This window comes from Brevundimonas sp. (genome assembly GCF_013912005.1).
Classification (GTDB): domain Bacteria; phylum Pseudomonadota; class Alphaproteobacteria; order Caulobacterales; family Caulobacteraceae; genus Brevundimonas.
Genome location: NZ_JACESB010000001.1, coordinates 54275 through 165057 on the forward strand (window position 1 = coordinate 54275; position 110783 = coordinate 165057).

General features: G+C 72.4%; 106 protein-coding genes and 4 tRNA genes (2 of these 110 running past the window's edge). 64 read left to right on the forward strand and 46 right to left on the reverse strand.

The genetic code is table 11. The annotated features are described in order from the left end of the window. Positions 1-89 carry the beginning of a universal stress protein gene (locus tag H2038_RS00310; protein WP_292108458.1) on the reverse strand. It extends 775 nt beyond the left edge of the window, so only the first 89 of its 864 coding nucleotides appear in the window; the start codon lies at positions 87-89; the stop codon falls past the left edge of the window. Between the two features lie 160 nt (positions 90-249). On the opposite strand from H2038_RS00310, the gene H2038_RS00315 reads away from it, so the two are divergent. Then, on the forward strand, positions 250-1395 hold the full coding sequence (locus H2038_RS00315) for a patatin-like phospholipase family protein (RefSeq protein WP_292108459.1): 1146 nt from the start codon (positions 250-252) through the stop codon (positions 1393-1395). A 539-nt stretch (positions 1396-1934) separates the two neighbouring features. After that, on the forward strand, positions 1935-2282 hold the full coding sequence (locus H2038_RS00320; protein ID WP_292108460.1) for an arsenate reductase: 348 nt from the start codon (positions 1935-1937) through the stop codon (positions 2280-2282). On the opposite strand, the gene bglX is transcribed toward H2038_RS00320, so the two are convergent. From bglX to H2038_RS00345, 5 genes are all read right to left on the reverse strand, one after another. Beyond that, entirely contained in the window at positions 2283-4562 is a 2280-nt protein-coding gene (bglX, locus tag H2038_RS00325) for a beta-glucosidase BglX (RefSeq protein WP_292108461.1), read from the reverse strand. Positions 4563-4650: 88 nt separating this feature from the next. Further along, entirely contained in the window at positions 4651-5007 is a 357-nt protein-coding gene (locus tag H2038_RS00330; RefSeq protein WP_292108462.1) for a c-type cytochrome, read from the reverse strand. Positions 5008-5011: 4 nt separating this feature from the next. Continuing rightward, positions 5012-5986, reverse strand: a complete 975-nt coding sequence (locus H2038_RS00335) for a lyase (protein WP_292108463.1) — start codon at positions 5984-5986, stop codon at positions 5012-5014. 66 nt (positions 5987-6052) lie between these two features. Beyond that, entirely contained in the window at positions 6053-6292 is a 240-nt protein-coding gene (locus H2038_RS00340; protein WP_292108464.1) for a hypothetical protein, read from the reverse strand. A 68-nt stretch (positions 6293-6360) separates the two neighbouring features. Continuing rightward, positions 6361-7170, reverse strand: a complete 810-nt coding sequence (locus H2038_RS00345) for an endonuclease/exonuclease/phosphatase family protein (protein WP_292108465.1) — start codon at positions 7168-7170, stop codon at positions 6361-6363. A 155-nt stretch (positions 7171-7325) separates the two neighbouring features. Here H2038_RS00345 and H2038_RS00350 point away from each other — a divergent pair, with 155 nt between their 5' ends. The 8 genes from H2038_RS00350 (at position 7326) to H2038_RS00385 (ending at position 14204) form a co-directional block, all read left to right on the forward strand. Next, complete coding sequence (locus H2038_RS00350) at positions 7326-7730, forward strand: DUF6249 domain-containing protein (protein ID WP_292108466.1); 405 nt, start codon at positions 7326-7328, stop codon at positions 7728-7730. A 25-nt stretch (positions 7731-7755) separates the two neighbouring features. Next, a complete protein-coding gene (locus H2038_RS00355) occupies positions 7756-8316 on the forward strand; it encodes a sigma-70 family RNA polymerase sigma factor (protein WP_292108467.1) in 561 nt (186 codons plus the stop codon). Then, positions 8306-8719 carry a hypothetical protein gene (locus H2038_RS00360; protein ID WP_292108468.1) on the forward strand — a complete coding sequence of 138 codons (414 nt, stop codon included), beginning with the start codon at positions 8306-8308 and terminating at the stop codon, positions 8717-8719. Before H2038_RS00355 ends, H2038_RS00360 begins: the two co-directional genes overlap by 11 nt. 56 nt (positions 8720-8775) lie before the next feature. Beyond that, positions 8776-9612, forward strand: a complete 837-nt coding sequence (panB, locus tag H2038_RS00365) for a 3-methyl-2-oxobutanoate hydroxymethyltransferase (protein ID WP_292108469.1) — start codon at positions 8776-8778, stop codon at positions 9610-9612. Positions 9613-9704: 92 nt separating this feature from the next. Continuing rightward, positions 9705-10478, forward strand: a complete 774-nt coding sequence (locus tag H2038_RS00370; RefSeq protein ID WP_292108470.1) for a tetratricopeptide repeat protein — start codon at positions 9705-9707, stop codon at positions 10476-10478. A 23-nt stretch (positions 10479-10501) separates the two neighbouring features. After that, complete coding sequence (locus H2038_RS00375) at positions 10502-11917, forward strand: PQQ-binding-like beta-propeller repeat protein (RefSeq protein WP_292108471.1); 1416 nt, start codon at positions 10502-10504, stop codon at positions 11915-11917. A 32-nt stretch (positions 11918-11949) separates the two neighbouring features. Beyond that, positions 11950-13581 (forward strand): ribosome biogenesis GTPase Der, encoded by a 1632-nt coding sequence (gene der, locus H2038_RS00380; RefSeq protein ID WP_292108472.1) that lies wholly within the window; start codon positions 11950-11952, stop codon positions 13579-13581. A 53-nt stretch (positions 13582-13634) separates the two neighbouring features. Then, entirely contained in the window at positions 13635-14204 is a 570-nt protein-coding gene (locus tag H2038_RS00385) for a lysozyme inhibitor LprI family protein (protein ID WP_292108473.1), read from the forward strand. On the opposite strand, the gene H2038_RS00390 is transcribed toward H2038_RS00385, so the two are convergent. The 7 genes from H2038_RS00390 to ugpC form a co-directional block, all read right to left on the reverse strand. Beyond that, positions 14155-14907 carry an SDR family NAD(P)-dependent oxidoreductase gene (locus tag H2038_RS00390; protein ID WP_292108474.1) on the reverse strand — a complete coding sequence of 251 codons (753 nt, stop codon included), beginning with the start codon at positions 14905-14907 and terminating at the stop codon, positions 14155-14157. The genes H2038_RS00385 and H2038_RS00390 overlap by 50 nt on opposite strands. Before the next feature lie 46 nt (positions 14908-14953). Next, positions 14954-15298, reverse strand: coding sequence for a VOC family protein (locus tag H2038_RS00395; RefSeq protein WP_292108475.1), 345 nt, complete (start codon positions 15296-15298; stop codon positions 14954-14956). A gap of 6 nt (positions 15299-15304) precedes the next feature. After that, positions 15305-16819 carry an amidophosphoribosyltransferase gene (purF, locus tag H2038_RS00400; RefSeq protein WP_292108476.1) on the reverse strand — a complete coding sequence of 505 codons (1515 nt, stop codon included), beginning with the start codon at positions 16817-16819 and terminating at the stop codon, positions 15305-15307. Between the two features lie 26 nt (positions 16820-16845). Next, the gene (locus H2038_RS00405) at positions 16846-17442 is read right to left on the reverse strand and encodes a CvpA family protein (protein WP_292108477.1); all 597 of its coding nucleotides are present in this window, start codon (positions 17440-17442) and stop codon (positions 16846-16848) included. Between the two features lie 27 nt (positions 17443-17469). Further along, on the reverse strand, positions 17470-18834 hold the full coding sequence (gene radA, locus H2038_RS00410) for a DNA repair protein RadA (protein ID WP_292108478.1): 1365 nt from the start codon (positions 18832-18834) through the stop codon (positions 17470-17472). A gap of 82 nt (positions 18835-18916) precedes the next feature. Continuing rightward, positions 18917-19954, reverse strand: coding sequence for an alanine racemase (gene alr / locus H2038_RS00415; protein WP_292108479.1), 1038 nt, complete (start codon positions 19952-19954; stop codon positions 18917-18919). A gap of 44 nt (positions 19955-19998) precedes the next feature. Further along, positions 19999-21081 (reverse strand): sn-glycerol-3-phosphate ABC transporter ATP-binding protein UgpC, encoded by a 1083-nt coding sequence (gene ugpC, locus H2038_RS00420; protein WP_292108480.1) that lies wholly within the window; start codon positions 21079-21081, stop codon positions 19999-20001. A 109-nt stretch (positions 21082-21190) separates the two neighbouring features. Between ugpC and H2038_RS00425 the strand changes: the two genes are divergently transcribed. Both H2038_RS00425 and H2038_RS00430 read left to right on the forward strand, forming a co-directional pair. Next, the gene (locus H2038_RS00425; protein ID WP_292108481.1) at positions 21191-21772 is read left to right on the forward strand and encodes a biliverdin-producing heme oxygenase; all 582 of its coding nucleotides are present in this window, start codon (positions 21191-21193) and stop codon (positions 21770-21772) included. Beyond that, positions 21769-23910 (forward strand): histidine kinase dimerization/phosphoacceptor domain -containing protein, encoded by a 2142-nt coding sequence (locus H2038_RS00430; protein ID WP_292108482.1) that lies wholly within the window; start codon positions 21769-21771, stop codon positions 23908-23910. The genes H2038_RS00425 and H2038_RS00430 overlap by 4 nt, the downstream gene beginning before the upstream one ends. Here the strand turns inward: H2038_RS00430 and H2038_RS00435 are convergent, their stop codons facing one another. Beyond that, a complete protein-coding gene (locus H2038_RS00435; protein WP_292108483.1) occupies positions 23911-25932 on the reverse strand; it encodes a DEAD/DEAH box helicase in 2022 nt (673 codons plus the stop codon). It lies immediately after the preceding gene. A gap of 176 nt (positions 25933-26108) precedes the next feature. On the opposite strand from H2038_RS00435, the gene H2038_RS00440 reads away from it, so the two are divergent. Next, positions 26109-28091 carry a pre-peptidase C-terminal domain-containing protein gene (locus H2038_RS00440; protein WP_292108484.1) on the forward strand — a complete coding sequence of 661 codons (1983 nt, stop codon included), beginning with the start codon at positions 26109-26111 and terminating at the stop codon, positions 28089-28091. Between the two features lie 19 nt (positions 28092-28110). Here the strand turns inward: H2038_RS00440 and H2038_RS00445 are convergent. The 3 genes from H2038_RS00445 to H2038_RS00455 all read right to left on the reverse strand — a co-directional run bounded on the left by H2038_RS00445 (position 28111) and on the right by H2038_RS00455 (position 30303). Further along, positions 28111-28185: transfer RNA gene (locus H2038_RS00445), tRNA-Val, on the reverse strand. A 64-nt stretch (positions 28186-28249) separates the two neighbouring features. After that, complete coding sequence (locus H2038_RS00450) at positions 28250-29539, reverse strand: dicarboxylate/amino acid:cation symporter (protein WP_292108485.1); 1290 nt, start codon at positions 29537-29539, stop codon at positions 28250-28252. Between the two features lie 74 nt (positions 29540-29613). Then, complete coding sequence (locus tag H2038_RS00455; RefSeq protein ID WP_292108486.1) at positions 29614-30303, reverse strand: HAD hydrolase-like protein; 690 nt, start codon at positions 30301-30303, stop codon at positions 29614-29616. A 59-nt stretch (positions 30304-30362) separates the two neighbouring features. Here H2038_RS00455 and glmU point away from each other — a divergent pair, with 59 nt between their 5' ends. The 6 genes from glmU (at position 30363) to H2038_RS00485 (ending at position 36832) form a co-directional block, all read left to right on the forward strand. Further along, positions 30363-31727: a bifunctional UDP-N-acetylglucosamine diphosphorylase/glucosamine-1-phosphate N-acetyltransferase GlmU gene (glmU, locus tag H2038_RS00460; RefSeq protein WP_292108487.1), complete on the forward strand. Its 1365-nt coding sequence runs from the start codon at positions 30363-30365 to the stop codon at positions 31725-31727. After that, positions 31724-32410, forward strand: a complete 687-nt coding sequence (rpiA, locus tag H2038_RS00465) for a ribose-5-phosphate isomerase RpiA (RefSeq protein ID WP_292108488.1) — start codon at positions 31724-31726, stop codon at positions 32408-32410. The genes glmU and rpiA overlap by 4 nt, the downstream gene beginning before the upstream one ends. Before the next feature lie 21 nt (positions 32411-32431). Continuing rightward, positions 32432-33817 carry a glutathione-disulfide reductase gene (gene gor / locus H2038_RS00470; protein ID WP_292108489.1) on the forward strand — a complete coding sequence of 462 codons (1386 nt, stop codon included), beginning with the start codon at positions 32432-32434 and terminating at the stop codon, positions 33815-33817. A gap of 55 nt (positions 33818-33872) precedes the next feature. After that, positions 33873-35246 carry a class II 3-deoxy-7-phosphoheptulonate synthase gene (locus tag H2038_RS00475; RefSeq protein WP_292108490.1) on the forward strand — a complete coding sequence of 458 codons (1374 nt, stop codon included), beginning with the start codon at positions 33873-33875 and terminating at the stop codon, positions 35244-35246. 2 nt (positions 35247-35248) lie between these two features. Further along, positions 35249-35830, forward strand: a complete 582-nt coding sequence (locus H2038_RS00480) for a prephenate dehydratase domain-containing protein (RefSeq protein WP_292108491.1) — start codon at positions 35249-35251, stop codon at positions 35828-35830. Between the two features lie 222 nt (positions 35831-36052). Next, the gene (locus tag H2038_RS00485; protein WP_292108492.1) at positions 36053-36832 is read left to right on the forward strand and encodes a chorismate mutase; all 780 of its coding nucleotides are present in this window, start codon (positions 36053-36055) and stop codon (positions 36830-36832) included. Here H2038_RS00485 and panC read toward each other — a convergent pair. Then, entirely contained in the window at positions 36829-37692 is an 864-nt protein-coding gene (panC, locus tag H2038_RS00490; RefSeq protein WP_292108493.1) for a pantoate--beta-alanine ligase, read from the reverse strand. The genes H2038_RS00485 and panC overlap by 4 nt on opposite strands. A 103-nt stretch (positions 37693-37795) precedes the next feature. On the opposite strand from panC, the gene H2038_RS00495 reads away from it, so the two are divergent. The 3 genes from H2038_RS00495 to H2038_RS00505 all read left to right on the forward strand — a co-directional run bounded on the left by H2038_RS00495 (position 37796) and on the right by H2038_RS00505 (position 39793). Next, on the forward strand, positions 37796-38410 hold the full coding sequence (locus tag H2038_RS00495; RefSeq protein WP_292108494.1) for an SPOR domain-containing protein: 615 nt from the start codon (positions 37796-37798) through the stop codon (positions 38408-38410). A gap of 113 nt (positions 38411-38523) precedes the next feature. Continuing rightward, on the forward strand, positions 38524-39363 hold the full coding sequence (locus H2038_RS00500; RefSeq protein WP_292108495.1) for a division plane positioning ATPase MipZ: 840 nt from the start codon (positions 38524-38526) through the stop codon (positions 39361-39363). A 4-nt stretch (positions 39364-39367) separates the two neighbouring features. Beyond that, positions 39368-39793, forward strand: a complete 426-nt coding sequence (locus tag H2038_RS00505) for a molecular chaperone DnaJ (RefSeq protein ID WP_292108496.1) — start codon at positions 39368-39370, stop codon at positions 39791-39793. On the opposite strand, the gene topA is transcribed toward H2038_RS00505, so the two are convergent. The 7 genes from topA to ruvX form a co-directional block, all read right to left on the reverse strand. After that, on the reverse strand, positions 39790-42369 hold the full coding sequence (gene topA, locus H2038_RS00510) for a type I DNA topoisomerase (RefSeq protein WP_292108497.1): 2580 nt from the start codon (positions 42367-42369) through the stop codon (positions 39790-39792). The two genes, H2038_RS00505 and topA, sit on opposite strands and share 4 nt — an antisense overlap. 79 nt (positions 42370-42448) lie before the next feature. Next, complete coding sequence (gene dprA / locus H2038_RS00515; RefSeq protein WP_292108498.1) at positions 42449-43531, reverse strand: DNA-processing protein DprA; 1083 nt, start codon at positions 43529-43531, stop codon at positions 42449-42451. Then, positions 43528-44178, reverse strand: a complete 651-nt coding sequence (plsY, locus tag H2038_RS00520; RefSeq protein WP_292108499.1) for a glycerol-3-phosphate 1-O-acyltransferase PlsY — start codon at positions 44176-44178, stop codon at positions 43528-43530. The genes dprA and plsY overlap by 4 nt, the downstream gene beginning before the upstream one ends. Before the next feature lie 87 nt (positions 44179-44265). Next, entirely contained in the window at positions 44266-45567 is a 1302-nt protein-coding gene (gene pyrC / locus H2038_RS00525) for a dihydroorotase (RefSeq protein WP_292108500.1), read from the reverse strand. After that, on the reverse strand, positions 45564-46544 hold the full coding sequence (locus tag H2038_RS00530) for an aspartate carbamoyltransferase catalytic subunit (protein WP_292108501.1): 981 nt from the start codon (positions 46542-46544) through the stop codon (positions 45564-45566). Before H2038_RS00530 ends, pyrC begins: the two co-directional genes overlap by 4 nt. A gap of 48 nt (positions 46545-46592) precedes the next feature. After that, positions 46593-47513 (reverse strand): AEC family transporter, encoded by a 921-nt coding sequence (locus tag H2038_RS00535; protein WP_292108502.1) that lies wholly within the window; start codon positions 47511-47513, stop codon positions 46593-46595. After that, the gene (gene ruvX, locus H2038_RS00540) at positions 47510-47986 is read right to left on the reverse strand and encodes a Holliday junction resolvase RuvX (protein ID WP_292108503.1); all 477 of its coding nucleotides are present in this window, start codon (positions 47984-47986) and stop codon (positions 47510-47512) included. The genes H2038_RS00535 and ruvX overlap by 4 nt, the downstream gene beginning before the upstream one ends. 77 nt (positions 47987-48063) lie before the next feature. On the opposite strand from ruvX, the gene H2038_RS00545 reads away from it, so the two are divergent. The 7 genes from H2038_RS00545 to H2038_RS00575 all read left to right on the forward strand — a co-directional run bounded on the left by H2038_RS00545 (position 48064) and on the right by H2038_RS00575 (position 54553). Next, entirely contained in the window at positions 48064-48591 is a 528-nt protein-coding gene (locus H2038_RS00545) for a hypothetical protein (RefSeq protein WP_292108504.1), read from the forward strand. An 81-nt stretch (positions 48592-48672) separates the two neighbouring features. After that, complete coding sequence (gatC, locus tag H2038_RS00550; protein WP_092308075.1) at positions 48673-48960, forward strand: Asp-tRNA(Asn)/Glu-tRNA(Gln) amidotransferase subunit GatC; 288 nt, start codon at positions 48673-48675, stop codon at positions 48958-48960. A 3-nt stretch (positions 48961-48963) separates the two neighbouring features. Further along, complete coding sequence (gene gatA, locus H2038_RS00555) at positions 48964-50442, forward strand: Asp-tRNA(Asn)/Glu-tRNA(Gln) amidotransferase subunit GatA (protein ID WP_292108505.1); 1479 nt, start codon at positions 48964-48966, stop codon at positions 50440-50442. Between the two features lie 234 nt (positions 50443-50676). Beyond that, positions 50677-51105, forward strand: a complete 429-nt coding sequence (locus H2038_RS00560) for a DUF559 domain-containing protein (RefSeq protein WP_292108506.1) — start codon at positions 50677-50679, stop codon at positions 51103-51105. Positions 51106-51319: 214 nt separating this feature from the next. Then, a complete protein-coding gene (gene gatB, locus H2038_RS00565; RefSeq protein ID WP_292108507.1) occupies positions 51320-52792 on the forward strand; it encodes an Asp-tRNA(Asn)/Glu-tRNA(Gln) amidotransferase subunit GatB in 1473 nt (490 codons plus the stop codon). A 128-nt stretch (positions 52793-52920) separates the two neighbouring features. Next, entirely contained in the window at positions 52921-54012 is a 1092-nt protein-coding gene (locus H2038_RS00570; RefSeq protein ID WP_292108508.1) for a zinc-dependent alcohol dehydrogenase, read from the forward strand. A 10-nt stretch (positions 54013-54022) separates the two neighbouring features. Next, positions 54023-54553, forward strand: a complete 531-nt coding sequence (locus H2038_RS00575; protein ID WP_292108509.1) for a hypothetical protein — start codon at positions 54023-54025, stop codon at positions 54551-54553. 11 nt (positions 54554-54564) lie between these two features. Here the strand turns inward: H2038_RS00575 and H2038_RS00580 are convergent, their stop codons facing one another. Further along, positions 54565-55254 (reverse strand): chromosomal replication initiator DnaA, encoded by a 690-nt coding sequence (locus H2038_RS00580; protein WP_292108510.1) that lies wholly within the window; start codon positions 55252-55254, stop codon positions 54565-54567. Positions 55255-55498: 244 nt separating this feature from the next. On the opposite strand from H2038_RS00580, the gene aspS reads away from it, so the two are divergent. Further along, positions 55499-57280, forward strand: coding sequence for an aspartate--tRNA ligase (gene aspS, locus H2038_RS00585; RefSeq protein WP_292108511.1), 1782 nt, complete (start codon positions 55499-55501; stop codon positions 57278-57280). 60 nt (positions 57281-57340) lie between these two features. On the opposite strand, the gene H2038_RS00590 is transcribed toward aspS, so the two are convergent. The 3 genes from H2038_RS00590 to H2038_RS00600 form a co-directional block, all read right to left on the reverse strand. Beyond that, positions 57341-58234: a pentapeptide repeat-containing protein gene (locus H2038_RS00590; RefSeq protein ID WP_292108512.1), complete on the reverse strand. Its 894-nt coding sequence runs from the start codon at positions 58232-58234 to the stop codon at positions 57341-57343. Positions 58235-58297: 63 nt separating this feature from the next. After that, on the reverse strand, positions 58298-58783 hold the full coding sequence (locus H2038_RS00595) for a pentapeptide repeat-containing protein (RefSeq protein ID WP_292108513.1): 486 nt from the start codon (positions 58781-58783) through the stop codon (positions 58298-58300). A 56-nt stretch (positions 58784-58839) separates the two neighbouring features. Further along, positions 58840-61263 (reverse strand): TSCPD domain-containing protein, encoded by a 2424-nt coding sequence (locus H2038_RS00600; protein ID WP_292108514.1) that lies wholly within the window; start codon positions 61261-61263, stop codon positions 58840-58842. A 206-nt stretch (positions 61264-61469) separates the two neighbouring features. On the opposite strand from H2038_RS00600, the gene H2038_RS00605 reads away from it, so the two are divergent. Both H2038_RS00605 and H2038_RS00610 read left to right on the forward strand, forming a co-directional pair. Beyond that, a complete protein-coding gene (locus tag H2038_RS00605) occupies positions 61470-61862 on the forward strand; it encodes an NADH:ubiquinone oxidoreductase subunit NDUFA12 (protein ID WP_292108515.1) in 393 nt (130 codons plus the stop codon). Further along, positions 61859-62539 (forward strand): DUF2155 domain-containing protein, encoded by a 681-nt coding sequence (locus H2038_RS00610; protein ID WP_292108516.1) that lies wholly within the window; start codon positions 61859-61861, stop codon positions 62537-62539. Before H2038_RS00605 ends, H2038_RS00610 begins: the two co-directional genes overlap by 4 nt. Here the strand turns inward: H2038_RS00610 and aat are convergent. The 4 genes from aat to aroQ are packed head-to-tail and all read right to left on the reverse strand — an operon-like array spanning position 62506 to position 65557. Then, complete coding sequence (gene aat / locus H2038_RS00615; RefSeq protein ID WP_292108517.1) at positions 62506-63201, reverse strand: leucyl/phenylalanyl-tRNA--protein transferase; 696 nt, start codon at positions 63199-63201, stop codon at positions 62506-62508. The genes H2038_RS00610 and aat overlap by 34 nt on opposite strands. Positions 63202-63206: 5 nt before the next feature. Continuing rightward, positions 63207-64559, reverse strand: coding sequence for an acetyl-CoA carboxylase biotin carboxylase subunit (gene accC / locus H2038_RS00620; protein ID WP_292108518.1), 1353 nt, complete (start codon positions 64557-64559; stop codon positions 63207-63209). A gap of 4 nt (positions 64560-64563) precedes the next feature. Next, a complete protein-coding gene (gene accB, locus H2038_RS00625) occupies positions 64564-65070 on the reverse strand; it encodes an acetyl-CoA carboxylase biotin carboxyl carrier protein (RefSeq protein ID WP_292108519.1) in 507 nt (168 codons plus the stop codon). A 19-nt stretch (positions 65071-65089) separates the two neighbouring features. Beyond that, positions 65090-65557: a type II 3-dehydroquinate dehydratase gene (aroQ, locus tag H2038_RS00630; RefSeq protein WP_292108520.1), complete on the reverse strand. Its 468-nt coding sequence runs from the start codon at positions 65555-65557 to the stop codon at positions 65090-65092. Between the two features lie 97 nt (positions 65558-65654). Between aroQ and thiS the strand changes: the two genes are divergently transcribed. Next, positions 65655-65852 carry a sulfur carrier protein ThiS gene (thiS, locus tag H2038_RS00635; protein WP_292108521.1) on the forward strand — a complete coding sequence of 66 codons (198 nt, stop codon included), beginning with the start codon at positions 65655-65657 and terminating at the stop codon, positions 65850-65852. Positions 65853-65856: 4 nt separating this feature from the next. On the opposite strand, the gene H2038_RS00640 is transcribed toward thiS, so the two are convergent. Further along, the gene (locus tag H2038_RS00640) at positions 65857-67410 is read right to left on the reverse strand and encodes a sulfatase (RefSeq protein ID WP_292108522.1); all 1554 of its coding nucleotides are present in this window, start codon (positions 67408-67410) and stop codon (positions 65857-65859) included. Between the two features lie 141 nt (positions 67411-67551). Between H2038_RS00640 and H2038_RS00645 the strand changes: the two genes are divergently transcribed. The 6 genes from H2038_RS00645 to msrB all read left to right on the forward strand — a co-directional run bounded on the left by H2038_RS00645 (position 67552) and on the right by msrB (position 71455). Continuing rightward, entirely contained in the window at positions 67552-68343 is a 792-nt protein-coding gene (locus H2038_RS00645; RefSeq protein WP_292108523.1) for a thiazole synthase, read from the forward strand. A 326-nt stretch (positions 68344-68669) separates the two neighbouring features. Next, positions 68670-69146: a 50S ribosomal protein L13 gene (gene rplM, locus H2038_RS00650; RefSeq protein WP_292108524.1), complete on the forward strand. Its 477-nt coding sequence runs from the start codon at positions 68670-68672 to the stop codon at positions 69144-69146. Positions 69147-69148: 2 nt separating this feature from the next. Then, entirely contained in the window at positions 69149-69640 is a 492-nt protein-coding gene (gene rpsI, locus H2038_RS00655; RefSeq protein WP_292108525.1) for a 30S ribosomal protein S9, read from the forward strand. A 79-nt stretch (positions 69641-69719) separates the two neighbouring features. Next, positions 69720-69968 carry a hypothetical protein gene (locus tag H2038_RS00660; RefSeq protein WP_292108526.1) on the forward strand — a complete coding sequence of 83 codons (249 nt, stop codon included), beginning with the start codon at positions 69720-69722 and terminating at the stop codon, positions 69966-69968. 6 nt (positions 69969-69974) lie between these two features. Continuing rightward, complete coding sequence (gene argC / locus H2038_RS00665; protein ID WP_292108527.1) at positions 69975-70910, forward strand: N-acetyl-gamma-glutamyl-phosphate reductase; 936 nt, start codon at positions 69975-69977, stop codon at positions 70908-70910. A gap of 50 nt (positions 70911-70960) precedes the next feature. Beyond that, complete coding sequence (gene msrB, locus H2038_RS00670; RefSeq protein ID WP_292108528.1) at positions 70961-71455, forward strand: peptide-methionine (R)-S-oxide reductase MsrB; 495 nt, start codon at positions 70961-70963, stop codon at positions 71453-71455. Here msrB and H2038_RS00675 read toward each other — a convergent pair. Further along, positions 71439-71816: a hypothetical protein gene (locus H2038_RS00675; protein ID WP_292108529.1), complete on the reverse strand. Its 378-nt coding sequence runs from the start codon at positions 71814-71816 to the stop codon at positions 71439-71441. The two genes, msrB and H2038_RS00675, sit on opposite strands and share 17 nt — an antisense overlap. Continuing rightward, entirely contained in the window at positions 71813-73804 is a 1992-nt protein-coding gene (phaC, locus tag H2038_RS00680; RefSeq protein ID WP_292108530.1) for a class I poly(R)-hydroxyalkanoic acid synthase, read from the reverse strand. Before phaC ends, H2038_RS00675 begins: the two co-directional genes overlap by 4 nt. Before the next feature lie 74 nt (positions 73805-73878). On the opposite strand from phaC, the gene H2038_RS00685 reads away from it, so the two are divergent. The 7 genes from H2038_RS00685 (at position 73879) to H2038_RS00715 (ending at position 78822) form a co-directional block, all read left to right on the forward strand. Further along, a complete protein-coding gene (locus H2038_RS00685) occupies positions 73879-74337 on the forward strand; it encodes a hypothetical protein (protein WP_292108531.1) in 459 nt (152 codons plus the stop codon). A gap of 60 nt (positions 74338-74397) precedes the next feature. Then, positions 74398-75354, forward strand: a complete 957-nt coding sequence (glpX, locus tag H2038_RS00690; RefSeq protein WP_292108532.1) for a class II fructose-bisphosphatase — start codon at positions 74398-74400, stop codon at positions 75352-75354. Next, the gene (recJ, locus tag H2038_RS00695) at positions 75354-77159 is read left to right on the forward strand and encodes a single-stranded-DNA-specific exonuclease RecJ (protein ID WP_292108533.1); all 1806 of its coding nucleotides are present in this window, start codon (positions 75354-75356) and stop codon (positions 77157-77159) included. Before glpX ends, recJ begins: the two co-directional genes overlap by 1 nt. Before the next feature lie 110 nt (positions 77160-77269). Further along, positions 77270-77344 (forward strand) — tRNA-Glu (locus H2038_RS00700). Positions 77345-77573: 229 nt separating this feature from the next. After that, the gene (locus H2038_RS00705; RefSeq protein WP_292108745.1) at positions 77574-78110 is read left to right on the forward strand and encodes a cold-shock protein; all 537 of its coding nucleotides are present in this window, start codon (positions 77574-77576) and stop codon (positions 78108-78110) included. A 29-nt stretch (positions 78111-78139) separates the two neighbouring features. Next, positions 78140-78610, forward strand: coding sequence for a DUF192 domain-containing protein (locus tag H2038_RS00710; protein WP_292108534.1), 471 nt, complete (start codon positions 78140-78142; stop codon positions 78608-78610). 135 nt (positions 78611-78745) lie between these two features. Continuing rightward, positions 78746-78822 (forward strand) — tRNA-Pro (locus H2038_RS00715). Between the two features lie 268 nt (positions 78823-79090). Here H2038_RS00715 and H2038_RS00720 read toward each other — a convergent pair. Then, positions 79091-81001: an acyltransferase family protein gene (locus H2038_RS00720; RefSeq protein ID WP_292108535.1), complete on the reverse strand. Its 1911-nt coding sequence runs from the start codon at positions 80999-81001 to the stop codon at positions 79091-79093. A 463-nt stretch (positions 81002-81464) separates the two neighbouring features. Beyond that, a complete protein-coding gene (locus tag H2038_RS00725; RefSeq protein WP_292108536.1) occupies positions 81465-81773 on the reverse strand; it encodes a hypothetical protein in 309 nt (102 codons plus the stop codon). Between the two features lie 148 nt (positions 81774-81921). On the opposite strand from H2038_RS00725, the gene H2038_RS00730 reads away from it, so the two are divergent. From H2038_RS00730 to H2038_RS00750, 5 genes are all read left to right on the forward strand, one after another. Further along, entirely contained in the window at positions 81922-82113 is a 192-nt protein-coding gene (locus H2038_RS00730) for a hypothetical protein (RefSeq protein ID WP_292108537.1), read from the forward strand. Positions 82114-82154: 41 nt separating this feature from the next. Continuing rightward, positions 82155-82460 (forward strand): ETC complex I subunit, encoded by a 306-nt coding sequence (locus H2038_RS00735; protein WP_292108538.1) that lies wholly within the window; start codon positions 82155-82157, stop codon positions 82458-82460. A 95-nt stretch (positions 82461-82555) separates the two neighbouring features. Further along, positions 82556-82632, forward strand: a tRNA-Arg gene (locus tag H2038_RS00740). Between the two features lie 95 nt (positions 82633-82727). Then, positions 82728-82955 carry a hypothetical protein gene (locus H2038_RS00745; RefSeq protein ID WP_292108539.1) on the forward strand — a complete coding sequence of 76 codons (228 nt, stop codon included), beginning with the start codon at positions 82728-82730 and terminating at the stop codon, positions 82953-82955. A gap of 67 nt (positions 82956-83022) precedes the next feature. Next, complete coding sequence (locus tag H2038_RS00750) at positions 83023-83796, forward strand: exodeoxyribonuclease III (protein WP_292108540.1); 774 nt, start codon at positions 83023-83025, stop codon at positions 83794-83796. Here the strand turns inward: H2038_RS00750 and metC are convergent. Then, the gene (gene metC / locus H2038_RS00755) at positions 83783-84961 is read right to left on the reverse strand and encodes a cystathionine beta-lyase (RefSeq protein WP_292108541.1); all 1179 of its coding nucleotides are present in this window, start codon (positions 84959-84961) and stop codon (positions 83783-83785) included. The genes H2038_RS00750 and metC overlap by 14 nt on opposite strands. 108 nt (positions 84962-85069) lie before the next feature. Between metC and H2038_RS00760 the strand changes: the two genes are divergently transcribed. Then, positions 85070-86155, forward strand: coding sequence for an amino acid ABC transporter substrate-binding protein (locus H2038_RS00760; RefSeq protein ID WP_292108542.1), 1086 nt, complete (start codon positions 85070-85072; stop codon positions 86153-86155). A gap of 30 nt (positions 86156-86185) precedes the next feature. Next, the gene (locus H2038_RS00765) at positions 86186-87499 is read left to right on the forward strand and encodes a dicarboxylate/amino acid:cation symporter (RefSeq protein WP_292108543.1); all 1314 of its coding nucleotides are present in this window, start codon (positions 86186-86188) and stop codon (positions 87497-87499) included. Here H2038_RS00765 and sseA read toward each other — a convergent pair. Then, entirely contained in the window at positions 87496-88332 is an 837-nt protein-coding gene (gene sseA / locus H2038_RS00770) for a 3-mercaptopyruvate sulfurtransferase (protein WP_292108544.1), read from the reverse strand. The two genes, H2038_RS00765 and sseA, sit on opposite strands and share 4 nt — an antisense overlap. A gap of 21 nt (positions 88333-88353) precedes the next feature. Continuing rightward, complete coding sequence (locus tag H2038_RS00775; RefSeq protein ID WP_292108545.1) at positions 88354-89574, reverse strand: cyclopropane-fatty-acyl-phospholipid synthase family protein; 1221 nt, start codon at positions 89572-89574, stop codon at positions 88354-88356. 244 nt (positions 89575-89818) lie between these two features. Here H2038_RS00775 and kdsA point away from each other — a divergent pair, with 244 nt between their 5' ends. From kdsA to H2038_RS00795, 4 genes are read left to right on the forward strand one after another with little or no spacing between them, the layout of a single operon-like run. Beyond that, positions 89819-90727: a 3-deoxy-8-phosphooctulonate synthase gene (kdsA, locus tag H2038_RS00780; protein WP_292108746.1), complete on the forward strand. Its 909-nt coding sequence runs from the start codon at positions 89819-89821 to the stop codon at positions 90725-90727. A 19-nt stretch (positions 90728-90746) separates the two neighbouring features. Further along, positions 90747-92198 carry a D-glycero-beta-D-manno-heptose 1-phosphate adenylyltransferase gene (gene rfaE2 / locus H2038_RS00785; protein ID WP_292108546.1) on the forward strand — a complete coding sequence of 484 codons (1452 nt, stop codon included), beginning with the start codon at positions 90747-90749 and terminating at the stop codon, positions 92196-92198. Then, entirely contained in the window at positions 92198-93199 is a 1002-nt protein-coding gene (gene rfaD / locus H2038_RS00790; protein WP_292108547.1) for an ADP-glyceromanno-heptose 6-epimerase, read from the forward strand. Before rfaE2 ends, rfaD begins: the two co-directional genes overlap by 1 nt. Then, entirely contained in the window at positions 93196-94302 is a 1107-nt protein-coding gene (locus H2038_RS00795) for a DUF3089 domain-containing protein (protein ID WP_292108548.1), read from the forward strand. Before rfaD ends, H2038_RS00795 begins: the two co-directional genes overlap by 4 nt. Here H2038_RS00795 and recG read toward each other — a convergent pair. Further along, positions 94299-96386 carry an ATP-dependent DNA helicase RecG gene (recG, locus tag H2038_RS00800; protein WP_292108549.1) on the reverse strand — a complete coding sequence of 696 codons (2088 nt, stop codon included), beginning with the start codon at positions 96384-96386 and terminating at the stop codon, positions 94299-94301. The genes H2038_RS00795 and recG overlap by 4 nt on opposite strands. Positions 96387-96499: 113 nt before the next feature. Between recG and H2038_RS00805 the strand changes: the two genes are divergently transcribed. Both H2038_RS00805 and mfd read left to right on the forward strand, forming a co-directional pair. Beyond that, positions 96500-96817 (forward strand): succinate dehydrogenase assembly factor 2, encoded by a 318-nt coding sequence (locus H2038_RS00805; RefSeq protein ID WP_292108550.1) that lies wholly within the window; start codon positions 96500-96502, stop codon positions 96815-96817. Further along, positions 96817-100269, forward strand: coding sequence for a transcription-repair coupling factor (gene mfd / locus H2038_RS00810; protein ID WP_292108551.1), 3453 nt, complete (start codon positions 96817-96819; stop codon positions 100267-100269). The genes H2038_RS00805 and mfd overlap by 1 nt, the downstream gene beginning before the upstream one ends. On the opposite strand, the gene H2038_RS00815 is transcribed toward mfd, so the two are convergent. After that, complete coding sequence (locus H2038_RS00815; RefSeq protein ID WP_292108552.1) at positions 100266-101573, reverse strand: diguanylate cyclase; 1308 nt, start codon at positions 101571-101573, stop codon at positions 100266-100268. The two genes, mfd and H2038_RS00815, sit on opposite strands and share 4 nt — an antisense overlap. Positions 101574-101752: 179 nt before the next feature. Between H2038_RS00815 and H2038_RS00820 the strand changes: the two genes are divergently transcribed. Beyond that, positions 101753-102703, forward strand: coding sequence for a YihY/virulence factor BrkB family protein (locus H2038_RS00820; RefSeq protein ID WP_292108553.1), 951 nt, complete (start codon positions 101753-101755; stop codon positions 102701-102703). Here the strand turns inward: H2038_RS00820 and H2038_RS00825 are convergent. Together H2038_RS00825 and H2038_RS00830 are read right to left on the reverse strand one after the other, a co-directional pair. Then, positions 102666-102896 (reverse strand): sulfurtransferase TusA family protein, encoded by a 231-nt coding sequence (locus H2038_RS00825; protein ID WP_292108554.1) that lies wholly within the window; start codon positions 102894-102896, stop codon positions 102666-102668. The genes H2038_RS00820 and H2038_RS00825 overlap by 38 nt on opposite strands. Next, entirely contained in the window at positions 102893-103384 is a 492-nt protein-coding gene (locus H2038_RS00830; protein ID WP_292108555.1) for a CinA family protein, read from the reverse strand. The genes H2038_RS00825 and H2038_RS00830 overlap by 4 nt, the downstream gene beginning before the upstream one ends. A gap of 77 nt (positions 103385-103461) precedes the next feature. Here H2038_RS00830 and H2038_RS00835 point away from each other — a divergent pair, with 77 nt between their 5' ends. Next, on the forward strand, positions 103462-105759 hold the full coding sequence (locus H2038_RS00835; RefSeq protein ID WP_292108556.1) for a spermidine synthase: 2298 nt from the start codon (positions 103462-103464) through the stop codon (positions 105757-105759). On the opposite strand, the gene H2038_RS00840 is transcribed toward H2038_RS00835, so the two are convergent. Further along, the gene (locus tag H2038_RS00840) at positions 105756-106913 is read right to left on the reverse strand and encodes a bifunctional 2-C-methyl-D-erythritol 4-phosphate cytidylyltransferase/2-C-methyl-D-erythritol 2,4-cyclodiphosphate synthase (RefSeq protein ID WP_292108557.1); all 1158 of its coding nucleotides are present in this window, start codon (positions 106911-106913) and stop codon (positions 105756-105758) included. The genes H2038_RS00835 and H2038_RS00840 overlap by 4 nt on opposite strands. Positions 106914-106977: 64 nt before the next feature. Here H2038_RS00840 and dusB point away from each other — a divergent pair, with 64 nt between their 5' ends. The 3 genes in view from dusB to H2038_RS00855 are tightly spaced (at most 9 nt apart) and all read left to right on the forward strand, a layout consistent with a single transcriptional unit that may run on beyond the window. Beyond that, entirely contained in the window at positions 106978-108030 is a 1053-nt protein-coding gene (dusB, locus tag H2038_RS00845) for a tRNA dihydrouridine synthase DusB (RefSeq protein WP_292108558.1), read from the forward strand. Continuing rightward, the gene (locus H2038_RS00850) at positions 108027-110306 is read left to right on the forward strand and encodes a PAS domain-containing sensor histidine kinase (RefSeq protein ID WP_292108559.1); all 2280 of its coding nucleotides are present in this window, start codon (positions 108027-108029) and stop codon (positions 110304-110306) included. The genes dusB and H2038_RS00850 overlap by 4 nt, the downstream gene beginning before the upstream one ends. 9 nt (positions 110307-110315) lie before the next feature. After that, positions 110316-110783, forward strand: the start of a protein-coding gene (locus H2038_RS00855) for a sigma-54 dependent transcriptional regulator (RefSeq protein WP_292108560.1). 948 nt of this gene lie beyond the right edge of the window; the window shows 468 of its 1416 coding nt (coding positions 1-468); it begins with the start codon at positions 110316-110318; the stop codon falls past the right edge of the window.

The following is a 110783-nucleotide window of genomic DNA, read 5'->3' on the forward strand; positions in this document are numbered from 1 at the left end:
CGGGCGAGGGCGGCGGCGCGGCGGACAAGGTCTCCGGCGCGGGGGGAGCCGTCGAGGCAGACGAGGAGGCGGCGGGCCGGGGCGCTCATGGGGATCTCCGCGAGGGTTCCGGCAGCGTGCGCCCTCGGGCGCCCCGCCGCCTTGATCGAGCGCAAGCGGCGGCGATCCCGGAGAAGCGTCTTGACGGGACGGCGCAAGCAGGCGCCCATCCCCTCCGGCGGCCGCGGCCGCCGGAGGAAAGGAGGCGGCGTGCCGACGAAACGTGAGACGGGACGCCGGCGCGCGCTGCCGGACCGGCCGGGCGAGCCCCGCGGCTTCGCCGGCGTCCGGCTCGACGCCGGGCCGGGGGCCTCGCCGCTGGAGGCCCTGGCCGACGCCGTGTGTCCCCCGCGCGTGCGGGGCCGGCCGCTGAACATCCTCGCCGTGTCCGGCGGCGCGGCGGGCGGCGCCTTCGGAGCCGGGCTGCTGGTCGGGCTGGAGGCGGGCGGCCGCCGCCCGACGTTCGACCTTGTCACGGGGGTCAGCACCGGCGCCCTGATCGCCCCCTTCGCCTTCCTCGGACCCGCCTGGGACGAGCGGCTGGCGGACGCCTACACCGGCGGCCACGCCGGGGCGCTTTTTGATCTGCGGCGGATGCTGCCAGGCATCGAGGCCGGGCTGTTCCGGGCCCAGGCGCTGGACGCGCTGATCGCCCCCTTCGTCGACCCGGACCTGCTCGACGCCGTCGCCGCCGCCCACCTCGAGGGGCGGCGGCTGTTCGTCGCCACCACTGATCTGGACCGGCAGCGGGGCTGCATCTGGGACATGGGGCGGATCGCCCTGGGCGCGCGCGGCGGCGATCCCGAGGGAGCGCTGGCCCTGTTCCGCAGCGTCCTCGCCGCCTCGGCTAGCCTGCCGGGCATGTTCCCGCCGCGGCTGATCGACTGCGAGGCGGACGGCGCGGCCTATGTGGAGATGCACGCCGACGGCGGCATGGCGGCGCCTCTGTTCGTCCTGCCGGAGGACCTGCTGCGCTGGCCGCGCATCCGCGAGCGGCTGCGCGGCGGCCGGGTGCACCTGATCGTCAACACGCCGCTGCACGCCGAGGCGAAGGCCACGCCCGCCAACCTGCCGGCGGTGCTGATGCGCAGCTTCGAGACCATGCTGCGCTTCTCCTACCGGCAGGCGATCAGCACCACCGCCGCCTTCTGCGCCGGGGCCGCCCTGCCGCTCGGCGTCGCCTCCATCCCCGAAGGGGGCAACCCGCGCGATCTGGTCAGCTTCGACACCGCCAACATGCGCCGCATGTTCGAGGCCGGCATCGCCCGCGCCGCCGAGCCGGACCCGTGGTCCTTCGACCGGCCGGAGCCCGGACCGCTGGCGAGCCTGCTGCCGGGGTGGCTGAGGGCGGGGTGATCGGGCTCCGGGGCGATGAGCGGATTTCGCGGAGTTCCGCGGAGGGTGGGGAGCGGTCGCCAGCGGCGGAAGCTTGCCTCAGAAGAGCGTCTAGCGCCCGTTCCAGAATCGGAGGACTCCCCGGACGCGCTCGCCTTCCGCAGGCCCGTCGGGCTTCATCTCGATCCGCGCGCCCCGCTGCATGGCGACGATGGCAGCGCGCCCAAAGCCATCGCCCGAAGGCGTTTCCGTCTCGATCTGGCAGCTTCGGAACGTTCCGTTTGCCCTGACGACGCAAATCACTGACGCCTCGCCCCGGCTGGAGGTGGCCTGTGTCGGGAACTCAGGCTGTGGGCGACGGAGGAAGGTGACCTCATCGCCATTCCAGAGACGTGGCGAGGGCGCATCCTGGCTCGCACCTGTGGCAAGCACGGCCATCATCATAAGAGCCAAAGTCATAGAAGCCTCCCTTGGCCCGAGTTGTCGCGGAGAACCTGTGCGTCCGCAACGGGTCGAAAGCCGCTACTCAGTCCCCGATGCAAAACGGACGTTCGATTCCCATGCCCTGCACCCTCTACGGCATTCCCAACTGCGACACGGTGAAGAAGGCGCGCGTCTGGCTGGAGCAGCGCGGCGTCGCCTGCGCCTTCCATGACTACAAGAAGCAGGGGATCGACCGGGCGCGGCTGGAGGGCTGGGTGGCGACGCACGGCTGGGAGACGGTGCTGAACCGGGCCGGGACGACCTTCCGGGCGCTGCCGCCGGAGGCGAAGGCGGACCTCGACGCCGGCAAGGCCGTGGCGCTGATGCTGGCCCAGCCGTCGATGATCAAGCGGCCGATCCTCGACCTCGACGGGCGGAGCGTGGTCGGCTTCCGCCCGGAGGTCTACGAGGGCCTGTTCGGCTGATCAGCGGGTCAGGGTGAAGCGCGCCGGCTCGCCGGCCTGGGCGTTCGGGGCCAGCCAGACGTCGAACTCGCCCGGCTCCACCGTCGGCTGCAGGTCCGGGCCGAGGAACAGCAGGTCGTCGAACCGCAGCGGCAGGGCGACTTCCACCGAGCCGCCGGCCGGGACCGTCACGCGGCGGAAGGCCCTGAGCAGGCGCACCGGCTGGGTGATCGAGGCGGTCCGGTCGCGGATGTAGAGCTGGACCAGCTCCTCCGCCGGCCGGTCCCCGGCGTTGGTCAGGGTGACGCTGGCGGTCAGTTCCCCGTTCCAGGCCATGGTCGGCGTCGAGAGCCGCACCGGCGAGTAGGCGACCGGCGCATAGGTCAGGCCGTGGCCGAACGGATAGAGGGCGGTGTTTCCGGTCTCGCGGAACTGGGCCTTGAAGCCCTCGTCGCGCGAGCTGGCCGGGCGGCCGGTGGTCTTGTGGGCGTAGTAGAACGGCGACTGGCCCGAGAAATGGGGGAAGCTGACCGGCAGGCGGCCGGTCGGCGCGTGGTCGCCGAACAGCACGTCCGCGACCGAGTGGCCGGTCTCCGAGCCGAGGAACCAGGTGACGAGGATGGCGGGGGCGTCCTTCACCGCGCCCGACAGCTCCATGGCCCGGCCGTTGCGGAGCAGGACCACGACCGGCTTGCCGGTGGCGGCCACGGCCTCGGCGAGGTCCAGCTGCGGCCGGGGGATGCCGATGTCGACGCGCGACTGGGCCTCGGCGGACATGTTCTGGCTTTCGCCGACCGCCAGCAGCACCACGTCGGCCTGGGACGCTGCGATGACCGCCGCCTCGATCCCGCCCTCAAGCGGCGCCTCCACGTTGGAGCCCTTGACCACGGTCAGGCCGGAGCCCTCGCCGAGGGCGGCGCGGAGGCCCTGTTCCAGCGACACCGCCAGCTCGGGATCCTTGAAGATCGACCACGGACCGAACAGGTCGACGCGGTCGTCGCCGAACGGGCCGATCAGGGCATAGCGCTTGCCGGTCTTCGGCAGCGGCAGCAGACCGCCGTCGTTCTTGACCATGACGATCGACTTGCGCCCCGCCTCGCGGGCGAGGGCGAGGTGTTCGCGGCTGCCGGTGACCCGCGCCTCGAGGCGGACGTCGGAGCCGCGGTAGGGGTTCTCGAACAGCCCCAGCGCCGCCTTTGTCATCAGCACCCGGCGCACGGCCTCGTCGACCCGCGCCATCGGCACCTCGCCGGACTGCACCAGCCCCGGAATGTGCTCCATGTAGAGGCCGCTCTTCATCGACATGTCGACGCCGGCCATCAGGGCGATGCGGGCGGCGTCGCGGCCGTCGGCGGCGTAGCCGTGGGCGATCAGCTCCTGTTCCGAGGTGTAGTCGGAGACCACGAAGCCGGCGAAGCCCCACTCGTCGCGCAGGATGTCGGTCAGCAGCCAGCGGTTGCCGCTGGTCGGGACGCCGTTGAGGTCGTTGAAGGCGCTCATGATCGAAAGGGCGCCGGCGTCGATCGCCGCCTTGAACGGCGGCAGGTAGACCGAGCGCAGCTCGCGCTCGCTCATGTCGGTGGTGTTGTAGTCGAGGCCCGCCTCGGCGGCGCCGTAGGCGGCGAAATGCTTGGCCGTGGCGACGAGGCAGGACCAGTGCTTCAGGTCGTCGCCCTGGAAGCCCTTCGTCCGGGCGGCGGCGAACAGGTTGTTCAGCAGCACGTCCTCGCCGGCGCCCTCGACCACGCGGCCCCAGCGCTGGTCGCGGCCGACGTCGACCATCGGGGCGTAGGTCTGGTGCACGCCCGCCGCGCCGGCCTCGACCGCGGCCGCCCGCGCCGTGCGCTCGGCGAGGTCGAGGTCCCAGCTCGCCGCCTCGCCCAGCGGCACCGGGAAGGTGGTCCGCAGGCCGTGGACCACGTCCGAGGCGAACAGCAGCGGAATGCCCAGCCGGCTCTCGCGCACGGCGAGGTCCTGGACGAAGCGGGTGGACTTCGCGCCCACGCCGTTGAACAGGGCCCCGATGCGCCCGGCGCGGATGTCGGCGGCGGCCTGTTCCTGGTTGGTGTCGAGGGCGTCGCCGGGGTTCACGCCTTCCGGCCGCCAGCGGAACGGGTCGTTCTGCAGGTTCAGCTGCCCGGCCTTCTCCTCGATCGTCATGCGGGCGATCAGGTCGTTGACCCGGGCGAGGTTCGCCTGCGCCTGCGCCGCCGCGATGCGGGGGGCCATCATCAGCCCGGCCGTCAACGCGCCTCCGGCCAGCAGCAGGCGACGGGTCGGGGCGAAGGGCGTATGGCGCATTGTAACCGGTTCCATGACGAGGTCGGCCAGCACTAGCCGCCGCGACCGGCCAAGCCTACCCCCGGCCGTTCACAAGGCGTTGCTCGGCTCAGCGGCCGCGCCGCCGCAGGTAGTCGATCACCGCCGCCCGCTCGGCCGCCGGGCCGCCCTGGAAGGGCATGGCCGTGCCGGGCACGACGGCCTCCGGATCGGCGAGGAAACGCTCGAGGGTGTCGGCGTCCCAGGTCAGTCCGCGCCGCCCCGCCTCGCGCATGGCCGGAGAATAGGCGAAGTCCTCCGCCGACGCGGCCCGCCGACCGAAGACGCCGTGCAGGCCGGGAGCCGTGGAGGACGAATCATCCGGGCGCAGCGAATGGCAGCCGCCGCAGCGCTGGAAGGCGCGCTCGCCGGGATCGCGCGTCTGCGGCGGCGCGGCCAGGGCGGCCAGCATCATCAGCAGGATCATCGCCTCACCCGCCGTAGCGGATCACCACCAGCCGGTCGGTCCCTGACTCGGCCCCCCAGACCTCGCCCGGCCGCCCCAGCATCTGGCGCACGTTCGCGCCCTCGCGGTCGCTCGGGAAGCTGCGGAAGGTCTCCGTCACCGGGTCGAACAGGACGATGGCGTTGGCGGCGAAGTCGGTCAGCCAGACCTTGTCGCGCTCGTCGACATAGACCGAGTAGGTCTTCGGCGCCTCGCCGGGCAGCTTCCAGGTGCGCCAGCTGCCGTCTCGGGGATCGTGGACGCTGACGTTCCCGCTGTTCCACTCGCTCACCCACAGCCGGCCGTGGCTGTCCGACCAGATGCGCCGCGCCCCCTGGTCCGGCGTCGGCGGCTCGACGATGGTCGCCTCGCCTGTGTCGAGGTCGATCCTGGCGATGTGGCTGCCCGCCAGCGAGGCGTACCAGACCTCGCCGGACGGGGTGGTGGTGATGCCGTAGGGGCCGCGGCCGCGCGGGGCGGACCAGACCTGCATGTCGTCCGCCGCCGGGTCCAGCCGGCCGTAGAAGCCCGTCTGGCCCGTGAACCAGATGCGGCCGCGCCGGTCGAAGGTCGCGGTGTTCAGATTGATCGGCCCGATGTCTTCCGGCAGCGGCCAGACCTTCACCTCGCGGGTCGCGCGATCCACGCGGACGATGGCGTTCTGGCCGCCGTCGGTGATCCAGGCGGCGCCGTCCGGCCCGACGATCACGCCGTGCGGCGCGGAACCCTCGCCGAGCGGGACGAGGGTGGTCTCGCCCGTGTCGGGGTCGAGGACGCCGTGGGCGCCGCCGCGCTGGACCGTCCACCACACCTCCTCGCCGTCGGCGGTGACGGCCACGTCGTGGGCCCGGCCGCCGGGCGGCAGGTCGTAGTAGCGGACCTCCTGCGCCAGGGCGGCGGCGGGCAGGGCCAGCGCGAGGCCGAGAAGAGAGGCGGCGAGGGGACTCCGGAACGGGCGCATCGGGACCTCCTGATCGGATATCCGGCCATACGGCCGACTTCCGCCGCCGGATGCAACCTTCGCCGTTCAGCCCTCGACGGCGGGCTCCGGCCGGTCGTGCCCGTCGGCGCGCTCGGTCACCCATTCGCCGGAGGCGTCGGCGTATTCGATGTAGGCGTCCTCGTCCGGCACCCGCTGCTCGCGCGCCGCCGCCACCGCCGCCGCGCGGGCGGAGTCGTGGTCGGGGTAGGTCTCGGACCAGGTGTCTCCAAGGCGGTAGGCCCAGCCGCCGTCGTGCTCGGCGATGCGGTAGGTGATCTGCGCCATGAGGAACTCCGGTTCTGCGGTCTGGCTATGGTCGGCGAACGTCCCGGGGCCGCCCCGGTTGCTCCGCTTCAGACGAGCTTGAGGGTGGCGGCGACGCCGAAATGGTCGGACGCATCCTCTCCGTCGCCCGGCGTGTCGCCGATGATCGCGGCCGAGACCGGCGTGAAGCGGCCGGACTCGGCGAAGATGTGGTCGATCACCCGCGGGGCGTGGCCTTTCGCCGGGTTGAGCGTGGTCGCGGCGGCGCCCGGCGGCACGGCGCTGAAGAAGCGGTCGCCGGTCAGGGCGGCGAGTCCGGGGTCCGACTGTTCGGCGTTGAAGTCGCCGAGGATGACGAGGGCGGCGGCGTCGTCCGGCAGCCAGGCCATCAGGTCGGCGACCTGCCGCGCCCGGGTGGCCGCCTGGTCCGGCTGCCAGGCGAGGTGGGTGTTGACCACATCCACCGCGCGACCGTGGAGATCCACCCGCGCCCGGATCGCCGTCCGGTAGTCGTCGAGAGGCTCGAGCCGCTTCGACTCATGCGCCAGCACCGGCAGCCGGCTGAGAATGGCGTTGCCGTAGCGGCGCGGGGCGCCCTCCGGGTCGGTGGAGACGAAATACACCTGGTAGCCGCCCAGGGCGGCCGCGAGCGTGTCGGCCTGGTTGGGCAGGCCGACGGCGGCGTCTTCCAGCACCTCCTGCAGGCCGATGACGTCCGCGTCCGCCGCCCGCAGCGCCTCGACCAGTCGCGGCAGGCGGGCGGTCCAGTCGCCCTGATTGTGCCAGATGTTGAAGGTGACGAGGCTCAGCTCGCGCGCGCCGACCGCCGTCGGGATGGCGGCGCAGGCGGCGAGGGGGGCGGCGGCCAGTCCGGCGAGCACGGCGCGACGGTGGGGCATCGAAGGTCTCCGGTTCGGGCGCTTGTAGCCGGGTTCGCCCGCCTTACGAAAGTTTCACTCCGGCCCGCGCATCCGCCGGGCCGCTCCGCCGCCTCTTGTCGTCAGAAGGCCGGGGCGTCACGCTCCTGCCGAATGAGGAAGAGGGGATAAACCCAATGGAAGATTTCATTCCGATCTTCGGGATCTTCGCGGTCTTCGGAAGCATCACCGCCATCATCGTCGGACCGACCTGGCTGAAGAGCCGCGAGAAGCGCGAGATGCAGGCCACCCTGCGCTACGCGATGGACAAGGGTCAGTCGCTGCCGCCCGAGGTCATCGACGCCCTGACCCAGGACGTCTCGCGCAACCTGCCGTCGCGCAGCCGCGACCTGCGCCGCGGGATCATCTGGCTGGCGGTGGGCATCGGCATCGCCGCCTTCGGTCTGATCAACGACCTGAGCGCCGGCGGCAACGACTGGGGCGACAACTTCGGCGACGGGCTGCTGGGCGTCGCCGCAATCCCGGTCACCATCGGCCTGGCCTTCATCGTTCTGAGCTTCTTCAACAAGAACAAGGACTGAGGCCGGACGGGACAGGGGGAACGTCATGACCCAGCCTCTGGTCGACCGGCACGACGTCGAGCTCGCCGCCCTCGCGGCGGCGGGCGGGCGGCGGGAGTTCGGCGAACTGGTCCGCCGCCATGGCTCGGCGGTGCGGGGCCTGCTGCGCCGGATGGGCGCCCAGCCCGCGCTCGCCGACGACATCGCCCAGGACGCCTTCATCCAGGCGTTCGAGCGGTGCGGCGAGTTCCGCGGCGAGGGCACCTTCGCCGCCTGGGTGAAGCGCATCGCGGCCCGGCTCTACATCAAGCGGGTGGCGAAGGAGGCGCGCTATGTGGCGGAGGTGGACAGCGAGGAGATCGCGCCCGTCCCCGACCCCGGCGGGCGCGTCGATCTCGACGAGGCGCTGAAAAGCCTCAGCGAGGCGGAACGGCTGTGCGTTTCCCTGTGCCACGGCGCCGGCATGGCCCATCCGGAGATCGCCACGGCCCTCAATTTGCCACTCGGCACGGTGAAATCTCATGTCAAACGTGGTCTGGATAAACTCCGCGCGCGGCTCCAGCCGGAGCCGGCCCGGCCCCTGGGGAGGACGCAGCATGTCGGCTGACGACTTCGACCCCGAGATCGAACGCCTGTTCGGCCGGGCCCCCGTCCTGCCCGACGCCGCCCTGTTCACCGCCCAGGTGGAGCGGCGGCTGCAGAAGGGATCGGCCGTGCGCGGCCTCGCCCTCACGGCGGCCGGGGTCATCGGCGGCGTGGTGGCGGTGCGCGAGACCCTGACGGTCAACCTCCGGTCCAATGACGGGGTGGTGGCCGGCGAAGCGCTGGGGCGGGGGGTCCGCTCCGTGTCCTTCACCGCCCAGGACGCGATCCAGTCCGGCCTCGACCAGTTCGGCCTCGGCGGTCTGGAGCTGGGCTCCATGAACGGCATGCAGCTGTTCTGGATCGTTGCGGGCGCGCTGATCGCCGTGGCGGCCGCCGGCGTGGTGCGGCTGTCCCAGGAGGTCTGAGGTGACGGCCGCCGGCCGACGACCTATCTAGGGAGTTCCGCAGAAGGAGCTCCGGGATGTCCAGCCAGAAGCAGGAGACGGTGCGCCGTCTCGCCGCGCCCGATATCCGGGCCCGCAAGGGCGGCCAGCCGCTGGTCTGCCTCACGGCCTATGACGCGCCGACGGCGGAGATCCTCGACCCGCATTGCGACGTGCTGCTGGTCGGCGACAGCGTCGGCATGGTGGTGCATGGCCTGCCCAACACCGTGGGGGTCACCCTGGAGATGATGATTCTCCACGGCCAGGCGGTGATGCGCGGCTCCCGCCGCGCGATGGTCGTCATCGACATGCCGTTCGGCTCCTACGAGGGCGGCAAGGAGCAGGCCTACGAGAACTGCGCCCGGGTGATGAAGGAGACGGGGGCGCAGGGGGTGAAGCTGGAGAGCGGGCCCACTGTGGCCGAGACCATCGCCTACCTGGTCCAGCGGGGCATTCCGGTCATGGGGCACGTGGGCCTGCGGCCGCAGGCCGTGCTGACCGACGGCGCCTTCAAGGCCAAGGGGCGGACCGAGGACGAGCGGCTGCGGGTCATGGCCGAGGCCGAGGCGACCGCCGACGCCGGGGCCTTCGCGGTGGTCATCGAGGGCGTCGCCGAATCGCTCGCCGCCGAGATCACAGCCGCGATCGACAAGCCGACCATCGGCATCGGGGCCTCGGCCGCCTGCGACGGCCAGATCCTGGTCGTTTCCGACATGCTTGGCCTGTTCGACTGGACCCCGAAGTTCGTCCGCCGCTACGCCGACCTGAGGACGGAGATCGACCGCGCCGTCGCCGCCTATGCGACGGACGTCCGCGAGCGCCGTTTTCCTGCCGAAGTCGAGACCTACTTCTCGAAAAAGCCGGCCACGCCCTAAGCGGCGCGTTGCGGCGCGCAAGCCGACCCTCTAGGGTCCGGCCCGATTGAATTTCAGCGGGCTGAGGTCCGTTTTCCGGGGGTGACCTTTCCGTGGTTGATGTCTTCGAGCAGGTCGAGGAGGAGCTCCGCTCCGACCGCTACAAGCGGCTGGCCCGCACCTGGCTGCCGGTCGTCGGCGGCGTGCTTCTGGTCGCCCTCGTCGCCGCCCTCGCCTGGTGGGGCTGGCAGAGCTGGCAGACCTCGAAGGCCGACAAGGCGTCGATCGCCTATGAGCGCGGGCTCGAGTCGCTGGAGGCGAACAACCCGACCGGGGCCGACGCCGCGTTCCGGCAGGCGGCCGACGAGGGCAACGGCGCCTACCAGGCCATGGCCCTGATGCAGCGGGCCGGAATTGCGCTGGACGCCAACCGGACCGACGACGCCATCGCCCACCTCGACGCCGCCGCCAAGGCCGTCCGCGATCCGCTGATCGCCGATGCGGCCGCCCTGAAGGCCGCCTGGATCGCGATGGATACGGCCCCGCTCCCGGACATCGAGGCCCGCCTCGCCCCGCTGACCGACAGCGATCGCCCCTACAGCGCCTTCGCCGCCGAGGCGCTGGCCATGGCCCGGCTGCAGCACGGGCAGACGGCCCAGGCGCGCGAGGCCCTGGTGGTCCTGAAGAACGGCCTGGACACGCCCCAGGTGGTCAGCCAGCGCGCCGACCTCGCCATCTCGGCCATCGACGCCGGCGGGGCGGCCAATCTCGCCGCCATCGTCCGCGCCCAGGCCGCCGCGCCGGCGGCCCCGTCTCCGGCGGCCTCGACCCCGCCCGGCGCGGCCCCGCAGGCGGCGACGCCTTCGCCCGCTCCGGCCCGCCCGTGATCTCCTCCTCCAGGACGCCCGCCATGAACCGTGTGCTCAAAGTCGCCCTGCTGTGCGGCCTCGCCGTCACCGTCGCCTCGTGCGGCACGGTGCGACGGGCCCTGCCGTTCGGCCTCGGCGGCGCGGACCAGCCGCAGGCCACCGCCACCGAAGGGCAGCGCATCTCGGTGCTGGAATTCGAGCAGCAGCTGGCGCCCTCCGCGGCCCTGGCGGGGCGCGACTTCTTCCTGCCGGGACCGCAGGCCGCGACGGCCTGGACCCAGCCTGGCGGGGCGGCGGACAACGCCGTGGAGCACGTGATCGCCGGCGGCGACCTCTCGGTCGCCTGGCGCAGGGACATCGGCAAGGGCTCGTCCCGGACCCAGCAGGTCATGGCGCCGATCGTCGCCGACAACGGCCGGGTCTTCGTGCTTGACGGGGAGTCGACCGTGTCGGCCGTCGACGCCGCCAGCGGCGCGGTGGCCTGGCGCACCGACATCAAGCCCGACGAGCCCGAGGCGCGCAGCGGCCTGTTCAGCTTCGGCGGCGGCTCCGGCGGGGGCGGCTTCGGCGGCGGCGTCGCCGTGGCCGGCGGCAAGGTCTTCGTGTCGTCGGGCTATCGCGTCGTGACCGCCCTGGACCAGGCCACCGGCGCGGTGCTCTGGACCACCCCGGTCGACGTGCCGATCCATGGCGCCCCGACGGTGTCGGGATCGCGCGTCTTCGTGGTCGACGTCGAGAACCAGATCGTCGCCTTCGACGTGAACACCGGTCAGCAGGACTGGTCGTACCGCGGCATTCCCGAGCCGGCCCGGATCATGCGGGCGTCGAGCCCGGCGGTGACCGGCGACACGGTGATCGCGCCCTTCTCCTCGGGCGAGCTGATCGCGCTGCGCGCCTCCACCGGCCAGTCGCTGTGGAACCAGGTGCTGTCACGCACCAGCCGGACCAGCGCCCTGTCCGAGATCCGCGACATCGCCGGCCGTCCGGTGGTCAGCCGCGGCGTCGTCTACGCCGTCAGCCACTCCGGCCAGATGGCGGCGATCGACGTGCGGACCGGCCAGCCGAAGTGGCAGCTTCCCGTCGCCGGCGTCAACGCGCCGCTGCCGGTCGGGGATGTGGTCTACGTCGTCTCCAAGAGCGGCGAGCTGACCGTGGTCAACCGCGAGACCGGCCAGGTCTACTGGACCCGCGACCTCAACGAGGGCCGCGTCCGGCAGGAGGGCGGCTTCCTCGGCTTCTTCGACCGCACCGTGCGGCCGGAATGGTCGGGTCCGCTGCTCGCGTCCAACCGCCTGCTGCTGGTCAACTCGGAAGGCGAGCTGGTCGCCTTCGATCCGAAGACCGGCGCCCAGACCGCCTCGGTGTCTCTGGGCGGCCCCGCCTTCATCGCCCCGGCCGCCTACAATGGTGCGCTGTACGTGCTCACCGATCGCGGGACCCTGGTCAGCATTCGCTGACGGAATCCCGCCAAACGCGTTAGAAGGCCGACATGGCTCTGAAGGTCGCCATCGTCGGCCGCCCCAATGTGGGCAAGTCGACCCTGTTCAACCGCCTCGTCGGCAAGCGCCTGGCGCTCGTCGACGATCGCCCGGGCGTGACCCGCGACCGTCGCTATGCCGACGGCAATATCGGCGACATGGACCTGACGCTGATCGACACGGCCGGCTACGAGGACGTCACCGACGAGAGCCTCGAGGCCCGGATGCGCGAGCAGACCGAGGCGGCCATCGACGACGCGGAGCTGATCCTGTTCATGATGGACGCCCGTGAGGGCGTCACCTCGCTGGACCGCATCTTCGCCGACCGCCTGCGCAAGGTCGACAAGCCGGTCATCCTGCTGGCCAACAAGTCCGAGAGCCGCGAGAGCGGCGGCGGCGTGGGCGAGGCGCACGGCCTCGGCTTCGGCGAGCCGGTCGCCCTGTCCGCCGAGCACGGCGAGGGCATGGCCGACCTGTACGCGGCCATCGTGCAGGCCAGCGCCGACATCGAGCTGGCGGAGAGCGACGAGGAAGAGGCCGACAAGCCGATCCGCATCGCCGTCATCGGCCGCCCCAACGCCGGCAAGTCCACCCTGATCAACCGGCTGCTGGGCGAGGACCGCCTGCTGACCGGGCCCGAGGCGGGCATCACGCGCGACTCCATCTCGGTCGACTGGGCGTACGAGGGCCGCGCCGTGCGCTTCGTCGACACCGCCGGCATGCGCCGCAAGGCGCGGGTGCAGGAGAAGCTGGAGAAGCTGTCGGTCGCCGACACCATCCGCGCCATCACCTTCGCCGAGGTGGTGGTGCTGGTCATGGACAAGGACAACGCCTTCGACATCCAGGACCTGCAGCTCGCCGACCTGGTCGAGCGCGAGGGCCGGGCGCTGGTCTATGTCGCCTCCAAGTGGGACCTCGAGGAGGAGCCGCAGGCCCGCCTGGCCGAGCTCAAGCGCCTCGCCGACGACAAGCTGCCCCAGCTGAAGGGCTCGCCCTTCGTGGCCCTGTCGGCCCATTCCGGCCGCGGCGTCGAGCGGCTGATGCCGGCCGTGCTGCAGGCGTACGACACCTGGTCGGTGAAGGTGAAGACGCGCGACCTCAACGACTGGCTGGCCCTGGCGACCCAGCGACACCCGCCGCCCGCCGTCGACGGCAAGCGCATCAAGCCGAAGTACATCGCCCAGACCAAGGCCCGGCCGCCGACGTTCGTGCTGTTCTCCAGCCGCGCCTCGGCCATGCCCGACCACTACAAGCGCTACCTGGTCAACTCGATCCGCGAGAGCTTCGACCTGCCGGGCACGCCGATCCGCCTGACGGTCAAGTCCGGCTCGGCCAATCCCTACGCAGAGGGCGGCGCCAAGTCGGGCCCGGAGCGCTTCAAGGGGGCGGCGAAGACGGCGCCGAGGCGGGTGCAGAAGGCCGAGAAGGCCGAGGCGGTCTCAAAGCTGCCGGGCAAGGCGCTGGAGCAGAAGACCCGCGCCGGCTTCAAGCCCAAGGTGAAGCCGCTCGGCGGCCTCAAGGCCTCGGCCTCGAAAAAGGCCGGCAGCAGCGTCGCGGTCCAGAAGGGCGCCCGCGGCGGGGCCCGTCAGGTGTCGCGGTCGGGCCGCGTCCGGACGGGGCAGAAGGGCGGCTCGCGGCGATAGTCTATGGACGGGGCCGTAGGGCAGCGTAGGCTCCTCGCGTTCGGAGTCTCGCCATGATCCTTCACCTTCTACTCGCCGCCCTGATGCAGGAGGGACCGTCCGACCCCGCGGCGGAGGCGGCCCGCCGGGCCGCGGAAGATGCCGCCCGCGCCGCCGCGACTACGCCCGCTGCAGATCGCGAGCCCGCCTGTCGCCGGGACGGGAACACGCCTGAGATCAACGCCTGCTTCGCTGAGGACCTCCGCCGCGAGGAGGCGCGCATGGAAATCTACCTTCGGCGGGCCGAGGAGCGGGCGCGGGAGGCGGACGAGCTTACCCGCGCCTACGGCGGACCCAGCGCCCAAAGGGGATACCTCGCCTCATCCCAGGCGGTGTGGCGGGCCTATGCCGAAATCGTCTGCGATGGCGTCCACGATGCGTGGAAGGACGGCACGATACGGACGGTCATGCATCTGGACTGCATGACCGAAATGACCCGGGAACGCACCCACGTCATCTGGCGCCATCACCTGACCCATGCCGACGGCTCGCTGCCGGTCCTGCCCGAGCCGGTCGAGACCGTGGCGGACGAACTCAGACGAGAGCCGCCGCCCCCGGCCCGTCCTTCCACTCGCGGAAGCTGACCTTCAGCGGCGGCTCGCGGTCCGGCCGGGCCAGGTCGACGATCAGCGGACCGATCTCCGACGGATGCGGGTTCTGCTCCGGGTCTTCGCCCGGGAAGGCCTGGGCGCGCATCTGGGTGCGCATCCGGCCGGGATCCAGCACGGCGACGCGGATCTTCAGGCTCTCCAGCTCGTCGGCCCAGCAGCGCATCAGGGTCTCGGCCCCGGCCTTGGTGGCGGCGTAGGCGCCCCAGAAGGCCCGCGGCGTCGTCGCCACGCTGGTGGTCAGGTGGATCACCCGACCGGCGTCCGAGGCGCGCAGCAGCGGCTCCAGCGAGCGGATCAGGCGGTAGACGGCGGTGAAGTTGGTGCGCTCGACCTTGGCGAACTGGCGCGGGTCGGCGTGGGCGACGGGCGACAGGCCCTCGGCGCCCAGCGTCGCCGCCGCCTGGACCCAGATGTCGAGGCGGCCGAAGCGCTCGTAGATGGCGCCGCCCAGCCGGTCTATGGCCCCGCCGTCCACCAGGTCGAAGGGGATGAGGGTGGCGTGCTTGCCGGTGGCCGCGAAGACGGCGTCGTCGAGCTCCTCCAGGGCCCCCTCGGTGCGGCCGGTGGCGATCACGTGCGCGCCGGCCTTCGCCAGCGCCAGCGCGCTTTCGTAGCCGATGCCGCGGGTGGCCCCGACGACGAGGGCGATGCGGTCCTTGAGGGGGAGGTCGGTCATGGCGCGCTGATAGCGCGACCCGGGACGGGCCGGAAGGCGAGGCGGCTCAGAATCCCGCGGCGGGCTGCCACAGGCTGAAGCTGACGCCCTGGTCGTCGGAGACGACGGCGGTCAGGCCCGACTGGCTCTCCGAGGGGACCGCGGCCTTGCCCCCCAGCTCCTTGACCCGCTCGCACAGGGCCTCGACGTCGTCGACGCGGAAGTACAGGTGCCGGAACTCGCGGGCGCGCTCGACCTTGGTGAAGCCGAACGGCGGCTGGCTGTCCGCCACGTGCAGGTAGGCGGGACCCGACTGGGCCTCGTCGAAGCGCCATCCGAACAGGCCGCCGTAGAAGGCGCGCGCCTTGTCGATGTCAGGGGTGTCGATGGTGAAGTAGCCGAGCTGGACCATGAGCGCTTAAGCGCTCACCAGCAGCGAAAGTTGCCGGTTCGCCTCCTGCCGCCCGCCTTCCTCGATCTCCCGGTCCAGCAGACGGGTCGGGTATTCGCCGGTGAAGTAGTGGTCGGTGAACTGCGGGTTCACCGGATCGCGGGGGCCGGCCTCCAGCGCCTGGTACAGGCCGTCGACCGACAGGAAGCCGAGCGAATCGACCTCGAGGTATTCGCGCATCTCCTCCAGAGACTTGTTGGCGGCGATCAGCTGGTCCCGCTCCGGCATGTCGATGCCGTAGAAGTCGGGCCACAGGATCGGCGGCGATGCCGAGCGCAGATGCACCTCGGCCGCGCCCGCCGCGCGCACCGCCCGCACCAGCTTCACCGAGGTGGTGCCGCGCACGATCGAGTCGTCGATCAGCACCACCCGCTTGCCGGCGAGCACCGCCCGGTTGGGGCTGTGCTTCATGCGCACGCCCTTCTGACGCGCGCCCTGGCTGGGCTGGATGAAGGTGCGGCCCAGATAGTGACTGCGGATGATGCCCATCTCGTAGGGAATGCCGCTCTCGTGGGCGTAGCCGAGCGCCGCCGGCACGCCGGAGTCGGGCACCGGCACCACCACATCGGCCTCGACGGCGTGTTCGCGCGCCAGCGCCCGGCCCATCCGCTTGCGGACCTCATAGACCGAGCGGCCGTCGAGGATGCTGTCGGGGCGGGAGAAGTAGACGTACTCGAACAGGCAGGGTCGGGCGGCCTTCTGCGGAAAGGGCTTCTCCGAGCGCAGGCCTTCGTGGTCGATGACGATGACCTCGCCGTTCTCCACGTCGCGCACGAACTCCGCGCCGATGGTGTCCAGCGCGCAGGTCTCCGAGGCCAGCACCCAGGCGTCGCCCAGCCGGCCCAGCACGAGGGGGCGGATGCCGAGGGGATCGCGGGCCCCGATCATCTTGGAGCGGGTCTGGCAGACCAGGGCGTAGCCGCCCTCGATGCGGCCGATGGCGTCGATGAAGCGGTCGACGATCTTCGCCTTCCGGCTGCGGGCGATCAGGTGGAGGATGACCTCCGAGTCAGACGTCGACTGGAAGATCGCCCCTTCCGAGACCAGCTGGCTGTGCAGGTACTTGAAGTTCGTCAGGTTGCCGTTGTGGGCGATGGCGATGCCGCCCTGGTCGAGGTCGGCGAACATCGGCTGGATGTTGCGCAGGAAGCTGCCGCCGGCGGTGGAGTAGCGGGTGTGGCCGACGGCGGCCGATCCGGGCATCCGGGCCGGCAGGTCGGCGCCGCCGAAGGCCTCGCCGACCAGGCCCATGTGCCGCTCGGTGTAGAAGCGCGCCTCGTGCACGCTGGCGATGCCGCACGCCTCCTGGCCGCGGTGCTGCAGGGCGTGCAGGCCGAGGGCCACGATGGCGGAGCCGGCGTCGGGCTCGGCGCCCCAGACGCCGCAGACGCCGCACTCAAGGCGTGGACGATCGTCGTCGACGTCCCGGAAATGCTCCCGGTGGACGACCGGTTCGGCGATGTGGTGCTCGGGGCGGCTCATCGAAGACTCCGATGACGCAGGGAAAATCAGCGGGCGGCGGGCGCCCGCGAAGTATTGCCAGTTTGCGGCGGGGGCAAGGCTTCGTCGCCCGAAAACCCTTCGCTCACGGATGAAGCGACCAGCGGGGTCAGGGCGTCGGCCCCGCGGCCGATGCCCGGCAGCACGATCTGGATCAGTCGCGCCGCCCCCGCGCTCAGCGGCCGCACGGCCGCCTCGGTGAGCCAGCGCGGGGTCCGCTCGCCGGGCATGGCCGCCACCACCACCAGGTGAATCGCCCCGAGCAGCACCAGCGCCCGGGCGGCGCCCACGAAGAGGCCGAAGAAGCGGTCCACGCCGCCGAGCTGCGGGTGCGCCTGCGCCCGCTTCGACAGCGTCGACCCCAGGATGCGGATGCCGAAGTAGATCAGCAGGAAGGAGACGACCGCCGCGAGGATGGTCCCGCCCCAGTCCGGATCGACCAGGCCGCGGCCGATCGGCGCCGTCGCCGGCAGGGCGACGAGGGCCACGAAGGCCGCCAGCACGAAGCTGAGCAGGGTGATGACCTCGCGCGTGGCGCCGCGCACCCAGCCGGCGCCGGCCGAGGCGAGGATGACCAGGATGGCGATGACGTCGAAACCGGTCATGCGGGCTCGGCTGCGGTTGCGGCCTTCCTAGTAGCGGCTTTGCGAGATTCGTTCGACCGCCTCGCCGAGGCGCGAGACGCCGGTGTGGCGCACGCCCTTGTCCTTGACCGTCAGCGGCGGCGACAGGGCTTGGTCGAAGCCCAGCTTGGCCGCCTCGCGCAGCCGGGCCTCGGCCCGGCCCACGGCGCGCACCTCGCCCGACAGGCTGATCTCGCCGAACACCACGCAGCCCTGCGGCAGCGGCATGTCGGTGGCCGAGCTGACCAGGGCCGCCGCCGCCGCCAGGTCGGCCGCGGGCTCGTTGATGCGCAGGCCGCCGGCCACGTTCAGATAGACGTCCTGGTCCCCGAAGCCGAAGCCGCAGCGCGCCTCCAGCACGGCCAGGACCATAGCCAGCCGGCCCGTGTCCCAACCGACGACCGCCCGGCGCGGCGTGCCATAGGCCGATTTCGACACCAGCGCCTGCACCTCGACCAGCACCGGCCGCGACCCCTCGATGCCGGCGAACACGGCGGAGCCCGGCGCCCGCTCCTTGCTGTCGCCGAGGAACAGGGCGGACGGGTTGGCCACCTCGCGCAGGCCGGCGTCGCCCATCTCGAATACGCCGATCTCGTCGGTCGCCCCGAAGCGGTTCTTGCCGGCGCGCAGGATGCGGAACGGATAGCCGCGCTCGCCCTCGAAGCTCAGCACCGCGTCGACCATGTGCTCGACCACGCGCGGGCCGGCGATCTGGCCGTCCTTGGTCACGTGTCCGACCAGCACCACGGCGACGCCCTGGGCCTTGGCCAGCCGCACCAGCTCGCCGGCGCAGGCCCGCACCTGGGTGACCGAGCCCGGCCCCGCCTCGTGGGCGTCGCTCCACAGGGTCTGGATCGAGTCGATGATGACGATGTCGAACTTCTCGCGCTTCAGCGTGCCGACGATGTCACGCAGGGCCGTGGCCGACGCCAGGCTGACGGGCGCCGACGCCAGACCCATGCGCTTCGCCCGCGCGCGGATCTGCTCGACCGCCTCCTCCCCGGAGATGTAGGCCACGGAGGCGCCCCGCATCGCCGCCTTCGCCGTCACCTCCAGCAGGAGGGTGGACTTGCCGACGCCGGGGTCGCCGCCCAGCAGGATCGCCGAGCCGGGCACCACCCCGCCGCCGCACACGCGGTCGAACTCCCCGACGCCGGTGATGATCCGCGGCGGCTCCGGCGTGTCCGACTGCAGGGTCTCGAACTGCACGCCGCGCGCGCGGCTGGTCGCCGCCGGCTTCAGCGCCCCCGGCGGGGCCGAGCGGCTTTCCTCGACGATGCAGTTCCACTGCCCGCAGGCGCCGCACTGGCCGGACCACTTGCCGTGGACCGCGCCGCAAGACTGACAGACATAGATCGCGCCATCCCGAGCCATGGCGACGGCTTACAGCAGTTGGCGGGGCCGGGGCAGGGGGGCAGGCGGGGCGTACGACCGGAACTGACGTAGCCCGTGACCGTCAGTCCTGGTAGCGCCGCGGAACCCGGGCGCCGACGGCGGTCAGCAGTTCGTAGGCGATGGTCCCCGCCGCCGCCGCGGCGTCGTCGATCAGCCGCCGGGGGCCGAACAGCTCGACCCGGTCGCCGACGGCGACCTCCAGCCCGCTGACGTCGACCGCACAGACGTCCATCGAGACCCGCCCGACGATCGGCCGCAGTTCGCCGGCCACGGCGACCCGCCCGTCCGGACTGGAGCTGCGCAGCACCCCGTCCGCGTAGCCGGCGGCGCAGGTGGCGATCCGGGTCGGCCCTGCGGCGGTGAACTTGCGGGAATAGCCGACGGTCTCTCCCGCCGGCACGTCGCTGACCTGCAGCACCTCGGCGGCGAACGTCGCCACCGCCCGGATGCGCGGGTCCGGCCGTCCTTCCGGGCCGCCGCCGTAGAGGCAGATCCCGGGGCGCAGGGCGTCGAAGGCGTAATCCGGCCCGAGGAAGACGCCGCCGGAGTTGGCGAAGGAGCGGGTCGCCCCGGGGTAACGGGCCGCGGCCGCGGCGAAGGCGTCCCTCTGGCGACGGTTCATCGGTTCGGCCGGGTCGTCGGCGCAGGCGAGGTGGCTGAGCACCAGCTCCAGCCCGTCGAAGGGCTCGGGCGCCGCCTCCGGACGGAAGCCCAGCCGGTTCATGCCGGTGTCGATCTGCAGACCGCAGGGGCCGCCCCCCGCCGCCCGCCACTCGGCCAGCTGGGCCGGGGTATTGAGCACGGGGCGGAGCGCGGCGGCCCGCAGCCGGCCGGCGCGTCCGGCGACGCATCCGTCGAGGACATGGATGACCGGCTCCGGCCCGAGCGCCGCGCGCAGGGCCTCGCCTTCGCGCGTGCGGGCGACGAAGAAGGCGCGGGCCCCCTCCGCCAGCAGCCGGCGGGCGCAGGCCACGGCGCCGAGGCCGTAGCTGTCGGCCTTGACCACCGGATGGACCGGCGCGCCGCCGATCCGCCCGAGCGTGCGGAAGTTCGCCGCGAGGGCGGAGAGGTCGACGATCAGTTCGGCCGGGGAGGGCATCCGGACATCTACGACCGCCGCCTTGTGCGATGCAACAACGCGGTTCAGCGGCGGGGGCAGGCCTGCCCGGCCTCGTCGAACAGATGCGCCTCGCGGGCCGGAAGCGAGAGCCGCAGCGTGTCGCCGGCGCGGGGCCGCAGGTCGCCCGGCAGCTGCACCGTCAGCGAGGCGCCGGCATAGTCGACCCAGGCCCAGGTGGCGTGGCCGAGGGTCTCGGCGAAGGTGACCCGGGCCTCGAGGCCGTCGTCTCCCGCGGCGAGGGCGATGTGCTCGGGGCGGACGCCGAGGGTCACGGCCTCGCCCGAAGCGATTCCCGAGGCGTCGACCGCGGCGGCGATCTCGTCGCCCCCCGCCGTACGCACGATCGCCTGGCCGGCGCCGGCCTCGACCAGCACAGCCGGGACGAGGTTCATCTTCGGGCTGCCGATGAAGCCGGCGACGAACAGGTTGCGCGGCCGCTCGTAGAGATCCATCGGGCGGCCGACCTGCTCGATCCGTCCGTCGTTCAGGACCACGATCCGGTCGGCGAGGGTCATGGCCTCGACCTGGTCGTGGGTGACGTAGATCATGGTGGCGCCGAGGCGCTCGTGCAGGGCCGCGAACTCGTAGCGCATGCGGACCCGCAGGGCGGCGTCCAGGTTCGACAGGGGCTCGTCGAACAGGAAGACCTCGGGCTCGCGCACGATCGCCCGGCCGATCGCCACCCGCTGACGCTGGCCGCCGGACAGGGCCTTCGGCTTCCGGTCGAGGTAGTCGGAGATGTTCAGCGTCGCCGCCGCGCCGCGCACCCGGCGATCGATCTCGTCCCGGTCCGCTTTCGCGAGCTTCAGGCCGAAAGCCATGTTCTCGTAGACCGTCATGTGCGGGTAGAGGGCGTAGGACTGGAACACCATGGCCACGCCGCGCTGCGAGGGCGAGAGATCGTCGACCTCGCGTCCGCCGATGGCGATCCGGCCGCCCGACGCCTCCTCCAGGCCGGCGATGGTGCGCAGCAGGGTGGATTTGCCGCAGCCGGACGGTCCGACGAAGACGACGAACTCGCCGTCCGGAATCTCGAGATCGATGCCCTTCAGCACCTCGGTCGAACCGAAGCGCTTGGTCACGCCGGTCAACCGGACGTTCGCCATGTTTCCTGCCCGTCGTTCTTCTGTTGCGGTCAGCGTAAACGGTTACACCTGCAGATCAATGGGCCGCTCCGGAGGTGACATCGCCGACCCGGCTGCCTAGGTTCGGGCAGTGTCCTCGTCCCCCGTCCTCGAAGCCCTGCGGCAGTCCACCGCCGCCCGCCACCACCGGATCGAGGCCGCATCCCGTGTCGAGGAACGCCTTCGGGACCCGGCTGCGCGAGCGGCCGTGATGCGCCGCTTCCTCGACCTTCACCGGAGCGCCGAGGCGCGGACCGCCCCGTGGGACGGCGCCCTGCGGACCCTCGGCTACCGCCCCGAACCGCGCTCGCCGCTCATCGTCGCCGGGCTGGCGGAACTCGACGAGACGGCGCGGCCCGAAGCGCCGGCCGTCAGGGGCGGCCCGTTCGGCGAGGCGATCGGCTGGGTCTATGTGACCGAGGGCTCGATGCTCGGCGGCCGCATCATGCGGCGATCGATGATCGCGGACGGGATCGGGCTCCAGGGGCTCGGCTTCCTCGATCCCTGGGGCGATGCAACCGGAATACGCTGGCGCGCGTTCCTGCGCGCAATGGAGGACGCCTGCGCTTCGGGGCAAGCAGCGCAGGATGACGTCCTCAAGGGCGGGTGCGACGCGTTCGATCTGGCCTGTGCGTTGCTGGTTCCCACCCGCCCGACCGAGTGCGTTGCATGATTCCTTCCGTCGGCGCGGATCCGCGCCTCGATCTCAGCGACTGCGCGCGCGAGCCGATCCACATCCCTGAGGCCATCCAGCCGCACGGGCTGCTGCTGCTGATCGATCCGCGCGACCGGGTGATCGAGCGGCAGGCGGGCCGGTTCGGCGCCGTCACCGGCCGCGACAGCTGGCTCGGGCAGACGGCGGACGCCCTGCTCGGCGACCGTATCGGCGACCGCCTGACGGAGGTCGCGCAGCCGGGCGAGGAGGGCTTCGCCGGCCGCTGGCGCGGCGCCAACGGGCTGGACTACGACGTGGTGGTCCGGGTCGCGGATGCGGGGCTGATCGTCGAGATCGAGCAGAGCTCGCAGGCGGCGCAGCTGGGGGTCGAGCTGATCAGCCGCCTCGACGCGGCGAGCGCGGCGCTCGAGCGGGCGCCGACGCCGCGGGCGGTGCTGGAGCGCGCCGCGGACGCCTTCCGCGAACTGACCGGCTTCGACCGGATCATGATCTACCGCTTCCTCGACGACGACGCGGGGCAGGTCGTGGCCGAGTCCCGCTCCTTCGAGGTGGAGTCCTTCCAGAACCACCACTTCCCCGCCTCGGACATCCCGCGCCAGGCGCGCGCCCTGTACCTGCGCAATCCGGTGCGGGTGATTCCCGACAGCCGCTACGAGCCGCAGCCGCTGCGGCCGGCGGCGACGACCCCGCTCGACATGAGCGACTGCGCGCTGCGCAGCGTCTCTCCGGCCCACCTGCAGTACCTCCGCAACATGGACGTGCGGGCCTCGGCGTCCGTCTCGATCATCGTCGACGACGAGCTCTGGGGCCTGGTCGCCTGTCACAGCCCCCGCCCGCAGCTCCTGCCGTTCGAGCTGCGGATGGCGGCCGTGAACCTCGCCCGGGTGCTGGCGCGGCAACTGAAGGCCAAGGGCGACGCCGAGCTCTATCGCGATCGCATCCGCCTTCGCCAGCTGGAGGACGAGCTGGTCGGCCGGCTGTCCGCGGACCGGCCGCTCAACGAGGCGCTGGCGGAGCGCAGCCGCGACCTGGTCGAGCTGGTCGACGCCGACGGGCTGGCGATCGTCGGGCGGGAGGGGATGTACCGCTTCGGGGTGACGCCGCCGGAGGCGGGGGTTCGCCGGCTCGCGGAGTGGGTGGCGGGACAGCCGGGCCTCCGCCCGGTGGCGACGCACGCCCTCTCGGCGGCGGTCGCCGAAGCCGCAGCGTGGCGCACCGAGGCCAGCGGGCTGCTGGGCGTTCACCTGCAGGGCGAGCGCCCCCTCAGCCTCCTGTGGTTCCGGGCGGAAATCGTCGAGACCGTCCGCTGGGCCGGCAATCCCGCCACCGCGGTGAAGAGCGGCCCGTCCGGCCAGCTGACGCCGCGCGCCTCGTTCGAGGCCTGGTCGGAGACCGTCCGCGGGCGCTCCCGACGCTGGGCTCCGTCGCAGACCGAGTCGGCGGCCCGGCTGCGCGACGCCCTGATGGACTTCGTCGCCGTCAGCCAGCTGCGCGACCTGAACCGCTCGCTGCAGGCCTCCCTCAGCGAGCGCGACCTCAGGCTGGAGCAGCAGGAATTCCTGATCCGGGAGGTGAACCACCGGGTCCAGAACAGCCTGACGCTGGTGTCCTCCTTCCTCGGCCTCCAGGCGCGGCGGGCCGGGGCCGAGGCGCAGGCGCAGCTGCTCGAGGCCCGGCGCCGCGTGCGCGCGGTGTCGATGGTGCACAGCCGCCTGTACCGGGCGGAGAACGGGTCGTCGGTCGACCTGGCCCGCTATGCGGCCGAGCTGATCGCGGACCTCGGCTCTTCCATGGGGACCGACTGGAGCGCCGAGCTGGAGGCGGACCTGAGCCCGGTGTCAGTCGAGGCGGGGCGGGCCGTCACCATCGGGCTGGTGCTCACCGAACTGATCATCAACGCCCAGAAATACGCCTACGACGGCGCCCCGGGCCCGATCCGCGTCGGCCTGGCCGAGGACGGCGCCGGCTTCCGGTTGAGCGTCGAGGACGCCGGCAAGGGCGGCCACAAGGTCGGCGAGGGCTTCGGCTCGATGATGATCGGCAGCCTGGTCGGGCAGCTGGGCGGCAAGCTCGACTATCGCGACGCCCGGCCCGGGCTCCGGGCCGTGCTCAGGGCGCCGATCGCCGCCGCCTGATCAGCTGCGCGGGCCGCGGCCCTTCGGCGCCTTAGCGCCCGGCTTCGCCCGGGGCTTGCCCGCCCACGGCCGGTCGCCGGCCTCGGCGCCGCCGCCGGCGCGCGGCGCCCACGGCTTCCGCGGACCCTTGGGCTTTTCGACCCAGGGCTTCTTGCCGGGAGGGGTGGGGCCTTCCCGGGTGCGTTTGACCCATTTGCCGCCGTCGGGGGCCGCCCCCTCGCCGGCGCGTCCCGGGGCCGCCGGCGCGTCGGCTCGCGGCCCGGCGGCGCGGTGTTCCGGCGCCTTGCGCGGCCGGGCCGGGCTCTCGTCCGCGGGGCGCGATTTCCGGAACGGACGTTCGGGCCGCGCCTCGCCGTCCGCCGCGGGCTTGTCCCACTTGCGCAGGCTCCTCTCGCCGGGCGCGGGGGCGACGGCCTCCTGGATGGCGACGCCCTCGTCGTTCGCCTGGGCCATGGCGGCCCGGAAGCGGGGCTCCGCCTCGCGGGTGATCTCGAACTTGGTCTCGCGGTCGAAGATCTTGATCGAGCCGACGTCGCGCTTGGTCACATTGCCGAGGCGGCAGATCAGCGGCAGAAGCCACTTCGGGTCGGCGTTCTTCTCGCGCCCGATGTTGACCCGGAACCAGCTCATCTCGCCGCCGCGCGCGAAGTCGGTCAGCGGGCCGTCCTTCTGCCCGCGCTCGTTCCGGCCGGTGGCCTGGGCGCGCGCCATGCGCTCGTCGTCGTAGACGTCCTCCGGCGGCGGCAGCTTCTCCCGGTACAGGCGGATCAGGGCGGCCGCCACGTGCTCGGGCGAGGTCCGCTCCAGCAGCTGGCGGCCGAGTTCGCGCGCCTCGTCGTCCGCCGGAGCCATCAGCACCGGGTCGGTGAGCATCCGCTCCTGGTCCTTCGCCCGAATCTCGTCCGCGCTGGGCGGGCCCGACCATTCCGCCTTGATCGAGGCGGACTGCAGCATCAGCTCCACCTTGCGGCGGCGGGTGTAGCTGACCATCAGGACGGAGACGCCCTTGCGGCCGGCGCGGCCGGTGCGGCCGGAGCGGTGCAGAAGGGTCGCCTTGTTGACCGGGATCTCGGCGTGAATGACCAGGCCGAGATCGGGCAGGTCGAGGCCGCGCGCCGCCACGTCGGTGGCCACGCAGACGCGCGCATGCCCGTCGCGCAGCGCCTGCAGGGCTTCGGACCGCAGCGACTGGGTCAGTTCGCCGGAAAGGCCCACCACGGCGAAGCCGCGCTCGCGCAGGGAGGCGGTGAGGTGCTTCACCCGCTCGCGCGTGTTGGCGAACACCAGGGCGCCGGGGCTCTCGAAATAGCGCAGCACGTTGACCACGCCGTGCTCGATCTCGTTCGGCGCGATGCGGATGGCGCGGTATTCGATGTCGCCGTGGGCGGCGTTCCGGTCGGTGGTGTCGATGCGCAGGGCGTCGCGCTGGTAGGTGCGGGCGAGCTGGGCGATCTCCCGCGCGATGGTGGCGGAGAACAGCAGGGTCCGCCGTTCGGCCGGCGCCTGGTCGAGAATGAAGGTCAGGTCTTCGGAGAAGCCCATGTCCAGCATCTCGTCGGCCTCATCGAGGACGACGGCCTTCAGTTGCGACAGGTCGAGACCCGAGCGCTCGAGATGGTCGCGCAGACGGCCGGGGGTGCCGACCACGATGGCGGCCCCGCGCTCGAGGACGCGGCGTTCGGCTCGCGGGTCCATGCCGCCGACGCAGGTGGCGATGCGGGCCCCGGTGCGGGCGTAGAGCCATTCCAGCTCCTTCGACACCTGCAGCGCCAGTTCGCGGGTCGGGGCGATCACCAGGGCCAGGGGGCTGGCGTTGTCCTCGAAGCGCTCGGCGTCGCCCAGCAGGGTCGGGGCCAGGGCCAGGCCGAAGGCGACGGTCTTGCCGGATCCGGTCTGGGCGCTGACCAGCAGGTCGCGGCCCGGCTCCGCCTCCAGAACCGCCGCCTGGACGGGGGTGGGCTCGGCGTAGCCGCGTTCGGAAAGGGCGCGCTCGAGCGCGGGATGGCTGGCGGGGAAGGGCATGGAGAGGTCCGTAGGGCGCCAACGCGGCGCGCGCCAGCCGGTCGCGGCGGGCGAAGGGCGGGGCATGTGCGCCCGGAACAAGGCGGAAGCGCGGCCTTCCCGTTCCTGACGTGCGTCGCCGGGTCGGTGACAGGGGAGGGGACTCGGCTAAGCTGCGCCGCAAACACGGGGGTCGCATGTCCAGATCGTTTCTCGTCGCCACCACAGCCCTGGGGCTGCTCGCCGGGCCGGCGTTCGGCCAGGCGGCGCGCACGGCGTCCGACACGCCGGTCGCCGGGAGTCGGGCCGCGCCGGCGGACGGCGCACGCCAGCTCCGGCCCGGCGTGACTGTCTCCGGCCAGCTGCGCCGCGGGGACGAGACGCTGAGCTCGGGCGAGTACAACGACCGCTGGACCTTCCCGGTCCGCCGCGGCCAGACTTGGGAGGTGACGCTGGGCTCGTCGGATTTCGACGCCTATCTCCTCGTCCGCGGGCCTGGCGGCCTTGAGGAAGACAACGACGACGACCCGGCGGCGCGGGGCTCGCGCGACAGCCGCATCCGCTTCACCGCGCCGGCGGACGGGGAGGTCGAGGTCGGGGCGACCAGCTACCAGCCCGGCGAGACGGGGTCGTACCGGCTCACCCTGGCGGCGGCCGGCGGCGCGACGCGGGCCCCGGAGCGCGCCTCGGGCGCCGTCTCCCCCGGCCAGACCCGCGCGGGCGAGCTGGCCGGCGGCGACGCGCAGCTGGACAGCGGCGAGTACGTCGACAGCTGGACGCTGGCGGGGCGGCGCGGCGACCAGCTCGACATCCGCCTGACCTCGACCGCCTTCGACCCCTATGTCGCCATCACCGGGCCGGACGGGTTTTCGGAATTCAACGACGACGACCCGGAGGCGGGCGGCTCGCGCGACAGCCGCCTGCGGGTGACCCTGCCCGCCGACGGGGACTACACCATCGCCGCCACCAGCTACGAGCCGGGCGAGAGCGGCGCCTACCGGCTGGCGGTCCTCGAGGACCGTCGCGGGTCGCAGCCCCTGCCCGGCCCGGCGGACGAGCGCTCCGGCGGGCGCCTGATGACGGTCGGGGAGCGGGTGGAGGGCGTGCTGGCGGCCGGCGACGAGACGCTGGACAGCGGCGAATATGTCGACACCTACCGTTTCGCCGGTCGGCGCGGCGAGCGGGTGGCGGTCGAACTGACCTCCTCGGCCTTCGACGCCTATACGATCCTGCGCACGCCTTCCGGGGAGCAGTTCGACAACGACGACGGCGAGGACGGCACCGACAGCCGCCAGCAGATGGTGCTGCCGGAGGACGGCGAATACGAGGTGCGGGTCACCTCCTTCCGGCCGGGCGAGACCGGCTCGTACCGCTTCAGCGTCGAGAGCGGGCGCGAGCCGCCGCGCCAGGCGGCGGTTCCCGGCGGGGCGCGGGTGTTCGCCGTCATGGTCGGCGTCTCCGACTATGAGGGCGAGGTCAACGACCTGCCGTTCACCGACGAGGACGCGCGCAAGCTGGCCGAAGACCTGCGGCGGGGCGGCGCGCTCAACGACGCCAGTCTGGTGTTGACCAACGCCGAGGCCACCGTGGCCGGGGTGCGCGCCGCGTTCCGGCGGGTGGCCGCCGAGGCCGGGCCGGACGACATGTTCCTGTTCTTCTTCTCGGGACACGGGGACCAGCAGCCGGCGGAGGTCAGCGGTCTCGAACCGGACGGCAAGAGCGAGACCCTGTCGCTGGTCGACGGCGAGCTGACCGACGTCGAGCTGGCGGAGCTGTTCGACGGGGTGGGGACGCGACTCAGCCTCCTCGTCGTCGACGCCTGCTTCTCGGGCGGCTTCGCCCGCAATGTCGTGGACCGTCCCGGCGTGATGGGGGTGTTCAGCTCCGAGGAGGACCTGACCAGCGCTGTGGCCGACAAGTTCCAGGCGGGCGGCTACCTCTCGCACTTCGTCCGCGCGGGGATGACGGGCGAGGCGGACGGCGACGGCGACCGGCTGGTCACGGCCGGCGAGCTCGCGACCTACCTGCGCCGGCAGTTCCGGGTGGAGGTGGAGGACGTCCAGGCCGAGACCGGCGACGGCCAGCGCAACTACCAGAACCTGGTGATCGATCGCGGCGGAGTGCAGGTGGACGACGTCATCGTGCGGCTGCCGGCGACCGGGTCGGCGGCGGGGCTGTGACGGCGGGAGGAAAGGCGAATGGTGGATGCGACAGGGATTGAACCTGTGACCCCCTCGGTGTGAACGAGGTGCTCTCCCGCTGAGCTACGCATCCATCCTGACGGGCCCCGCTGGCGGGGAGGCGCGGACATAGCCCGACCTCCGCGGGCGCGCAAGCCTCAGATGCCGGAGGCCCGCACGGCCTCGGGCGTCTCGACGTCGGGATCGCCGGGAAGCCAGGCGACGCGGCCGTCGTAGATATCCTCGTCCAGGATCCTCTCTTCCCGGGCGACGAGCACCGGGACGAGCATCTGCCCGGTGACGTTGGTCGCGGTTCGCATCATGTCGATGATCCGGTCGATGGCGATGATGTAGCCCACGCCCTCGAGCGGCAGCCCGGCCGTCGACAGCGTGAGCGTCAGCATGACGATCGACGTGCCGGGCACGCCGGCCGTGCCGAGCGAGCCCAGCACCGCCGTCAGGCCGATGAGCACATACTGGGTGAAGGTGAGGTCGATGCCGAAATACTGGGCGATGAAGATCGAGGCGATGGACGGGTAGATGGCCCCGCAGCCGTCCATCTTCACATTGGCGCCCAGCGGCACGGCGAAGGCGGCGTAGGCCTGGGGCACGCCCAGCCGCTCGACCGTCTGGCGCAGGGTGACGGGCAGGGTCCCCAAGGAGGACGAGGTGGCGAAGGCCGTCTGCTGGGCCGCGAAGGCCCCCCGGAAGAAGGACCGGACCTTCAGTCCGTGCAGCTTCAGCAGGCCCGAGTAGACCACGAGGATGTGGAACAGGCAGGCGGCGTAGATGGCGAGAATGAACTTGCCGAGCGGAAGCAGCGCCTCCCAGCCATAGCCGCCGACCACCGAGCCGATCAGGCCGAAGACCCCGATCGGCGTCAGCTGGATCACCCACCGCGTGATCCGGAAGACGACGGACGCCCCCTCGTCGACGAATCGCCGCGCCGTCTGGGCCCGGTCGCCGAGCGCCGCCAAGGCGGCGCCGACCAGGGCCGAGAAGAACAGGATCTGCAGCACCTTGCCCTCGGCCAGCGCCGCGAACGGGTTGGTCGGCACGATCCCGATGAGCACCTCGAGCGGCGTCGGAATCTCGCGCGCGCGGACCTCGCCGAGCGGCAGGTTCTGCAGTCCGGCTCCGGGGTCGATCAACTGGCCGAAGGCGAACCCGACCAGCACCGCCAGCAGCGAGGTGACGGCGAACCAGACCAGGGTGCGGACCCCCAGCCGGACCGCTCCGACGCCTTCGCCGAGGCGGGCGATCGAGCTGGCGATGGTGAACAGCACCAGCGGCGGCACCACCATGCGGATGAGGTTCAGATAGACGTCGCCGATCGGCTGGAGCCACACGGTCGCCTGCTCCCGCAGGATCAGTCCGGCGACGACGCCCAGCGCGAAGCCGGCGAAGGTGCGTTGCCACAGGGGCACGGCGAAGAAGCGGTGCAGCATGCAGGGCGCCTTGCAGGAAGGGAGCGCGCCAGATGTGGTGCGGTCGCCGCATCCGCAACCGCGCCGGTGCTATTTTACCGGCAGAGCGCGGTCGACGCCGCCTCCAGCTCCGGGAAGCGCTCGATCCACACGTCGCCGCCCAGCCGCTCGCGCGGCAGATCGTTGTAGCCGAAGGCGCAGACCACGCACGGCATGCCCGCGTCCCGGGCCGCGCCGGTGTCGGTGGACGCGTCGCCGACCATGATCGCGCGGCTGGGGTCGCCGCCCGCCATCGCCACCGCCTCGATCAGATGCGCCGCGGCCGGCTTGCGCGCGGACACCCGGTCGGCGCCGACCACCGCCGCGAAGTGCCGGCCCAGGTCCAGGGCGTCGATCAGCGCCTCCGCCAGGTCGCTGCGTTTGTTGGTCGCCACGCACAGCACCGCGCCGCGCCCGGCCAGCGCTTCCAGCGTCTCCGCCACCCCTTCGAACGGGCGGCTGTCGTCGGCGATCCGGCCGAGATAGTGGGCGATGAAGCGCTCGAACAGGCCCGGGTCGGCCGCCTCGTCCCAGACCGCCCCCGCCTCGGCGAAGCCGTGGCGGAGCAGCGCCCGGGCGCCGTGCCCGACCAGATGCCGGGCGGAGGACAGCGGCACAGGCGGATGCCCTTGCTCGCCCAGTAGATGGTTCAGGGTCCCGATCAGGTCGGGCGCCGAATCGACCAGGGTGCCATCCAGATCGAAGGCGATCGTCCAGCCGTCGAGATCCCGCCCGTCCATCCGCATCTCCCGTCCGCCGCTTCGATGGGCTAGACCGCCGGGACGACTAGCCGCCGGACCGATTCATGACCAGCACCGCCGGGCCCAGGGCCGCCATCATTCTCGCCGCCGGGCAGGGCACACGGATGAAGTCGTCCCTGCCCAAGGTGCTGCACCCGGTCGGGGGGCGGGCCATGCTGGACCACGCCATCGACGCCGCCGAGGCGCTGGGCTGCGAGCGCGTGGTGGTGGTGGTGGGCGCGCACTCGCCGGAAGTTCGCGCCCACGTCGCGAAGCGGCTGGGCGAGGACTGCATCGCCGTGCAGGACCCGCCGCTGGGCACCGGGCACGCCGTGCGGGCCGCCGAGAGCGCCCTGGCCGATTTTCACGGGCAGGTGGTCATCACCTACGGCGACGTGCCGCTGCTCCGGGCCGCTGACATCGAACCGGTGTTCGGCGCCGGCGAGGGCGTGCGCGTGGTCGGCTTCGAGGCCCGCGACCCCGGCGCCTACGGCCGGCTGATCCTGAACGGCGACGCGCTCGAGGCGATCACCGAGGCGAAGGAGGCGTCGCCGGAGGTGCTGGCGCTCACCGCCTGCAACTCCGGGGTCATGGCCGCGCCGGCCGGCCTGCTGTTCGAACTGCTGGCCGAGGTGCGCAACGACAACGCCAAGGGCGAGTACTACCTGACCGACGTGGTCGAGCTGGCGCGGCGGCGCGGCGAACCGACCCGGGCCGTCTTCGCGGGCGAGGATGCGGTGATGGGGGTCAACTCCCAGGCCGAACTGGCGCAGGCCGAGGCGCTGTTCCAGAAGGTGCGACGGGAAGACTTCCTCGCCGCGGGCGTGACCATGCCGGCGCCGGAGACCGTGCACTTCGCGTGGGACACCGAGGTGGGGGCCGGGACGACGATCGAGCCCTATGTCGTGTTCGGGCCGGGCGCGCGGATCGCCCCGGGCGCCCGCATCCGCAGCTTCAGCCACATCGAGGGGGCCACGGTGGCGTCCGGCGCCGAGGTCGGGCCCTACGCCCGGCTGCGGCCCGGGGCCGATCTGGGCGAAGGCGCCAAGGTGGGCAACTTCGTCGAGGTCAAGAACGTGGCCATGGGCAAGGGCGCCAAGGCCAACCACCTGGCCTACCTCGGCGACGGCGAGGTGGGCGCGAAGGCGAACATCGGCGCCGGGACGATCTTCTGCAATTACGACGGCTTCTTCAAACATCGTACGACGGTGGGCGAGGGGGCCTTCGTCGGCTCCAACAGCTCGCTGGTGGCGCCGGTGAGCATCGGCGCCGGGGCGATGGTGGGCTCGGGCTCGGTGATCACCCGCGACGTCGAGGCCGGAGACCTGGCGCTGGCGCGCGGTCAGCAGACCGCCAGGACCGGATGGGCGGCGCGATTCATGGAGACCATGCGGGCGAAGAAGGCCGCGCAGAAGGGGAAGGCCGGATGAGCGCCGACGAGCAGAAGCGCCGCGCCGGCGAGGCGGCGGCCGAACGGGTCGAGCCCGGCATGATCGTCGGTCTCGGCACCGGCTCCACCGCCGCCTGGTTCGTGAAGGCGCTTGCGGCCCGCAAGCTGGCGAACCTGAGATGCGTGCCGACGTCGGAGGCCACCGCCGAACTGGCCCGCGAGCTGGGACTGCCGCTGTCCACGCTGGAGGATACGCCGCGCATCGACCTGACCGTCGACGGCGCGGACGAGGTCGGGCCGGGGCTGGCGCTGATCAAGGGCGGCGGCGCGGCCCTGCTGCGCGAGAAGCTGGTCTGGGAGGCCTCGGCGCGTTGCATCGTCATCGCCGACGCCGCCAAGGTGGTGAAGACCCTCGGCCGCTTCGCCCTGCCGATCGAGGTGGTCGCCTTCGGCCACAAGACCACGGCCAACCGCATCGCCGACGTGCTGGCGGATCATGACATCGCCATGCCGGCCCGGGTGCGAACGGCGGAGCGCGGGCTGGTGCGCACCGACGGCGGCAACCTGATCTACGACGCGGCCTGCGGGGCCATCGCCGATCCGGCGCGGCTGGCCGATGACCTGAAGCTGATCACCGGCGTCGTCGAGCACGGCCTCTTCCTCGATCTCGCCGACGAGGCGATCATCGGTGGCGAGGCCGGCGTCGAGGTCATACATCCCTGATCCCAGCGGATCGGAGGCCCCATGGCTGACTACGACTACGACCTCTTCGTCATCGGCGCCGGCTCCGGCGGGGTGCGGGCCGCGCGCCTGACCGCCCTGGGCGGCAAGCGGGTGGCCATCGCGGAGGAGCACCGCGTCGGCGGCACCTGCGTGATCCGCGGCTGCGTGCCGAAGAAGTTCATGGTCATGGCCTCGGAGGTCAGCCATGCGCTGGAGATCGCCGAGGGCTACGGCTGGTCGTTCGACAACGCCCGCTTCGACTGGCCGACCTTCCTGCAGGCCAAGGACGTCGAGATCGCGCGCCTGTCCGGCATCTACGCCGCCAACCTCGGCAAGGCCGGGGTCGACCTGATCCACGGGCGGGCGGTGCTGAAGGACGCCCACACGGTCGAGATCGTCGGCAAGGACCAGACGGTCACCGCAGAGAAGATCCTCATCGCCACCGGCGGCCGGCCGTGGAAGCCGGAGGACCTGCCGGGCATCGAGCATGCGATCACTTCCGAGGAGGCGTTCCACCTGCCGGAGCTGCCGAAGCGCATCCTGATCGCCGGCGGCGGCTACATCGCCGTCGAGTTCGCCGGCATCTTCGCCGGCCTCGGCGTCGACACCACGTTGATCTACCGCGGCCCGAACATCCTGCGCGGTTTCGACGACGACGTCCGCGCCCACCTCGCCGGCGAGATCGAGAAGCGCGGCGTGAAGGTCATTCTCGGCTGCCAGCACACCTCGCTGGAGCGGACGGAGACCGGCATCGTCAACCACCTCGGCAACGGCATGGCGCTGGAGACCGACGTGGTGATGTTCGCCACCGGGCGCGTGCCCCACGTCAAGGGCCTCGGCCTCGAGGCCGCCGGGGTCGAGCTGAACGAGCAGGGCGCGATCCGGGTCGACCGCTGGTCGAAGACCACGGCGGACAACATCTGGGCCATCGGCGACGTCACCGACCGGATGAACCTGACTCCCGTCGCCATCCGCGAGGCCGTGGCCTTCCACGAGACCGTGTACCGCAACAACCCGACGGCCTTCGACTACGAGGCCGTGGCCACCGGCGTGTTCAGCCAGCCGCCGGTCGGCGTCGTGGGCCTGACCGAGAGCGAGGCGCGGCACAGCTGCCCGGGCGAGGTCGACGTCTACCTGACCCGCTTCCGGCCGATGAAGTACGCCTTCACCGGCTCGGACGAGCGGGTGCTGATGAAGCTGGTCGTCGACGCCACCTCCCAGAAGGTGGTGGGCGTCCACCTCGTCGGGCCGGAGGCGCCGGAGATGATCCAGCTGGCGGCGATCGCGGTGAAGGCGGGGCTGACCAAGGCCCAGTGGGACGCCACCTGCGCGGTGCATCCGACCATGGCCGAGGAGCTGGTGACGCTGCGCGACAAGCAGCAGCCGTCGAGCATGTCCGCCGGCTGACCGACGCGGCATCGCGTTCATTGTCGCGGAACGGCCGACCGCCTATCTTGCGGCGATGAGTACGCGCTGGACCCCCGACAGCTGGAGATCGAAGCCCGTCGTGCAGATGCCGACGGACTATCCTGACGCGCAGGCGCTGGAGCGCGTCGAGGACGAGCTGCGCGCCATGCCGCCGCTGGTCTTCGCCGGCGAGGCGCGCCGCCTGACGGCCAAGCTCGCCCAGGTCGAGGCGGGCGAGGCCTTCCTGCTGCAGGGCGGCGACTGCGCCGAGAGCTTCAAGGAGTTCTCGACCGACAACATCCGCGACACCTTCCGCCTGATCCTGCAGATGGCGGTGGTCCTGACCTTCGCCGGCCGCAAGCCGGTGGTGAAGGTGGGCCGCATCGCCGGCCAGTTCGCCAAGCCGCGGTCATCCTCGCTGGAGACGATCGGCGACGAGACCCTGCCCAGCTACCGCGGCGACATCATCAACGGCATGGGCTTCACCGCCGCCGAACGCGTGCCCGATCCGCAGCGCCTGCTGCGCGCCTATCACCAGTCGGCGGCGACGCTGAACCTGCTGCGCGCCTTCGCCGGCGGGGGTTACGCCGACCTGCACAACATCCACCGCTGGACGCTCGGCTTCGCGGCGGAGAACGCCTACGGATCGCGCTATCGCGAACTGGCCGACAAGATCGGCGAGGCGCTGGACTTCATGCAGGCGGTGGGGGTCACGCCGGAGACCCATCCCGACCTCAGCCGGGTCGAGGTGTTCACCAGCCACGAGGCGCTGCTGCTGAACCTGGAGAGCGCGCTGACGCGGCTGGACGGGGCGACCGGCGAGTGGTTCGACACCTCCGCCCACATGGTCTGGATCGGCGAGCGCACCCGTCAGCTGGACGGCGCCCACGTCGAGTTCGCCCGCGGCATCCGCAATCCGGTCGGGCTCAAGTGCGGGCCGACCATGGAGCCCGAGGATCTTCTGCCGCTGATCGACGTGCTCAACCCGGACAACACGCCCGGGCGGCTGACCCTGATCGGCCGCTTCGGGGCCGACAAGGTCGGCGACCGCCTGCCGCGCCTGATGCAGGCGGTGAAGGCGGCGGGCCGGCGCGTGGTGTGGTCGATCGACCCGATGCACGGCAACACGCTGAAGGCCGGCAACGGCTACAAGACCCGGCCGTTCGAGCGGATCCTGACCGAGGTGCGGACCTTCATCGAGGTGGCCGAGGCCGAGGGCGTGCACCCCGGCGGCGTGCATCTGGAGATGACCGGCCAGAACGTCACCGAGTGCCTCGGCGGAGCGCAGATGCTGACCGAGGATGATCTGAGCAGCCGCTACCATACCCACTGCGATCCGCGCCTGAACGCCGACCAGGCGCTGGAGCTGGCCTTCCTCGTCGCCGAGCGCCTGAAGGCGGGGCGGGCGGCGCGGTCCGAGGCGGCCTGAGCGTGGAGGGGGTCGGCCGTCCGGACGACGACGCCCCCGCCGGCCGCTGCGCCTACCAGGGCGCGCCCGGCGCCTTCAGCCACGAAGCCTGCACGGATCTGCGGCCGTGGGACGAGGCGGTTCCCTACGAGACGTTCGAGGCGGCGCTGCAGGCCCTGCGGCGCGGCGACGTCGGCTGCGCCCTCATTCCGGTCGAGAACAGCACCATCGGGCGGGTGGAGCCGGCGGCGAGCCTTGTCGAAAGCTCCGGTCTGCGGGTGATCTCCGAGGTCTGGCGGCCGATCCGGCTGGCCCTGCTCGGAACCCCGGGGGCGCGTCCCGGCGATGTGCGCACGGCCGAAAGCCACCCCGCCGCCCTCGGCCAGTGCGCGGCGTCCCTTGCGGCCCTGGGCCTGCAGCCGGTGGAGGCGTTCGACACGGCGGGGGCGGCGCGCGCGGTGGCCGAGGCCGGCGATCCGTCGCGGGCGGCGGTCGCCCCGGCCCGCGCGGCCGAGGTCTACGACCTGTCGATCCTGCGCCACGATCTGCAGGATTCGTCGGACAACCGCACCCGGTTCGTACTTCTGGGCCGCGACGACGCTTGACGTCAACCGCGGTCCGGGCCTCCATGGCGGCCATGGTTCGCCCGCTCGCCCTCACCGCGACGACCGCCCGCCGCTTCGCCGCGGGCGCGAACCTGTATTCCGGCTTTCGATACGCCGGCTGAGGCGTCGGGCAGCGCGGCCCGGCGGCCTCGCCGGCGACCGCTCCGCGACGGAGCGGCGGCTCGCAAACCCTCCGACCGTATCGAACCGAAGGCTCCCCCCGTGTCCCACGCCCTCCATCCCGTTCTCCAGCCGATCTGGCCGCCGGCCGACCGCCGCCCCGAGGACATCAGCCCCGAACGCATGGCGCTGGCTGCGCTGCGTCACGAGATCGACCAGCTCGACGACGAGATCCTCGCCCTGTTCGAGCGGCGGCTGGCCATCGCCGCCCGCGTCGGCCGCGCCAAGGATGCGCCGGCGGGGCCGCACCTGAAGCTGCGCCCCGACCGCGAGCAGGCGGTGCTGGACCGCCTCTCCGCCCGCGCCCGCCCGGATAACCGGGAGGCCGTACAGGCCCTGTGGCGCGAGATCGTCGGCCACGGCCTGGCCCGCCAGGGGCGGACGCAGGTCCAGGTCTGGGCTCCGGTGGAGCCGGTCCGCGCCTTCGACGCCGCCCGGCGCCGGTTCGGCGCGGGGGCCGGGATCCGTCTGGCCGAGGGCGCGGAGGCGGCGCTGAAGTGGGCCGCCGAGGGGCAGGGGGCCGCGGTGCTGGCCGTCAACGACGGCGATCCGTGGTGGATCAGCCTGCGCCGCCAGTGGACCTCGCTGAGCGTGTTCGAAGGTCTCGGCGGCGCCGTGCCGACGGCGCTGGCCGTCGGCCGGATCGATCCGGCCGCCCTGCCGTCGGGGCCGCGCGTGGTGATCGGCGCCGGCGGCGACGCCGGCGACGGCGACGGTCGCCGGGTCGGGCTCGCCACCCACCATGGCTGGACCCTGTCCCTGACCGACGCGCCGCTGGCGGTGGGCGGCCCCGAGGGCTGCGTCGGCGCGATCGGCGGCTAGACCGCCATGTTGTCGATCAGCCGCGTCCGCCCGATGCGGGCCGCGGCGAGGACGCGCGCGGGGGCGTCCACCGTGCGGGAGAAGGCGGAGAGATCCTCCGCGCGGCGCACGGCGACATAGTCGACGCTGTCGAAGCCCGCCGCGAGCAGGGCGTCGACGGCGGCGGCCTCGATCGCCTCCACCGCCTCTCCGGCGGCGGCGCGGGCGCCCGCCTCGGCCAGCACCCCGTTCAGGCGGCGGGCCGTCTCCAGTTCCGCGGCCGACAGGTAGGCGTTGCGGCTGGACAGGGCGAGGCCGTGGCCGTCGCGGGCCGTCGGCAGGCCGACGATCTCGACCGGGATGTCCAGGTCGCGCACCAGCCGGCGCACCACCATCAGCTGCTGCCAGTCCTTCTCGCCGAACACGGCGACGTCGGGCTGCACCTGGTTGAACAGCTTGGCGACCACCAGGGCCACGCCGCCGAACATCTGCGGCCGGAAGGCGCCCTCCAGCCCTTCGGCCGGGCCGCCGACGTCGATGCGGGTCGTCGATCCGGCGGGATACATCTCCTCGACGCCGGGGGCGTACATCAGATGGCAGCCGGCGCCGGCGAGCAATTCCGTGTCACGCTCCTCCTGCCGCGGATAGGCGCCGAGGTCCTCGTGGGCGGCGAACTGGGCGGGATTGACGAAGACGCTGGCCACCACCCGGTCGGTCCGCTCGACCGCCGCCCGGACCAGCGACAGGTGGCCTTCGTGCAAGGCGCCCATGGTCGGGACGAAGCCGACGGTGAACCCCTGCCGTCGCCAGCCGGTTACCGTCTCGCGCAGGTCGGCGATGGTGCGGGCGACGGGCAGGGCGGAGGCGGGGCGGTCAGCCATGGTGAACGGATTAACCCTTCGCGTTAGGCGTGCTTGTGAACCGCGTTGCAAAGCCCCGCGTGCCAGGGTCCGGCTTATGACGCCGCGGCCGCCCTTCCGTCCAGTGCTCGCCCTGCTCCTCGCGACGGGGCTGACCGGCTGCGGCATGGTCGAAGGCGACGCGGACCGGTTCGAGACCCTGGCGGAGAAGGTCGCGGCGATCCCGCTGGACGAGCCGGCCGGAGCGAAGCGCGCGGCCCCGGCGTCCGCCGCCGATCGCGGCCTGCGTCCGGCGCTGCGCGTCGAGGTCATGGATCCTCACGCCCTCTGGGACGCCCGCGACGGCGGTCTGGGCGGCGTCGTCCAGGCGGCCACGACCCGGGCCGCGGCCGCCGCGGCGCCGGCCGTGGTGGACGGGGTGGCGTCCGAGCTGCGGCAACGGGTGGAGGGCGTCGCCGGGCGGGCACCGTTGCGTCCCGCGCTTCGGGTCGTCGAGACCGGTCGCCCGCTGGTCCAGCTCGGCGCCTATTCCAGCGAGGCCGCCGCCCGCGCCGCCTGGAGCCGCCTTCAGGCCGGGCCTGCGGCCTCTGCGCTGCGGGGGCTTTCGCCGGTGCTGGAGCCGGTGGAGGTCGACGGCCGGACGCTGGTCCGTCTGAAGACCTCGGCGCCCGCCGCCGGCGCGGCGGACCTCTGCGCCGCCGCCGGCGTCGACGACCCGTGGTGCCGCCGCGCCGTCTGAGGCAATTCACAGCTTCGCCCGGGTCCGCGCGTTGACGTCGCCCGCCCCGGCGGCGACCCTGTCGTCCCATGACCGCGGGTTCGAGTCGGCGGTCGCTTCAGGATTCCAATCCCATGGCTGACCCTGTGGTCATCGTCGTCGGCAACGAGAAGGGCGGGGCGGGCAAGTCGACCCTCGCCATCCACATCGTCGCCGGCCTGCTGCACGCGGGCAAGCGCGTGGCGATCATCGATCTGGATCTTCGCCAGCGCTCGATGGCGCGCTTCTTCGCCAATCGCGCGGCCTGGACGGCCGGAAACGGGCAGAGCCTGCCCATGCCGATCGAGCCGGACCTCGGCGACGGCAAGGTCCTCGCGCGGGCCGACGAGGCCGAACAGCTGGCCCGCTTCGAGGCGGCCTTCACCGAGGCGCGGGCGCAGGCGGACTACATCCTGATCGACACCCCCGGCGGGGACACCGTCCTGTCGCGGGCGGCGCACGGCCTGGCCGACCAGATCGTCACCCCGATGAACGACAGCTTCGTCGACTTCGACCTGCTGGGGCAGGTCGATCCCGTGACGCTCGAACTGCAGAAGCCGTCGATCTACTCCGAGAGCGTCTGGGAGGCGCGCAAGCACCGCGCCATCACCCAGGGCCGCAATGCGACGATCGACTGGATCGTGGTGACCAACCGCCTCGCCGTCGCCGCCGCGCGCAACCGGCAGCGGCTCGAGGAGCGGATGCAGAAGCTGGCCCGCCGGGTCGGCTTCCGCATGGGGCCGGGCCTGCGCGACCGGGTGATCTATCGCGAGCTGTTCCCGTTCGGCCTGACGGTCGCCGACCTGTCGAACGAGGTGAGGCCGGTGGCCGTGTCGCTGGCCCATGTCGCGGCCCGGCAGGAGCTGCGCAGCCTGATGCTGGCCCTCGGGCTGGACGGCGACCGGCTCGACTCGCCGCTCGACGCGGCGGCCTGATCGCGTGGGACTGGTCTGGCTGGCGCTGGCGGCCATCGCCGTCTGGGCGCTGGTGCGGCTGGGGCGGCAGACGGAGAAGCCGGGGCGGGGGCAGTGGCGCATCGCGGCCACCGTGCTCGGCGCGGTGCTGCTGGCCGGGGCGGTGCTGGCCGGCGCCCGGGGCGCCTGGCTTGCGGCCGCGGGTCTGGCCGGGGCCGGGGCGTGGTTCCTGGTCGCCTCGCGGCAGCGGCCGCCGGCCCCGCGCGTCGAGGCCATGACGGACGCCGAGGCGCGGTCCCTGCTGGGGGTCGCCCCCGGCGCCTCCCGCGCGGAGATCAACGCCGCCTGGAAGCGCCTGATGGGCCGGGCCCACCCGGACCAGGGCGGCACGGAAGGGCTGGCCGCGCGCCTGAACGCGGCGCGCGACCACCTTCTGAAGCGCCGGGTCTAGGCTTTCGCCGCCTTCTTCGCCGCCGGCTTCTTCGCCGCCGCCTTGGGCGCGGCCTTCTTCGCGGGGGCCTTCTTGCCCTTGGCCGGCGCCCCCGCCTTGGCGGCCAGCAGCGGCAGGGCGGCCTCCAGCGTCATGTCCTCGGGCGCCGTCCCCTTCGGCAGGGTGGCGTTGACCTTGCCGGACTTCACATAGGGGCCGAAGCGGCCCGCCATGACCTGGACGGGATCGCCGGTCTCCGGGTGCGCCCCCAGCTCCTTCAGCGGCGCGACCGCCGAGCCGCGGCCGGCGCGCCCGGCGCGCTTTTCCGCCAGCAGGGCCACCGCCCGGTTCAGGCCGATGTCGAAAACCTCATCGATGTCAGAGACATTGGCGTAGGTTCCTGCGTGCTGCACGAAGGGGCCATAGCGGCCGAGACCGGCCGTGATCGGCTTGCCGTCCTCCGGGTGCGGCCCGACCTCGCGCGGCAGGCTGAGCAGGCGCAGGGCCTGTTCCAGCTCCAGCGTCGCCGCCGACCAGCCCTTGGGCAGGGACGACCGTTTCGGCTTGTCGCCCTCGCCGGCGGTTTCGACATAGGGCCCGAAACGGCCGATCTTGAGCAGCACCGGCTGGCCGGTGGCCGGGTCGACGCCGAGCTCGCGGTCGCTGGCCGCCTCCTCGCCGCCGGCGCCGGCGCCGAAGCCGCGGGTGTATTTGCAGTCCGGATAGTTGGAGCAGCCGATGAAGGTCGACTTCATCTTGAAGCTGGCCTTCAGGTGCAGCCGGCCCGTGCCGCACACCGGGCAGAGCCGGGGATCCGAACCGTCCGCCTTCGGCGGGAACAGGAACGGCCCGATGGCTTCGTCCAGCTTGTCGATGACGCCCTGCAGGGCCGTGACCTCGTCCGTCGCCGGCTTCAGCTGGCCCCAGAAGTCGCGCAGCAGAACCTTCCAGTCGAGGTCGCCGGCCGAGACCTCGTCCAGCCGCGTCTCGAGGTCGGCGGTGAAGTCGTACTCCACCCACTTGCCGAAGAACTGCTCGAGGAAGGCCGTCACCAGCCGCCCGGTGTCCTCGGGGATGAAGCGGTTCTTGTCCATGCGGACGTAGCCGCGGTCGCGCAGGGTGGTCAGGATCGAGGCGTAGGTCGAGGGCCGGCCGATGCCGAGCTCCTCCAGCTTCTTGACCAGGGTGGCTTCCGAGAAGCGCGGCGGCGGCTCGGTGAAGTGCTGCTCGGTGCGGATCGCCTCGACCTTCGCCGTCGCGCCTTCCTTCAGCGCCGGCAGGCGGGTGGCGTCGTCCTCGTCGTCGTCCGACTTCGGCCGGTCGTCGCGGCCCTCCTCATAGGCGGCGATGAAGCCGTCGAAGGCGACGACCTGGCCGGTGGCGCGCAGGCCGGTCTGGCCGTCGGCGCTGTCGATCTCGACCGTGGTGCGGTCCAGCCGCGCGCTCTCCATCTGGCTGGCGACCATGCGCTTCCAGATCAGCTCGTAGAGCCGCTGCAGGTCCGGCTCCAGCCGCAGCGAATCCGGCGTGCGGGCGATGTTCGTCGGCCGGATCGCCTCGTGCGCCTCCTGGGCGTTCTTGGCCTTGGTCTTGTAGTAGCGGGGCTCGGACGGAAGATAGGCGGGGCCGAAGCGGTCGCCGATCACCTCCCGCGCCTGGGCGATGCCCTCGGGGCTCACCGAGACGCCGTCGGTCCGCATGTAGGTGATCAGGCCGCCGGTCTCGTCGACGCCCTCGTACAGCTTCTGCGCCGCCTGCATGGTGCGCTGGGCGGTGAAGCCCAGCTTGCGCGCCGCCTCCTGCTGCAGGGTGGAGGTGGTGAAGGGCGGGGCCGGCGAGCGCTTGACCGGCTTCTTCTCGATCGAGCGGATGGTGAAGGCGCCGCCGTTGATCGCGGCGCGGGCGGCGCTGGCCATCTCCTCGGAGACGACGTCCAGCCGCTGCACCCGCTTGCCGGCGTGCCGGACCAGCCGGGCGGTGAAAGGCGGGCTGTCGGCCACCAGATCGGCCTCGACCGACCAGTATTCCTGCGGCCGGAAGCGCTCGATCTCCAGCTCGCGGTCGACGACGATGCGCAGGGCGACCGACTGCACCCGGCCGGCCGAGCGGGCGCCGGGCAGCTTGCGCCACAGCACCGGCGACAGGGTGAAGCCGACCAGATAGTCGAGCGCGCGGCGGGCCAGGTAGGCCTCGACCAGCTCCATGTCGAGTTCGCGCGGCGCCGCCATGGCCTCCAGCACGGCGCCCTTGGTGATGGCGTTGAAGGTGACCCGCTGGACCTGCTTGTCCTTCAGCGCCTTCTTCTTCTGCAGCACCTCCAGCACGTGCCAGCTGATCGCCTCGCCCTCGCGGTCGGGGTCGGTGGCGAGGATGACGCGGTCGGACCTCTTCGCCGCCTCGGCGATCTCGGACAGGCGCTTGGAGGCCTTGGCGTCGACCTCCCAGCTCATGGCGAAATCGTCGTCGGGCGCGACCGATCCGTCCTTCGACGGCAGGTCGCGGACGTGGCCGTAGGACGCCAGGACGGTGTAGTCCGGGCCCAGGTATTTGTTGATGGTCTTGGCCTTTGCGGGGCTCTCGACGACGACGAGGTTCATGCGGGGAGGGGCCTTTCAGAGGCGCGGGAACGTGGTTGGCTGGAGCCGCCCTGTCAATCGGCCGTCGTCCGGACCGGTGTCAGAGCGAGACCAGACCGCCCGGCAGCAGGGTCGCCCGGCCGGCCAGACTGAGCTCCAGCAGGGCCGCGGCCACGGCCCCGACGGGGGCGCCGGCGGCGCGCGCCAGTTCGTCGCGCGGCGTCGGCGTGGGGGAGAGTAGGGCGGCCACCCGCTCGACCAGCTCCGCCCCGGTCTCGTCCGGCGCGCCGGCGAACGGCGCGTCCGCGGCCGGCTCGCGCACGGCCCGGGGACGCTCGAACTCCCGCTCGATGTCCGCCAGCCCCTCGCACAGGACCGCGCCCTGGCGCAGCAGCTCGTTCGGCCCCTTCGAGCGCGGGTCCAGCGGCGAGCCGGGGACGGCGAACACCTCGCGGCCCTGTTCGGCGGCGAGCCGGGCGGTGATCAGGGAGCCGGACCTCAGCTCCGCCTCGACCACCACCACGCCGCGGGACAGGCCGGAGATGATGCGGTTGCGGCGCGGGAAGTCTTTGGCCTGCGCCCGCGCCCCCACCGGACTCTCGGAGACGACGCAGCCCCGTTCGACGATCTGGCGGTACAGGTCGGCGTTGTCGGGCGGGTAGACGTCGTCGACCCCGCCGCCCAGCACCGCCACCGTGCCGGTCGGCAGCGCCCCGGCATGGGCGGCGCCGTCGATGCCCCGCGCCATGCCGGACACCACCACGTGGCCGGCCTCGCCGAGCTGCTGGGCCAGGCCGCGGGCGATGCGCTGGCCGCCGGCGGAGGCGATGCGGGCGCCGACCACGGCGAGGCAGGGCCGGGCCAGCAGTCCGGCCTCGCCGAGAGTCCACAGCAGCGGCGGCGGCGGGTCGATGGCCGCCAGCAGGGCGGGATAGTCGGCTTCGCCGAAGACGATCAGCCGCGCCCCCAGCCGTTCGCCCGCGGCGAGCTCGGCGTCGATCTCTCCGGCAGACGGCAGGGCGAGGCCATGGCCGCCGCCGCGGCGGACCAGGTCCGGCAAGGCCTCGAGCGCCGTAACGGCGTCGCCGAAGCGCTGGAGAAGCTGGCGGAAGGTGACGGGGCCGACGCGGTCTGTGCGGGCCAGCCGCAGCCGGGCGAACCGCTCGGCCGCGTCGAGGGTCACGTCTTCCTGGCTCCGATGCGCGGCTCCGCCCCCTTCAGCAGGCGGGCGATGTTGGCGCTGTGGCGGATCCAGATCAGCACGGCGGTGAAGGCGGCCAAGGCGAGAATGGGGGCGGGGGCGGGCAGGCCGAGGGCGGCGAGCGGCAGCAGGGCGTAGACGGGCGCCGCCGCCGAGGCGACCAGGGCCGACAGGGAGGAGATGCGGAACAGCGCCGCCATCAGAATCCAGGTGGCGCCGGCCAGCAGGCCCAGCGGCCAGGCGGCGGCGATCAGCAGGCCGAAGAAGGTCGCCACCCCCTTACCGCCCCTGAAGCCGAGCCAGACCGGGAACAGGTGGCCGAGGAAGGCCGCGCCGCCGGCGATCGCGCCGGCGACCTCGCTGTCGAACAGCTGGCGGGCGATGAGCAGGGCCGCCGCGCCCTTGCCGGCGTCGAGCAGCAGGGTGGCCAGGGCGAGGTCCTTGCGGCCGGTGCGCAGCACATTGGTCGCGCCGATGTTGCCCGAGCCGATCCCGCGCACGTCCTGGCCGGTCGCCGCGCGGGTGAGGATCACGCCGAAGGGAATGGACCCCAGCAGGTAACCGCCGGCCGCCACCAGCGCCAGCGTTCCCAGAGCGGGCCCGACCAGATCCTGCACCTCAACCCCCATACAGCCGCCGCGTGTATATCACGCCGCCGGCGCCGCTCGCCAGCGGCGGCCAGCATCTATCGATTCGGCGGGCGTCGTTTCCGGGGCTCAGCGCCCGTCGTGCACGACCCGCCCGCCGACCACCGTCAGCCGGACCCTGCCCTGCAGCCGTCGCCCGTCGAACGGCGAGTTCTTCGACTTGGAGCGGAGGGCGTCGGCCTCGATGACGACCGGGGCGCCGACGTCGAACAGCACCAGGTCGGCGGGGGCGCCGGCGGCCAGACGCCCGGCCTCCAGCCCCAGCAGGCTCGCCGGCCCCTCGGTCAGCGGCCGCAGCACGTCCAGCAGATCCAGGCCTTCCGCGTGATGCAGCGTCAGCGCCGCTGGCAGCAGGGTCTCCAGCCCGACCGCCCCGGGCGCCGCCTCGGCGAACGGCCGCCGCTTGTCCTCGGCCGGGGCCGGGGCGTGGGCCGAGGTGATGACGTCGATCAGGCCGTCGCGCACCGCCTCGACCAGCGCCCGCCGGTCGCTCTCGACCCGCAGCGGCGGGTCCAGCCGGTAGAAGGTCCGGTAGTCGCCGATGTCGACCTCGTTGAAGCACAGGTGGTTCACCGAGACGGAGGCGGCGACCTCGAGGCCGCGCGCGCGGGCCCGCGCCAGCGTCTCCAGCGCGTCTTCAGTGGAGATCTGGTCGACGAGGAAGCGGGCGCCGGTCTGCTCGACCAGCGCCAGGTCCCGCTCCAGCTGGATGCGTTCGGCGATGGCCGGGGCCGAGGCCAGTCCCAGCCGCGTGGCCAGTTCGCCGGAGGTGGCCACCGCCCCCTCGCTCAGCCACGGATCCGCCGGCCGGCAGGCGATCAGGGCGTTGAAGGCGGCGGCGTAGCTCATCACCCGCTGCAGGGTGCGGCTGTTGGCGATCACCCGGTCGCCGTCGGTGAAGTAGAGCGCCCCGGCCTCGTCCATCAGGCCGATCTCGGCCATGCGCTGGCCGTCCAGCGCCCGTGTCGCCGCCCCGGCCACCCGCACATGGACGAGGCCGAGCGCGGCCCCGCGCCGCTGGATGAAATCGACCATGGCCGGATCGTCGATCGCGGGGTCCGTGTCGGGCTGGATAACCATGGTGGTGACCCCGCCCGCCGCCGCCGACAGGGCGGCTGACTTCAGCGTCTCCTTCGGCTCGGCCCCCGGCTCGCCGGTCTTGACCCGGATGTCGATCAGGCCGGGCGATAGGCACAGGCCGCCGGCGTCGACCACCTCGACCCCGTCCGGCGCCGCGGCGCCCGCCCCATGCACCACCTCGAGGATGCGGCCGTCCTCGACCAGCACCGCCCCCGGGCCGTCGTAGTCCGTCGATGGGTCGAGCAGACGCGCGTTCAGGATCGCCAGAGCCTTGGTGTCGGGCGCGCTCATGCCGCGACTCCCTCGCGTCGTGTCGACAGGGCCGCCAGCACCGCCATGCGCGCCGCCACGCCCATCTCCACCTGGTCCTGGATCAGCGACACCGACAGGTCGTCGGCCACGTCCGAATCGATCTCCACGCCGCGGTTCATCGGCCCCGGATGCATCACCTTCGCGCCCGGCTTCGCCCAGGACAGCTTCTCGCGGTCGAGGCCCCAGAAGCGGAAGAACTCGCGGGTCGAGGGCACCAGCGCGCCCTCCATCCGCTCCAGCTGCAGGCGCAGCATCATCACCACCTCGACGCCCTGCAGGCCCTCGCGCATGTCGTGGAACACCTCGCAGCCCCAGCGGTCGGCGTCGCCGGGAACCAGCGTCGGCGGCCCGATCAGCCGCACGCGGGCGCCCATCATCGACAGCAGGGCGACGTTGGAGCGCGCCACCCGGCTGTGGGCGATGTCGCCGCAGATGGCCACCGTCAGCCCGCCCACGTCGCCGAAGGCGCGGCGCAGGCTGAGCAGGTCCAGCAGGGCCTGGGTCGGATGCTCGTGCCGGCCGTCGCCGGCGTTGACCACCGCGCAGCCGACCTTCTGCGACAGCAGGGCCGCCGCGCCCGAGGCGCCGTGGCGCACCACCAGCACGTCCGGCTTCATGGCGTTGAGGGTCGCCGCCGTGTCGATCAGGGTCTCGCCCTTGGCCACCGAGGAGGTGCGCGGCGACAGCGCCGTCACATCGGCGCCCAGCCGGCGGGCCGCGATCTCGAACGAGGCCGAGGTGCGGGTCGAGTTCTCGAAGAACAGGTTCACCACCGTCCGCCCGCGCATCAGGTCCAGCGCCTTGGCCCCCTGCCGGTTGAAGTCGACGAAGGCGTCGGCGAGGTCCAGCAGCGGCGGGACGGTGGCGGCGTTCAGGTCGCCGGCGGAGAGGAAATGATCGCGCGGGAACGGCGCCAGCCGCTCGCGGATGATCTCGGTGAGGTCGGGCTGGCTCATCGAAGCCCGGCTATAGGGCGAGCCGCGGCGGAACGGAAGCCGCCGTCCTCAGATGTAGCCGAACAGGCCCAGGAGCAGCGGTATGGTCGCGGCGCTGGCGGCCGTGGTGAAGGCCACCACCCCGGCGACCAGCGGCGCGTCGCCGCCCATCTGGCGGGCCAGCACATAGCTGGCGGCCGCTCCGGGGGCCGCACCGGCCAGCAGGGCCACGCCCTGGGCCGTGCGGTCGCCGCCCAGCCAGCCGCACAGCCAGAACATCGCCACCGGCACGACCAGCAGCTTGATCGTGGCCACCGCGCCGATGACGACCGGCCGCGAGGCCGCATAGCGGAAGCTCAGGCCCGCGCCCGCGGTCATCAGTCCGAGCGCGATCGCGCCGGGTCCCATCAGCTCGAACACGCCTTGCAGCAGGGGAGGGGCCGGCGCGCCGGCCATGTTCAGCGCCGCGCCGAGGCCGCAGGCCCAGATGATCGGGTTGCGCCCCAGCGAGCGCAGGGCCAGGCGCCAGCCGCCGCCCTGCCCGGCGCCCCAGCGCGCCAGCGCCAGGACGCAGACTACGTTCAACGCCGGGGCCAGCACCCCGAAGGCGACCGCCGCGGTCCCCAGCCCGGGCGGCCCGAACACCGCCGTGGCCACCGGCAGGAAGACGAAGCCGTTCCACCGCACCACGCCCTGCAGCACGCTGGTGAAGGACGGATCGGGCAGGCGCAGGGCGGGCTTCGCGGCCACGGTCAGCGCCACCACCAGAACGGACACGCCGATCGTGCTCAGCGCCACCGGCCCGGCCGTGCCGGCGCTGAAGTCCGCGCCCCAGACCGCCGGCACGAGGAAGGCGGGGTAGAAGACGAAATAGGTCAGCCGCTCCACCGCCCGCCAGCCGTCGTCGGCCAGGAAGCGCGCCTGCCGCAGGCCCCAGCCCAGCGCGATCATGGCGAACACCGGCACGATGCCGGTCAGCAGGCCGCTCACCGGAGGCCGGCGTCGCGGAGGCGGTCCAGCGCGCCCTGCAGGATCCAGGCGGCGGCGGTCCGGTCGACGACGCCGGCGCGTCGCTTGCGGGTCAGGTCCAGCTCCTCGATCAGGAAGCGCTCCACCGCCGTGGTCGACAGCCGCTCGTCCTGGAAGGCGACCGGAACCTCGCGCAACCGCTGCAGGTTGCGGGCGAAGGCCCGGCACGACTGGGCGCGCGGCCCCTCCGACCCGTCCATGTTCAGCGGCAGGCCGATGACCAGCGCGCTGGCGCCCCGTCCGTCCATCAGCTTCAGCACCCGCTCCGCGTCCTGGGTGAATTTCGTCTTGCGGATCAGCTCCAGCGGGCTGGCGATCATGCGGGTGGCGTCCGAGGCGGCGACCCCGATGGTCTTCTCCCCCAGATCCAGCCCCAGCCACGGCGTCCCGGGCGGGGTCGAGGCGGCGAGCTCTTCGAGGGTCAGGACGGTCATCGCCGCGGCCTAGGACTGGCGAACCGCGCTGGCAAGGTGCAAGCTGCGCCGGTCCATCGACGATAGGGGAACGTCCGATGAAGCATCCGCTCCTGTTCCTTGTGGCGTTGATTGCTGTGACCGCCTGCGACAGCGGCGTCGAAACCCGCAAGGCGGCCCTCCCGGAGGCCGCCGGGAACGCGCCGGCGACGGCGCCGCCGCCGCTGGCGCCCGCCGGCCCGGCGGGGCGGATCGCGCCGGACGCCACGCCGGACCTCCAGTGGGCCGCGGCCGTGGTCGAGCTCGATCCGCTGACCCGCCAGGGCGACGCCGCCGTGAAGCTGTTCGGAACCGCCGGCGGCGATCCGGCCATGAACGGCCTCTACACCCACATCGCCTTCTTCGTGTCGCCGGCCGAGGGCTGGCGGGTGTTCCGCATCGGCGACTTCCTCGACTACCGCGTTCTGGCCGAGGCGCCGGGGCGGGTCGACCTGGAGGTGGAGGAGAGCGTGATGGACCCCGGCGACGGCGCGATCGGACAGCGGTCGCGCCGGCTGATCGTCGGCTGGAGCCCGGGCGCCAACGGCGCGCCGCCGGCGGCGGTGACCGTCACCCCCGCGCGCTGACGTCGCGCGGCGTCTGAATCCTTGTGAATCCGGGGCCGGACGGCTAATCCCGCCGGCTCAGGTTTCGCATTGGAGGGCCGCATGGCCGTCGACGTCGCGACCGTGCGCCGGGTGGCGCACCTCGCCCGCATCAAGACCCCCGAGGAGCGGCTGGAGCCGCTGGCCCAGGAGCTGAACGGCATCCTGGCCTGGATCGAGCAGCTGAACGAGGTCGACGTCGAGGGCGTCGAGCCGATGACCTCGAACGTCCACCAGCCGCTGCGCCTGCGCGACGACGTGGTCACCGACGGGAACAAGGTCGCCGACGTGCTGTCCAACGCCCCGAAGTCGGCCGACGGCTTCTTCGTGGTCCCGAAGGTGGTCGAATAAGCCATGACCGACCTGACGAAACTGACGCTCAAGGCCGCCGTCGACGGTCTCAAGGCCCGCGACTTCTCCTCGGAGGAGATCACCCGCGCCTTCCTCGCCAACATCGAGGCCGCCAACCCGCGGCTGAACGCCTACGTCGTCCAGACCTCCGACAAGGCGCTGGACATGGCCCGCGCCGCCGACGCCCGGCTGGCGAAGGGGGAGGGCGGTCCGCTCGAGGGCGCGCCGCTGGGGATCAAGGACCTGTTCTGCACCGACGGCGTCCAGACCACGGCCGGCTCCAACATGCTGCGCGGCTTCGTCCCGCCCTATGAGTCCACCGTCACCGCCAACCTGTGGCGCGACGGCGCGGTCATGCTGGGCAAGCTGAACATGGACGAGTTCGCCATGGGCTCGTCCAACGAGACCTCGGCCTTCGGACCCGTGGTCAATCCGTGGAAGTCCGGCGCCTCCAACGCCGACCTGACCCCGGGCGGCAGCTCCGGCGGCTCGGCGGCGGCCGTGGCCGGCGATCTCTGCCTCGCCGCTACCGCCTCGGACACCGGCGGCTCGATCCGCCAGCCGGCCGCCTTCACCGGCACGGTCGGCGTGAAGCCGACCTACGGCCGGGCCAGCCGATTCGGCATGGTCGCCTTCGCCAGCTCGCTCGACCAGGCGGGGCCGATCACGAAGACCGTCGAGGACGCCGCCCTGATGCTGCGCTCGATGTGCTCCTTCGACCCGAAGGACTCCACCAGCCTCGACGTCGAGACCCCGGACTGGACCCAGTCGCTCGGCAAGTCCGTGAAGGGCCTGCGCATCGGCATTCCGAAGGAATACGTCGTCGACGGCATGCCCGCCGAGCAGATGGAGCTGTGGGAGAAGGGGCAGGCCTGGCTGCGCGAGGCCGGCGCCGAGATCGTCGAGATCAGCCTGCCGCACACGAAGTACGCCCTGCCGGCCTACTACATCATCGCCCCGGCCGAGGCCTCGTCCAACCTGGCCCGCTACGACGGCATGCGCTTCGGCCACCGGGCGGCCGATGCGAAGTCGCTCACCGACCTCTACGAGACCACCCGCGCCGAAGGCTTCGGCAAGGAGGTCCAGCGGCGCCTGACCATCGGCGCCTACGTCCTCTCGGCCGGCTTCTACGACGCCTATTATGTCCGGGCCCTGAAGGTCCGCCGGCGCATCGCCGAGGACTTCGACAACGTCTGGGGCAAGGTCGACGCCATCCTGACCCCGTCGACGCCGTCGGCCGCCTTCGCCATCGGCGACCGGCAGATCGACCCGGTGACCATGTACCTGAACGACGTCTTCACGGTCACGGCGAACCTCGCCGGCCTGCCGGGCGTCTCCGTCCCCGCCGGCCTCGACAAGGGCGGCCTGCCGCTCGGCCTGCAGGTCATCGGCAAGGCGCTGGACGAGGCGACGGTGTTCCAGGTGGCCAGCGCCCTCGAGGACGCAGCCGGGTTCGTCGCGAAGCCGGAGAAGTGGTGGTAGCCTGACCCCTCTCCCATCGGGAGAGGGAGGGGCCCGCGCGCGCAGCGCGTGGGAGGGAGTGGGGTGAGCCGGTGGCGGTGACCAGCCGCCAACCCGGATCTGGACCTTCAGCCCCGACCGCCCGCACGTCGGCGTCCCGCTTCCTGCCGTCGGCTGCGCCGCTGCCCCATCCCTCTCCCCATAAGGGAACGGCCGTGCTATCATGAGTTGTTCGATGGCCGGAGGTTGCGCCTCATGACGCCGGGAGCGCGAACCGCACGGGCCCGCGACCTCCGCAGGCGTCAGACTCACGCTGAAGCGCTGCTTTGGCAATACCTTCGCGCCGGCCGGCTCGCCGGTTTCCGCTTCCGCCGCCAGCACCCCATCGGCCGCTACTTCGCCGACTTCGCCTGCCTGTCGCTCAGGCTCGTCATTGAACTCGACGGCAGAATCCATGATGGGGACCCCCGCCAGTTGGCTGACCATCAGCGCCAACAGGAGATCGAATCCTTCGGCTGGTGCGTGCTTCGCTTCACCAACGAGCAGGTGACCCGCTCCCTGCCCGCTGTCCTCGCCGCCATTCGCGAGCAGGCCCGACTGGCCGGCGCGCTCCTCCCTGCCGAAGAAGCACCTCTCCAGAGGCGTTTCATCCCCCGGGCCCGCCCGCCGAAGTTCAAGCCGTGAGGGCCCTTCTTCCCACGAGAGGGGGATTTCAATCCGTGGAGCGGCTTACGCACATGAAACCCGGAAGCCGAAGGACACAGTTGTCCCCCCGCTCCCGAAAATGCAAAAGCGGGCGACGCCGCTCCCGCGGCCGAAACCCGGCCCACACCCTCCCGCTCAACTCCGTTGAGCGGGCCCCTCCCTCTCCCGCCGGGAGAGGGATAAAGAAGACCGCATGACCGACACCACGACCGCCGACACCAAACTCATCCAGGGCCGCACCGGCCCGTGGGAAATCGTCATGGGGCTGGAGATCCACGCCCAGGTGGCGTCGAAGGCCAAGCTGTTCTCCGGCGCGGCGGTCGGCTTCGGGGCGGGGCCGAACGAGCAGGTGTCGCTGGTCGACGCCGGCTTCCCCGGCATGCTGCCGACGCTGAACCGCTTCTGCGTCGAGCAGGCGGTGCGCTCGGGCCTCGGCCTGCGGGCGAAGATCAACCTGAAGAGCCAGTTCGACCGGAAGAACTACTTCTATCCGGACCTGCCGACCGGCTATCAGATCAGTCAGCTGTACCACCCGATCGTCGGCGAGGGCGTGGTCGAGGTGGAGCGCGAGGACGGGACCTTCTTCGAGGTCGGCATCGAGCGCCTGCACCTGGAGCAGGACGCCGGCAAGCTGATCCACGACCTGTCGCCGACCGAGAGCTACGTCGACCTCAACCGGGCCGGCACGGCGCTGATGGAGATCGTCTCCAAGCCCGACCTGCGCACGCCTGAGGAGGCGGTCGCCTACGTCAAGAAGATCCGCACCATCCTGATCTATCTCGGCACCTGCGACGGCGACATGGAGAAGGGCAACCTGCGCGCCGACGTCAACGTCTCGGTGCGCCGCCCCGGCGAGCCGTTCGGCACGCGCTGCGAGATCAAGAACGTCAACTCGTTCCGCTTCATCGCCCAGGCCATCAACTACGAGGCCCGGCGCCAGATCGAGATCCTCGAGGACGGCGGCTCCATCGTCCAGGAGACGCGGCTGTTCGACCCGGGCAAGGGCGAGACCCGCTCGATGCGCTCGAAGGAAGAGGCGCACGATTACAGGTACTTCCCTGATCCCGATCTCCTGCCGCTTGAGCTGGAGCAGGCCTGGATCGACGAGATCAAGGCCTCGCTGCCGGAGCTGCCCGACGAGAAGCGCCGTCGGTTCATGAGCCAGTACGGCCTGTCGCAGTACGACGCGGGCGTTCTGATCTCCGAACAGGCCAAGGCCGACTATTTCGAGGAAGCCGCCAGGGGCCGTGACGCCAAGCTGGTCGCCAACTGGGTGACCAACGAGGTCTCCGCCCGACTCGCCGCCGCCGGCAAGGACTTCGCCGAAAACCCGCTGCCGGCCGCCCACGTCGCCCAGCTGGTCGAGCTGATCGAGAACGGGACCATCTCGTCGAAGATCGCCAAGGAGGTGTTCGACCACGTCTGGAACGGCGAGGGCTCGCCGGCCGAGGTGGTCGAGACGCACGGCCTGAAGCAGGTCACCGACACCGGGGCGATCGAGAGGGCGGTGGACGAGATCATCGCCGCCAACCCGGACAAGGCCGCCGCCGTCGCCGAGAAGCCCCAGGCCATCGGCTGGTTCGTCGGACAGGTGATGAAGGCGACCGGGGGCAAGGCCAACCCGGCGGCGGTCAACGACATCCTGAAGGCGAAGCTGGGTCTCTAGGCGTCCGGCCGCCGGCCGGGCGGAACCATCCCGGGCAGGCCCGGTTGCACTTCCTCGGACGCAGGGAGCGCAACATGCTGGCGATGGACTACCGGGGACCGCGCAGGGTCCGCATCGAAGAGAAGCCGATGCCGAGGATCCAGCATCCCCGGGACGCCATCGTCCGGGTGACCCGGTCGTGCATCTGCGGCTCGGACCTGCACCTCTACCACGGCATGGTCCCCGACACCCGGGTGGGGATGACCTTCGGCCACGAGTTCTGCGGGGTGGTCGAGGAGGTCGGCCCGGCGGTGGAGAACCTGAAGAAGGGCGACCATGTGCTGGTCCCCTTCAACATCGCCTGCGGCCAGTGCCACTTCTGCAAGCAGGGCCTGTTCGGCAACTGCCACGAGTCCAACCCCGAGGCCACCGCGGTGGGCGGCATCTTCGGCTACTCCCACACCGCCGGCGGCTACGACGGCGGCCAGGCGGAGTATGCGCGCGTGCCCTATGCGGACTTCGGGCCGATGGTCATTCCCGACTGGATGGACCCGGACGACGCGGTGCTGCTCACCGACGTGGTCCCCACCGGCTACCAGGCGGCCGAGATGGGCGGCATCCAGACAGGCGACACCGTGGTGGTCTTCGGGGCGGGTCCGGTGGGCCTGCTGGCGGCGCGCTGCGCCTGGCTGTTCGGGGCCGGCCGGGTGATCGTCATCGACCACCACGAGTACCGGCTGGACTTCGCCCGGGACTACTGCCCGGCCGAGGTCTACGATTTCCGGGAGATCGGCGACCCCGTAGTCTTCCTCAAGAAGATCACCGACATCGGCGCCGACGTGTGCATCGACGCCGTAGGGGCGGACGCCTCGGGCAACGCCTGGCACACCCTGTTCGGCAAGAAGCTGAAGCTCGAGGCCGGCAGCGCCGTGCCGCTGCACTGGGCCATCAACTCGGTGAAGAAGGGCGGGGTGGTGTCGATCGTCGGCGTCTACGGTCCGACCGGCAACATGGTCCCCATGGGCAATGTCGTGAACAAGGGCATCACCATCCGCGCCAACCAGGCCGCGGTGAAGCGCCTGCTGCCGCGCCTGGTCGAGCATGTGAGGGAAGGCCGCATCGACCCCAAGCGGATCATCACCCATCGCCTGCCGCTGGAGGAGGTGGCCGAGGGCTATCACCTGTTCTCGTCCAAGCTCGACGGCTGCATCAAGCCGGTCCTGATCCCCAACGCGGCCTGAGGAGGACGTCATGCAGACCCAGAGCGACCGCGCCGAAGCCGCCGCCCGCAAGGCCCCGCCCGCCGCCGCGCCCCGGATCGACCCGACCACCGTGGTGGGCTGGGGCGTCGACGCCGATCCGGAAAACGACCCCACCTGGCCGATGCGCGACCGGGCCGGCGACGACGGTCCCGGCATGAACTGGAGCCGCCCGGCCCTGCAGACCGCGGAGGTGGAGATCCTCGCCTCGGTGGAGCACAAGGCCCGCCCGGCGACGATGGGGACCTCTGTCCCGCCCCGCGGTCTGAGCGGCGTGCTGCGGCGGCAGGCGTTCCGCCTGAGCGAGAGTCAGTGGGGGCACTGGCTGCTGCTCATCCTCGCCGACCGGGTCAATACGGTCGAGGGCCTGCTGGACGACCTCGGGCGGGGGCGTCTGCCGAATCCGCTGGTCGAGACCGGGGTGGTTCCGCATGCGCGCTCGCGGGAGGCCGCGGCGGCGACCGTGATCGCGGCCGGGGTGGTGCTGACGGCGGCCGTGCTGCTGATGCGCCGGCGGCGCTGAGCCGGGCCGGCTCAGGCCTCGCCGAACAGCTCTCCGGTCGGGTCGCCCCCCTCGACGACCTCCCGCGCCAGCGCCCGGGTCACCGGCCGGTGCAGGGCGTCCAGCCGCTCCACCACCGCCGCGGCAGCGGCCGCGGAGCGGTCGATCCGGCGCAGCAGGTAGGGGATGACGTCCTTCGCCGGGCGGATGCCGCGCTCCGCGAAGCGGGCCTCCAGCATGGCGGCCAGCACGGCGTCGTCGGGGGCCTCGACGGGCACGCTGATCACCGCATCCAGACGCGAGCGCAGGTCGGGCAGGCGCACCTCCCAGGCCGACGGCGCCGGCCGGTCGACCAGCAGCAGGGCGCCGCCGGGGGCCTGCGCGAGGTTGATCAGGTGGAACAGGGTCTCGTCGTCCGCCTGCATGGCGTCGTCGAGCAGCACGGGCCGCCCCTCGATCTCGAGCGGGTCGACCAGGGCCGCCTCGGCGCCGTGCACCGCGGTCGCGCCGACCCGCTCGGCCCAGAGCTGGCCCAGCCGGCTCTTGCCCGATCCCCCGGGACCGCAGATCGCCATCACCCCGCCGATCAGGTTCGGCCAGTCCCGCACGGCCTCCCAGGCGGCGCGGTTGCTGTCCGAAACCACGAAGCCGGCGACGCCGTCGGGCAGGTCGCTCTGCAACGGCAGACGCATCTGGTCAGGCGGGGCGGGGCGCGCGATCATTCCCGTTCACCATAGCAGACGGCGGCGCGGAGGAAGATCCGGTTCCCGGCCGGTCGTGGACAAGATCACATGGCTGTGGATGTGCTGTGAACACCCGGCGGACGGGACAGGGACGCCCGAGGGGGCGGGCGCGCCGCCGAAGCCCCTGGCGGCCCCCCAGCCTTGACTTTCCGGGGCGATGATGCGCCCTTCCGCGCTCCCGAATTGCGCCCTGCCGGGCGCCCGAATCCAAGACGAAGACGCCATGCACGCCTACCGCTCCCACACCTGCGGCGCCCTGCGCGCGAGCGACGCCGGTTCGGCCGTCCGCCTGTCCGGCTGGGTGCACCGGAAGCGGGATCACGGCGGTCTGCTGTTCATCGACCTGCGCGACCACTACGGCCTGACCCAGCTGGTGCTGCACCCGGAAACCCCGGGCTTCGAGGTCGTCGAGCGCCTGCGCGCCGAGAGCGTGATCCGGGTCGACGGCGAGGTGGTGCTGCGCGAGGCCGGCACGGTGAACCCCAACCTGCCCACCGGCGAGATCGAGGTGCGGGTGAAGGCGGTCGAGGTCCTTTCGGAGGCCGCCGAGCTGCCGCTGCCGGTGTTCGGGGAGCCGGAGTATCCTGAGGAGATCCGGCTGCGGCACCGCTATCTCGACCTGCGCCGCGAGACCCTCCACCGCAACATCGTGCTGCGGTCGAAGGTGATCTCCTCGATCCGCCGGCGCATGGTCGACCAGGGCTTCCTCGAGTACCAGACGCCGATCCTGACCGCCTCGTCGCCGGAGGGCGCGCGCGACTTCCTCGTGCCCTCGCGGCTGCACCCCGGCCAGTTCTACGCCCTCCCGCAGGCGCCGCAGCAGTTCAAGCAACTGCTCATGGTCTCGGGCTTCGACCGCTATTTCCAGATCGCCCCGTGCTTCCGCGACGAGGACCTGCGCGCCGACCGCTCGCTCGAATTCTACCAGCTCGACGTCGAGATGAGCTTCGTCACCCAGGAGGACGTGTTCGCCGCCATCGAGCCGGTGATGCACGGGGTGTTCGAGGAGTTCGCCGACGGCAAGAAGGTCGACCCCTATCCCTTCGTGCGCATCCCCTACCGGGAGAGCATCGCGAAGTACGGCACCGACAAGCCGGACCTGCGCAATCCGATCGAGATGCAGGACGTGTCGGACCACTTCCGCGACGGCGGTTTTGGCCTGTTCGCGAAAATCCTCGGCGCGGATGCGAAGAACGCCGTCTGGGGCATTCCGGCGCCGAAGGGCGGCTCGCGCGCCTTCTGCGACCGGATGAACAGCTGGGCCCAGGGCGAGGGTCAGCCGGGCCTCGGCTACATCTTCTGGTCCGAGGACCAGGGCGCCTGGGGCGGGCCGATCGCCAAGAACCTCGGCGCCGAGGCGACGGACGCCCTGATGAAGGCGCTGGGCATGGGGCAGGGCGACGCCGCCTTCTTCGCCGCCGGCGATCCGGCCGTGTTCCACAAGTTCGCCGCCAACGCGCGAATCAAGCTCGGCCAGGACCTGGGCCTCATCGCCGACGACGAGTTCCGCTTCTGCTGGATCGTCGACTTCCCGATGTTCGAGTGGTCGGAGGAGGAGAAGCGGGTCGACTTCTCGCACAACCCCTTCTCCATGCCGCAGGGCGAGCTCGAGGCGCTGGAGACCAAGGATCCGCTGGATATCCTCGCCTATCAGTACGACATCGTCTGCAACGGCTACGAGCTGTGCTCGGGCGCGATCCGGAACCACAAGGCCGAGATCATGCTGAAGGCCTTCGAGATCGCCGGCTACGACGCCTCGGTGGTCGAGGAGCAGTTCGGCGGCATGCTGAACGCCTTCCGCTTCGGCGCCCCGCCGCACGGCGGCCTGGCGCCGGGCATTGACCGCATCGTCATGCTGCTGGCCGGCGAGACGGCCATCCGCGAGGTCATCGCCTTCCCGCTCAACCAGCAGGGCGAGGATCTGCTGATGGGCGCGCCGGCCGGGGTGACCGAGAAGCAGCTCAAGGAGCTGCACATCCGCACGGCCCTGCCGCTCAAGGGCTGAGATCGCAATCCGCGCCGGACCGCAAAGAAGGCCCCGGTCGTCGACCGGGGCCTTTCCTGTTCAGTTGCCGCTGGCCATGACCAGGTTGCGCACCCGCGGCGGCGTTGGCGGCGCGGGCGGGGCCGGGGGCGCGATGCGCACGCCGCGGCAGGCGCGCGCGGTCAGGCCGCCCGGCAGGCGCGTCCCGGCGTCGCCGCAGGCGCGGCCCACCTGTTCCTGCGTCAGGCCGCGGGCGCCCGACAGGTCGGCGCCGCGCAGGTCAGCGCGGTTCAGCTCCGCCTCACGGAAGTCGGCTCCTGAAAACCGGCCGCCAGTCAGCCGCGCGCCGTTCAGCTCGGCGCCGCGGAACGAGGCGTTGCGGAAGTCGCCGTTCGACAGGTTCGACATGCTGATTTCGGCCGCAGAGAAGTCGGCGCCCCGGGCGTCGGCATTGGCCAGGGTGGTCGCATTCATCTCGGCGCCGGAGAGCCGCGCGTCCGCGAGCACCGCGCCGTTCAGGTTGGCGCCGTTCAGCTCGGCGCCGGTCAGGTTGGCCCGTTCGAAGCGGACGCGGACCAGGGTGGCGCCCGTGGCCATCACCCCGCTGAGATCGGCGCGGGCGAAGGTGGCCCCGGTGAAGTTGGCGCCCATCATGTCGGCGCCGATCAGCTCCGCCCGGGTGAAGTCGCTGCCGGAGAAGTTCGAGCCGATCATCTCCGCGCCGCGCAGGTTGGCGCCGACCAGGGTCGCATTGGTGAACATGGCGCCGGTGAAGGCGGCCCCGGAGAGATCGCGGCCCGACAGCTCGCAGCGGTTGCAGGAGCCGCCCAGCGAGACCATGCGCGCCACGTCCCGGTCCTGGAACGAGTACTGCAGCTGGATCTCGGCCGTCGCCGGCGCGGCCGCCGCAAGGGCGCCGAGGGCGGCCCCGGCGGCGAGGAGGCGGCGGACAGGGAGTTGGGCGAACTGGGTCACGCCTTCTTCATGCCGCCAACGCCCGAAAGTCCCTACTTAATTCGTGGTAAGGTCGGTGGCGGTTCAGCAGCGCGGAATCGACAGGCCGGGCGGCAGGCGGGTGGCCTCGTCGCCGCAGGCCTGGTTGAGCCGCGCCTGCGTCAGCCCGGTCGTGCGCTCCAGCGAGGCGCCGGCGAAATTCGTCCCCGAGAGGTTCGCGCCGCGGAAGTTCGATCCGTCGAGATAGGCGCCGACGAAGCTGGCGTTTGTCAGGTCGGCCCCGGCGAAGCTGGAGCCGGAGAAGACGCCGCCGTAGGCTTCCACGTCCCGCAGGTCGGCGCCGTCGAAGCGGGTGCGGTTCATCACGACCAGGCTGAGGTCGGCCTGCCGCAGGCGCGACCGCGACAGGTTGAGACCGCGCGCCTGCAGCCCGGACAGCTCCGCCTGGAACAGGTTGCAGCCGCTGCAGCTGGCGCCGCCCCGCACCCGCGCGATCTGGCCGGCGTTCTGGGCGTAGGCGGGGGGCGCGGCCGCGAGAAGGACGGCGGCGAGGACGATCGGCAGGCGCATGGCGGGCTCCGGGTCTGAAGGACCAGTCGCGGGCAGGGTGGCGCCGATTCGTTGACTTAACCCTGCATCGAAGGCGCCGCGCCGCAGGTCTCGCAGATCCAGCCGCCGCCCTGGGGCTTCAGGGCCATGTCGCCGCACTCCGGACAGGCGTGGGCGATGGGCGGGGCGGCCGCGTTCGCCGACGCGTCGCGCCTGCGCCCGAACGGCACGACGACGAGGTTGTCGGGCGTCGCGCCGCGGGCGAACCCGCGGGAGATCAGCCGCGCGGCGGGGACGGTCGTCGCTTCGTCCTCGCCGCCGCCGCCTCCGCCGCCCAGACCGTCGCCCGCTCCCGGGTCGGCGTTGGCGAGCTCCTGCCGACCGAGATAGGACACCCCCAGTTCGCGGAAGATGTAGTCGAGGATCGAGGTCGCCGACTTGATCGAGTCGTTGCCCGTGACCTTTCCGGCGGGCTCGAAGCGCGTGAACACGAAGGCGTCGACGAATTCCTCGAGCGGCACGCCGTACTGCAGCCCGATCGAGATCGAGATGGCGAAGTTGTTCATCAGCGAGCGGAAGGCCGCGCCTTCCTTGTGCATGTCGATGAAGATCTCGCCGAGCTCGCCGTCCTCGTACTCGCCGGTGTGGATGTAGACCTTGTGGCCGCCCACGGCCGCCTTCTGGATGTAGCCCTTGCGGCGGTCCGGCAGCTTGCGGCGGGTGCGGTCGCGCTCCACGACCTTCTCGACCACGCGCTCTACCGTCCGCGCTTCCGGCTCCCGCGCCCGCTCGGGCGCCGACGGAGGGGCGTCGGGCAGGTCGAACAGGGGCCCCGGCGGCGGCGCGGCGCGGGCGAGGCGCACCGCCCGGGCGCCCTCGCGGGCCGCGTCGGCCAGCGCCCTGACCCCCGAGGCCTCGCCGGCGTCCCACGGCAGGGGCCGCGCCAGAATGTCGGGCGCCGCGCTGAACGGCTCGCAGGCGCGGCGGACGCCCGCCTCGAAGGCCGCCGGATCGGCGAGCGCCGGCGCGAGCGCGGGCGGCGCGTCCGGCCAGTCCGCGAGGTCGGCGCGACCGAGGGCCCAGGCCGCGGCGGCGGCCGTCTCCGCCGGGTCGAAGCCGAGATGGGCCAGCGCCGGCTCCCCGGCGGGCAGCTCGAGGCCGAGCACGTCGCGGACGAAGCCCTCGTCGAGAACCGCCGGATGAAAGGCGTCCTCGAGCCGTTCGACGACGGCCAGCGCCCGCTCGACCGCCTCCAGCTCGACGTCGGTGAAGCCGCGCGCCCGCAGCCGGGCGTGATCGAGACCCGGCGCTCCCGCAAGGGTGCGGCGGCCGAACAAGCGGCGCTCGGCGGACTCCACGTCTCCGCCGCAGGCGGTCAGGGCCGCGGCGATCGAGGGCCGGAGCCGGCGGGCGATCTCGCCGTCGCCGGTCTGGAACGCCTCGACCGCGGCGAGCGGACCGAGGGCGAGGCGGAGGGCGGCCTCCGGGTCGTCGACGAACAGGCTCAGTCGCGCCCCGGCCGCCCCGGCCGCCTGCCGGACCTGGCCGGCCAGCGTCCGGGCGTCCGCCTCCACGTCCGTCGGCGCGGCCGCGAGCAGGTGGTCGGCCAGCCCGCCCAAACCCAGCGACCATGCCGCGCCGTCCCGGCCGAGGACCCGCGCCCAGAGCGAGACCTGGCTGGCGAGCGCCGCGTCGAATCCGGGGTCGGCGAGGTCGCGCAGGCGCGGCAGCGAAAGCAGCATGGCCTCGCCGGCGCTGCGGTCGGCCAGCGCCTCCGCCGTCTCCGGCTCGAAGACCACGACCACGTCCCCGTCGAGGCCGGCGCGCGCGGCCAGGCCGGCCTCCGGCGCGCCGGAGGCGACGAGCTCCCGGTCGGCGACGATGACCAGCGGCGGCAGGGGCGCAGGCTCGGGGAGGTCGACGGCGGTCTCGCCGCCGCGGGCGGCGCGGAGGATGTCCGCATCCGGCGCCCCGGCGGCCCGGGCGGCCCGCGCGGCGCGGGCGAGGGCGGGGTTCCGGGCCGGGTCGGCGCAGTCTGCCGCGGGGCCCTCGCACCGGCGCACCGCCTCGGCCACGTCGGCGAGCGCCGCGGCCGCGGCCCCGGTCGCGGGCCCCGCCAGCCGGCGGGCCCGGCGCCGGGCGACCTCCTGGGCCAGCCAGCGAGGGGCCGCGGGGTCATCCAGCGGCGGCGCCTCGGCCCCGGCGGTCTGCGGCGGCCGGGCCGGGCTGGCGACGCCGAGCAGCAGCGCGGCCGTCGCCTCGGCGGCGTCGACGCCGGTCAGGCCCCGGCGCCGGCTCCAGGCGGCGCAGGCGGCCGCCAGCGGATCGGGCCCGGCGACGCCGAGGCCCTCGTCCGCGGCCCAGTCGAGCCAGGCGTCGATCTGGGCGTCGGTCCAGTGCGCGGGCGCCGCGACCTCGATCAGCGCCGGACCGCGCTCGACCGTGCGCGGCGGGCGGGGGGTGCGGTCGAGCAGGGGAGCGAGGCGGAAGGTCGGGCGCATGACGCGGTCTCGATGCGGCGGCTGACGCAGGCTAGCGCGCGCCGCGCGGCCGGGGCAATAAATCTGGGCCGCCGGAAGCGTCTTACCCCCAAGATGTTGAGGGCGCGGCGGCCGGAGCGCCGCTGGACGCGGACGCCGCAGGTTTCTATGATCGTCGCCCTGTCGCCGGGGTGTCCGGCCGACCCGAATCGAGTGGATTTCCCGACGTGCTAGGCAAGATCTTCGGCTGGTGGGACGGCGCGACCATCGGCACCCTGTTCACCATCGCCAAGCGCGGCCAGCTGGTCGGGACCGACGACTTCGGCAACCGCTATTACCTGTCCCGCGACAACACCAGCTACGACGGCCGCCGCCGGCGCTGGGTGGTCTACAACGGCTACGCCGACGGCTCGAAGGTGCCGCCGGAGTGGCACGGCTGGCTGCACTACACGATCGACGAGCCGCCGACGGAGCAGCCGCTGCCGCGCAAGGCGTGGGAGACGGACTACCTGCCGAACCTGACCGGCACCCCGATGGCCTGGCGGCCCAAGGGCTCGCTGGCGGCCGAGGGCGTGCGCCCCGCCGCGACCGGCGACTACGAGGCCTGGAAGCCCGAATGAGCCGCCGCCGGGGCCTGCTGGCGGGGCTGGCGGCGGCGGCGGCGCTCGCCGCCGGCGGCGTCGTCGCGGCCGCGCTCGAGGACCTGCCGCAGGATGCGCAGCCGGTGCAGGACCCGACGGCCGAGCTGAACCGGCAGCCGGCCCGCCCGGCGTCGCCCGCCGTCGTCGTGCCGCCGCTGGAGCCGGCGCCCGAGGCGGCCCCCGCCCCGGTGGCCCCGGTCGCGATAACGCCGGCTGCGCCGCCCGAGGCCACGGTCCCCGAGCCCGAAGCCGGGGCGGAGGACGAGGAAACGGCGGCGGACGAACCGACGCCCGCCGCCGCCGAGGTCGCCGAGACCGCCGATCCCGCGCGCCGCCAGCGCCGCCGGGTGGCCATCGTCGAGGCGGTCGACAAGATCACCGCCGAGACCATGCGCTTCGCGGTCGAGGTGGGCGGCCGGCCGGTCCGCTTCGCCGATTCGCTGATCGTCAGCGCACGCGCCTGCGAGGTCTCGGCCGCCGACGAACTGGTGCCGGACGCGATCGCCTATCTGGAGTTCCGCATCCAGCCGCGCGGCCTGCTGCAGGGCGGCGAGCCGCGGGAGGTCTTCCGCGGCTGGATGTTCGCCTCCTCGCCCGGCGTGAACGGGCTGCAGCACCCGATCTACGACGCCTGGGTGGTGGGCTGCAGGGCGTAGGCGACGGCCTCGGCCCCGCTCATCGGCGCGAACAGGGCGGCGGCGTCCGGCCGGACCGCCCGGGCCGCCCGCAGCCGCCGGAGGTAGACGGGCTGGGCGATCTCGACGGCGCCGAAGCGGCCCAGGTGTTCGGTCATGAACTGGGCGTCCAGCAGGCGCCAGCCGCCGCGCCGGAGGCGGGCGACCAGGTGGACGAGGGCGACCTTGGACGCGTCGGGCGTGCGGCTGAACATGCTCTCGCCGAAGAAGGCGCCCCCGAGGCTGACGCCGTAGAGCCCGCCGACCAGGCGCTCGTCCCGCCAGCACTCGATCGAGTGAGCGTGGCCGCGGGCGTTCAGCTCGCCATACAGCCGGCGGATGGGATCGTTGATCCAGGTCTCCTCCCGCCCCGGGGCCGCCGCGGCGCAGGCGTCGACGACGGCGTCGAAGGCGGTGTCGACGCGGATCTCGAAGGGGTCGCCGCGGACCGTGCGGCGGAGACGGGCGGGAATGTGGAAGCCGTCCAGCGGGATGACGCCCCGCTGGTCCGGCTCGACGAGGAAGATCCGCGGGTCTTCGCGGCCCTCGGCCATGGGAAAGACCCCGGCGGCGTAGCAGCGGAGCAGTTCGTCCGGCCCGAAGCGGCCGAAGGGCGGGCTGGCGCTGAAGCCGGGTTCGTCCACCGCCGTCAGGCTTCGCCCTTCTGGCGCTTCGCCCAGTTCTCCAGCCAGTGGATGTCGTAGTCGCCGGACAGGATGTCGGGCTCCTGCAGCAGCTTCTGGAACAGCGGGATGGTGGTGTCGACGCCGCCGACGACCATCTCGTTGAGGCTGCGCTTCAGGCGGGCGACGCACTCCTCGCGGTCGCGGCCGTGCACGATCAGCTTGCCGATCAGGCTGTCGTAGTAGGGCGGGATCGTATAGCCGGCGTAGATGGCGCTATCCAGCCGCACGCCCAGCCCCCCGGGGGCGTGGAAGTCGTTCACCGTGCCCGGCGAGGGGGTGAAGGTTTCCGGGTTCTCGGCGTTGATGCGGCACTCGATCGAGTGGCCGGTGAATTTGACGTCGGCCTGGGTGAAGGACAGCGGCAGACCGGCGGCGATGCGGATCTGCTCGCGCACCAGATCGACGCCGGTGATCATTTCCGTCACCGGATGCTCGACCTGCAGGCGAGTGTTCATCTCGATGAAGAAGAACTCGCCGTCCTCCCAGAGGAATTCGATGGTGCCCACGCCGAGGTAGCCGATGGCGGCGATGGCCTTGTTGACGGTCTCGCCGATGGCGGCGCGCTCCTTCGCCGACAGGGCGGGCGAGGGGGCCTCTTCCAGCACCTTCTGGTGGCGGCGCTGCAGCGAACAGTCGCGTTCGCCGAGGTGGACGACGTTGCCGTGGCTGTCGGCGATCACCTGCAGCTCGATGTGGCGCGGCTTCTGGAGGTAGCGCTCCATGTAGACGGCGCCGTTGCCGAAGGCGGCGAGGGCTTCGGACTGGGCGGTCTGGACGGCCTCGACCAGGTCGTCGGCGGTCAGGGCCACCTTCATGCCGCGCCCGCCGCCGCCGGCGGCGGCCTTGACGATCAGGGGGAAGCCGATCGACTTCGAGGCCTCGATGGCCGCCTCGACGGTCTCCACCTCGCCGTCGGAGCCCGGCACCACGGGGATGCCGGCGTCCTTGACCGTCTGCTTGGCGGTGATCTTGTCGCCCATCACCCGGATGTGCTCCGGGCGGGGGCCGATGAAGGTCATGCCGTGGGCCTCGACGATCTCGGCGAAGCGGGCGTTCTCGGACAGGAAGCCGTAGCCCGGGTGGATGGCCTGGGCGCCGGTGATCTCGGCGGCGGCGATGATCGAGGGGATGTTCAGATAGGACTTCGCCGCCGGGGCCGGCCCGATGCAGACGCTCTCGTCGGCCAGCCGCACCCACATGGCGCCGCGGTCGGCCTCGGAGTGCACGGCGACGGTGGAGATGCCCATCTCCTTGCAGGCGCGGTGGATCCGCAGGGCGATCTCGCCGCGGTTGGCGATGAGGACCTTGGTGAACATCGGCTCAGGCCTCGAGCAGGACGAGCGGCTCGCCGAACTCGACCGGCTGGGCGTCGCCGACCAGCACCTCGGCCACCACGCCGTCGCGCGGCGCCTGGATCGGGTTCATGGTCTTCATGGCCTCGACGATGAGCAGGGTCTGGCCCTTCTTGACCTTGTCGCCCGGCTGGACGAACGGCGGGGCCTCGGGCGAGGGCTGCAGGTAGGCGGTGCCGACCATCGGCGACTTCACCTCCTCGCCGGCGCGGGCGACGATGGTCGCCGGATCCGAAGGCATGGCCGGGGCCGAGGGGGCCGGCGGCGCCGCGGGCGCGGCGGCCTGGGGCGCGGGCGCGTAGTGGACCGGCGCGGCCGAGACCGTCACCTCGCGCTTCACCTTGATCTTCAGATCGTCCTTCTCGACCTCGATCTCGGTCAGATCGGTGTCGTTGAGGATGTCGGCGAGCTGGCGCACGAGGGCGGCGTCGATGCCGCTGTCGTCGGTCTTCTGCCGGGGGGTCTTGTCGGACATCGGAGCCTCTTGTCCCTGTCTAGAGCGAACGATCCGCGGACCGGCTGCGTTCCTGCACCAGGCCGAGGGCGGCCTGGACCGCCAGTTCGTAACCGAACGGGCCGAAGCCCGAAACCACGCCGGCGGCGACCGCCGACACATAGGAGCGATGCCGGAAGCGCTCGCGCGCCGCCGGGTTGGAAAGGTGGCACTCGACGATCGGGATCGTCAGCGTCTTCAGCGCGTCGAGCAGGGCCACGGAGGTGTGGCCGTAGCCGGCGGGGTTGATGACCAGGGCGTCGGCCTTCGTACGCGCCTCCTGGACATGGTCGATCAGCTCGCCCTCGTGGTTGGTCTGGCGGAACACCACGGTCGCGGCGCCGGCCGCGCGTTCGCAGCGCGCCTGCACGTCGGCGAGGGTCTCGCGGCCGTACACCTCGGGCTCGCGCACCCCAAGCAGGTTGAGGTTCGGGCCGTTGAGGACGTAGAGGACAGGGCTGTCGGGCATTCGCTCGCGGAAGTGGCGTCCGACCGGAATCGGACCGGCCTTTTAGCTGAGGCGTCGCGGCAAGCAAGCCGGACGCAGAGGAGACTGACGTAGCGTCATGCGCATCCAGGTCAACGGCGAACCTCTGGAAACCTCCGCGACCACGGTGCTGGCGCTGGTCGAGCAGCTGGGGCTCGACGTGCGCAAGGTGGCGGTCGAACGCAATCTGGAGATCGTGCCGAAGTCGCTGCACGGGGCCACGCCGGTCGCCGAAGGCGACCGGATCGAGGTGGTGCAGTTCGTCGGCGGCGGCTGAACCGTCAGGCCGGCGGCAGGGGCCGGCACGTGGGGGCTTCCTCGTTGGGGAGGCCGTAGCCGCCGAAGCGCATGTCGTCCGGATCGGCCGGGGCGTAGCCGGGCAGGTCGCCGTCGCCGACCTCCTGACGCAGCTTCGCCAGCCGCTCCTTCAGCCGGGCCTCCTCGGCGGCGTATCCGGGGCGGCCGGCGAGGTTGGTCTGCTCGTTCGGATCGGACTGCAGGTCGTAGAACTCCCACTCGTCCGCCAGTTCCCAGTGGATCAGCTTCCAGCGGCGGTCGCGCACGCCGCGGTGGGGGCGGACGCAGTGGGCCGCCGGAAATTCGAAGTACTGGTACAGGAAGTCATGGCGCCAGTCGGCCGGGGGACGGCCGGCGGCCACGCCCTTCCAGCTGCGGCCATGCATGTGGGGGTCGCGCTCCAGTCCGGCGTAGTCGAGGAAGCTCGGGGCCACGTCGACGTTGAGCACCATCTGGTCCCGGTTGACCTGGCCGGGCGCGATCGAGGCCGGATGGCGGACGAGGAACGGCACCTTGATCGACTGTTCGTACATCAGTCGCTTGTCGAACATGCCGTGGTCGCCCAGGAACATGCCGTTGTCCGTGGTGTAGACCACCACGGTGTTCTCGCTGAGCCCTTCGGCGTCGAGCAGGTCGAGCATGCGGCCGACGTTCTCGTCGACGCCCAGCAGCACCCGGTAGTAGTCCTTGATGAAGTGCTGGTAGTTGAGCCGGGCCCGCTCCTCGACCGGCATGTCGGCGCGGACGCCCCGGTTCCGGTAGTCGGGCATGTCGGCGATCAGCAGGTCGGCGGCGCGGATGGCGCGGGGCCGGTCGGCGATGTCCTCCATGAAGGTCGGAGGCGGCGGGATGTCGACGTCGGCGAAGGCGTTCCTGAAGCGCTCGGCCGGCTCCCAGCCGCGGTGCGGAGCCTTGAACTGGAACAGCAGGGCGAAGGGCCGGTCGCGGGGGCGATCGCGGATGAACGACATGGCGGTCTGGCCGATGACGTCGTCGGTGTGGCCGCGGCCGCGGGTGCGGACGCCGTTCACGTCCATCGGGGGATCGAAATACTGACCTTGGCCCGGAAGAACGGCCGAATAGTCATAGCCCTGCGGCGGGGTGTTGACGTGCCACTTGCCGACGACGCCGGTGTGGTAGCCGGCCTTGCGCAACATCACCGGCCAGGTGGCGTCGTGGTTGAGCAGCGGCTCGTTGTGGAAGTTGGACTCGGCCCCGTTGGTGACCATGCCGTGGGCGTGGGAGTAGAGGCCGGTCAGGTAGGTGGCGCGGCTGGGCAGGCACAGGGAGTTGGTGACGAAGGCGTTCTCGAAGCGCACGCCGCCGGCGCCCAGCCGGTCGAGGTTCGGCGTCTGCAGGATGCGGTTGCCGTAGGCGGACATGGCCGACTGGGCGTGATCGTCGGTCATGATGAAGATGATGTTCGGCCGGTCGCGGCCGGAGCCGCGGAGTGCGGGGGCCGTGGCGCAGCCGGCGGCGGCGAGGGCGGCCATGCCGGTCATGCCCTGGAGCAGGTGGCGGCGGTGGGGCGTGGTCATGGACGTTCCTCCCGGCGGCCGACGCCGCTCTCTCCGCCCAGCATGCAGGCCCTGTAACCGCTTACAAGCTCCGTAACGAAATGTTGGCCGCGGCCATCTCGCCCTTTCGCCGGGCCCCGGCGCGGGTCTAGAAGCCGGTCCATGAGCACCCGGACCGACACCGCCTCCGACACCTGGACCGTCGCAGGACGGACCTTCTCCAGCCGGCTGATCGTCGGCACCGGCAAGTACGCCGACTACGCCCAGAACGCCGCGGCCGCCGAGGCGGCGGGGGCGGAGATCGTCACCGTGGCCCTGCGGCGGGTGAACCTGTCCGATCCGTCGCAGCCGATGCTGGTGGATTACGTGAAGCCGGACCGCTTCACCTTCCTGCCCAACACCGCCGGCTGCTTCACCGGCGAGGACGCCGTGCGGACCCTGCGGCTGGCGCGCGAGGCGGGCGGCTGGGACCTGGTCAAGCTCGAGGTGCTGTCGGACACGCCGCACCTGTACCCCGACATGGTCGAGACGCTGCGGGCGCTGGACCTGCTGGTGAAGGACGGCTTCGACGTCATGGTCTACTGCACCGACGATGTGGTGATGGCGAAGCGGCTGGAGGAGGCCGGGGCGGCGGCGATCATGCCGGCGGCGGCGCCGATCGGGTCGGGCCTGGGCGTCCAGAACCGGGTCAACATCCGCCTGATCGTCGAGCAGGCGAAGGTGCCGGTGCTGGTCGACGCCGGCGTGGGCACGCCGTCGGACGCCACCCTGGCGATGGAGCTGGGCTGCGATGCGGTGCTGATGAACACGGCCATCGCCGGGGCGAAAGACCCGATCCGCATGGCCCGGGCGATGAAGCACGCGGTGATCGCCGGGCGCGAGGGCTACCTCGCCGGACGCATGCCGAAGCGGATGTACGCCAGCCCCAGCTCGCCGATGGCGGGGCTGATCTGAAGCCGGCCGGGGCCGAGCTCCGGGAAAGATCAAGCGCGCGTCGCCGGCGCTGACAGACCGGCGCGGCGCCCCGGGGCGGGGCGCCGGCAGGAATGCGCCCAGGCGCGTCAGAAGCGGGCGCGTGAGGCGTCGGGGGGCAAGCAAGGCCCGCTTCGCAATGCGGTATTTTAATACCGGCTGCAAAAATACAAGCAGTATCAATAATATAACCGGCTGCAGCGCCATGCTGGGCCATTGACCGGCGCTCGTCCATCCTCTATCAGCGCGCCTTCCGCTCATCCCGGCTTCGGGAGGGCAGTCCGTTTCGTCCCCGAGGAACCCTCGCAATGCTGAAGAGCACCACGGCTTCGCTGAAGCCGGCCGAGGTCGAGAAGAAGTGGATCCACATCGACGCCGAAGGCGTCGTGGTGGGCCGTCTCGCGACCTTCATCGCCAACCGTCTGCGCGGCAAGCACCGCCCGGACTACACCCCGCACGTCGACTGCGGCGACTACGTCGTCGTCACCAACGTGGACAAGGTGGTGTTCACCGGCGCCAAGAACACCGACAAGGTCTACTACCGCCACACCGGCCACCCGGGCGGCGTCAAGTCGACCACCCCGGAGAAGGTGCTGAACGGCCGCTTCCCCGAGCGCGTGCTCGAGAAGGCCGTCGAGCGCATGCTGCCGAAGGAAAGCCCGCTGGCCCGCAAGCAGATGACGCATCTGCGCCTGTTCGCCGGCGCCACGCACACCCACGAAGCCCAGTCGCCCGAGACGATCGACTTCAAGTCGGCCTCGCCCAAGAACACCCGGAGCGTCTGAGCATGACCGACGTCGCCAACACCGAAACCGCCACCGGCTTCGACGCCCTGAAGGGCCTCGGGACCGTCGCCGAGGACGCCCCCGTCCACGTCCAGAAGCTGGACGCCCAGGGCCGCGCCTATTCGACCGGCAAGCGCAAGAACGCCATCGCCCGCGTCTGGGTGAAGCCGGGCACCGGCAAGTTCACCATCAACGGCAAGGACCAGGAGCAGTACTTCGCCCGTCCCGTGCTGCGCATGATGATCGCCCAGCCGCTGGTCGTCACCGGCCGCGAGACCCAGTTCGACGTGGTCTGCACGGTCGAGGGCTCGGGCCTGTCGGGCCAGGCCGGCGCCATCCGCCACGGCCTGTCGCACGCCCTGACCCACTACGAGCCGGAGCTGCGCAAGGTCCTGAAGCCGCACGGCTTCCTGACCCGCGACTCCCGCGTCGTCGAGCGCAAGAAGTACGGCCGCGCCAAGGCCCGCCGTTCGTTCCAGTTCTCGAAGCGCTAAGGCGTATCGCGAAAGCGGTTATGGAGGGGGCGCTTCGGGAGACCGGAGCGCCCTTTTTCTTGGGGCGGAGCTTTCCGTAATGATCGAACGTCTGCTGGTGGGAGGCTTGGGTCTCGCCGCGATGGGCTTCGCGATCTGGTACGTTTGGGCCGCGCTGCGTACGGGCGTCGCGGGATCGGAGCTCGGAGGGCGGATTTACCGCACCTACCGTCGGAGCCAACCGGTTGGTTTCTTCACCAGCGTCGCCCTGATGGGCTTCTGTGGCCTGGCCCTGGGAGGCTTCCTGGGATTGATCGCTCTGGGCCGGCTCGACCTCTTTTTTGGATAGCTCACAATGGCCCACACCATCTTCATCGACGGCGAAGCCGGGACCACCGGGCTGGAGATCCGCGAGCGGCTGGAGGCGCGCCCGGATCTCGAACTGCTGCTGCTCGGCGACCGGCGCCGGGATGTCGACGCCCGGCGCGAGGCGCTGAACGCGGCGGACGCGGTGATCCTGTGCCTGCCGGACGACGCGGCGCGCGAGGCGGTGGCGATGATCGAGAACCCGGCGGTGCGGGTGATCGACGCCTCGACGGCGTTCCGGGTCGATCCGGCCTGGACCTACGGCTTTCCGGAGATGGCGCCGGGGCAGCGGGCGAGGATCGCGGCGGCGACGCGGGTGTCGAACCCGGGCTGCTATCCGACCGGCTTCATCGGCCTGGTGCGGCCGCTGGTCAGCGCGGGGATCATCCCCGCCGGCTGGCCGACGACGGTCAATGCGGTGTCGGGCTATTCGGGCGGCGGCAAGCAGATGATCGCCGAGTTCGAGGCGGGGGAGGGCGCGCCGCCGTATCGCGCCTACGGCCTGTCGCTGAAGCACAAGCATGTGCCGGAGATGACGCGGCACGCCGGGCTGGAGCGGCCGGTGCTGTTCGCGCCGGCGGTGGGGGCGTACCGGCAGGGCATGCTGGTCGAGGTTCCGCTGCACCTGGCCGCCCTGCCGGGCTCGCCTTCGGTCGAGGTGGTGCACGGGGCGCTGGTCGAGGCCTATGCGGACGCGCGCTTCGTCGAGGCAGCCGCGCTGGAGGAGACCGAGGCGATGACCGGCCTGTCGCCGGAGGGGCTGAACGGAACCAACCGCATGCGGCTGCACGTGTTCGGCGACCGCGGCGGGGAGCAGGCGCGGCTGGTGGCCCTGCTGGACAATCTCGGCAAGGGCGCCTCGGGCGCGGCGGTGCAGAACCTCAACCTGATGCTGGGGCTGGACGAGGGGACGGGGCTGGTCTGAGCCGCGGCGCCGCTTGCCATCCGGCGGGGGCGTTCCGACGTATCCGCATCATGACCCTCGATCGCCGTTCGCTGCTGCTCACCGCCGGCGCCGCCGCCCTGGCGGGATGCGCGCCGGAGACCGCCGACGCCCAGGCGGCGCGGTACGCCGACTCGCCGTTCCGGCGGCTGACCGACGCGCAGTGGCGGGCGCGCCTGCCCGAGCTCAGCTGGCGCGTGCTGCGCCACGAGGCCACCGAGCGGCCGGGGAGCAGTCCGCTGGACCGGGAACGCCGGCGCGGGACCTTCGTCTGCCGCGGCTGCGACTTGCCGCTGTTCCGGTCGGAGTGGAAGTACGATTCCGGCACCGGCTGGCCCAGCTTCTACCGGGTGATGGACGCCAACGTCGGGACGAAGACCGACTTCGCCATCGGCTTTCCGCGTACGGAGTATCACTGCGCCCGCTGTCTCGGGCACCAGGGGCATGTGTTCGACGACGGGCCGCGCCCGACCGGGAAGCGCTACTGCAACAACGGCGCGGCCCTGGCCTTCAGGCCGGCGGCCTGAGGGCGGCGCGGGCCGACTGCAGGGTCAGGCCGGTCCAGATGCCGGCCATGATCAGCATCAGGCCGTAGTCGCCGCCCGGCGCGATCAGGGGCAGGACGGCCGACAGGATGATGGCCAGGGGGAAGACCATGGCCATGATCACGGTGGCGGGCGCGTTGCGGTCGATCAGCGGCTTCGGCTTGCGCTTGCGGCTGTTCATCCACAGGCCGTTGAGGAGCATGAAGCCGAGGGCGCTGAGCAGGGCGGCGCCGAAGTAGATGGGCCGCTGCTCGGGCCGGGCGCTGAAGATGGCGCTGGCGGTGACCAGGGTCAGGGCGAGGACGCTGGTGACCGCCAGCAGGATGTTGACGTTGCGGTTCAAGACTTGACCTTCACATAGGAGCCGGGCGCGGGCTCGATCGGCTTGAGCGGACCCTTGAGGGGATTCCGCGCCGGAACCCAGTCGCCCGAGCGGACGTGCAGCCATTCGGCCCAGTGGCCCCACCAGCTGCCGGGACGCTGTTCGGCGCCGGCCAGCCAGTCGTCGAGGGTCTCGGGCAGCTTCGGATTGATCCAGTGCTGGTACTTGTTGGCCGAAGGCGGATTGACCACCCCGGCGATGTGACCGGAGCCGGCCAGGGTCAGGGTGACGTCGGCGTTGCGGAAGGCCCTGGCCGAACGCCACACCGACTTCATCGGCGCGATGTGGTCCTCGCGGCTGGCCTGGAAGTAGAGCGGGATCGTCACCTTCGACAGGTCCACGCGGACGCCGCCGATCTCGAATTCGCCGCGGGTCAGGGCGTTCCGCCCGTACATGGAGCGCAGGTAGTCCATGTGCAGCTTCTTCGGCATGCGCGTCTGGTCGGCGTTCCAGAACAGCAGGTCGAAGGCGGGCGGGTCCTTGCCCAGCAGGTAGTTGCTGACGAAGAAGGACCAGATCAGGTCGTTGGCGCGCAGGGCGTTGAAGGTGTCGGCCATGGCCGCGCCGGGCAGGACGCCGCCGGCGGCGTCCATCTGCTGCTCGATCTCCTGCAGCCAGTGATCGTCGGTGAACAGCAGCAGGTCGCCGGCCTCGGCGAAGTCGTGCTGGGCGGCGAAGAAGGTGCAGGCGTTGACCCGCGTGTCGCCGTGGGCGGCCATGTGGGCCAGGGCCGCCCCCATCAGGGTGCCGCCGATGCAGTAGCCGACGGTGTTGATGCGGTCGGTCTGCGCCTGCTCCAGCGCCTTCTCCACGGCGCGGTAGATCCCCTTGCGCAGGTAGTCGTCGAAGCCCCAGTCGGCCTTGTCGACGTCGGGATTGACCCAGGAGCAGACGAAGACGGTGAACCCCTGGGCCGACAGCCAGCGGATCATGGAGTTCTCGGGCTGCAGGTCGAGGATGTAGAACTTGTTGATCCACGGCGGGAAGATCAGCAGCGGGATCTGGCGCTGCGTCTCCGTAGCCGCATCGTACTGGATCAACTCGAACAGCTCGTCGCGCCAGACCACCTGGCCGGGGGCGGTGGCGACGTTCTTCCCGACCTCGAAGCGGCCGTAGTCGGCCTGGCTGATGGCGAGCCTGCCGCGCCCGCGCTCGAGGTCGGCGGCGAAGTTCTGCATCCCCTTGACCAGCGATTCGCCGCTGGTCTCGGCCAAAGCCTTCAGGGCGGCGGGGTTGGAGGCGAGGAAGTTGGAGGGCGAGAAGGCGTCGGTGAGCAGCTTGGTGAAGAACTCGGCGCGACGCTTTGTGCGCGGGTCGACGTCCTCGACCGAGGCGACGAGGCCGTTCATCCAGTCGGCCGTGGCGAGGTAGGAGCGGCGCATGACGTCGAACATCGGGTTCTCGGTCCAGGCCGGGTCCTTGAAGCGCTTGTCCTTCGACGGCTCGGGCGGGGCCTCCTCGCCGGCGGCGCGGCGGGCGGCGGAGGCCCACAGGTCCATGTAGCGGTTGAACAGGTCGGCCTGGGCGGCGAACAGCTTGTCCGGCCGGGCGGCGAGGCTGGACATGACGCTGGTCATGGCCGGGGCGACGTTGAACGGGTCCGGCGACAGGGCGGCGGGGCGGTCGGCCTGGGCCAGCGCCGCCTCGGCGATCGCGGCCTGGGCGGTCATGGCCGCCTTGGCGAGGTTCAGCGACAGGGTCTCGAGCATTTCGCGCTGGCCCGCGAAGGGGTCGGCGGGCGAGGCCGGGGGCGGCTGGGAAGGCGTCGCCTCCGCCTGCGGCCGGGGCGGAGCCTGCGGCTCGGGTTCGGGCGCCGCCGTGGGCTGTGGGGCCGGCGCGGCGGCCTTGCGCGCCCGCGGCCGCGGCGGCTTGGCCGAGGTGGGGCGTCCGGGCTTGCGCGGCGGACGCGGGGCGTCGGACGCGGGCGGCTCGGTCGGGCGTCGGGCCATGAACTTGCTCCGGAGACGTCAGGTTCGGACGCAAGGGCGGGCGCGCGCCCTTCCGCCGGTCCCGATCATGGCATATGACCGGCCGGGAAATGAACGCGTCGATCCGGAAATTCGCTGCCGTCGCCTTCGCCCTCGGCGGCGGGGCGTCGCTGACCGGCTGCGTCGGGGCCTTCGATCCGGCGGTGGACCCCGGTTCGCCGGCGGCGGCGCGGGTCGAGGCTCTGGTGGCGGCGAATCGGGCGTATCCCCGCTGGGCGGACTTCCCGAGCCGGTCCGAGCCGCTTCCGGCGCCGCAGCAGATCGCCGCCCGCGTCGGCGCCCTCGAGGGCGCTTCGGGCGAGCTGGCGGCGGCGGCGGCGCGCATCGAGTGGCAGACCACGGGCGATGCGGCGGCCTGGGCCGAGGCGGCGCGGGCGCGCGTCGCGGCGACGCCGGTCGATCCGGTCAGCGCCGAAACCGCCGCCGAGATCGAGGCCTTCGCCCGTCGGACCCGGGAGCGCGGCCGCGCGCCGCCGCCGATCCCGCGCCGCTGATCCACCTTCCGATCGCCCGGACGACAGAATCCGGGGATCATCCCTCCCAGGAGAACGCCCATGGCCGATCAGGCCCCCTACGCCTCGACCCTCGCCGCCGACGCCGCCCGGGTGACCGAGCTGGCCGCCGTCGCCGCCTTCGCCCAGGTCGGGCGCGGCGATGAGAAGCACGCCGACCAGGTGGCGGTGGACGCGATGCGCACGGCGCTGAACGCCCTGGACATCGACGGCCGCATCGTCATCGGCGAGGGCGAGCGGGACGAGGCGCCGATGCTCTACATCGGCGAGAAGGTCGGGACCGGGAAGGGGCCGGCGATCGACATCGCCCTCGACCCGCTGGAGGGCACCACCCTGACCGCCAAGGCCATGGCCAATGCGCTGGCGGTGCTGGCCATGGCGCCCCGCGGCGGCCTGCTGCACGCGCCCGACACCTACATGGACAAGATCGCCTGCGGGCCGGGCTATGCGCCGGGCACGGTCGACCTCGACATGAGCCCGCAGGACAACGTCCGCTCGCTGGCCGCGGCCAAGGGCGTCGACCCGCGCGAGATCACCGTCTGCGTGATGGACCGGCCGCGGCACGCCGAGCTGATCGCCGCCCTGCGCGAGGTCGGGGCCAAGGTGCTGCTGATCACGGACGGCGACGTGGCGGGGGTGATCCACACCGCCGAGCCGGAGACGGGCATCGACCTCTACCTCGGCTCGGGCGGGGCGCCGGAGGGCGTGCTGGCGGCGGCGGCGCTGAAGTGCGTCGGCGGCCACTTCCAGGGCCGGCTGATCTTCCGCAACGACGACGAGCGGGCCCGGGCGGAGAAGACCGGGGTGACCGACTTCAATCGCAAGTACGACCTGCACGAGCTGGTTTCGACCGACGCGGTCTTCGCCGCCACCGGGGTGACCAAGGGCGCCATGCTGGACGGCGTGGCGGTGCGCGGCGGCTTCGTCAGCACCCACACCCTGGTGATGGATTCCTTCACCCGCACCGTGCGGCGTATCCGCATGACCCGCCCGGTCTGATGGCCGACGGGGGGACCCTGCCGCACTTCCTGGGCGTCTCCCGCTCGCTGTCCGGCCGCGTCTGGCGGCAGAGGCCGGCCGAGACCGGCCTGGTCCGGGCCCATATGCAGGCGCTGGGGCTGGACGAGCCGCTCGCGCGGGCGCTGGCGGCGCGCGGCGTGCGCGCCGACCAGGGCGCGGACTTCCTCTCCCCCACGCTGCGCGCGCTGTTCCCCGACCCGTCCAGCTTCCTCGACATGGACGCGGCGGCCGAGGCCATCGTCGACGCGGTGCAGGCGGGGGCGTCGACGCATGTCTTCGCCGACTACGACGTCGACGGGGCTTCGAGCGCCGCCCTGCTGGTGCGCTGGTTCCGCGCCATGGGAGCCGAGCTGCCGATCTATGTCCCGGACCGGCTGACCGAGGGCTACGGGCCAAGCGCGAAGGCGTTCGACACGCTGAAGGCGCGCGGCGCCGAGCTGGTCATCACCGTGGACTGCGGGGCGGCGGCGAACGAGGCGGTGGCGCACGCCTGCGCCATCGGGCTGAAGGTGGTGGTGATCGATCACCACCTGATGCGCGAGCAGCCGCCGGAGTGCCTCGCCGTGGTCAATCCGAACCGGCCGGGCTGCAACTCGGGGCAGGGCAATCTGGCCGCGGCCGGGGTGGTGTTCGTGCTGCTGGCGGCGCTGAACCGCGAGGCGCGGCGGCGCGGCATGTTCGACGGCCGCGAGGCGCCCGACATCCGCCGCTGGCTGGATCTGGCGGCCATGGGGGCGATCTGCGACGTCACCGGCCTGACCGGCTTCAACCGCGCCCTGACCAGCCTCGGCCTGCGCGTCATGTCCGACTGGGCCAACCCGGGTTTGCGGGCGCTGCTGGCGGCGGCGGGAAGCGAGCCGGGACCGGCCAAGTGCAACCACGCCGGCTTCATCCTCGGGCCGCGCATCAACGCCGGCGGCCGGATCGGCCGGTCGGATCTCGGCGCGCGGCTGCTGTCGACCGACGATCCGGAGGAGGCGAGGGCGCTGGCCGAGGAGCTGGACGCCCTGAATATCGCCCGACGTGAGGTGGAGCGGCAGGTGACCGACCAGGCGGTGCGGCGGGTCGAGGCGACGGGCGCCCACGCCGACGGCAGCCCTGTGGTGGTGGTCGAAGGCGACGACTGGCACCCGGGCGTGGTGGGAATCGTCGCCGGGCGGCTGCGCGAACGCTGGCGCAAGCCGGTCGTGGTGATCGGCGTCGACGCGGTGAACGGGATCGGCAAGGGCTCCGGCCGCTCGCAGCCGGGCATGAACCTCGGCCGGGCGGTGCAGGCGGCGTGGGAGGCCGGCGTGCTGCTGGCCGGCGGCGGTCACGCCATGGCGGCGGGGCTGACCGTGAAGGCCGATTCGATCGCCCGCCTGCGCGACTTCCTCAACGCGCGCATGGCCGGCGAGCAGCCGGCGGCCGAGGCGCTGGACGCGGTCGAGATCGACGCCCTGGTGGAGCCGCGCGCCGCCACCCGGGCCCTGTTCGAACTGTTCGAGCAGCTGGCCCCGTTCGGGCCGGCCAACCCGGAGCCGATGTTCGCCCTCGACCATGTGACGGTCCGCGAGCCGGCGGCCATGAACGGCGGGCACGTGCGCTGCCGGCTGGCTGGTCCGGACGGCGCTTCCGTGAAGGCGATCGCCTGGCGCTGCGCCGATCTGCCCGCCGGCCAGGCCCTGCTGGCGGGGGGCGGGGGCCTCAGCGTGGCTGGGCGGCTGAAGGCCGACGACTGGAACGGACGCCGCGGCGTGCAGCTCGAGATCGAGGATGTCGCCGACCCGCGGATGGTCGGCTGAGGCCCGCCGCGGGCGGCTCCGCATCGAACGTCGCCGTTCGTTCAAAAAGTGCGCCGAGCCCGCTTGCACCCTTCGGAATCGGCGGCTATATCGCCGGCTCCCCGCGCAGCGGTCCCTTCGTCTATCGGTTAGGACGTCAGGTTTTCAACCTGAAAAGAGGGGTTCGATTCCCCTAGGGACTGCCACGCGGGGCCTTCCCCCCATCGCCGGAAGCCGTCCGCCCCGCGCCTCCGCGCGGGACGCTCTCGCGCGTCCGCCGGTGCGGCGCCGGAGCGGCAGTTGCACGAAAAGCGTCGCACAACCTTGCCTCTGACGCCGAATTTCGCTTTTCAGCAGTTCGCAGAACCGTGTTAAATAAGGCGCGGCCCGCATCGATCGCGGGTCAGGGGGAAGGTCGTGTCCGACTACGAGGGTATGGAGACCATGACGGCGGTGCGCATCGCCGGACGGGTCAAATGGTTCGATCCCGGCAAGGGCTACGGCTTCATCGTCCCTGACGATCCCGGAATGACGGACCTGAAGGACGTGCTGCTGCACATCTCCAGTCTGCGCGACAGCGGGCGCGAGACCGCCGCCGAGGGCGCGGCCATTTCGTGCGACTGCGTGCGCCGGCCGAAGGGCTGGCAGGTGGTGGCCGTCCACGACCTGGGCGAGGGCGATCCGACGCTCGCGGCGGCGCCCCGGCGGCTGTCGGCGGAGCTTCGGCCGGCGCCCTTCGTCGACGGGATCGACGGCGGCGGACCGCTGGAGCCGGCGATCGTCAAATGGTTCAACCGCACCAAGGGCTACGGATTCGTGGTGCGCGACGGGCAGCCGGGCGATATCTTCGTGCACGTGGAGACCCTGCGTCGCTGCGGGCTGGACGACCTCCTGCCCGGCGAGGCAGTGTCGGTGCGGTTCGCGGAGGGCCCCAAGGGCCTGGTGGTCGCGGAAATCAGGCCGGGCGGCTGAGCGGCCGCCCCTCGCAAGGGCGGAAGACCATGCTGAAACGTCGCGGAGTACTGGCGGGACTGGCCGGCCTCGTCGTGCTGGCGGGGTGCGCCGCCGCGCCCCGCGACGCCAACGGCAATCCGCTGGAGGCCCTGACCGTGGTCACCTCGACCGGCGAGCACCGCTTCATGGTCGAGATCGCGGACGACGACGCCGAGCGCCAGCGCGGCCTGATGGAGCGGCCGCCGCTGGCCGACGACCGCGGCATGCTGTTCCAGTTCCCGGATGTGGCCGAGCGCGGCTTCTGGATGCACAACACGCCGAGCCCGCTGGACATCATCTACATCGACCCGCGCGGCCGCATCGTCTCGATCGCCCGCAATGCGACGCCGAACTCGGACGCGATCATTCCCTCCAACGGCCCGGCGAGCGGGGTGCTGGAGCTTCGCGGCGGGCGGGCGGCGGAGATCGGCGCGCAGCCGGGAGACGTGGTGCGGCATCCGTTCTTCGCGACGGAGTAGGGGCGGGCAGGATCGTGGATCCGGTGCGCGGCGGCCGTCGGGCCGCCCCTGGCCGCCAGGCGCCAACCACGCCCGCAAGCCGCCACCCCCTAGCCACCGGCCACCCCGCCATGGCATGACGCCGCCTCCACGGATCGGGGCGTAGCGCAGCCTGGTAGCGCATCTGCTTTGGGAGCAGAGGGTCGCAGGTTCGAATCCTGCCGCCCCGACCATGGAATCAAGGGTCAGGTCCTTCGGCGGCGCGTCCAACTGCTGAGCAGGTGCTCGTCCAACCAACGCTGGCGCAAGGTTCCTGCGGAGTAGCCTATTTCTCACTCAGGACCGGTCCTGACGCGTTCCCCCGGTTGGTCCGCCCGTACAGGCAGTCTCCGTCGTCAAGGGAAGCCGGCAGCCCGTGGATCAGGTTTACGGCGCATACGACCTGTCGTTTCTGACGAGCCCAATCTTTTCGCGATCCCGTGGACCCGTGGCCATCCCGGTCTATTCCGACGGCGCGGACTGGAAGGTCGGGTAGAGCTGGCGGACCACCATCCGCGCCCCTTCGCGGGACAGGTGGTCATCGTCGGCGTAGTAGAGAACCCCGTCTCGCTGGACGACGCATCGGTCGTCGCAAAGCAGGGCATCGGGCCTGACACGACGGACGTTCGGCACGGAGTCGAGGATCTCCAGCGCGGCGGCGTTGCGCTGCCGGAAGCGTTCTGATGACGTGCTGACGTCCGGGAGTGGCTCGCCTCTCGCATGGGCGATCATGTTCAGGCGGGCGGGGTTCCAGCCCGCCTCGGGCACGGGATAGAGGACCGTCACGCGCTTGGATTGGAGCGCCGTGAAGTAGTCGCGAACGGCCTGCCCCTTGTCGCCAATGTTCCGCCGGAAGGGGGCGTCGGCCTCTACTCCGCCTTCCCCATTGTCGAAGCCCCGGTCGCCGTCGGCGAGGCGCAGGGTCCAGCGGACGGCCACGATCACGTCGGTAACACCCGGGGCGGTGGCCTGTTCGATCATGCGGGCGTTGGCAGCCTCGCATCCCTCACGGGGCCCGCGGCTGTCGTGCAGGCCGGGGATGGGGTGGCAGAGGGTGTGGAGGAGAACGCCGGAGCGGCCATCGCGCGACAGGGCGGCGTCCAGCTCGTCGGCCAGGGCGTAAGCGTGGGAGTCGCCGAGAAGAACAACCGAAGGTGCGCCGCGGGCGCCAAGCGGGCAGGCGTGGACCCCGCCGCCGATTGCAGGGCACCCCTCGATTGACGACTTGACAGGCTCGGGCGGGGCCCGTCCCGGGAGACCCTGGCCGATCACGAGCGCCAGACCGGCGGACCCGATGAGGACCGAGCCAATGGCGGACCAGCCAAACACCTGAAGCCGGGTGAAGCGGTGCGGCTTGGCGATAAAGGGAGCCTCGACGTATCGCTGGCTGAGGCCGGCGAGGACGAGAGACAGGCCGCCCAGCGCAAGGAACAGCCACGCCGGGGGGTGGTTCGGGCTCATCAGGCGCGCGAAGGCGAACAGCGGCTGATGCCACAGGTAGGCGCTGTAGGACACCAGCCCGATCCAGACCATCGGTCCCCACGACAGGCCGCGCCCCACCAGCGAGCGACTGTCGGCGAAGGCGATGACCAGCACGGTCCCGATGACCGGCGGAAGCGCGGCCGGACCGGGAAACGGCGTGGAGGCGTCGTACAGGAACACCGGCCCGAGGATCAGGGCGAGGCCGAGCAGCGCGAGGCTGTTGCGGGGGCGGAGCGTCGGCGCGAGGGCCAGCAGCGATCCGGCCATCAGCTCCCATGCACGCGACGGGATCAGGTAGAAGTTGGCGTCCGGCGAAAGCCTCGCCAACCAGAGGCTGACGGCGAACGAAGCGACGGCCACGGCCGCGAAGGCGATGGGGAGCCAGAACTTCTGGAAGCGCAGCAGCAGGCCGACGAAGAGCGGGAAGAAAAGGTAATACTGCTCCTCGATCCCGAGGCTCCATGTGTGCAGGAGCGGCTTGAGTTCGGCGGCCCCCGCGAAATACCCGCTTTCTCGCCAGAACAGGATGTTCGAAACGAAAACGACGACGGCGATCAGGCTCTCGCCGAAGTCGACCAGCTCGCCAGGCCGCATCCAGTGGATTGCGAACGGGATGCACAGCCCGACCACGAGGAACAGGGCCGGCAGGATGCGCCGTGCGCGGCGCTCGTAGAATCCCGCCAGGGTGAACGACCCGGAGCGATGTTCCCGGACGATGATCGAGGTGATCAGGAAGCCGCTGAGGACGAAGAACACATCCACGCCGACATAGCCGCCAGCAAAGGCGCTGAACCCGGCGTGGAACAGGATGACGGGGAGAACGGCCACGGCGCGCAGGCCGGTGATCTCGGGTCGGTGTCCGCCCGCTACGTTCTGCCCTGCCCCGATCATCATCGCTCCTCTAAGCCACCGCGGCGGGAAGGCAAGACTTGACGCCCTGTGCTGCACCAGATCCATCCAAGTGGCTTGTCAAGCCATTGATTTGCTTGCCGCGAGCAAACCAATAGCTGTTTGGGGGGAGGACTGGTCTTGCTGGCGAACCCACGATTCGGGAGCAGAGGATCGCAGGTTCGAATCCTGGCGCCCTGGCCATGGGTCGGATGTGAAGCCCTCATGCAAAAGGTGAGGAGCTTGCAGAGATGAAGGCCTGATCCGGCCACAGACCGCACCGTCAGCGAGGCGATTGCTTCATCGCCTCGGAATCCGGCGATCTGCTGCACTCGATCCAGCGTCCCGTCATGGGCCTCGTGCCGGAAATCGGACACCCGGCAAACGCATCGGAAGCGGACGTCGCCCAAGGCAGGGGCGGAAGCGGTCGCTGACGGGCGGCTCAGGCCCGGGCCGCCGCCGGCGGTCAGAAGATCCAGTCCGTGTGATCCAGCAGGGCGCGGAGCCCCGTCCCGGACAGCCACGGGAAGCGGTCCGACAGGTGGGCTCGGACGGCCGTGGCGAACAGGTGCTCATCCTGGTCGCCGCGGAAGGGGCGGGACACGAAGGCCCGGAGCGTCGTCCGGGCGTCCCGCACGGACGTCTCCACGTCTTCCCGCTGGCCGGGTTCCAGTTCCGCCAGGAACGCCTGCAATCGCGCCTCGTCGGCCGAGGGGCGCAGCCACGCCGCGAGGGCCTGGTTGCGCAGGGCGTGGAGGGCGGCCTGGTCGCTCATCGCCCAAGGCTGACAGGCGCGGCCGGGGCGCGCAACGGCGCCGGTCGCCGCCCGGCGCGCAGGCCTGTCTGAACCTCGCGCAACGACCGGCGGTGATCCGGTTCAGCGCCCCGGGCGTAAGCCTGCCGCCGGATCAGAGGAGCGTGCAGTGAAGGACCTGCTGGGAGCGATCGACGAGGCGCCGACCGTGGCCGAGGTGGACGGGGAGATCGTCATTCTCGGGGAGCGGGTCGGGGTGGCCTATACGGTCGCCGCGGCGCGGGAGCTGAAGGCGCGGCTGGAGCGGGTGCTGGGCGCGTCTGCGCCGGCCCGGCTTGATCCCGCCGGCCCGGCGGCCTAGAGGCGGGGGACCGGCCGCGGCCGGCAAACGAGGTCTCCGCCATGCTCGCCCGCATCTACCGCCCCGCCAAGACCGCCATGCAGTCCGGCAAGGCCCGGTCGAGAGAGTGGCGGCTGGAGTTCGAGCCGGCCTCGGCCCGGACCATCGACCCGCTGATGGGCTGGACCTCGTCCTCGGACATGAACGGCCAGGTGCGGCTGACCTTCGACACGAAGGAAGAGGCGGTCGCCTACGCCGAGCGCTACGGCATTCCGTTCCGCCTGCACGAGCCGCAGGAGCCGCCGGTGATCCTGAAGGCCTACGCCGACAACTTCGCCCCCTACCGCAAGCAGCCCTGGACGCACTGACCGCCGGCCCGGCGGCCCGGCGGCCTGGGCGCGAGGCGTTCGCGCGGGTTTGCGCCCGCGCCCCGCCTCACGCTACTGGAGCCCCACGCCCCCGGGCGCCCTTAGCTCAGCTGGATAGAGCACCCGCCTTCTAAGCGGACGGTCGCAGGTTCGAATCCTGCAGGGCGCGCCAGGGGACTTGGCTCGGGCGGCGGAACGGCGTTCCGCAACTCTGTCCGCTGCGGCCGGTTGTCGAAGGGCTGCGGGGGCCTCTGACCGGAGCACACCATGAAAAAGACCCTGATCGCCGGGGCGCTCGGCCTCAGTCTGGCCGGCACCCAGGCTCTCGCCCAGGCCGACGCCGCCCCGCGGGTCGCCGACCGCATCGGCGCGCCGGCGGGCGCCAGCGAGGAGTTCGCCGGCGGCATGTCCGCCGGGCTGATCTTCGCCGCCGCCACGGTGGCGAGCTTCGCCGTCCTCGCCGCCGCCGCCGACGACGACAGCGAGAGCGACTGAGACCCCGCCGGCGCTCCGCTCCGGCGAGGCGCCGGCAACCTCGGCCGCGGGGCGTCGTTGAGGGGCGGTGAAGATCGCCACCTTCAACATCAACGGGATCAACTCCCGGCTGGCCGGACTGCTGGCGTGGCTGGGCGAGGCGGCGCCGGACGTGGTCTGCCTGCAGGAGCTGAAGGCGACCGGCGCGCAGTTTCCGGCGGCGGCGCTGCGCGCGGCCGGCTACGAGGCCGTGTGGAAGGGCGAGAGCCGCTGGAACGGGGTGGCCGTCCTGTCGCGGATCGGCGCGCCGATCGTCACCCGGCGCGAGCTGCCGGGCGATCCCGGCGACGGGCAGAGCCGCTACATCGAGGCGGCCGTGGGGGGCGTGCTGGTCGGCTGCCTGTACCTTCCCAACGGCAATCCGCAGCCGGGTCCGAAGTTCGACTACAAGCTGGCGTGGATGGCGCGGCTGGAGGCCCATGCGGCGACGTTGCTGGCCACGGGCGCGCCGGTGGTGCTGGCCGGGGACTACAACGTCGTGCCGACCGAGGCCGACATCTACAACAGCCGCTCGTGGAAGAAGGACGCCCTGCTGCAGCCGGAGAGCCGGGCCGCTTTCGCCGCCCTCGTCGGGCAGGGCTGGACCGATGCGATCCGCGAGCGTTTCCCGCACGATCCGCCGCCGTGGACCTTCTGGCAGTATTTCCGCCAGGCCTGGGAGCGGGACGCGGGGCTGCGCATCGACCACCTGCTGCTGAGCCCGGCGGCGGCGGCGCGGCTGACCGACGCCGGGGTGGACCGGGAGGTGCGGGGGCGGGAGAAGGCCAGCGACCACGCGCCGGTCTGGATCAGCCTTGACTGAGGGCGGCGCGCCAGGCGGCGAGGCCCGCTTCCAGGTCGGCGATCAGGTCGGCGGGATCCTCGAGGCCGACGTGCAGGCGCAGCAATTCGCCGGCGAGGCGGGGCGGGCGCTCCCGGAAGGCGAGTTGACCGGTCTCGTGGGTGATCAGGCTCTCGAACCCGCCCCAGGAGTAGCCGAGACCGAACAGCTCGAGGGCGTCCATCAGGGCGTGGGCGGCGGCGGCGTCGCCGCCCGTCATGACGACGCCGAAGAGAGAGGCGGCGCCGTTGTAGTCGCGGCGCCAGAGGTCATGGCCGGGGGCGCCGGGGAGGGCGGGGTGAAGCACCTGCGCGACCTCGGGCCGGCCCTGCAGCCATGCCGCCACCCGCAGGGCCGAGCGGGCCTGCTCGTCCATGCGCAGCGGCAGGGTGCGCAGGCCGCGGAGGGCCAGCCAGGCCTCGTCGGCCGAGACGCGCCAGCCGAGATCCTCAAGGGTGCCGGACACCTGGCGGCCGACGGCGGCGTCGGCGACGGCGATCGATCCCATCAGCAGGTCGGAATGGCCGCCGACGTACTTGGTCAGGGCCTGGACGCTGACGTCGACGCCGTGGGCCAGCGGCCGGAAGGCCAGGCCGGCGGCCCAGGTGTTGTCCATGACGGTGAGCACGCCGCGGGCGCGGCAGCCCGCGGCCAGCGCGGGGACGTCGACCAGTTCGAACGTCAGGGACGCCGGCGATTCGATCAGCACGAGGCGGGTGCGGTCGCCGATGGCGGCGAGAATGTCGTCGACCGGGGCGTCGGCGGGGTGGAAGCGGGTTCGGACGCCGCGGGGCGCGAGCCAGCGGGCGAGGAAGCGCCGGCTGGGGCCGTACAGGGCGTCGGTGGCCAGCACCTCGTCGCCGGGCCGCAACAGCGCCAGCAGCGGCGCCGTCACGGCGGCGAGACCGGATGGGACCAGCCAGACGTCGGCGGCGCCCTCGAGGTCGGCGAGGGCCGCGCGCAGCTCGCGGGCGGCGGCGAGATCCTCGATGCCGTAGACGGGGCCGAGGCTGTCGTCGCGCATGGCGGCGGGCGAATCGTTGAGCAGGGTGGAGGCGCGCTCGACCGGCGGCGAGACGGACCGGCGGCCGCGCCCGCGGCGGGTGGCGGCCGCGATCAGCCGGGTGCGTTCGGATCGTGGGGTCATGGCGGGGGCCCAAGGGTTGCGGCGCCGGGCTCAAAAGCCTCTAAACGGCGCAGGGGCGCAAGTGCGGCGACGAGGCGCGGAATGCGGACGACGGCGACGGGACGATCGATGGCTCTCGGGGCGGCCCTGGCCGCCGGTCTGGCGCTGGCCGCCTGCGGTCGCGGGGGCGAGGCGCCGGAGACCCGGCCCGAGGTCGAGCCGGTCGGCGCCGGGACCGCCGCGCCGGAGTTCGAGAGCGCGACCCTGCGCGCCGTCCAGCGGCGCGGCCGGCTGAACTGCGGGGTGCATGAGGGACTGGTCGGCTTCGCCTACACCGACAATCGGGGCCAGTGGCGGGGCTTCGACGTGGATTTCTGCCGGGCGCTGGCGGCGGCGGTGCTCGGCGACGCCGAGGCCGTGCGCTTCGTGCCGCTGTCCACCAGCCAGCGGTTCGAGGCGCTGCGCAGCGGGCGGGTCGACGTGCTGTGGCGCAGCACCTCCTGGACCCTCGCCCGCGAAGCGCAGGAGGGGGTGCGGTTCGCCGGGGTCAACTACTACGACGGGCAGGGCTTCCTGGTCCGCCGGGCGCTGGACCTGGCCACCGCGGCGGAGCTGAACGGCGCGCGCATCTGCGTGCAGCGCGATTCGACCTCCGAGCTGAACGTCGCCGACTGGTTCCGGGCCCGCGGCCTCGAGTACCGCCCGGTCGTCACCGCCAGCCAGGAGGCGGCGCGCGAGGCTTACGCCCGCGAGGACTGCGACGCGCTGAGCGCCGACATCTCGGCCCTGGCGGCGGCGCGCACCCTGCTGGCCAATCCGGAGCAGCACGCGGTGCTGCCCGACGTGATCTCCAAGGAGCCGCTCGGGCCGGCGGTGCGCCGGGGCGACGAGGGCTGGACCTCGATCGTGCGCTGGACCCTCAACGGCCTGATCCTGGCCGAGGAGCTGGGGATCACCCGGGAGAACGTCGAGCGGCTGGCGCGCGAATCGCGCGACCCCTCGGTGCGCCGGCTGCTCGGCGCCGAGGGCGAGTTCGGGCCGATGATGGGCTTGCGCGCCGACTGGATGAGGCGGGCCATCGCCGCCGGCGGCAACTACGGCGAGATCTTCGCCCGCAACGTCGGGGCGGATTCTTCGCTCGACCTGGCGCGCGGCTTGAACGCACAATGGAACGCGCGGCCGGGCGGATTGATCTACGCCCTGCCCATTCGATAAGCCGCCGGCAAGGGCGACGACGGGGGACCCATGGAAACGACCAAACGCGGCGGCGTACCGCTCTATGTGTGGATGCTGGCCGGCTTCCTGATCGGCCTGGGCGGGGGTCTGTACGTCAACCTCAACGGGCTGGAGGTGGTCCCCTGGGTGATGGAGATCATCCAGGCGGTCGGACAGATCTTCCTGCGCCTGCTGTTCATGCTGGTCCTGCCGCTGCTGTTCGCCGCCCTGGCGGTGGGCGTGGCCGAGATGGGCGACCTGAAGTCGCTGGGCCGCGTCGGGCTGAAGACCCTGCTGTTCACCATCCTCGTGTCGGCGATCGCCGTGGCCGTCGGCCTCGCCATGGTCAATGTGTTCGAGCCGGGCGTGGGGGTCGACCCGGCGCTGGCGCAGCAGCTGCTGGCCGAGGGCGCCGAGGGCGCGGCGGGCATCGTGGGCAGCGCCCCGCAGAGCATCGAGGCCGGCCAGTTCTTCCTCGACATGATCCCCTCGAACGTCGTGACCGCCGCGTCCGAGAACCAGATCCTGCCGGTCATGGTCTTCGCCCTGATCTTCGGCATCGGCATGGTGATGGCGAAGTCGCCGTCGACGGACCGGCTACAGGAGACCCTGCAGGGCCTGTTCGAGGTGATGATGAAGCTCATCAACCTCGTCATCAAACTGGCCCCGATCGCCATCGCCGCCCTGATGTTCAACCTCGCGGCGGTGTTCGGCTGGGACCTGCTGGTGCGGCTGGGGGCCTACGCCGCCGTGGCCCTGGGGGCGATGGCGATCCACATGTTCGTGGTCTACCCGCTGCTGGTCTGGATCTTCGGCGGCATGAACCCGCTGCGCTTCGCCAGCGGCGTGCGCGAGCCGTTCGTGGTCGCCTTCTCGACCGCCTCGTCCAACGCCACCCTGCCGATCGCGCTGAAGGCGGCGGAGGAGAAGCTGAAGCTGCCGCGGCGCATCTCGCGCTTCGTGCTGACCGTCGGCGCCACCGCCAACCAGAACGGCACCGCCCTGTTCGAGGGGGTGACGGTGCTGTTCCTCGCCCAGTTCTTCGGGGTCGAGCTGAGCCTGACCCAGCAGCTGGTGGTGATGCTGGTCTGCATCCTCGGCGGCATCGGCACCGCAGGCGTGCCGGCCGGATCGCTGCCGGTGATCGCCCTGATCCTGACCATGGTCGGCGTGCCGGCCGAGGGCATCGGCCTGGTGCTGGGGGTCGACCGCTTCCTCGACATGTGCCGGACCACGCTGAACGTCACCGGGGACCTGGTGGCGGCGACCGTGGTCTCGCGGGGCGAAAGCGACGACGTCGTGCCGGCGGACCTGCCGGAGCCGGTGGCGCCGCCGGCGACCTAGCGGCCCGTCGCCACGGGGCCGCCGTCGGGCGCGCCCCATTCGGCCCAGCTGCCGTCGTAGAGGCGGAACGGGCGGCCGAGCGCGGCGAGCGCCAGGCCGGCGATGGCCGCGGTGACGCCGGAGCCGCAGCTGGTGGTCACCGGGCGCTCCGGATCGAGCCCGGCCGCCGCGAAGGCGGCGCGCAGCTCGCCCGGCGGCCGGAGCCGTCCCTCCGGCGTCAGCAGGTCGGCGAAGGGCAGGTTGAGCGCCCCCGGCATATGGCCGCCGCGCAGGCCGGGACGGGGCTCCGCCGCCTCCCCGCGGAAGCGGGCCGCCGGCCGGACGTCCAGCACCTGGCCGTCGCCGGCGAGGGCGCGGCGCACGTCCTCCATCGAGGCGATCGCGGACGGGTCGGGCCGGGCATGGAAGGTCGCGGGCCGGGGTGCGGCGGCCGGTCCGCTGTCGAGCGGCAGGCCGGCGGCGCGCCAGGCGGGCAGGCCGCCGTCGAGCACCCGGACCCGCAGCGCCCCCATGGCCCTGAGCATCCACCAGGCCCGCGGCGCCGACCACAGGCCGACGCTGTCGTAGACGACGATGAGGGCGTCATCCGAGACGCCCAGCGACCCCATGCGCGCGGCGAAGGCCTCCGGCGGCGGCAGCATGTGCGGCAGCGGGCTCGCCGTGTCGGAACTGGCGTCGAGGTCGAGGAACACCGCGCCCGGCAGGCGCGCCGCCTCGAAGTCCGGCCGGCAGTCGCGACCGTCGAGGCTCCAGCTGGCGTCGACGGGGCGCAGGCCCGGATCGCCCAGGCGGGCGACGAGGTCGGCGGCGGAGATCAGCGGACTGTCGGACATGGCGGAGGGCTACGCCCGCCGTCAGGGCTTCGCCAGCGCCAGCTGGATCACGTCGGTGCGACCGAAGCGGAAGCCGGCCTCGCAATAGGCCAGGTAGAAGCGCCACAGGCGCCGGAAGCGCTCGTCGAAGCCGGGCGTGCGGCTGATCTCCGGCCAGGCGGCCTGGAAGCGCTCGTCCCACAGCTTCAGGGTGTCGGCGTAGTCGCGGCCGAACCGCTCGACCGCGCCCCACGCCAGCCCCGTCCGCTCCACGACGGGCTGCAGCGCGGCCTCGGACGGCAGCATGCCGCCGGGGAAGATGTACTTCTGGATGAAGTCCGCGCGCCGCCGGTAGCGGTGGAAGTGGGCGTGGTCGATGGTGATGATCTGCAGCCCGGCCCGTCCGCCGGGGACCAGGACGTCGCGGATGCGGCCGAAGTAGGCCGGCCAGTACTCCTCGCCCACCGCCTCGAACATCTCGATCGAGGCGACGCGGTCGAAGCGGCCGTCGACGTCGCGGTAGTCCACCAGCCGGATGTCGACCTGTTCGGCCAGCCCGGCCTCGAACATGCGTCGCCGGGCGAAGTCGAACTGCTGCTGCGAAATGGTGATGCCGGTGACGCGGGCGCCGACCTCCCGGGCCGCGAACTCCGCGAAGCCGCCCCAGCCGCAGCCGATCTCGAGCACCGACTGGCCCGGACGCAGCTCCATCATCCGGGCGAGGGCGGCGTACTTCTCCCGCTGGGCCGCCTCGAGCGCCTGCCCGGAGCGGGTGAAGCGGGCCGAGGAATAGGTCATCGAGGGGTCGAGCCAGGCCGCGTAGAAGGCGTTGCCGAGGTCGTAGTGGGCGTGGATGTTCCGCCGCGAACCGGCGCGGCTGTTGCGGTTCATCCGGTGGGCGATCCAGTTCAGCGCCCGCGCGACGGCGGCGCCGCGGAACAGGCGGCCGATGCGCGCCTGGTTGTAGAGCAGGCTCTCGAGCAGGGCGGCGAGGTCGGGGGCCTCCCACTCGCCGGCCATGTAGCCCTCGGCGAAGCCGATGTCGCCGGCGGCCAGGACGCGTCGGGCGAAGCCGTAGTCGCGCACCTCGAGCACGGCGCCCGGACCGGGGGCCCGCCCCTCCAGCCGGCGCACCTCGCCGTTCGGCAGGCGCACCGTCAGCCGGCCGGCCTGCCAGTTGGCGGTGAGCAGGCGCAGCAGGAAGTCGAACCCGCGCGGCGTGCGGGCGCCAGCCTCCAGACGATCGGCGGTCACCGAGGTCATGGGCGGGATGTTGGGTGGGGCGGCGGGGGCCGTCAATCCCCGTTCGGCCGGGCGCGGCGAGAAGCGGCGCCGGGCGGCGCGGCGGGGTCGGGGTCCGGTCATCGGGCAGGCTTCACATTGGGCGGCGACGTCGCTCACCTACGTCGGCGAAGCGCGGGCGGATGACCGCTCCGGTGGCGATCGGCCGCCGCCGCATGGTAGCCTTGCGTCCACCGCCCGCCGGCGCCACCTGAGCGCCGCAGATATCCGTCACAGACGCCGCGCCGTCCGCCCATCAGAAAGTCTCGCCGTGTCCCAGCCCAACGCCGTCATCGACCTCAAGGAAGGCCTGAAGCGTCCCGTCAGCATCGGCGGCGGCCAGCGCATCGTGTTCATCGCCGGTCCCTGCCAGCTGGAGAGCCGGCAGCACGCGCTGGAGATGGCCAACGCCCTGAAGGAGATCGGCGAGCGGCTGAACGTCGGCATCATCTACAAGACCAGCTTCGACAAGGCGAACCGCACCAGCGCGAACGCCGCGCGCGGCCTGGGCCTGGCGGGCTCGCTGCCGATCTTCGCCGAGATCCGCGAGAGCGTCGGCCTGCCGGTGCTGACCGACGTGCACAACGAGGCCCAGTGCGCCGAGGCCGCCCAAGCCGTCGACGTGCTGCAGATCCCCGCCTTCCTGAGCCGCCAGACCGACCTGCTGCTGGCCGCCGCGGCGACCGGCAAGGCGATCAACATCAAGAAGGGCCAGTTCCTCGCCCCCTGGGACATGAAGAACGTCATCGCCAAGGTGGTCGGGGCGGGCAATCCGAACGTCATGGCCTGCGAGCGGGGCGCCAGCTTCGGCTACAACACCCTGGTCAGCGACATGCGGGCCCTGCCGATCCTGCGCGAGATCGGCTGCCCCGTGGTCTTCGACGCGACGCACAGCGTGCAGCAGCCGGGCGGGCAGGGCACGTCCTCGGGCGGCCAGCGCGAGTTCGTGCCGGTGCTGGCCCGGGCCGCCGTCGCGGTGGGCGTCGACGCGGTGTTCATGGAGACCCACCAGGACCCGGACAACGCTCCGTCGGACGGGCCGAACATGGTGCCGCTCAGCGAGTTCGAGGCGCTGGCGGCGGACCTGCTGGCCTATGACGACCTGACCAAGGCGCGGATGGCGAAAGCGGCCTGAATCCGTTAGTCCCGCAGGGATGACGGACCGGACCCTCGATCTCGGCGGCCTGCAGGCCCTGCTGGAGCGCGTGCGCGGGCTGAAGGCCGCCTGCGTCGGCGACCTGATGCTGGACCGCTATGTCTATGGCGAGGTCACGCGCATCTCGCCGGAGGCGCCGATCCCGGTGCTCGCCACCCGGCGGCGCACGGCCATGCCGGGCGGAGTCGGCAATGTGGCCCGCAACGTCGCGGCCTTGGGCGGAATCGCCCGGCTGGGCGCCGTGGCCGGCCGCGACGCCGCCGGCGACGAGTTGGCCGCCCTGATCGCCGCCGAGCCGGGGGTCGAGGACGTGGTGGAGCGCCGCGACGGCGTGGCCACCATCGTCAAGACCCGCTTCGTTGCCGGCGGCCAGCAGCTGCTTCGTCTCGACGAGGAGGCGCCGGCGGTGATGGGCGAGGGAAGCGAAGCGTTTTCAGGCACCTCCGTCATTCTTCTGTCGGACTATGCGAAGGGCGTGGTCAGCGACCTGCTGATCGGCGAGGCGCTGGCGGCGGCCGAGGCCGGCGGGGCGCCGGTGATCGTCGATCCCAAGGGCCGCGACTTCGCCCGCTACGGGGCCGTGGACCTGATCAAGCCGAACGCCAGCGAACTGGCGGGGGCGACCGGCCTGCCGGTGGGGACCGACGCGGAGGTCGAGGCGGCGCTGAAGGCCCTCCTGGCGGCGACGACGGCGAAGGCGGTCGTGGTCACCCGGGCCGGCAAGGGCATGAGCCTGATGCGCCGCGGCGGACCGGCGCAGCACTTCCCCGGCCGGGCGCGCGAGGTGTTCGACGTCTCCGGCGCGGGCGACACCAGCCTGGCCGCCCTGGGGCTGGCGCTCGGCGCCGGCGCCTCGCTGGAGACCGCGGTGCAGTTCGCCATCCTGGCTTCGGGCGTGGTGGTCGGAAAGGCGGGTACGGCCGTCGTCACGCCCGCCGAACTGATCGACGCCGAGCTGAGCCAGCACGCCGCCGGGGCCCACGCCAAGGTCATGCCGCTTGAGGAGCTGGCCCATGTGGTCGAGGGCTGGAAGCGGCAGGGGCTGAAGGTCGGCTTCACCAACGGCTGTTTCGACATCCTGCACCGCGGCCACGTGGCCTATCTGGCCCAGGCGCGGTCGTGGTGCGACCGGCTGGTGGTGGCGCTGAACACCGACGCCTCGGTGCGGCGGCTGAAGGGCGAAGGGCGGCCGATCAACGATCTGGACAGCCGCGCCGTGGTCATCGGCGGACTGGCCAGCGTCGACCGGGTGACCAGCTTCGACGATCCGACGCCGCTGGCCCTGATCGAGCGGCTGCGGCCCGACGTGCTGATCAAGGGCGCGGATTACACCCGGGAGGGGGTGGTCGGCGGCGACCTGGTGGAGAGCTGGGGCGGAGAGGTGAAGCTGGCGACGTTCGAGGACGGCTTCTCCACCACCCGGACGATCGAGCGGATGAAGGACAGCTGATGGCGCGGCGGATGATCGTGGTGACCGGCGGGGCCGGCTTCATCGGCTCCAACATCGTCGCGCGTCTTTGCGCCGAGGGACGGCGGGACGTAGTCGTCTGCGACCGGCTGGAGGACGCGGCCTCGGGCAAGTGGCGGAACATCGCCAAACACCCGATCGCCGACTTCTGGCAACCGGAGGAGATGTTCGGCCAGCTGGAGCGCCACGCCGACCGGGTCGAGGCCGTGGTCCACATGGGGGCGATCTCCTCGACCACCGAGCCGGACGCGGACCTGATCCTGCGCACCAACTTCACCCTGTCGCGCGACCTGTGGGACTGGTGCGCCCTGCGCGACGCGCGGCTGGTGTACGCCTCCTCGGCGGCCACCTATGGAGATGGGGAAGAAGGCTTTGAGGACGCCGACGATCTTGAGAGCCTGTCGCGGCTTAAGCCGCTAAACGCCTACGGCTACTCGAAATACCTGTTTGACCAATACGCCGCAAGACAGGCCGACGAGGGGCATGCGCCCAGCCAGTGGGCGGGGCTGAAGTTCTTCAACGTCTACGGCCCGAACGAGTATCACAAGGGCGGGATGAAGTCGGTCGTGGCCCAGATCTGGCCGAAGGTGGCGGCGGACGAGCCGGTGACCCTGTTCCGCTCGCACAACCCGGCCTACGCCGACGGCGGCCAGATGCGCGACTTCGTCTTCGTCGACGACGTCGTCGACATCGTCGACTGGCTGCTGGAGACCCCGGCGGTTTCGGGCGTGTTCAACGCCGGCTCGGGCCAGGCGCGGTCCTTCCTCGACCTGGCCAACGCCACCTTCGCGGCGGCGGGCAAGTCGCCGAAGGTCGAGTACGTCGATACGCCGCTGTCGATCCGGGACAAGTACCAGTACTTCACCGAGGCGCGGATGGAGCGGATCCGGGCGGCCGGCTGGTCCGGCCAGTCGACGCCGCTGGAGGAGGGGGTCCGGCGCTATGTGCAGGATTTCCTGATGCAGGCGGACCCGTACCGGTGAGGCCGCCGCGGCTGACCTTCCGCCAGTGGGTCGGCTGGGCCGGCTTCGCCCTGGTGTTCCTGCTGACCGCCGCCACGGCGGTGTGGCGGGGCGACATCCTGCGCGCTGGACTGGACCCGCAGGTGCCGTTCCAGACCTATGCGCCGCCGCCGGCGCCGGATTACGGGAAACCTGCGGCGTGGGTGCTGCGCGACGCCCGCGCGCCGGGCGCCGGGGACGCGGCGGTCTTCTTCGTCCATTCGACCACCTACGAGGGCGGGCGGCACTGGAACGGGCCGGTGGGAACCGCCAAGGGCGAGCGGTGGCTGCGCGAGGTGGTGATCCCGAACTACGCCGGGCCGTTCGCCCGGGCCGGGTCGGTCAGCGCGCCGCGCTACCGGCAGGCCAGCCTGTACACCCGGCTGACCCTGCGCGAGGACGCCCGCGACGCCCGCGCCTTCGCCTACCGGGACGTGGTCGCGGCCTTCGAGGCCTGGCTGGAGCGCCACCCGGACGGGCCGATCGTGCTGGCGGGGGTCGAACAGGGCGGGGAGCTGGTCGAACGGCTGGTCCGCGAGCGGGTGGCGGACGATCCCGCGCTGCGCGCGCGGCTCGCCGGTGTCTATCTGATGGACGTGGTGGTCGCCGCCGACGGGCTCTCGCCGGCCGTTCCGGCCTGCCAGCGGCGCGACCAGGCCGGCTGCGTGGTGGCCTTCTCCCCGGTCGGCGAGGGCAACGACGGCGCGGCGCGGCGCCGCCTGCGGCGGGCGCTGGTCTGGGACGAGCGGGGCCGGCTGGTGGATCTGGACGGTCGCACGCCGGTCTGCGTCAACCCGCTCACCGGCGCGACGGGAACGGCCCCCGCCGGCGCGCGGGCGCACCGGGGCGCGACCAATGCGACGGGTCTGGAATGGGGCGCCCACCCGGCGCTGATGACGCGCGAGGTGGCGGCGCAGTGTCGCGACGGCCTGCTGCGCCACACAGAGCCCCGGCTGGAGTCCTTCCGCGAGAGCGGGAGCTGGGCGGACCGGCGAAAATCACGGCCGTACAACCTGTTCTACGGTGATCTTGAGGCGGACGTGGAGGCCCGGCTGGCGGCCTGGCGCGCCCGCGGGCCGGCCTAGTCCACACCGGGCCGATCGTTGCGCCAGTCGAACAGGGCCTCCAGCACCTTCACCGCCTCGCCGCGCGGCGAAGCCAGGTCAGGGTCGCGGGCCAGCACCAGCCGCGCGTCGTCGGCGGCGGCGAGCAGCAGGTCGCGGTGCCGGACCGGATCGGCGAAGCGGTAGGCGGGGAAGCCGCTCTGCTTCAGGCCCAGGGGATCGCCGCCGCCGCGGAGCCGGAAGTCCTCCTCGGCGATCTCGAAGCCGTCCTCGGTGCGCCGCAGGGTCTCCAGCCGCACCCGGGCCGTCTCGCCCAGCCCCTCGTCGCCGCCGCCGTACAGCAGCAGGCAGGTGCTGGCCTTGCCGCCGCGGCCGACGCGGCCGCGCAGCTGGTGCAGCTGGGCGAGGCCGAAGCGGTCGGCGTGCTCGATCACCATGATCGAGGCGTTGGGCACGTCGACGCCGACCTCGACCACGGTCGTGGCGACCAGCAGCGGGGTGCGGCCGTCGGCGAAGTCGGCCATCACCGCCTCCCGCTCGGCGCCGGCCATCTGTCCGTGGGCGAGGCCGACCTCGACCCCGAGCAGCCGGCGCAGGTCGGCGGCGCGGGCCTCGGCGGCGGCGAGGTCGGAGGCCTCGCTTTCAGCCACCAGAGGGCAGATCCAGTAGGCCTGGGCGCCGCTGTCGAGCGCCGCCTTCAGCCGCTTCGCCACCTCGCCGATCCGCGCCAGCGGCACCACGGCGGTCGTCACCGGGGTGCGGCCGGGCGGCTTCTCCGTCAGGCGCGAGACGTCGAGCTCGCCGTACTGGGTCAGCTCCAGGGTGCGCGGGATCGGGGTGGCGGACATGGTCAGCAGGTGCACGCCGCCGGTGCGCGGGTCGCCCTTGGCCTGCAGGCGCTGGCGCTCGTTGACCCCGAAGCGGTGCTGCTCGTCGATGACCGCCAGGCCCAGCCGATCGAAGCGCACGGCGTCCTGGAACAGGGCGTGGGTGCCGATGGCGATCTTCGCCTCGCCGGCGGCGAGGGCGGCCAGCCGCGGCCGGCGCTCGGCGGGGGTGTCGCGGCCGGTGAGCAGGATCGTCGGCGCCCCGGCCGCCTCCAGCATCGGCCCGAGCCGCTGGAAATGCTGGCGGGCGAGAATCTCGGTGGGGGCCATCAGCGCGGCCTGGAAGCCGGAGGCGGCGGCGTCGGCCAGCGCCAGGGCGGCCACCGCGGTCTTGCCCGAGCCCACGTCGCCCTGCAGCAGCCGGCCCATCTGCTCGCCCGAGGCCAGGTCGCCGCGGATTTCCGCGATCGCCTGCGACTGGGCGCCGGTGAGGGCGAAGGGCAGGGCGGCGAGCAGCCGCGCGGAGGCCTCGCCCGGCCGGATCACCGGGGCGGGCGTGATCTGGCGGGCGCGGCGGCGGCGGGCCAGCGCCAGCTGGTGGGCGAACAGCTCGTCGAAGGCGAGCCGCTGACGGGCGGGGGCGTCCGGCTCGAGATCCGGCTCGCCGGTCGGGGCGTGCAGCTGGCCGAGGGCGGCGCGCCAGCCCGGCCATCGCCGCCGCGCCAGCCAGGCCGTGTCCTGCCACTCCGGCAGCTCGGCGGCGTGGGGCAGGGCGGCCTGCACCAGCTTGCGCACCTGGCGCGAGGACAGGCCCTGGGTGGCCGGGTAGACCGGCTCCACCGCAGCGATGTCGCCGGCCTCCTCGAGCCGGAACACGTCCGGATGGACGATCTGCACCTCGTTGTTGAAGCGCTCGACCTTGCCCGAGACGATTCGCTTCTGCCCGCGCGGCAGGAGCCGGTCGATGTGCTGGGCCGAGCCGCCGAACCAGATCAGATGGACGAAGCCGGTGTCGTCCGAGGCCCGCACCTTGATCGGCGCGCCCGGCTTGTGCGGCACGATCAGCCGGTCGACCACCACCTCGAACTGGCCGGTCAGACCCTCGACCGCCCCGGCGGCGGTCATCGGCCGGCGCACGACCACCCCGGAGGGGGCGAGGAACAGCAGGTCGCGCACCAGCGGCCCGGCCAGTTTCTGGACGAGCGGCAGCACGCGCGGGCCGACGCCCTTCAGCGTCTCCACGCCGGCGAACAGCGGAAAGAGAATCTGCGGCCGCATGGGCGGCAGCATAGCTGGCGGCGAGCGGTCTGGAACGCTATCTGCGGCCTGACATTGAAGTGCGCTGGCGCTCGTCGCGCGCTTCCGGACCGATCAACCGGGCAAGGATCCTTGTGGCCGATACGAACGCGCGTGCGAACGAGACCCGACAGGCCCGGCTGGGCCGCATCGCCTTCCGGGCGTGGCGGCGCGGCTTCCGCGAGGCCGACCTGGTGCTGGGCCCGTTCGCGGAGCAGGTCGCCCCGACCCTCGACGATGACGGGCTCGACGCCTTCGAGGCCCTGCTGATGGAGGACGACGATCACGCCCTCTACGCCTGGATCCTCCAGACCGCCCCCACCCCGCCGGAGCACGACGGACCCGTGATGCAGAAGATCCGCGCCTTCATGGCCGAACACGTCGCCGCCGAAGTGGCGAAGGGGGTCGGCTGATGGACGGTTCAACGCCGAAGCGCGACGACCGGGTCCTCGGCGGGGCGCCGGAGGGGCTGGACGCCCTGACCGTCGCCGGACGGCTGCAGGCCGACGGCGGCGTGGGCCTGTTCGTCGCCCGCGACTTCGCGCGCATGGGCGAGTTCCTGCAGGCGTTCCGCTTCTTCGCCGGAGACGTTGAAGTTCTGGAGTTTCCGGCCTGGGACTGCCTGCCCTACGACCGGTTGAGCCCGACCTCGGGCGTTTCGGCCCAGCGCATGGCCGCCCTGACGGCGCTGGCCCGGCGTGAGGCCGGCGACAGCCGGCCGTTGCTGGTCGTCACCACGGTGAGCGCCGCCATGCAGCGGACGCCGCCGCGCGAGGTCACCTGCGGGGCGGGCTTCGAGACCACGGTGGGGCTGGATCTCGATACCGCGGCGCTGGAGCGGTATTTCGCCGCCAACGGCTATGTGCGCGCCTCGACCGTGTCGGAACGGGGCGAGTTCGCCGTGCGCGGCGGGGTGGTGGACGTCTTCCCGCCAGGCTTCGAGGAGCCGGTGCGGCTGGACATGTTCGGCTCGGAGCTGGAGTCGATCCGCACCTTCGACCCCGACACCCAGCGGTCGACCGGGCAGATGACCAGCGTCTCGCTGGCCCCGGTGTCGGAGGTCCTGCTGGACCCGGAGAGCATCTCCCGCTTCCGGACCGGCTATCTCAATCTGTTCGGCGCCCCGGGCGAGGACGCGATGTACGCCGCGGTCAGCGAGGGCGCGCGGCGGCAGGGGGTGGAGCACTGGTTGCCGCTGTTCCACGAGCGGCTGGAGACCCTGTTCGACTACCTGCCGGAGGACGCCCGAATCTTCCTCGACAACCAGGTCGAGGCGGCGCGCGCGGAGCGGTGGAACCTGAGCGAGGACGCCTGGGAGGCGCGCCGCGAGGCGGCCCGGGGCAAGGGCGGCACGGCCTGGCGCGCGCTGCCGCCGGACCGGCTGTACCTGCCGGAGGCGGACTGGAATTCGGCCCTGGCCGGGCGCGACGTGCGCCGCTTCTCGCCCCTCCAGGGGGAGGGCGAGAACGCCGGCGGCCGCCTGGGCCGCACCTTCGCGGCCGAACGGGCCCAGGACAGCGTCAACCTGTTCGAGGCGGTGGCGCGGCACGCCGAGGCGGTGAAGGCCGCCGGCAAGCGGGTGCTGTTCGCCTCGTGGACCGAGGGCTCGTCGGAGCGGCTGGCCTCGATGCTGGCCGATCACGGCCTGCCGCACGTGGTGGCGGTGCGCGACTGGGCCGACGTGCAGGCGGCGCCGGAGGGGCTGTTCCTGCGGGGCGTGCTGCCGGTGGAGCACGGCTTCGAGACCGAGGAGGTGGCGGTCATCTCGGAGACCGACATCCTCGGCGACCGGCTGGCGCGGCCGCGCAAGAAGCGCCGGGCGTCGAACTTCCTCGCCGAGGCCTCGGCCCTGACCGCCGGGGATCTGGTGGTCCACCTCGACCACGGCATCGGCCGCTACGAGGGGCTGAAGACGCTCGAGATCCAGGAGGCGCCGCACGACTGCCTCGAACTGCTCTACGCCGGCGAGAGCAAGCTGTACCTGCCGGTCGAGAACATCGACCTGCTGACCCGCTACGGGACCGACTCCGACGGGGTGCAGCTGGACCGGCTGGGCGGGGCGGGCTGGCAGGCGCGCAAGGCTAAGGCCAAGGAGCGGCTGCGCGCCATGGCCGAGGGCCTTATCGCCCTGGCCGCCAAGCGGGCGCTGCGCCGGACCGACGCGGTCGAGCCGCCGCACGGCCTGTTCGACGAGTTCTGCGCCCGCTTCCCCTACGAGGAGACGGACGATCAGCTGAACGCCATCGCCGACGTGCTGGAGGACCTCGGCAAGGGCACGCCGATGGACCGGCTGATCTGCGGCGACGTCGGCTTCGGCAAGACGGAGGTGGCGCTGCGCGCCGCCTTCGTGGTGGCCATGAGCGGTCAGCAGGTGGCCGTGGTCTGCCCCACGACACTGCTGGCGCGGCAGCACTTCAAGACCTTCAGCGAGCGCTTCGCCGGCTGGCCGGTCAAGGTCCGCCACCTGTCCCGCATGGTGACGGCGAAGGACGCGGCCGAGACCCGCGCCGGGCTGAAGGACGGCAGCTTCGAGATCGTCGTCGGCACCCACGCGGTGCTGAGTGAGCAGGTCGGCTTCAAGGACCTGGGCCTCGTCATCGTCGACGAGGAGCAGCACTTCGGGGTCAAGCACAAGGAGAAGCTGAAGACCCTGCGCGCCGACGTGCACCTGCTGACCCTGACGGCGACGCCCATCCCCCGCACCCTGCAGATGGCGCTGTCGGGCATCCGCGAGATGTCGATCATCGCCACCCCGCCGGTCGACCGGCTGGCGGTGCGGACCTATGTGACGCCGTGGGACCCGGTGCTGGTGCGCGAGGCCCTGCTGCGCGAGAAGTATCGCGGCGGCCAGGCCTACTACGTCGCGCCGCGGCTCAAGGACCTGCCGGACATCGAGCGCTTCCTGCGGGAACAGGTGCCCGAGGTGAAGTTCGTCGTCGGCCACGGCCAGATGTCGGCGACCCAGCTGGAAGACGTGATGAGCGCCTTCTACGACGGCCAGTACGACGTGCTGGTCTCGACCACCATCGTCGAGAGCGGGCTGGACATCCCGACCGCCAACACCCTGATCGTGCACCGCGCCGACATGTTCGGCCTGGCCCAGCTGTACCAGATCCGCGGCCGGGTCGGCCGGGCCAAGGCCCGCGCCTTCGCCTATCTGACCACGCCGCCGGACAAGCCGATGAGCCTGTCGGCCGAGCGGCGGCTGCAGGTGCTGCAGTCGCTGGACAACCTGGGCGCCGGCTTCCAGCTGGCCAGCCACGACCTCGACCAGCGCGGCGGCGGCAACCTGCTCGGCGACGAGCAGTCGGGCCACATCCGCGAGGTGGGCGTGGAGCTGTACCAGCAGATGCTGGAGGACGCCGTCGCCAGCCTGAAGGCGGAAGGCGAGGGGGCGGAGATCGACCGCGGCTGGTCGCCGGCCATCAACGTCGGCGCGGCGGTCCTGATTCCCGAGGATTACGTCCCGGACCTCAACGTTCGCCTGAGCCTCTATCGTCGCCTTTCGGACGCCGAGAACAGCGAGAGCCGCGAGGCCCTCGCGGCCGAGCTGATCGATCGCTTCGGCCCGCTGCCGGACGAGGCGAAGCAGCTGCTGCGCATCGTCGGCATCAAGGCTGACTGCAAGACGGCCTGCATCGAGCGGATCGACGTCGGGCCCAAGGGCGCGGTGCTGACCCTGCGCGACAACGCCTTCCCCAACCCGGCGGGTCTGGTCGGCCTGATCCAGAAGAACCACGCCTTCTGGAAGATCCGGCCGGACCAGAAGATCGTGGTCAAGGGCGACTGGGACACGGCCGAGGACCGGCTGAAGGTGGCCGAGCGGATCACCGCCGACCTCGCCCGGGTGGCGCGGGCCGGCTAGCGCCCGATGTCGGCGTGGGCCCGTTCGAGGACGACGGCGGGCGATTCGCCGGCGGCGACCTCGGCCACGCCGACCTCGAACTCGACCACGAACGGCGACTGGTCCGGTCCGGCGTCGAAGGCGGTGCAGCCGATCACCGCGGCGATGCGGTCGGCGGCGATGCGGGCGGCGGGACCGCGGGTGGCGGGCAGGGCCAGGGCGAAGACGTCGGACGAGAGCCGCGCGGCGGTGTCCTCGGTGCGGATCAGGCGCGAGACCATGGCCCCGACCTGGGGCAGGGCGCGATCGAGCCAGCCGCCCTGCCGCGCCGCGACCACGGCGGGGGTGTCGGCCACGCGCAGCACGGCCACCGACAGCGGCCGGCGGCGCAGCCGGGCGCCCTCGGCGACCCGCGCCAGGTGTCCGGCGAACAGCTCGGCGGTGAACAGGCCGGTGGCGGGGTCGGTCAGGCCGGAGCCGCGGGCGCCTTCCAGGGTCCGGCGGATGGCCACATGCCGGCGATGGGCGCGGGCGAGGTCGACCACCCGCTCAGCCGTCTCCTCCTCCGCCGTGTCGGCGGCGGCGACGTCGGCGAAGCCCCGGTTGTAGAGCTCCGACAGGTTTATCTCCGCCGCCCCGCGCAGGTAGAGCACCACGGGCACGTGGTAGAGGCGGGTGTTCCGCTTCATCCCGGAGGCGATCGAGAGGGCGGGCGCGTGGTCGTCGGCGCCCCAGAGCACGGCGGCGTCGAACGGGCGCTCGTGCAGGTAGTCAAAGGCCGTATAGGGCGTGGGAGCGGCCACCACGTCGCAGCCGCGCTCGGAGAGGGCGTTGGACAGCGCCAGGAAGCGGCGGTCGGGCTTGCCGGCGGCGAGCACCCGCAGCGGGGTGACGTCCGGCTCGGGCGTCGGCAGCGGCTCGCCGCGCGCTGCGAAGGTCGCCTCGCGGAGATGGACCTCCTCCTCGGCGATGGCGCTGCGGACCAGGTGCTCGAGCCGCAGGGCGGCCTGCGCCGGGTGGGGCGGCGACGACATGGCGATCTCCGCCAGCCCCTCCGCCCAGCCGGTCGCCGCCGGCCCCACCGCCAGCACCGGCAGCCGTCGCGGCGACGTCACCTGGCGCAGCGCCGTCACGCCCGCGTCGGCGTCCGGCAGACGGGAATCGAGCACCACCGCCTCCAGCGGCCAGTCGATCAGCACCTGCAGGCCCCCGGCCAGGGAGCGGGCGGTGACGGTGCGCCAGCCGAGGGCGTCGAGCCCCTGACACAGGGGACCGATCAGGTCGTCGTCCGGCGCGACGACCAGGATGCGCGGATCGGATGCCAAGGACAGGTCTCTCCAGCCGTCCAGCCCCCCGGACGGTCCTCATGGCCGCAGACCATAGCGACCCGCCCCGCGGCGAGGCAACCGGGCAGGAGCGATTGTCGCGTCGGGCGGCGATGCGGTTCCCTCACGGCCCGTTTCGGCCTAGGAAGGCAGCGGTCAGGGGCGGTCGGGGAACCGGATTGGACGCAGCATCGGAACGCAAGGCCGCCGCGCGCGGGCCCGACCCCAGGTTCTGGGGGCGGCTGGCGACCCGGGCCTTCGCCCGCAGCTGGGGCCGCGACGTGATGCTCTACACGGGCGGCGTCTCCTTCTTCGCCCTGCTGGCCGTCTTCCCCGCCATCGCCATCCTGATCGGCTTCTACAAGGCGGTGCTGAGCATCGGCCAGGTCAGCGCCCAGGCCGCGGCCCTCGCCGACGTCATGCCCTACGCCGCCCGCGCCATCTTCCTGCAGGAGATCGAACGCCTGGCCAACGCCTCGGCCGGCACCGTCTCGACCCAGAGCTTCCTCGCCCTGGTGATCGGCGGCTATGCGGCCCATCGCGGCTTCAAGGCGCTGCTCGCCGGCCTGAACCTGATCCATGACGAGACCGAGCCGCACGGCTTCTTCCGCTTCAACCTGCTGGCCTTCTTCGTGGCCCTGTTCGCCTTCGCCCTGTTCACCGTGGTCTCGGGCGCGGTCGTCACCTCGCGCCTGCTGGCCCACGCCGGCCCGGGCGAGGGTTCGGGCGGGCTGCCGCTGAACGGCGTGTGGCCGGCGCTCGGCCTCGCGGTCGGCCTGACGCTGCTCTACCGCTACGCCATGTCCCACCGCACGCCGGTGGCCTGGGTTCCGGCGATCACCGGCGGGGTCATCGCCACCCTGTTCTCGACCATCTCCTCGTGGCTGTGCGCCATCTACGTCGAGCAGATCGCGCCGCTGGGCGCGACCTACGGCTCCGTCGGCGCCGTGGTGGTGCTGCTCATCTGGCTGTCGTGGAACGTGAACGCCATCTTCTACGGCGGCGCCTTCGCCACCGAGATGGAGATCGCCGACCGCGCCCGGGCGGCCCCCGACCTGCCGGAGCCGGCGGAGGCGGGCTCGGAGCGGGTGGTCAGCCTGTCGGCGCGGCGGGCGTCTCGACCGCGATAGACAGCACGCCGTCGCTTTCGTCGACGGAGACGACGCGGCCGCCGAGCTGATCCATCAGGAAGGGCACGTCGATCCGCGCCATCGGGTCGGTGGCCAGCAGGGTCAGGCGCGCGCCCGGGGGCGCGGCGCGCATCGCCTTCTGCAGCTTCAGGCTCGGCGTCGGGCAGCGGTGGCCGCGGGCGTCGACGATCATGCGCCGATCCGCCCGAGCAGGAGCCGCAGGGCGACCCGCACGCTCTCCAGCCGCACCGCCTCGCGGCCGAGGTCGCCGAACCGGTGTTCCGCGTGGACGACGCCGGCGGGTCCGGCGGCGGCGAAGTGGACCAGGCCGACGGGCTTGGCGTCCGATCCGCCGCCCGGGCCGGCGATGCCCGTCACGGCCACGGACAGCTGCGCCGCCGAGTGGCGGATCGCGCCCTCCGCCATGGCCCGGGCCACGGCCTCCGAGACCGCTCCCTCGGCCTCGATCAGGCCGGCGGGGACGCCGAGCATGCCGGCCTTGGCGGCGTTGCTGTAGGTGACGAAGCCGCGGTCGACGACGGCCGAAGAGCCCGCCACGGCGGTGAGGGCGGCCGAGACCAGGCCGCCGGTGCAGCTCTCGGCGCAGGCGACGGCGAGCCCGGCCGAAGCGGCCGCGCCGACCACCTCACGGGCGAGGATCTGGATGTCGTCGGGGAACATGCACGGCCCTTTCCGAACCGGCGGCGAGTCACGCTAGGCTGGCGACGGCCGGATCGACGGCATCATACGGGGCGGGCATGAGCGAGACCACCATCGACACGGCGTCCGCAGCGCCCGCCGACCGGCTGACGCCGCTCCTGTTCGCCCTCGCGATCTTCACCTCGGCCTCGCTGGTCTTCGTGGTCCAGCCCATGGTGACCAAGCTGATCCTGCCGATGCTGGGCGGCTCGCCGGCGGTGTGGAACACGGCGATGGTGTTCTTCCAGGCGGCGCTGCTCGTCGGCTACGGCTACGCCCACCTGCTGCAGCGGATCGGCTCGATCCGGGCCCAGGTCGGCGTGCACCTCGGCCTGCTGGCGCTGGCCGCCCTGTTCCTGCCGCTGCGGGTCAGCGGCCTGCTCGGCGATCCCGACCCGGCCGCGCCGATCCTCTGGCTGCTGTCGACCCTGGCCCTGTCCGTCGGCGCGCCGTTCGCCGTCCTGTCGGCCACCGCGCCGCTGCTGCAGGCCTGGTACGCGCGGGTGCGGGCCGGCCACGCGGACGGGCGCAATCCCTACGTCCTCTACGCCGCCTCCAACCTCGGCAGCTTCCTCGCCCTGCTGTCCTATCCCGCCCTGATCGAGCCCCTGGCCGCCCTGTCGGGCCAGCGCTGGGGCTGGACCGCGGGCTACGTCGCCTTCGGGCTGATGATCGTGGCGCTGGCCCTCGTCGTATGGCGCCGCCGGCTGGACCGGAGCGCGGAGCCTGCGCCGCTGGCCCGCTCGGCGGCCATTCCGTGGCGCGAGAAGGGGGTGCTGGTGCTGCTCGCCGCCGCGCCCTCCAGCCTGATGCTGGGCGTCACCGCCCACCTGTCGACCGACGTCGCCTCGGCGCCCTTCCTGTGGGTCATTCCGCTGGCGCTGTATCTGCTGACCTTCGTCATCGCCTTCCAGAACCGGCCGTGGATCCCCCTGTCGGTCACCCTCGCGGTGCAGGCGGCGGTGGGCGCGGTCGTGGTGCTGATCGTCGCCTTCCGCTCGGCGAGCTGGGGCATGGCCTTCGGCATCCATCTGGTCGCCTTCTTCTTCGCCGCCCTGATGTGCCACCAGCTGCTCGCGGCCCGGCGGCCGCCCCCGGACCGGCTGACGGAATTCTACCTTCTGCTGTCGCTCGGCGGCGTGGTCGGCGGCGCCTTCACCGCCCTGCTGGCGCCGGTGATCTTCAACATGGTCTGGGAGTACCCGCTGGTGCTGGTGCTGGTCGGCCTGGCGCGGCCGTGGGGGCGCGGACCGCTGACCCGGGCGCAGACGGCGCTGCTGCTCGCCGCCGCCGTGGTCGCCCTCGCGCCGGTGCTGCTTTCGCTGTGGCTGAACGCCAACGACGGGGCCCGCGGGCGCTTCTACGAGCTGTTCCCCGGCGGCATGGGACAGCTGGCGATGATCATGCTGATCCCGGCGGCGATCTGCGCCTTCCTGGTGCGCGGCCGCGCCCCGGCCTTCACCGCCGCGCTGCTGATGATCACCCTGTCGGCCCAGTGGATCGCCCGCGGCTACGACTGGAGCCTGTCCGAGCGCAGCTTCTTCGGCGTGATGCGCGTCGCCAATGCGCCCGATCCGCGGATGGGCGGGGACGTGCACGTGCTGATGCATGGCACCACCCTGCACGGCGCCCAGGCCCGCAACGAGCTGAACGAGTGCGCTCCCACGCTCTACTACAACACCGCCACCCCGATCGGTCAGTCGGCCCTGATGGTCCAGCGGCGCGGCCCGGCCCGCATCGGCGTGGTCGGGCAGGGCTCGGGGGCGATGGCGGCCTACAAGCGGGCGGAGGACCGGCTGACCTTCTTCGAGATCGATCCGATGGTCGACCGGCTGTCGCGCGACCCGCAGTGGTTCAGCTACATCTCGGCCTGCGCCGAGGGACCGGTCGACACCGTGCTGGGCGACGCCCGGCTGACGCTCGCCGACCAGCCGGCGGGCAGCTACGACCTGCTGATCATCGACGCCTTCTCCTCGGATGCGGTGCCCACCCACCTGCTGACCCGCGAGGCCGTGGCCGGCTATCTGCGGCTGCTGAAGCCGGAGGGGGTGGTGCTGCTGCACCTCTCCAACCGCAACCTGGAGATCACCCTGCCGGCCATCGCCGCGGCGCAGGAGCTGGGCGTCCCGGTCCTGCATCAGATCTACTACGAAAGCGGCGCGGCGCCGGACATGGCCGAGGCCTCGACCGAGGCGGTCGTGCTCGGGCGGAGCGAGGCGGCGCTCGCCGACTTCCGCGCCGATCCGCGCTGGAAGGCGACGCGGCGCACCGGGATCCGGGCGTGGAGCGACGACTATGTGAACCTGTTCGGCGCCCTGTGGCGCAGCTGGTTCCCGCCGCCGGAGCGGCCGTTCTAGAGCGGGGCGGGCAGGTCGACGGTGGCGACGGCCTGGGCGGCCAGGCCCTCGCCGCGGCCGGTGAAGCCCAGTCCCTCGGTCGTCGTAGCCTTGACGCTGACCGCGTCGAGCGGAAGCGCCAGCAGGCCGGCCAGGCGCTCGCGCATGGCTTGACGGTGCGGCTTCACCTTCGGCCGCTCGCAGATCAGGGTCACGTCAACGTTGATCAGGCGGCCGCCGCGGGCGCGCAGGCGCTCCACCGCATGGGCCAGGAAGCGGTCGGAGGCGGCGCCCTTCCACTGCGGGTCGTCGGGCGGGAAGTGGTCGCCGATGTCGCCGTCGCCCATGGCCCCGAGGATCGCATCGGTGAGGGCGTGCAGGCCGGCGTCGGCGTCGGAATGGCCGATCAGGGTCCGGTCGTGCGGGATCTCGACGCCGCACAGCCAGACCGCGTCGCCCGGTCCCCATCGGTGCACGTCGAAGCCGGAGCCGGTCCGGGTCTGGCGCGGGATCAGGGCCTCGGCCATGGCGAAATCCTCGGGGAAGGTGAGCTTGAGCAGACGGGGGTCGCCGTCGACGAGGCGGACCCGCCCGCCGGCGCGCTGCACCACGGTCGCCTCGTCCGTGGCGGCTTCGCCCTGCGGCCAGGCGGCGTAGGCCCCGACGAGGGTCTCCAGCCGGAAGGCCTGGGGGGTCTGGGCCCGCCACAGGCCGTCGCGGCCGACGGGCCCGGCGACGAAGCCGTCCTCGCCGCGGCGGAGGCTGTCGGCGACGGCCAGGGCGGGGAGGGCGCCGTCGGCCTCCCCGAGGGCGGCGAGGCAACGGGCGATCACGGCGCGGGAGAGCAGCGGGCGGGCGGCGTCGTGGACGAGCACCGGCCGGCCGCCGGGGCCGCCCAGGGCCGCAAGGCCGTTGCGCACGGAGTCCGCGCGCTCGGCGCCGCCGGGGGCGAGCCGCCAGCCGGAGAGTCCGGCCAGCGCCGCGGAGGCCTCGGCCTCGGCGTCGGGGGGGACCACCACCACCACCTCGTCGGCGCCGGCGTCGATCAGGGCCCCCACCGACCAGCGGATCACCGGCCGCCCGCCCAGCGGACGCCACTGCTTGGCCCCGCCGGCGCGCGATCCGGAACCGGCGGCGACCACCACGGCGGCGAAGGCGGGGAGGGGCGAGGTCATCGCCGGCCTTCTAATCGCCGCGGTTGCGCTTGACGAGAGGCGCGTCGGTCGGCGGTAAGGACGGATGAGCCCAGGACTCCAGATCGGCGAGGTGCACGTGCCCGGCCGGGTGCTGACCGCGCCCATGACCGGCATCACCGACCTGCCGTTTCGCCAGCTCGCCTCGCGGCTGGGCGCGGCCTATGTGGCGACCGAGATGGTGGCGGCGGCCGAGCTGGCGCGGGCCCGGCCGGACGTGGTGCGCCGCGCCGCGGTCGGCGAGGGGCTGCCGCTGACGGTGATCCAGCTGGTGGGCGGGGATCCGGCGGCCATCGCCGAGGGGGCCCGCATGGCCGAGCGGGCCGGCGCCGACATCGTCGACCTGAACTTCGGCTGCCCGGCCAAGGAGGTCACCGGCGCCGCCTGCGGCTCGGCCCTGATGCGCACGCCGGACCTGGCCTGCCGCATCATGGAGGCCGCGGTGGCCGCCACCTCACGCCCGGTGACGGTCAAGATGCGTCTCGGCTGGGACGACGCCTCGCGGAACGCGGCCGATCTGGCGCGACGGGCGGAGGCGCTCGGCGTGAAGGCGGTGACCGTGCACGGGCGCACGCGGCAGCAGTTCTACACCGGCCGGGCCGACTGGGCGGCGGTGCGCGAGGTGAAGGCGGCGGTGGGCGTGCCGGTGATCGTCAACGGCGACATCCTGACGGCCGAAGACGCGCGCGCGGCGCTGGAACGGTCCGGGGCCGACGCCCTGATGCTGGGGCGCGGCGTGTACGGGCGGCCGTGGCTGGCGGCGCACCTGGAGCGGGCGCTGGCGGACGGGACGGTGCTGCGGGAGCCGGACCGGGTCGAGCGGCTGGCCATCGTCGTCGAGCACCTGCGGGCCTCGGTGGCCTTCTACGGCCTGCCGCTGGGGCTGAAGATGTTCCGCAAGCATCTCGGCTGGTACGTCGAACAGGCGCCGTGGCCGGCCGACGCGGCGGACCGTCGGGCGGCCAAGGCGCGACTGTGCCGGCTGGAGACGCCCGGCGAGGTCGAGGCGGCGTTGGCGGAGCTGTGGCGGCCGGTGACGCTTTCTGGCAACTCTGCTGTTGATATCGGGCCACAGTTGGCGGAAGCTGCGGAGGCATGACGGACACGCCCGCCGCCGACCACGCGCCTGAGCCGCCCCGCCGCGGGGCGGCGCGCTGGTTCGCCGGCTGGTCGGAGGATCGCCGCCGCAACGTCTTCCTCGCCGCCTACGCCCTCGCCTTCCTGGTCAGCGGCGCGGCCATCTGGCTGCTGGCCACGGCCCCGGGCGCGAGCGGCGACGGGGCGCGGGAGTCGTCCAGCCGCGCGGTGCTGGCGGTGCTGGGATTCAACCTGCTGCTGATCGGCGGCCTGGCGGTCGTCATCGGCCGGCGCGTGCTCGTGCTGGTGCGCCGGCGCACCCACGCCGGCGCGCGGCTGCACCTGCGCTTCGTCACCCTGTTCTCGCTGGTGGCGCTGGTGCCCGCCGTGGCCATCGCCCTCGTCTTCGGCGTGCTGGTCAACCGCGGCGTGGACCAGTGGTTCAGCGGCAATGTGCAGGCGGCGGTCGACAACGGCGCCCTGATCGGCGAAGCCTACCTCGCCGACGTCTCCGGCGAGATGGACGGGGACCTGGGCGTCATCGCCGAGCAACTGGGCGGGGTGCGCGGCCTGTTCGGCCAGCGCATCCAGTTCTCGGACGCCCTGACCCAGATCGCCGACCTGTTCGGCTACCCCGCCGTCTATGTGCTCGGCCCCGCCGGCGAGGTGCTGGCCAGCGGCGAGACGGCGGGGGCGCCCCCCTACGTCGCCCCGCCGCGCGCCGTGCTGGAGGCGGCGGCGGAGGGCGGCGAGCCGCCGCAGCAGGTCACGGAGAACCCCGACGCGGTCCGCTCGCTGATGGCCCTGCCGGGCTATGGCGAGGCCTACCTCTACCTCGTCCGGCCGTTGCAGCCGGGCCTCATCGCGCAGATGCGCAACGCCGAGCAGTCGATCGTCGCCTATCGCGAGGCGCGGGAGAGCCGGGACCGCATCCAGGCCGCCTTCGCCCTCAGCTATTTCGAGACCGCCCTGCTGGTGCTGGTCGGCGCCGTCTGGCTGGGGATGTCGGCCGCCAGCGCCATCTCCGCGCCCATCGGCCGGCTGGTGGAGGCCGCGGACCGCGCCGCCGCCGGCGATCTGTCGGCCCGGGTGGACGACCGGGAGGGGCCGGGCGAGATCCAGACCCTGTCCGCCGCCTTCAACCGGATGACCGGCGACCTCGAGGCCCAGCAGGGGGCGCTGCGGGCCGCGAGCGAGGAAGCGCAGGCGCGCACGGTGTTCATCGAGACGGTGCTGTCGGGGGTGTCGGCCGGGGTGATCGGGGTCGATCGCCGCCGGCGCGTCTCGGCCATCAACGACAGCGCGGTCGAGCTGCTGGCCATACCTGACGCCGAGATCATCGGCCGGCCGCTGGGCGAGGTGTCGCCCGAGCTGAGCGAGCTGGCGGGGCGGGCCGAGGCCCACATCGAGGAGGAGATCGACGTCAGCCGCGGCGGCGAGACCCGCCGGCTGCGCGTGCGCATCGAGGGCGGTCTGGGCGGCGAGATGGTGCTGACCTTCGACGACATCACCCGCCTGGTCACCGCCCAGCGCAACGCCGCCTGGCGCGACGTCGCCCGGCGCATCGCCCACGAGATCAAGAACCCGCTGACCCCGATCCAGCTGTCGGCCGAGCGGCTGCGCCGCCGCTACCGCAAGCAGGTGGGGGATGACGTGGAGGTGTTCGATCGCTGCACCGAGACCATCATCCGCCAGGTCGGCGACATCGGCCGGATGGTGGACGAGTTCTCGTCCTTCGCCCGCATGCCGGCGCCCCGTTTCACCGTCGAGGATCCGGCCGAGCTGCTGCGCGAGGCGGTGTTCGCCCAGCGCGTGGCGGCGCCCGACGTCGGGGTGGAGCTGGTCGAGCCGCTGCCGCGGGCGGTGCTGCACGCGGACGGCCGCATGGTCGGCCAGGCCCTGACCAACATCCTCAAGAACGCCGGGGAGGCAGTGGCGGCCCGGCGCGAGGCGGACCCCCGACCGACCGACGGCGCGCGGCCGGGCATTTCGGCCCGCCTGACGGTCGAGGACGGCCAGGCGGTGTTCGAGGTCGAGGACGACGGTCCCGGCCTGCCGGCGCGCGACCGCGACCGGCTCACCGAACCCTATGTGACCACGCGCGAGAAGGGCACCGGCCTCGGCCTGGCCATCGTCAAGCGCATCTGCGAGGAGCACGGCGGCGAGCTGAAGCTGGCCGACGCCGAGACCCTCTCCGGCGCGCGCGTGTGTCTGATCTTCCCCCTGAAGGCGGCCCCGGCGGCCGGGAGCAAGGGCGCTGCGGCGCCGGCGCCCCCGGCGCGCGCGGCCGCGCAATAGCGAGGCGTCATGCGATCTACGGGAGCCGACATTCTGGTCGTCGACGACGAGGCCGACATCCGCGAACTGGTCTCGGGCCTGCTCGAGGACGAGGGGCATGCGGTGCGCGTCGCCGCCAATTCCGACGAGGCCCTGGCGGCCATCCGGGCCCGCAAGCCGTCGCTGGCCCTGCTCGACATCTGGATGCAGGGCGGCGGCCTCGACGGGCTGGAGCTGCTGGACCTGATCAAGGAGCTGGATCCCGATCTGCCCGTGGTCATGATCTCCGGCCACGGCAACATCGAGACGGCGGTCAGCGCCCTGCAGCGCGGGGCCTATGACTTCATTGAAAAGCCCTTCAAGTCCGACCGGTTGGTGGTGGTCGTTCAGAGAGCGCTGGAAGCCTCGCAGCTGAAGCGGGAGAACCGCCGCCTGCGCGCCCAGGTGGCGGCTCCGACCGGTCTGATCGGCAAGTCGGCCGCGGCCCAGGCGCTGCGC

Excerpts from the sequence above, each read along its gene's own strand:
- H2038_RS00320 (WP_292108460.1), top strand. The coding sequence starts at position 1,935 with ATGCCCTGCACCCTCTACGGCATTCCCAACTGCGACACGGTGAAGAAG.
- bglX (WP_292108461.1), bottom strand. The coding sequence starts at position 4,562 with ATGCGCCATACGCCCTTCGCCCCGACCCGTCGCCTGCTGCTGGCCGGA.
- H2038_RS00330 (WP_292108462.1), bottom strand. The coding sequence starts at position 5,007 with ATGATCCTGCTGATGATGCTGGCCGCCCTGGCCGCGCCGCCGCAGACG.
- H2038_RS00335 (WP_292108463.1), bottom strand. The coding sequence starts at position 5,986 with ATGCGCCCGTTCCGGAGTCCCCTCGCCGCCTCTCTTCTCGGCCTCGCG.
- H2038_RS00340 (WP_292108464.1), bottom strand. The coding sequence starts at position 6,292 with ATGGCGCAGATCACCTACCGCATCGCCGAGCACGACGGCGGCTGGGCC.
- H2038_RS00345 (WP_292108465.1), bottom strand. The coding sequence starts at position 7,170 with ATGCCCCACCGTCGCGCCGTGCTCGCCGGACTGGCCGCCGCCCCCCTC.
- H2038_RS00350 (WP_292108466.1), top strand. The coding sequence starts at position 7,326 with ATGGAAGATTTCATTCCGATCTTCGGGATCTTCGCGGTCTTCGGAAGC.
- H2038_RS00355 (WP_292108467.1), top strand. The coding sequence starts at position 7,756 with ATGACCCAGCCTCTGGTCGACCGGCACGACGTCGAGCTCGCCGCCCTC.
- H2038_RS00360 (WP_292108468.1), top strand. The coding sequence starts at position 8,306 with ATGTCGGCTGACGACTTCGACCCCGAGATCGAACGCCTGTTCGGCCGG.
- panB (WP_292108469.1), top strand. The coding sequence starts at position 8,776 with ATGTCCAGCCAGAAGCAGGAGACGGTGCGCCGTCTCGCCGCGCCCGAT.
- H2038_RS00375 (WP_292108471.1), top strand. The coding sequence starts at position 10,502 with ATGAACCGTGTGCTCAAAGTCGCCCTGCTGTGCGGCCTCGCCGTCACC.
- der (WP_292108472.1), top strand. The coding sequence starts at position 11,950 with ATGGCTCTGAAGGTCGCCATCGTCGGCCGCCCCAATGTGGGCAAGTCG.
- H2038_RS00385 (WP_292108473.1), top strand. The coding sequence starts at position 13,635 with ATGATCCTTCACCTTCTACTCGCCGCCCTGATGCAGGAGGGACCGTCC.
- H2038_RS00390 (WP_292108474.1), bottom strand. The coding sequence starts at position 14,907 with ATGACCGACCTCCCCCTCAAGGACCGCATCGCCCTCGTCGTCGGGGCC.
- H2038_RS00395 (WP_292108475.1), bottom strand. The coding sequence starts at position 15,298 with ATGGTCCAGCTCGGCTACTTCACCATCGACACCCCTGACATCGACAAG.
- purF (WP_292108476.1), bottom strand. The coding sequence starts at position 16,819 with ATGAGCCGCCCCGAGCACCACATCGCCGAACCGGTCGTCCACCGGGAG.
- H2038_RS00405 (WP_292108477.1), bottom strand. The coding sequence starts at position 17,442 with ATGACCGGTTTCGACGTCATCGCCATCCTGGTCATCCTCGCCTCGGCC.
- radA (WP_292108478.1), bottom strand. The coding sequence starts at position 18,834 with ATGGCTCGGGATGGCGCGATCTATGTCTGTCAGTCTTGCGGCGCGGTC.
- alr (WP_292108479.1), bottom strand. The coding sequence starts at position 19,954 with ATGCCCTCCCCGGCCGAACTGATCGTCGACCTCTCCGCCCTCGCGGCG.
- ugpC (WP_292108480.1), bottom strand. The coding sequence starts at position 21,081 with ATGGCGAACGTCCGGTTGACCGGCGTGACCAAGCGCTTCGGTTCGACC.
- H2038_RS00430 (WP_292108482.1), top strand. The coding sequence starts at position 21,769 with ATGATTCCTTCCGTCGGCGCGGATCCGCGCCTCGATCTCAGCGACTGC.
- H2038_RS00435 (WP_292108483.1), bottom strand. The coding sequence starts at position 25,932 with ATGCCCTTCCCCGCCAGCCATCCCGCGCTCGAGCGCGCCCTTTCCGAA.
- H2038_RS00440 (WP_292108484.1), top strand. The coding sequence starts at position 26,109 with ATGTCCAGATCGTTTCTCGTCGCCACCACAGCCCTGGGGCTGCTCGCC.
- H2038_RS00450 (WP_292108485.1), bottom strand. The coding sequence starts at position 29,539 with ATGCTGCACCGCTTCTTCGCCGTGCCCCTGTGGCAACGCACCTTCGCC.
- H2038_RS00455 (WP_292108486.1), bottom strand. The coding sequence starts at position 30,303 with ATGCGGATGGACGGGCGGGATCTCGACGGCTGGACGATCGCCTTCGAT.
- glmU (WP_292108487.1), top strand. The coding sequence starts at position 30,363 with ATGACCAGCACCGCCGGGCCCAGGGCCGCCATCATTCTCGCCGCCGGG.
- rpiA (WP_292108488.1), top strand. The coding sequence starts at position 31,724 with ATGAGCGCCGACGAGCAGAAGCGCCGCGCCGGCGAGGCGGCGGCCGAA.
- gor (WP_292108489.1), top strand. The coding sequence starts at position 32,432 with ATGGCTGACTACGACTACGACCTCTTCGTCATCGGCGCCGGCTCCGGC.
- H2038_RS00475 (WP_292108490.1), top strand. The coding sequence starts at position 33,873 with ATGAGTACGCGCTGGACCCCCGACAGCTGGAGATCGAAGCCCGTCGTG.
- panC (WP_292108493.1), bottom strand. The coding sequence starts at position 37,692 with ATGGCTGACCGCCCCGCCTCCGCCCTGCCCGTCGCCCGCACCATCGCC.
- H2038_RS00500 (WP_292108495.1), top strand. The coding sequence starts at position 38,524 with ATGGCTGACCCTGTGGTCATCGTCGTCGGCAACGAGAAGGGCGGGGCG.
- topA (WP_292108497.1), bottom strand. The coding sequence starts at position 42,369 with ATGAACCTCGTCGTCGTCGAGAGCCCCGCAAAGGCCAAGACCATCAAC.
- plsY (WP_292108499.1), bottom strand. The coding sequence starts at position 44,178 with ATGGGGGTTGAGGTGCAGGATCTGGTCGGGCCCGCTCTGGGAACGCTG.
- pyrC (WP_292108500.1), bottom strand. The coding sequence starts at position 45,567 with ATGAGCGCGCCCGACACCAAGGCTCTGGCGATCCTGAACGCGCGTCTG.
- H2038_RS00530 (WP_292108501.1), bottom strand. The coding sequence starts at position 46,544 with ATGAGCCAGCCCGACCTCACCGAGATCATCCGCGAGCGGCTGGCGCCG.
- ruvX (WP_292108503.1), bottom strand. The coding sequence starts at position 47,986 with ATGACCGTCCTGACCCTCGAAGAGCTCGCCGCCTCGACCCCGCCCGGG.
- H2038_RS00545 (WP_292108504.1), top strand. The coding sequence starts at position 48,064 with ATGAAGCATCCGCTCCTGTTCCTTGTGGCGTTGATTGCTGTGACCGCC.
- gatC (WP_092308075.1), top strand. The coding sequence starts at position 48,673 with ATGGCCGTCGACGTCGCGACCGTGCGCCGGGTGGCGCACCTCGCCCGC.
- gatA (WP_292108505.1), top strand. The coding sequence starts at position 48,964 with ATGACCGACCTGACGAAACTGACGCTCAAGGCCGCCGTCGACGGTCTC.
- H2038_RS00560 (WP_292108506.1), top strand. The coding sequence starts at position 50,677 with ATGACGCCGGGAGCGCGAACCGCACGGGCCCGCGACCTCCGCAGGCGT.
- gatB (WP_292108507.1), top strand. The coding sequence starts at position 51,320 with ATGACCGACACCACGACCGCCGACACCAAACTCATCCAGGGCCGCACC.
- H2038_RS00570 (WP_292108508.1), top strand. The coding sequence starts at position 52,921 with ATGCCGAGGATCCAGCATCCCCGGGACGCCATCGTCCGGGTGACCCGG.
- H2038_RS00575 (WP_292108509.1), top strand. The coding sequence starts at position 54,023 with ATGCAGACCCAGAGCGACCGCGCCGAAGCCGCCGCCCGCAAGGCCCCG.
- H2038_RS00580 (WP_292108510.1), bottom strand. The coding sequence starts at position 55,254 with ATGATCGCGCGCCCCGCCCCGCCTGACCAGATGCGTCTGCCGTTGCAG.
- aspS (WP_292108511.1), top strand. The coding sequence starts at position 55,499 with ATGCACGCCTACCGCTCCCACACCTGCGGCGCCCTGCGCGCGAGCGAC.
- H2038_RS00595 (WP_292108513.1), bottom strand. The coding sequence starts at position 58,783 with ATGCGCCTGCCGATCGTCCTCGCCGCCGTCCTTCTCGCGGCCGCGCCC.
- H2038_RS00600 (WP_292108514.1), bottom strand. The coding sequence starts at position 61,263 with ATGCGCCCGACCTTCCGCCTCGCTCCCCTGCTCGACCGCACCCCCCGC.
- H2038_RS00610 (WP_292108516.1), top strand. The coding sequence starts at position 61,859 with ATGAGCCGCCGCCGGGGCCTGCTGGCGGGGCTGGCGGCGGCGGCGGCG.
- accC (WP_292108518.1), bottom strand. The coding sequence starts at position 64,559 with ATGTTCACCAAGGTCCTCATCGCCAACCGCGGCGAGATCGCCCTGCGG.
- accB (WP_292108519.1), bottom strand. The coding sequence starts at position 65,070 with ATGTCCGACAAGACCCCCCGGCAGAAGACCGACGACAGCGGCATCGAC.
- aroQ (WP_292108520.1), bottom strand. The coding sequence starts at position 65,557 with ATGCCCGACAGCCCTGTCCTCTACGTCCTCAACGGCCCGAACCTCAAC.
- thiS (WP_292108521.1), top strand. The coding sequence starts at position 65,655 with ATGCGCATCCAGGTCAACGGCGAACCTCTGGAAACCTCCGCGACCACG.
- H2038_RS00640 (WP_292108522.1), bottom strand. The coding sequence starts at position 67,410 with ATGACCACGCCCCACCGCCGCCACCTGCTCCAGGGCATGACCGGCATG.
- H2038_RS00645 (WP_292108523.1), top strand. The coding sequence starts at position 67,552 with ATGAGCACCCGGACCGACACCGCCTCCGACACCTGGACCGTCGCAGGA.
- rplM (WP_292108524.1), top strand. The coding sequence starts at position 68,670 with ATGCTGAAGAGCACCACGGCTTCGCTGAAGCCGGCCGAGGTCGAGAAG.
- rpsI (WP_292108525.1), top strand. The coding sequence starts at position 69,149 with ATGACCGACGTCGCCAACACCGAAACCGCCACCGGCTTCGACGCCCTG.
- H2038_RS00660 (WP_292108526.1), top strand. The coding sequence starts at position 69,720 with ATGATCGAACGTCTGCTGGTGGGAGGCTTGGGTCTCGCCGCGATGGGC.
- argC (WP_292108527.1), top strand. The coding sequence starts at position 69,975 with ATGGCCCACACCATCTTCATCGACGGCGAAGCCGGGACCACCGGGCTG.
- msrB (WP_292108528.1), top strand. The coding sequence starts at position 70,961 with ATGACCCTCGATCGCCGTTCGCTGCTGCTCACCGCCGGCGCCGCCGCC.
- phaC (WP_292108530.1), bottom strand. The coding sequence starts at position 73,804 with ATGGCCCGACGCCCGACCGAGCCGCCCGCGTCCGACGCCCCGCGTCCG.
- H2038_RS00685 (WP_292108531.1), top strand. The coding sequence starts at position 73,879 with ATGACCGGCCGGGAAATGAACGCGTCGATCCGGAAATTCGCTGCCGTC.
- glpX (WP_292108532.1), top strand. The coding sequence starts at position 74,398 with ATGGCCGATCAGGCCCCCTACGCCTCGACCCTCGCCGCCGACGCCGCC.
- recJ (WP_292108533.1), top strand. The coding sequence starts at position 75,354 with ATGGCCGACGGGGGGACCCTGCCGCACTTCCTGGGCGTCTCCCGCTCG.
- H2038_RS00705 (WP_292108745.1), top strand. The coding sequence starts at position 77,574 with ATGGAGACCATGACGGCGGTGCGCATCGCCGGACGGGTCAAATGGTTC.
- H2038_RS00710 (WP_292108534.1), top strand. The coding sequence starts at position 78,140 with ATGCTGAAACGTCGCGGAGTACTGGCGGGACTGGCCGGCCTCGTCGTG.
- H2038_RS00720 (WP_292108535.1), bottom strand. The coding sequence starts at position 81,001 with ATGATCGGGGCAGGGCAGAACGTAGCGGGCGGACACCGACCCGAGATC.
- H2038_RS00725 (WP_292108536.1), bottom strand. The coding sequence starts at position 81,773 with ATGAGCGACCAGGCCGCCCTCCACGCCCTGCGCAACCAGGCCCTCGCG.
- H2038_RS00735 (WP_292108538.1), top strand. The coding sequence starts at position 82,155 with ATGCTCGCCCGCATCTACCGCCCCGCCAAGACCGCCATGCAGTCCGGC.
- H2038_RS00745 (WP_292108539.1), top strand. The coding sequence starts at position 82,728 with ATGAAAAAGACCCTGATCGCCGGGGCGCTCGGCCTCAGTCTGGCCGGC.
- metC (WP_292108541.1), bottom strand. The coding sequence starts at position 84,961 with ATGACCCCACGATCCGAACGCACCCGGCTGATCGCGGCCGCCACCCGC.
- H2038_RS00760 (WP_292108542.1), top strand. The coding sequence starts at position 85,070 with ATGGCTCTCGGGGCGGCCCTGGCCGCCGGTCTGGCGCTGGCCGCCTGC.
- H2038_RS00765 (WP_292108543.1), top strand. The coding sequence starts at position 86,186 with ATGGAAACGACCAAACGCGGCGGCGTACCGCTCTATGTGTGGATGCTG.
- sseA (WP_292108544.1), bottom strand. The coding sequence starts at position 88,332 with ATGTCCGACAGTCCGCTGATCTCCGCCGCCGACCTCGTCGCCCGCCTG.
- H2038_RS00775 (WP_292108545.1), bottom strand. The coding sequence starts at position 89,574 with ATGACCTCGGTGACCGCCGATCGTCTGGAGGCTGGCGCCCGCACGCCG.
- rfaE2 (WP_292108546.1), top strand. The coding sequence starts at position 90,747 with ATGACGGACCGGACCCTCGATCTCGGCGGCCTGCAGGCCCTGCTGGAG.
- rfaD (WP_292108547.1), top strand. The coding sequence starts at position 92,198 with ATGGCGCGGCGGATGATCGTGGTGACCGGCGGGGCCGGCTTCATCGGC.
- recG (WP_292108549.1), bottom strand. The coding sequence starts at position 96,386 with ATGCGGCCGCAGATTCTCTTTCCGCTGTTCGCCGGCGTGGAGACGCTG.
- mfd (WP_292108551.1), top strand. The coding sequence starts at position 96,817 with ATGGACGGTTCAACGCCGAAGCGCGACGACCGGGTCCTCGGCGGGGCG.
- H2038_RS00825 (WP_292108554.1), bottom strand. The coding sequence starts at position 102,896 with ATGATCGTCGACGCCCGCGGCCACCGCTGCCCGACGCCGAGCCTGAAG.
- H2038_RS00830 (WP_292108555.1), bottom strand. The coding sequence starts at position 103,384 with ATGTTCCCCGACGACATCCAGATCCTCGCCCGTGAGGTGGTCGGCGCG.
- H2038_RS00835 (WP_292108556.1), top strand. The coding sequence starts at position 103,462 with ATGAGCGAGACCACCATCGACACGGCGTCCGCAGCGCCCGCCGACCGG.
- H2038_RS00840 (WP_292108557.1), bottom strand. The coding sequence starts at position 106,913 with ATGACCTCGCCCCTCCCCGCCTTCGCCGCCGTGGTGGTCGCCGCCGGT.
- dusB (WP_292108558.1), top strand. The coding sequence starts at position 106,978 with ATGAGCCCAGGACTCCAGATCGGCGAGGTGCACGTGCCCGGCCGGGTG.
- H2038_RS00850 (WP_292108559.1), top strand. The coding sequence starts at position 108,027 with ATGACGGACACGCCCGCCGCCGACCACGCGCCTGAGCCGCCCCGCCGC.